General features: G+C 54.2%; 111 protein-coding genes, 1 rRNA gene, 1 pseudogene and 1 other annotated feature (1 of these 114 only partly in view). Of the genes and pseudogenes, 46 read left to right on the top strand and 67 right to left on the bottom strand.

Annotated features, from left to right (window positions below; all coding sequences use genetic code 11):
- The 3 genes from BN3796_RS01565 to BN3796_RS01555 form a co-directional block, all read right to left on the bottom strand.
- A protein-coding gene (locus tag BN3796_RS01565) for a bifunctional transcriptional activator/DNA repair enzyme AdaA (RefSeq protein ID WP_061706695.1) crosses the window boundary here: on the bottom strand, positions 1-500 show its 5' end (the start). Its footprint begins 574 nt before the window's first position; only the first 500 of its 1,074 coding nucleotides appear in the window; the start codon lies at positions 498-500; its stop codon lies off the left edge, out of view.
- The gene (locus BN3796_RS01560; RefSeq protein WP_061706694.1) at positions 484-1,236 is read right to left on the bottom strand and encodes an isocitrate lyase/PEP mutase family protein; all 753 of its coding nucleotides are present in this window, start codon (positions 1,234-1,236) and stop codon (positions 484-486) included. Before BN3796_RS01560 ends, BN3796_RS01565 begins: the two co-directional genes overlap by 17 nt.
- A gap of 79 nt (positions 1,237-1,315) precedes the next feature.
- Complete coding sequence (locus BN3796_RS01555; protein WP_061706693.1) at positions 1,316-2,833, bottom strand: MDR family MFS transporter; 1,518 nt, start codon at positions 2,831-2,833, stop codon at positions 1,316-1,318.
- 77 nt (positions 2,834-2,910) lie between these two features.
- Here BN3796_RS01555 and BN3796_RS01550 point away from each other — a divergent pair, with 77 nt between their 5' ends.
- Positions 2,911-3,570 (top strand): TetR/AcrR family transcriptional regulator, encoded by a 660-nt coding sequence (locus BN3796_RS01550; protein ID WP_061706692.1) that lies wholly within the window; start codon positions 2,911-2,913, stop codon positions 3,568-3,570.
- On the opposite strand, the gene BN3796_RS01545 is transcribed toward BN3796_RS01550, so the two are convergent.
- Positions 3,567-3,986, bottom strand: coding sequence for a GNAT family N-acetyltransferase (locus BN3796_RS01545; RefSeq protein WP_061706691.1), 420 nt, complete (start codon positions 3,984-3,986; stop codon positions 3,567-3,569). The two genes, BN3796_RS01550 and BN3796_RS01545, sit on opposite strands and share 4 nt — an antisense overlap.
- Before the next feature lie 157 nt (positions 3,987-4,143).
- Between BN3796_RS01545 and BN3796_RS01540 the strand changes: the two genes are divergently transcribed.
- Positions 4,144-4,440: a YicS family protein gene (locus tag BN3796_RS01540; protein ID WP_061706690.1), complete on the top strand. Its 297-nt coding sequence runs from the start codon at positions 4,144-4,146 to the stop codon at positions 4,438-4,440.
- Between the two features lie 15 nt (positions 4,441-4,455).
- Here BN3796_RS01540 and BN3796_RS01535 read toward each other — a convergent pair whose 3' ends face one another.
- Positions 4,456-5,406: a LacI family DNA-binding transcriptional regulator gene (locus BN3796_RS01535; protein ID WP_061706689.1), complete on the bottom strand. Its 951-nt coding sequence runs from the start codon at positions 5,404-5,406 to the stop codon at positions 4,456-4,458.
- 293 nt (positions 5,407-5,699) lie between these two features.
- Between BN3796_RS01535 and BN3796_RS01530 the strand changes: the two genes are divergently transcribed.
- From BN3796_RS01530 to BN3796_RS01505, 6 genes are all read left to right on the top strand, one after another.
- Positions 5,700-6,014 (top strand): PTS sugar transporter subunit IIB, encoded by a 315-nt coding sequence (locus tag BN3796_RS01530; RefSeq protein WP_061706688.1) that lies wholly within the window; start codon positions 5,700-5,702, stop codon positions 6,012-6,014.
- Positions 6,015-6,025: 11 nt separating this feature from the next.
- Positions 6,026-7,351 carry a PTS sugar transporter subunit IIC gene (locus tag BN3796_RS01525; protein WP_061706687.1) on the top strand — a complete coding sequence of 442 codons (1,326 nt, stop codon included), beginning with the start codon at positions 6,026-6,028 and terminating at the stop codon, positions 7,349-7,351.
- 17 nt (positions 7,352-7,368) lie between these two features.
- On the top strand, positions 7,369-8,745 hold the full coding sequence (locus tag BN3796_RS01520) for a glycoside hydrolase family 1 protein (protein WP_061706686.1): 1,377 nt from the start codon (positions 7,369-7,371) through the stop codon (positions 8,743-8,745).
- Positions 8,746-8,751: 6 nt separating this feature from the next.
- A complete protein-coding gene (locus BN3796_RS01515) occupies positions 8,752-9,054 on the top strand; it encodes a PTS lactose/cellobiose transporter subunit IIA (RefSeq protein WP_073885040.1) in 303 nt (100 codons plus the stop codon).
- A 147-nt stretch (positions 9,055-9,201) separates the two neighbouring features.
- Positions 9,202-10,581, top strand: coding sequence for a carbohydrate porin (locus BN3796_RS01510; RefSeq protein ID WP_061706684.1), 1,380 nt, complete (start codon positions 9,202-9,204; stop codon positions 10,579-10,581).
- A gap of 305 nt (positions 10,582-10,886) precedes the next feature.
- Positions 10,887-11,792: an EamA family transporter gene (locus BN3796_RS01505; protein WP_061706683.1), complete on the top strand. Its 906-nt coding sequence runs from the start codon at positions 10,887-10,889 to the stop codon at positions 11,790-11,792.
- A 430-nt stretch (positions 11,793-12,222) separates the two neighbouring features.
- Here the strand turns inward: BN3796_RS01505 and nepI are convergent, their stop codons facing one another.
- The 3 genes from nepI to BN3796_RS01490 form a co-directional block, all read right to left on the bottom strand.
- Positions 12,223-13,413, bottom strand: coding sequence for a purine ribonucleoside efflux pump NepI (gene nepI, locus BN3796_RS01500; RefSeq protein ID WP_061706682.1), 1,191 nt, complete (start codon positions 13,411-13,413; stop codon positions 12,223-12,225).
- Between the two features lie 170 nt (positions 13,414-13,583).
- Complete coding sequence (locus BN3796_RS01495; RefSeq protein WP_061706681.1) at positions 13,584-14,102, bottom strand: SRPBCC domain-containing protein; 519 nt, start codon at positions 14,100-14,102, stop codon at positions 13,584-13,586.
- 95 nt (positions 14,103-14,197) lie between these two features.
- The gene (locus tag BN3796_RS01490; RefSeq protein ID WP_061706680.1) at positions 14,198-14,650 is read right to left on the bottom strand and encodes a DUF1198 domain-containing protein; all 453 of its coding nucleotides are present in this window, start codon (positions 14,648-14,650) and stop codon (positions 14,198-14,200) included.
- 100 nt (positions 14,651-14,750) lie between these two features.
- Here BN3796_RS01490 and BN3796_RS01485 point away from each other — a divergent pair, with 100 nt between their 5' ends.
- Positions 14,751-15,653: a LysR family transcriptional regulator gene (locus BN3796_RS01485; RefSeq protein WP_061706679.1), complete on the top strand. Its 903-nt coding sequence runs from the start codon at positions 14,751-14,753 to the stop codon at positions 15,651-15,653.
- Here the strand turns inward: BN3796_RS01485 and BN3796_RS01480 are convergent.
- From BN3796_RS01480 to rbsK (BN3796_RS01465), 4 genes are all read right to left on the bottom strand, one after another.
- Positions 15,641-16,645: an alpha/beta fold hydrolase gene (locus tag BN3796_RS01480; protein ID WP_061706678.1), complete on the bottom strand. Its 1,005-nt coding sequence runs from the start codon at positions 16,643-16,645 to the stop codon at positions 15,641-15,643. The two genes, BN3796_RS01485 and BN3796_RS01480, sit on opposite strands and share 13 nt — an antisense overlap.
- A gap of 142 nt (positions 16,646-16,787) precedes the next feature.
- Complete coding sequence (locus BN3796_RS01475; RefSeq protein WP_061706677.1) at positions 16,788-17,798, bottom strand: aldose 1-epimerase family protein; 1,011 nt, start codon at positions 17,796-17,798, stop codon at positions 16,788-16,790.
- Between the two features lie 11 nt (positions 17,799-17,809).
- Entirely contained in the window at positions 17,810-19,126 is a 1,317-nt protein-coding gene (gene fucP, locus BN3796_RS01470) for an L-fucose:H+ symporter permease (RefSeq protein WP_061706676.1), read from the bottom strand.
- 26 nt (positions 19,127-19,152) lie between these two features.
- The gene (gene rbsK / locus BN3796_RS01465) at positions 19,153-20,073 is read right to left on the bottom strand and encodes a ribokinase (RefSeq protein ID WP_061706675.1); all 921 of its coding nucleotides are present in this window, start codon (positions 20,071-20,073) and stop codon (positions 19,153-19,155) included.
- Positions 20,074-20,379: 306 nt separating this feature from the next.
- Here rbsK (BN3796_RS01465) and BN3796_RS01460 point away from each other — a divergent pair, with 306 nt between their 5' ends.
- On the top strand, positions 20,380-21,171 hold the full coding sequence (locus BN3796_RS01460; RefSeq protein WP_061706674.1) for a DeoR family transcriptional regulator: 792 nt from the start codon (positions 20,380-20,382) through the stop codon (positions 21,169-21,171).
- On the opposite strand, the gene ilvN is transcribed toward BN3796_RS01460, so the two are convergent.
- From ilvN to BN3796_RS01440, 5 genes are all read right to left on the bottom strand, one after another.
- Positions 21,172-21,459, bottom strand: a complete 288-nt coding sequence (gene ilvN / locus BN3796_RS01455; RefSeq protein ID WP_061706673.1) for an acetolactate synthase small subunit — start codon at positions 21,457-21,459, stop codon at positions 21,172-21,174.
- Between the two features lie 3 nt (positions 21,460-21,462).
- A complete protein-coding gene (gene ilvB, locus BN3796_RS01450; protein ID WP_061706672.1) occupies positions 21,463-23,151 on the bottom strand; it encodes an acetolactate synthase large subunit in 1,689 nt (562 codons plus the stop codon).
- Between the two features lie 102 nt (positions 23,152-23,253).
- The gene (gene ivbL / locus BN3796_RS20640) at positions 23,254-23,352 is read right to left on the bottom strand and encodes an ilvB operon leader peptide IvbL (protein ID WP_073885039.1); all 99 of its coding nucleotides are present in this window, start codon (positions 23,350-23,352) and stop codon (positions 23,254-23,256) included.
- A gap of 145 nt (positions 23,353-23,497) precedes the next feature.
- Entirely contained in the window at positions 23,498-23,914 is a 417-nt protein-coding gene (locus BN3796_RS01445; RefSeq protein WP_061706820.1) for a helix-turn-helix domain-containing protein, read from the bottom strand.
- Complete coding sequence (locus tag BN3796_RS01440; RefSeq protein ID WP_061706671.1) at positions 23,914-24,228, bottom strand: type II toxin-antitoxin system HigB family toxin; 315 nt, start codon at positions 24,226-24,228, stop codon at positions 23,914-23,916. The genes BN3796_RS01445 and BN3796_RS01440 overlap by 1 nt, the downstream gene beginning before the upstream one ends.
- Before the next feature lie 486 nt (positions 24,229-24,714).
- Between BN3796_RS01440 and tisB the strand changes: the two genes are divergently transcribed.
- The 4 genes from tisB to dsdA all read left to right on the top strand — a co-directional run bounded on the left by tisB (position 24,715) and on the right by dsdA (position 28,147).
- Positions 24,715-24,804 carry a type I toxin-antitoxin system toxin TisB gene (gene tisB / locus BN3796_RS19805; RefSeq protein ID WP_073885038.1) on the top strand — a complete coding sequence of 30 codons (90 nt, stop codon included), beginning with the start codon at positions 24,715-24,717 and terminating at the stop codon, positions 24,802-24,804.
- 64 nt (positions 24,805-24,868) lie between these two features.
- Positions 24,869-25,315, top strand: coding sequence for a GNAT family N-acetyltransferase (locus BN3796_RS01430; RefSeq protein ID WP_061706669.1), 447 nt, complete (start codon positions 24,869-24,871; stop codon positions 25,313-25,315).
- A 181-nt stretch (positions 25,316-25,496) separates the two neighbouring features.
- Positions 25,497-26,681 (top strand): multidrug efflux MFS transporter EmrD, encoded by a 1,185-nt coding sequence (gene emrD / locus BN3796_RS01425; protein WP_061706668.1) that lies wholly within the window; start codon positions 25,497-25,499, stop codon positions 26,679-26,681.
- 134 nt (positions 26,682-26,815) lie between these two features.
- Positions 26,816-28,147, top strand: coding sequence for a D-serine ammonia-lyase (gene dsdA / locus BN3796_RS01420; protein WP_061706667.1), 1,332 nt, complete (start codon positions 26,816-26,818; stop codon positions 28,145-28,147).
- Here the strand turns inward: dsdA and BN3796_RS01415 are convergent.
- The 5 genes from BN3796_RS01415 to BN3796_RS01395 all read right to left on the bottom strand — a co-directional run bounded on the left by BN3796_RS01415 (position 28,126) and on the right by BN3796_RS01395 (position 32,323).
- Positions 28,126-28,563, bottom strand: a complete 438-nt coding sequence (locus BN3796_RS01415; protein WP_061706666.1) for a hypothetical protein — start codon at positions 28,561-28,563, stop codon at positions 28,126-28,128. The two genes, dsdA and BN3796_RS01415, sit on opposite strands and share 22 nt — an antisense overlap.
- A 35-nt stretch (positions 28,564-28,598) precedes the next feature.
- Positions 28,599-28,952 carry a DUF202 domain-containing protein gene (locus BN3796_RS01410; protein WP_061706665.1) on the bottom strand — a complete coding sequence of 118 codons (354 nt, stop codon included), beginning with the start codon at positions 28,950-28,952 and terminating at the stop codon, positions 28,599-28,601.
- On the bottom strand, positions 28,945-29,289 hold the full coding sequence (locus BN3796_RS01405; protein ID WP_061706664.1) for a YidH family protein: 345 nt from the start codon (positions 29,287-29,289) through the stop codon (positions 28,945-28,947). The genes BN3796_RS01410 and BN3796_RS01405 overlap by 8 nt, the downstream gene beginning before the upstream one ends.
- Before the next feature lie 92 nt (positions 29,290-29,381).
- Positions 29,382-30,704 carry a 6-phospho-alpha-glucosidase gene (locus tag BN3796_RS01400; protein WP_061706663.1) on the bottom strand — a complete coding sequence of 441 codons (1,323 nt, stop codon included), beginning with the start codon at positions 30,702-30,704 and terminating at the stop codon, positions 29,382-29,384.
- A complete protein-coding gene (locus tag BN3796_RS01395) occupies positions 30,701-32,323 on the bottom strand; it encodes an alpha-glucoside-specific PTS transporter subunit IIBC (RefSeq protein ID WP_061706662.1) in 1,623 nt (540 codons plus the stop codon). Before BN3796_RS01395 ends, BN3796_RS01400 begins: the two co-directional genes overlap by 4 nt.
- A 221-nt stretch (positions 32,324-32,544) precedes the next feature.
- Between BN3796_RS01395 and BN3796_RS01390 the strand changes: the two genes are divergently transcribed.
- A complete protein-coding gene (locus BN3796_RS01390) occupies positions 32,545-33,258 on the top strand; it encodes a GntR family transcriptional regulator (RefSeq protein ID WP_061706661.1) in 714 nt (237 codons plus the stop codon).
- Here BN3796_RS01390 and BN3796_RS01385 read toward each other — a convergent pair whose 3' ends face one another.
- The 3 genes from BN3796_RS01385 to ibpA form a co-directional block, all read right to left on the bottom strand.
- Positions 33,259-34,920: a putative transporter gene (locus BN3796_RS01385; RefSeq protein WP_061706660.1), complete on the bottom strand. Its 1,662-nt coding sequence runs from the start codon at positions 34,918-34,920 to the stop codon at positions 33,259-33,261. It abuts the gene before it with no gap.
- 144 nt (positions 34,921-35,064) lie between these two features.
- Positions 35,065-35,493, bottom strand: a complete 429-nt coding sequence (ibpB, locus tag BN3796_RS01380) for a small heat shock chaperone IbpB (protein WP_061706659.1) — start codon at positions 35,491-35,493, stop codon at positions 35,065-35,067.
- Positions 35,494-35,621: 128 nt separating this feature from the next.
- Entirely contained in the window at positions 35,622-36,032 is a 411-nt protein-coding gene (gene ibpA / locus BN3796_RS01375; protein ID WP_061706658.1) for a small heat shock chaperone IbpA, read from the bottom strand.
- Positions 36,026-36,098 (bottom strand) — a sequence feature (ROSE (Repression Of Heat Shock gene Expression) occurs in the 5'-region of heat shock genes and acts as an RNA thermometer to modulate expression.). Its footprint overlaps the gene before it by 7 nt.
- A gap of 245 nt (positions 36,099-36,343) precedes the next feature.
- Here ibpA and BN3796_RS01370 point away from each other — a divergent pair.
- Positions 36,344-36,673, top strand: a complete 330-nt coding sequence (locus BN3796_RS01370) for a YceK/YidQ family lipoprotein (protein ID WP_061706657.1) — start codon at positions 36,344-36,346, stop codon at positions 36,671-36,673.
- On the opposite strand, the gene BN3796_RS01365 is transcribed toward BN3796_RS01370, so the two are convergent.
- The 9 genes from BN3796_RS01365 to dnaA all read right to left on the bottom strand — a co-directional run bounded on the left by BN3796_RS01365 (position 36,674) and on the right by dnaA (position 48,689).
- Positions 36,674-37,900: a DUF3748 domain-containing protein gene (locus BN3796_RS01365; protein ID WP_073885037.1), complete on the bottom strand. Its 1,227-nt coding sequence runs from the start codon at positions 37,898-37,900 to the stop codon at positions 36,674-36,676. It lies immediately after the preceding gene.
- Positions 37,901-37,993: 93 nt separating this feature from the next.
- Positions 37,994-39,103: a DUF4056 domain-containing protein gene (locus tag BN3796_RS01360; RefSeq protein WP_061706655.1), complete on the bottom strand. Its 1,110-nt coding sequence runs from the start codon at positions 39,101-39,103 to the stop codon at positions 37,994-37,996.
- Positions 39,104-39,132: 29 nt separating this feature from the next.
- On the bottom strand, positions 39,133-40,164 hold the full coding sequence (locus tag BN3796_RS01355; RefSeq protein ID WP_238379213.1) for a BamA/TamA family outer membrane protein: 1,032 nt from the start codon (positions 40,162-40,164) through the stop codon (positions 39,133-39,135).
- A gap of 98 nt (positions 40,165-40,262) precedes the next feature.
- Complete coding sequence (locus tag BN3796_RS01350) at positions 40,263-41,297, bottom strand: hypothetical protein (RefSeq protein ID WP_061706653.1); 1,035 nt, start codon at positions 41,295-41,297, stop codon at positions 40,263-40,265.
- Between the two features lie 200 nt (positions 41,298-41,497).
- Positions 41,498-42,310: a sugar-phosphatase gene (gene yidA, locus BN3796_RS01345; protein WP_061706652.1), complete on the bottom strand. Its 813-nt coding sequence runs from the start codon at positions 42,308-42,310 to the stop codon at positions 41,498-41,500.
- A gap of 218 nt (positions 42,311-42,528) precedes the next feature.
- Positions 42,529-44,937, bottom strand: coding sequence for a DNA topoisomerase (ATP-hydrolyzing) subunit B (gyrB, locus tag BN3796_RS01340; protein ID WP_061706651.1), 2,409 nt, complete (start codon positions 44,935-44,937; stop codon positions 42,529-42,531).
- A gap of 28 nt (positions 44,938-44,965) precedes the next feature.
- Entirely contained in the window at positions 44,966-46,039 is a 1,074-nt protein-coding gene (gene recF / locus BN3796_RS01335; RefSeq protein WP_061706650.1) for a DNA replication/repair protein RecF, read from the bottom strand.
- Positions 46,040-46,186: 147 nt separating this feature from the next.
- Positions 46,187-47,287, bottom strand: coding sequence for a DNA polymerase III subunit beta (gene dnaN / locus BN3796_RS01330; RefSeq protein ID WP_061706649.1), 1,101 nt, complete (start codon positions 47,285-47,287; stop codon positions 46,187-46,189).
- Positions 47,288-47,291: 4 nt separating this feature from the next.
- On the bottom strand, positions 47,292-48,689 hold the full coding sequence (dnaA, locus tag BN3796_RS01325; protein ID WP_061706648.1) for a chromosomal replication initiator protein DnaA: 1,398 nt from the start codon (positions 48,687-48,689) through the stop codon (positions 47,292-47,294).
- A 599-nt stretch (positions 48,690-49,288) separates the two neighbouring features.
- Between dnaA and rpmH the strand changes: the two genes are divergently transcribed.
- From rpmH to BN3796_RS01300, 6 genes are all read left to right on the top strand, one after another.
- Complete coding sequence (rpmH, locus tag BN3796_RS01320) at positions 49,289-49,429, top strand: 50S ribosomal protein L34 (RefSeq protein WP_000831330.1); 141 nt, start codon at positions 49,289-49,291, stop codon at positions 49,427-49,429.
- 15 nt (positions 49,430-49,444) lie between these two features.
- Positions 49,445-49,804 carry a ribonuclease P protein component gene (gene rnpA, locus BN3796_RS01315; RefSeq protein WP_003861126.1) on the top strand — a complete coding sequence of 120 codons (360 nt, stop codon included), beginning with the start codon at positions 49,445-49,447 and terminating at the stop codon, positions 49,802-49,804.
- Positions 49,768-50,025, top strand: a complete 258-nt coding sequence (gene yidD / locus BN3796_RS19795; RefSeq protein WP_073885035.1) for a membrane protein insertion efficiency factor YidD — start codon at positions 49,768-49,770, stop codon at positions 50,023-50,025. Before rnpA ends, yidD begins: the two co-directional genes overlap by 37 nt.
- A gap of 2 nt (positions 50,026-50,027) precedes the next feature.
- Positions 50,028-51,671 (top strand): membrane protein insertase YidC, encoded by a 1,644-nt coding sequence (yidC, locus tag BN3796_RS01310; RefSeq protein WP_061706647.1) that lies wholly within the window; start codon positions 50,028-50,030, stop codon positions 51,669-51,671.
- 181 nt (positions 51,672-51,852) lie between these two features.
- Positions 51,853-53,217 (top strand): tRNA uridine-5-carboxymethylaminomethyl(34) synthesis GTPase MnmE, encoded by a 1,365-nt coding sequence (mnmE, locus tag BN3796_RS01305; protein ID WP_061706646.1) that lies wholly within the window; start codon positions 51,853-51,855, stop codon positions 53,215-53,217.
- 163 nt (positions 53,218-53,380) lie between these two features.
- Positions 53,381-54,550, top strand: coding sequence for a site-specific integrase (locus BN3796_RS01300; protein ID WP_061706645.1), 1,170 nt, complete (start codon positions 53,381-53,383; stop codon positions 54,548-54,550).
- Positions 54,551-54,794: 244 nt separating this feature from the next.
- On the opposite strand, the gene BN3796_RS01295 is transcribed toward BN3796_RS01300, so the two are convergent.
- From BN3796_RS01295 to BN3796_RS19790, 3 genes are read right to left on the bottom strand one after another with little or no spacing between them, the layout of a single operon-like run.
- On the bottom strand, positions 54,795-55,139 hold the full coding sequence (locus BN3796_RS01295; protein WP_000136520.1) for a helix-turn-helix transcriptional regulator: 345 nt from the start codon (positions 55,137-55,139) through the stop codon (positions 54,795-54,797).
- Between the two features lie 59 nt (positions 55,140-55,198).
- Entirely contained in the window at positions 55,199-56,869 is a 1,671-nt protein-coding gene (locus BN3796_RS01290; RefSeq protein ID WP_061706644.1) for a DUF927 domain-containing protein, read from the bottom strand.
- An 8-nt stretch (positions 56,870-56,877) separates the two neighbouring features.
- Positions 56,878-57,075: a helix-turn-helix transcriptional regulator gene (locus BN3796_RS19790; RefSeq protein ID WP_073885034.1), complete on the bottom strand. Its 198-nt coding sequence runs from the start codon at positions 57,073-57,075 to the stop codon at positions 56,878-56,880.
- Positions 57,076-57,606: 531 nt separating this feature from the next.
- Between BN3796_RS19790 and mobI the strand changes: the two genes are divergently transcribed.
- The 9 genes from mobI (at position 57,607) to BN3796_RS01245 (ending at position 69,083) form a co-directional block, all read left to right on the top strand.
- The gene (gene mobI / locus BN3796_RS20920; protein WP_222860379.1) at positions 57,607-58,203 is read left to right on the top strand and encodes a conjugative transfer protein MobI(A/C); all 597 of its coding nucleotides are present in this window, start codon (positions 57,607-57,609) and stop codon (positions 58,201-58,203) included.
- A 266-nt stretch (positions 58,204-58,469) separates the two neighbouring features.
- Positions 58,470-58,880: a hypothetical protein gene (locus tag BN3796_RS01280; RefSeq protein WP_061706643.1), complete on the top strand. Its 411-nt coding sequence runs from the start codon at positions 58,470-58,472 to the stop codon at positions 58,878-58,880.
- Complete coding sequence (locus BN3796_RS01275; RefSeq protein ID WP_061706642.1) at positions 58,864-59,502, top strand: restriction endonuclease subunit S; 639 nt, start codon at positions 58,864-58,866, stop codon at positions 59,500-59,502. The genes BN3796_RS01280 and BN3796_RS01275 overlap by 17 nt, the downstream gene beginning before the upstream one ends.
- Positions 59,499-61,082, top strand: a complete 1,584-nt coding sequence (locus tag BN3796_RS01270; RefSeq protein WP_061706641.1) for a type I restriction-modification system subunit M — start codon at positions 59,499-59,501, stop codon at positions 61,080-61,082. Before BN3796_RS01275 ends, BN3796_RS01270 begins: the two co-directional genes overlap by 4 nt.
- Entirely contained in the window at positions 61,072-62,262 is a 1,191-nt protein-coding gene (locus BN3796_RS01265) for a restriction endonuclease subunit S (protein ID WP_061706640.1), read from the top strand. Before BN3796_RS01270 ends, BN3796_RS01265 begins: the two co-directional genes overlap by 11 nt.
- A complete protein-coding gene (locus tag BN3796_RS01260; RefSeq protein WP_061706639.1) occupies positions 62,262-64,037 on the top strand; it encodes an anti-phage dCTP deaminase in 1,776 nt (591 codons plus the stop codon). The genes BN3796_RS01265 and BN3796_RS01260 overlap by 1 nt, the downstream gene beginning before the upstream one ends.
- A complete protein-coding gene (locus BN3796_RS01255) occupies positions 64,027-65,034 on the top strand; it encodes a virulence RhuM family protein (protein ID WP_061706638.1) in 1,008 nt (335 codons plus the stop codon). Before BN3796_RS01260 ends, BN3796_RS01255 begins: the two co-directional genes overlap by 11 nt.
- The gene (locus tag BN3796_RS01250) at positions 65,031-68,315 is read left to right on the top strand and encodes a type I restriction endonuclease subunit R (RefSeq protein ID WP_061706637.1); all 3,285 of its coding nucleotides are present in this window, start codon (positions 65,031-65,033) and stop codon (positions 68,313-68,315) included. The genes BN3796_RS01255 and BN3796_RS01250 overlap by 4 nt, the downstream gene beginning before the upstream one ends.
- 15 nt (positions 68,316-68,330) lie before the next feature.
- A complete protein-coding gene (locus tag BN3796_RS01245) occupies positions 68,331-69,083 on the top strand; it encodes a YgjP family zinc-dependent metalloprotease (RefSeq protein ID WP_061706636.1) in 753 nt (250 codons plus the stop codon).
- Here the strand turns inward: BN3796_RS01245 and BN3796_RS01240 are convergent.
- The 3 genes from BN3796_RS01240 to BN3796_RS01230 form a co-directional block, all read right to left on the bottom strand.
- Complete coding sequence (locus tag BN3796_RS01240) at positions 69,076-69,705, bottom strand: recombinase family protein (protein ID WP_061706635.1); 630 nt, start codon at positions 69,703-69,705, stop codon at positions 69,076-69,078. The genes BN3796_RS01245 and BN3796_RS01240 overlap by 8 nt on opposite strands.
- A gap of 642 nt (positions 69,706-70,347) precedes the next feature.
- The gene (locus BN3796_RS01235) at positions 70,348-70,779 is read right to left on the bottom strand and encodes a hypothetical protein (protein WP_061706634.1); all 432 of its coding nucleotides are present in this window, start codon (positions 70,777-70,779) and stop codon (positions 70,348-70,350) included.
- Entirely contained in the window at positions 70,776-71,618 is an 843-nt protein-coding gene (locus tag BN3796_RS01230) for a hypothetical protein (protein ID WP_061706633.1), read from the bottom strand. The genes BN3796_RS01235 and BN3796_RS01230 overlap by 4 nt, the downstream gene beginning before the upstream one ends.
- Positions 71,619-71,947: 329 nt before the next feature.
- Between BN3796_RS01230 and BN3796_RS01225 the strand changes: the two are divergent.
- Positions 71,948-72,187, top strand: a pseudogene (locus tag BN3796_RS01225) (Arm DNA-binding domain-containing protein); the annotation flags it as partial.
- 10 nt (positions 72,188-72,197) lie between these two features.
- Here the strand turns inward: BN3796_RS01225 and BN3796_RS01220 are convergent.
- A protein-coding gene (locus tag BN3796_RS01220; protein WP_148381728.1) for an IS3-like element ISEcl10 family transposase occupies positions 72,198-73,309 on the bottom strand; the annotation gives its coding sequence in 2 pieces (ribosomal slippage) (positions 72,198-73,048 and positions 73,048-73,309; 1,113 coding nt in all).
- A 174-nt stretch (positions 73,310-73,483) separates the two neighbouring features.
- Positions 73,484-73,681, bottom strand: a complete 198-nt coding sequence (locus tag BN3796_RS20835; protein WP_073885031.1) for an ash family protein — start codon at positions 73,679-73,681, stop codon at positions 73,484-73,486.
- Between the two features lie 241 nt (positions 73,682-73,922).
- On the opposite strand from BN3796_RS20835, the gene BN3796_RS01205 reads away from it, so the two are divergent.
- From BN3796_RS01205 to BN3796_RS01195, 3 genes are all read left to right on the top strand, one after another.
- The gene (locus BN3796_RS01205) at positions 73,923-74,330 is read left to right on the top strand and encodes a GNAT family N-acetyltransferase (RefSeq protein ID WP_061706631.1); all 408 of its coding nucleotides are present in this window, start codon (positions 73,923-73,925) and stop codon (positions 74,328-74,330) included.
- Between the two features lie 410 nt (positions 74,331-74,740).
- Positions 74,741-75,490, top strand: a complete 750-nt coding sequence (locus BN3796_RS01200; RefSeq protein ID WP_061706630.1) for a 4'-phosphopantetheinyl transferase family protein — start codon at positions 74,741-74,743, stop codon at positions 75,488-75,490.
- Between the two features lie 16 nt (positions 75,491-75,506).
- A complete protein-coding gene (locus tag BN3796_RS01195; RefSeq protein ID WP_148381726.1) occupies positions 75,507-76,091 on the top strand; it encodes an NADPH-dependent FMN reductase in 585 nt (194 codons plus the stop codon).
- 91 nt (positions 76,092-76,182) lie between these two features.
- Here the strand turns inward: BN3796_RS01195 and adeP are convergent, their stop codons facing one another.
- Entirely contained in the window at positions 76,183-77,520 is a 1,338-nt protein-coding gene (gene adeP, locus BN3796_RS01190; protein WP_148381741.1) for an adenine permease AdeP, read from the bottom strand.
- A 165-nt stretch (positions 77,521-77,685) separates the two neighbouring features.
- On the opposite strand from adeP, the gene yieH reads away from it, so the two are divergent.
- The gene (gene yieH, locus BN3796_RS01185) at positions 77,686-78,351 is read left to right on the top strand and encodes a 6-phosphogluconate phosphatase (RefSeq protein WP_061706627.1); all 666 of its coding nucleotides are present in this window, start codon (positions 77,686-77,688) and stop codon (positions 78,349-78,351) included.
- Positions 78,352-78,441: 90 nt separating this feature from the next.
- On the opposite strand, the gene phoU is transcribed toward yieH, so the two are convergent.
- The 16 genes from phoU to atpI all read right to left on the bottom strand — a co-directional run bounded on the left by phoU (position 78,442) and on the right by atpI (position 94,296).
- Positions 78,442-79,167: a phosphate signaling complex protein PhoU gene (phoU, locus tag BN3796_RS01180; RefSeq protein ID WP_061706626.1), complete on the bottom strand. Its 726-nt coding sequence runs from the start codon at positions 79,165-79,167 to the stop codon at positions 78,442-78,444.
- A gap of 14 nt (positions 79,168-79,181) precedes the next feature.
- Entirely contained in the window at positions 79,182-79,955 is a 774-nt protein-coding gene (gene pstB / locus BN3796_RS01175; RefSeq protein ID WP_061706625.1) for a phosphate ABC transporter ATP-binding protein PstB, read from the bottom strand.
- Between the two features lie 47 nt (positions 79,956-80,002).
- Complete coding sequence (pstA, locus tag BN3796_RS01170) at positions 80,003-80,893, bottom strand: phosphate ABC transporter permease PstA (RefSeq protein WP_061706624.1); 891 nt, start codon at positions 80,891-80,893, stop codon at positions 80,003-80,005.
- Positions 80,893-81,852, bottom strand: a complete 960-nt coding sequence (gene pstC, locus BN3796_RS01165; RefSeq protein WP_061706623.1) for a phosphate ABC transporter permease PstC — start codon at positions 81,850-81,852, stop codon at positions 80,893-80,895. Before pstC ends, pstA begins: the two co-directional genes overlap by 1 nt.
- Before the next feature lie 127 nt (positions 81,853-81,979).
- The gene (gene pstS, locus BN3796_RS01160) at positions 81,980-83,020 is read right to left on the bottom strand and encodes a phosphate ABC transporter substrate-binding protein PstS (protein WP_061706622.1); all 1,041 of its coding nucleotides are present in this window, start codon (positions 83,018-83,020) and stop codon (positions 81,980-81,982) included.
- 323 nt (positions 83,021-83,343) lie between these two features.
- Positions 83,344-85,173 carry a glutamine--fructose-6-phosphate transaminase (isomerizing) gene (glmS, locus tag BN3796_RS01155; RefSeq protein WP_061706621.1) on the bottom strand — a complete coding sequence of 610 codons (1,830 nt, stop codon included), beginning with the start codon at positions 85,171-85,173 and terminating at the stop codon, positions 83,344-83,346.
- A 236-nt stretch (positions 85,174-85,409) separates the two neighbouring features.
- Positions 85,410-86,780 (bottom strand): bifunctional UDP-N-acetylglucosamine diphosphorylase/glucosamine-1-phosphate N-acetyltransferase GlmU, encoded by a 1,371-nt coding sequence (gene glmU, locus BN3796_RS01150; protein ID WP_061706620.1) that lies wholly within the window; start codon positions 86,778-86,780, stop codon positions 85,410-85,412.
- A 629-nt stretch (positions 86,781-87,409) separates the two neighbouring features.
- Positions 87,410-87,829 carry a F0F1 ATP synthase subunit epsilon gene (locus BN3796_RS01145; RefSeq protein ID WP_040077708.1) on the bottom strand — a complete coding sequence of 140 codons (420 nt, stop codon included), beginning with the start codon at positions 87,827-87,829 and terminating at the stop codon, positions 87,410-87,412.
- Positions 87,830-87,849: 20 nt separating this feature from the next.
- Positions 87,850-89,232 (bottom strand): F0F1 ATP synthase subunit beta, encoded by a 1,383-nt coding sequence (atpD, locus tag BN3796_RS01140; RefSeq protein ID WP_061706619.1) that lies wholly within the window; start codon positions 89,230-89,232, stop codon positions 87,850-87,852.
- A gap of 26 nt (positions 89,233-89,258) precedes the next feature.
- A complete protein-coding gene (gene atpG, locus BN3796_RS01135) occupies positions 89,259-90,122 on the bottom strand; it encodes a F0F1 ATP synthase subunit gamma (protein WP_061706618.1) in 864 nt (287 codons plus the stop codon).
- Between the two features lie 50 nt (positions 90,123-90,172).
- Positions 90,173-91,714, bottom strand: a complete 1,542-nt coding sequence (gene atpA / locus BN3796_RS01130; protein ID WP_061706617.1) for a F0F1 ATP synthase subunit alpha — start codon at positions 91,712-91,714, stop codon at positions 90,173-90,175.
- A gap of 12 nt (positions 91,715-91,726) precedes the next feature.
- A complete protein-coding gene (atpH, locus tag BN3796_RS01125) occupies positions 91,727-92,260 on the bottom strand; it encodes a F0F1 ATP synthase subunit delta (protein ID WP_061706616.1) in 534 nt (177 codons plus the stop codon).
- Positions 92,261-92,274: 14 nt separating this feature from the next.
- Positions 92,275-92,745, bottom strand: coding sequence for a F0F1 ATP synthase subunit B (gene atpF, locus BN3796_RS01120; protein ID WP_003862370.1), 471 nt, complete (start codon positions 92,743-92,745; stop codon positions 92,275-92,277).
- Positions 92,746-92,802: 57 nt separating this feature from the next.
- The gene (atpE, locus tag BN3796_RS01115; RefSeq protein WP_000429386.1) at positions 92,803-93,042 is read right to left on the bottom strand and encodes a F0F1 ATP synthase subunit C; all 240 of its coding nucleotides are present in this window, start codon (positions 93,040-93,042) and stop codon (positions 92,803-92,805) included.
- Positions 93,043-93,091: 49 nt separating this feature from the next.
- Positions 93,092-93,907, bottom strand: coding sequence for a F0F1 ATP synthase subunit A (atpB, locus tag BN3796_RS01110; RefSeq protein ID WP_061706615.1), 816 nt, complete (start codon positions 93,905-93,907; stop codon positions 93,092-93,094).
- Positions 93,908-93,915: 8 nt separating this feature from the next.
- Complete coding sequence (atpI, locus tag BN3796_RS01105; RefSeq protein WP_061706614.1) at positions 93,916-94,296, bottom strand: F0F1 ATP synthase subunit I; 381 nt, start codon at positions 94,294-94,296, stop codon at positions 93,916-93,918.
- 144 nt (positions 94,297-94,440) lie between these two features.
- Between atpI and BN3796_RS20635 the strand changes: the two genes are divergently transcribed.
- Positions 94,441-94,596, top strand: coding sequence for a hypothetical protein (locus BN3796_RS20635; RefSeq protein ID WP_155848008.1), 156 nt, complete (start codon positions 94,441-94,443; stop codon positions 94,594-94,596).
- Positions 94,597-94,909: 313 nt separating this feature from the next.
- Here the strand turns inward: BN3796_RS20635 and rsmG are convergent, their stop codons facing one another.
- From rsmG to asnC, 4 genes are all read right to left on the bottom strand, one after another.
- On the bottom strand, positions 94,910-95,536 hold the full coding sequence (gene rsmG / locus BN3796_RS01100; RefSeq protein WP_061706613.1) for a 16S rRNA (guanine(527)-N(7))-methyltransferase RsmG: 627 nt from the start codon (positions 95,534-95,536) through the stop codon (positions 94,910-94,912).
- Positions 95,537-95,642: 106 nt separating this feature from the next.
- Entirely contained in the window at positions 95,643-97,532 is a 1,890-nt protein-coding gene (gene mnmG / locus BN3796_RS01095; protein ID WP_061706612.1) for a tRNA uridine-5-carboxymethylaminomethyl(34) synthesis enzyme MnmG, read from the bottom strand.
- Positions 97,533-97,906: 374 nt separating this feature from the next.
- A complete protein-coding gene (mioC, locus tag BN3796_RS01090) occupies positions 97,907-98,356 on the bottom strand; it encodes an FMN-binding protein MioC (protein ID WP_061706611.1) in 450 nt (149 codons plus the stop codon).
- A gap of 89 nt (positions 98,357-98,445) precedes the next feature.
- Positions 98,446-98,904 carry a transcriptional regulator AsnC gene (gene asnC, locus BN3796_RS01085; RefSeq protein WP_061706610.1) on the bottom strand — a complete coding sequence of 153 codons (459 nt, stop codon included), beginning with the start codon at positions 98,902-98,904 and terminating at the stop codon, positions 98,446-98,448.
- 151 nt (positions 98,905-99,055) lie between these two features.
- On the opposite strand from asnC, the gene asnA reads away from it, so the two are divergent.
- Positions 99,056-100,048, top strand: a complete 993-nt coding sequence (asnA, locus tag BN3796_RS01080; RefSeq protein WP_061706609.1) for an aspartate--ammonia ligase — start codon at positions 99,056-99,058, stop codon at positions 100,046-100,048.
- Here the strand turns inward: asnA and viaA are convergent, their stop codons facing one another.
- Positions 100,049-101,500, bottom strand: a complete 1,452-nt coding sequence (viaA, locus tag BN3796_RS01075) for an ATPase RavA stimulator ViaA (RefSeq protein WP_061706608.1) — start codon at positions 101,498-101,500, stop codon at positions 100,049-100,051.
- Positions 101,494-102,990: an ATPase RavA gene (gene ravA, locus BN3796_RS01070; protein ID WP_061706607.1), complete on the bottom strand. Its 1,497-nt coding sequence runs from the start codon at positions 102,988-102,990 to the stop codon at positions 101,494-101,496. The genes viaA and ravA overlap by 7 nt, the downstream gene beginning before the upstream one ends.
- Positions 102,991-103,302: 312 nt before the next feature.
- Between ravA and kup the strand changes: the two genes are divergently transcribed.
- From kup to rbsR, 7 genes are all read left to right on the top strand, one after another.
- Positions 103,303-105,171: a low affinity potassium transporter Kup gene (kup, locus tag BN3796_RS01065; protein ID WP_061706606.1), complete on the top strand. Its 1,869-nt coding sequence runs from the start codon at positions 103,303-103,305 to the stop codon at positions 105,169-105,171.
- A 224-nt stretch (positions 105,172-105,395) separates the two neighbouring features.
- A complete protein-coding gene (gene rbsD / locus BN3796_RS01060; protein ID WP_061706605.1) occupies positions 105,396-105,815 on the top strand; it encodes a D-ribose pyranase in 420 nt (139 codons plus the stop codon).
- A gap of 7 nt (positions 105,816-105,822) precedes the next feature.
- Entirely contained in the window at positions 105,823-107,328 is a 1,506-nt protein-coding gene (gene rbsA / locus BN3796_RS01055; protein WP_061706604.1) for a ribose ABC transporter ATP-binding protein RbsA, read from the top strand.
- 4 nt (positions 107,329-107,332) lie between these two features.
- The gene (gene rbsC / locus BN3796_RS01050) at positions 107,333-108,298 is read left to right on the top strand and encodes a ribose ABC transporter permease (protein ID WP_061706603.1); all 966 of its coding nucleotides are present in this window, start codon (positions 107,333-107,335) and stop codon (positions 108,296-108,298) included.
- Positions 108,299-108,325: 27 nt separating this feature from the next.
- The gene (rbsB, locus tag BN3796_RS01045) at positions 108,326-109,216 is read left to right on the top strand and encodes a ribose ABC transporter substrate-binding protein RbsB (protein ID WP_061706602.1); all 891 of its coding nucleotides are present in this window, start codon (positions 108,326-108,328) and stop codon (positions 109,214-109,216) included.
- A 108-nt stretch (positions 109,217-109,324) separates the two neighbouring features.
- Complete coding sequence (gene rbsK / locus BN3796_RS01040; RefSeq protein ID WP_061706601.1) at positions 109,325-110,254, top strand: ribokinase; 930 nt, start codon at positions 109,325-109,327, stop codon at positions 110,252-110,254.
- Between the two features lie 3 nt (positions 110,255-110,257).
- Positions 110,258-111,268 carry a ribose operon transcriptional repressor RbsR gene (gene rbsR / locus BN3796_RS01035; protein ID WP_073885030.1) on the top strand — a complete coding sequence of 337 codons (1,011 nt, stop codon included), beginning with the start codon at positions 110,258-110,260 and terminating at the stop codon, positions 111,266-111,268.
- Here rbsR and mdtD read toward each other — a convergent pair.
- Both mdtD and BN3796_RS01025 read right to left on the bottom strand, forming a co-directional pair.
- The gene (gene mdtD, locus BN3796_RS01030) at positions 111,216-112,643 is read right to left on the bottom strand and encodes a multidrug transporter subunit MdtD (protein WP_061706600.1); all 1,428 of its coding nucleotides are present in this window, start codon (positions 112,641-112,643) and stop codon (positions 111,216-111,218) included. The two genes, rbsR and mdtD, sit on opposite strands and share 53 nt — an antisense overlap.
- Before the next feature lie 11 nt (positions 112,644-112,654).
- The gene (locus BN3796_RS01025) at positions 112,655-113,347 is read right to left on the bottom strand and encodes a FadR/GntR family transcriptional regulator (RefSeq protein ID WP_061706599.1); all 693 of its coding nucleotides are present in this window, start codon (positions 113,345-113,347) and stop codon (positions 112,655-112,657) included.
- A 490-nt stretch (positions 113,348-113,837) separates the two neighbouring features.
- On the opposite strand from BN3796_RS01025, the gene BN3796_RS01020 reads away from it, so the two are divergent.
- Positions 113,838-114,291: ribosomal RNA gene (locus tag BN3796_RS01020) — 16S ribosomal RNA — on the top strand; the annotation flags it as partial.

Below are 114,291 nucleotides of genomic sequence, written 5' to 3'. Positions count from 1 at the left end.
ATATAGCCGAATCCGCTTAACGACTCATAGCCGCTGTCGAACGCCGCATCGGTGGTGGAGCGACCGCTTTTGATCTCCTGCAGCGCAACGTTGACCCGCTGCATACGTTGAAAAGCCTGGAAAGTGATGCCATGGTTTTGCAAAAACCAGCGCCGCACGCGCTCCGGGCTGATCCCACGCTGGCACAGTTCACCGTCGCTGATGCGCGTTTTGGGATTATCCCGTACCAGCTGCAACGCCTGGCCGATAAAAACCGGCGCAGAGCAGGCGTTTTCTGTCGGACAGCAGACTTTGCAAGGCCGAAAGCCCGCGTCGAGCGCCGATTTCACATCACGATAAAACTCTACGTTCTCCCGCTTTGGCTTACGCGCCCGGCAGACGGAGATACAGAACACCCCGGTTGTTTTTACACCTACGAAAAACACGCCGGTATATTCTGCCGCACGATCGAGCAGCGCCTGATACCAGATATCGCACTGAACGCTATCGGTGACTTTCATGGCTGAATAACCCCGCAAAAGTTTGCTGTTGCTGAAGGGAAGACAGTAAAGCGTTTAACGCTGTTTGTAATGCGCCATGCACAAAATTGCCCATAGAAATGCGCCGCACGCCCAACGCCTGCAGGGTGGCAAAATCGGCAAGGCCGGGCATACACATGACGTTTAGTGGCAGGGGAATTTCACGCACCAGCGTGGCGATATCTTCATTCTGCGTCACACCCGGAACAAACAGGCCATCCGCGCCGCGTCCGGCATAGAGACGGCCACGGCGCAGCGCCTCTTCCAGCGCATTTTCGCAACCGACAACAAAACTGTCGGTACGGATGTTTAAAAACAGGCCGGTGCGTGCCTGTGCGATGGTCTCCAGCTTGTCGGCAAAGCTATTGGCATCATCAAGCTGACGTACGCCGTTGACCACATGACTGTCCTCAAGATTGATGCCCACCACACCAATACGGGCCAGACGCTGGATCGCGAAAAGGGTATCGCCATAGCCCGCTTCGAGGTCAACGCTTAACGGCAGATCGGTAACCGTTCGGATGCGCGAGACGATGAACAGCAGTTCATCCAGGGCGATCTGTTCGCCATCCTCATAGCCCAGCATGGCAGCAATCGCGGCGCTGGAGGTGCCCAGTGCGCGGTATCCCGCCTGCCGGGCCGCCAGCGCGCTGCTGGCATCCCAGACGTTAGCCACGAGTAGCGGCGAAGATGAGTGGTGAAGCGAGGTGAAATCCATGGTCGACTCCGGTAAAGGGTGTCGGATGAGTGTGGCGCTTTCCGCTCACCCCTCACAACCGAAAATCGGACGACCATTTTTATTGCTGGTGGCTTCGGCGCAGCGGCGCTTCGCGCAGGAACCAAGACAGGATAAACGCCAGCGCCATAATGCCCGCCGCCATCACGAATACCGCGTGGATTGCCGAGCCAAAGGCGTCGAGGTAGCCCAGCCGCAGCGTGTCCGGCAGATGATTTACCGAGACGGGGTTCAGTTCCCGCGGCAGTACCGTCCCTTCAGGCAGGCGCGATATCAGCCCCGATTGCAGTACATGGGTAAACACGGCGCCAAAGAGCGCCACGCCAATGGCCCCGCCAATCGAGCGGAACAGCGTCACGCCGGAGGTGGCGACCCCGTACTGGCTGCTGGAGACGCTGTTCTGCACCGCCAGCACCAGCACCTGCATCACCAGCCCAAGCCCCATCCCCAGCACGCCGGTAAACAGGTAGAGATGCCACGTCGGGGAGTGGATCGATATTCGGGTTAACAACACCATGCCGATCGCCCCCAGCAAGGTGCCGAGAATGGGAAACAGACGATACTTCCCGGTGCGGCTGATGATGCGCCCGCTGACAATCGAGGTCAGCAGCAGCCCGCCCATCAGGGGGATAAGCTGTAATCCCGCCTGGGTTGGCGTGGCGTTTTTAACCACCTGCAGATAGAGCGGCAGGAAGGTGACCGACCCAAACAGGGCCAGGCCGATGATAAAACCTATCAGGCTGCAGAGCAGAAAACTGCGATCGCGAAAGAGCGACAGCGGAATGATCGGCTCCCATGCCAGGCGCTCCTCGTAAATAAACCCGGCGATACCGGTTAACCCAAACGCCAGAATGCACCAGAGCTGCGGATCGCTCCAGGGCCGTACCGTCCCCCCTTCGGTGGTAAAGAGGATAATGCAGAGCAGCGCCATGCTGAGGTAAAAGGCTCCCAGATAGTCAATTTCATGGGCGTTACGCCGGGCGCTGCCGTGGAATACCGCGCCAATCACCACCAGCGCAAACAGCCCAAGCGGCAGGTTAATATAGAAAATCCACCGCCAGGAGGCGTGCTGCACAAGAAAACCGCCGATCAGCGGGCCGATGACCGTCGCCAGCCCGAACACGCCGCCAAACAGCCCCTGATAGCGCCCGCGATCCGCCGGGGGAATGACGTCCGCCACGGCCGCCATGCTGATCACCATCAGGCCGCCGCCGCCCAGCCCCTGCAGGGCGCGCATCAGCACCAGCTGGGTCATATTCTGCGCCAGCCCACATAAGACGGAACCGAGCAGAAACAGGACAATCGCGATTTGCAGGACGATTTTACGGCCAAAAAGGTCGCCAAATTTGCCATACAGCGGAACGACGATGGTGGAGGAGAGAATATAGGCCGTCACGACCCAGGAGAGCCGATCCAGCCCGCCCAGCTCGCCAACAATGGTGGGCAGGGCGGTAGAGACAATCGTTTGATCGAGCGCAGAGAGCAGCATGACCAGCAGCAGCGCGCTGAACAGAAGCCGCACCGACGGCGCTTTCTGCGTCACGGCGGCTTCAGCCTTGTTTGTGGGTTCAAACGCCATCAGGAAACCTTGAAATTAATTAAATGCATAATTAATATTTGTAGAAATTATGATTTCGGTCAAGAGATGAACACGCCATGAAAGCACTAACAGACAATTCTCAGCCTGGCTCTGCAGGCCGTCGTCCCGGGCGCCCGCGCGGCGGCCAGGATAACGCGGCCAGACGCGAACGGCTGCTGGATATCGCGCTAAGTCTCTTTTCCAGACAGGGGATGGCGCAGACGTCGCTTAACGCCATCGCGAAGGAAGCAGGCGTCACCCCCGCCATGCTGAACTACTACTTCAACTCGCGCGAACAGCTGCTGGACGCCATGATTGAAGAGCGTTTTTTACCGCTGCGCAGCGAGATTGTCGCTGTTTTTAAGGCCCATCCTGACGACCCCGTTACGGCGCTCACGCAGACGGTACAGACGCTGGCCCGGCTGGCGGAACGCCACGCCTGGTTCGCCCCGCTGTGGATGCAGGAAGTCATTGGCGAAATGTCGCCGCTGCGCGCCCATCTGTATGCCCGCTGGGGAGAAGAGGAATATTGCGCCACGCTCGCCCTGCTCATCCGCTGGCAACAGGAGGGCAAACTGAACCCCGCCCTCGCCCCTGAGCTTCTCTTCACGACCTTACTCAGCCTTGTGCTGGTGCCCTTCTCAAGGATGCGCAACGACGAAAGGTTAGCATCCCTCTCGCCGGAGACGATCGTGCGTCATGCGCTGGCGGTGACGGGCTCGGGAATGGCGGGTTAAAGCGGCTTAGAAAGATAATACCGCTGCATTCCCTGGTAGGGGAAATCCTCCAGCGTCATCTGCAGCCGGTAGCCCTGCTTCTCGTAAAATGGCCGCGCCTGGAAGCTGAAGGTGTCCACCAGCGCATGGCCGCAGCCCTTGCGCCTGGCCTCCTCTTCCGCCGCCTGCATCAGTCGACTGCCCAGCCCGGTGCCGCGAGCCGCCTCGCTCACCCAGAGGTATTTGATGCAGAACCATTCGCCCGTGCGTTGCCCGGTCAGCCCGCCCTGCAGTGTGCCCTTGTCGTCACGCGCAAAGAGGCCGATGTCGCCATGGGCGAGCGGCAGGTCGATAAACTGCTGGTTATAGGCGCGTAAGCCGGCGAGAAGGTCATTGTGATCCTGTTCGGCAATGTTATCGGTGACGCTCAGCTGCATATCCCCTCCTGTATATTGATAAGTCACACTATTGCACGCTTTGGACGGTCAGTACACTCATACTCTTCGTCGCGGGAAATCATACTTTTGGCTTGAATCATGCTGCCGTTTGTAACGATATATTTCAGAGAGGGTCTGTTATTACTGCGGAGGTTCTATGAAAGTCGCGCACCTGTTCTGTCTGATACTCTGTCTCCTCTTCGCTGTATTTGTACATGCGCAGGAGCAGTCGGACCCGGCAAAAGAGGCAAAGCTGCGTCAGGCGGTGATGAAGGACATCAAAAAAGTCTGCGCGCCGCAGCGCAGGCAGACCGATAAAGAGTGGCAGGCGATGATAATGTCATCCGAGGTGAACCGCATCCTGGTAAAAAACGCCCTGCTGGCCGTCGAGCGGGATAACCTCGACAACTACTGGGAAGCGGTGAGCAAGGTGGATTGCATGGAGGATTATTAACTCCTCCCCCGCAGGTTAGCGCTTGCGAATATCCGGGATAATCAGATCCCCGCGCAATACATAAGCGCCGAGCATCCGCGTTTTCGCCGTTAACCAGTCGGCGATGCGCGCCGCCATCGCATCCATCGAATATTCAATCGCCGGGATGACGGGAATACCAGGCAGATGCAGCGATCCCGCCAGGCTAAAGACCATAATCTCTTCCGGCACCGACTTGTTAAAGGCCTGCAATTGCGGAATGACGCGCTGGGCTTCCTGCTCATCCGCCACCAGCAGCGCGTTGAAATTGAGGGTCGAGGCGTTATTCAGCAGCTCCTGGAGCGCCACGGAGGAGGAGGTGGCCTCCATAAAGACCAGGTTGCGATTAAAGGGCAGGAAATTTTTCTCCAGCGCATGTTTGTAGCCCAGCAGCACCTGATCGGCAAAGCCGCTGCCGTAAGGGTGAATCAGCGCGATCTGGCGACGACCCTGGCTCGCCAGGTAGTTACAGGCCGTCTCGGCGGCGAAGGCGTGATCGAAATGGATGCTGTTAGCGTTCTCCGTCTCCATACAGTCCACCAGAATGACATTCTCCTGGTCGATATGTAGCGGGAAACGCGCGCCAATAATCAACACATCGTCGCACAGTCCACAGGAGAGTTCTTCGAGCGCGGTCATCACCTCCGCCCGGGTATTGGCGAAACGCAGCAGGAGATGCTTTTGGTGCTGGCTGAGCTGTTTTTCCAGCGCATAGAGGTAGCCGGTGGTCTGGTTGACGTTCTCCTGCGCGCAGATAACGCCAATACAGCCGGTAGACTGGCTGAGCAGCGACTGGGCGATAACGTTTGGCCGATAGTTCAGCTCATCCACCGCTTTCAATACGGCCTGGCGGCTGGCCTCCTTGACCCCGCGCGACCCGCTCAACACCCGCGATACCGTGGCTTTCGACACCCCGGCCAGACGTGATACATCGTTGATTGTAGACATCTCTCTCCCCTTGCGGACAACCGCTGTCCCTGTAAATCCTGTCACTTCTGTGGCTCAGATAATCGCCAGAAAGGAGTATAGCCGTTTCCGTTTTTCATGGAAACCGATTTTCCGTTTCCCCTCAAATTGCGTTAAAAGCAGCCAAATAATGTGATCAAAATCGTGATAATTAGCCTCATAAGCAACCGTTATTGATGGTTGTCACAATTCTGTCTTTTATAAATGGAAACCGGTTTCCATCTGTTATCCAATCATCCACGCAATAACTTTTTACATTTTGAGGATGGTTGTCGATGTTCAAGATTATGCTGTGCTGTTCTGCGGGGATGTCCACCAGTCTTTTAGTGAGGAAAATGGTTGAAGCGGCGGAAAGCCGTGGTCTGCCGGTCAAAATCGACGCCTACGGCGTTTCCGAATTTGACATCCAGTTTCCGCAATATCAGGTGGTGCTTCTCGGACCCCAGGTGAAATACATGTTAAAAACCCTTTCAGACAAGGCCGCTACTCAGGGCATACCGGTGCAAGCCATCGATACGATGGATTACGGCATGCAGCGTGGCGATAAGGTCCTGGACTATGCACTGTCGCTGATCGAAGCGGCGCACTAAAAGGTGAACCCATGAGTTCGTTATATCAGTCTATGGTCGCTGTCATTGAGCAGTCCATCACGCCGCTGGCGGGCAAGCTCGGGCAACAAAAGTACGTTATCGCTATCCGCGACGGTTTTACCGCCGCGCTGCCGTTTATGATCATCGGCTCGTTTATGCTGGTCTTTATTTTTCCCCCCTTCTCGGCGGAAACCACCAACAGCTTCGCCCGCGGCTGGCTCGATTTCTCCGAGACCTACCGCGAGCAGCTGATGCTGCCGTTTAACCTCAGCATGGGGGTAATGACCTTCTTTATTTCGGTGGGGATTGGCGCTTCGCTTGGCCGCCAGTTTAACCTCGACCCGGTGATGTCCGGCCTGCTGGCCTTTATGGCGTTTCTGCTGGTCGCCGCGCCGTATGCCGACGGCAAAATCTCCACCCAGTACCTCTCCGGCCAGGGGATTTTCACCGCGCTGATCACCGCGATTTACTCTACCCGCGTTTACGCCTGGCTGAAGCAGCACAACGTCACCATCCGTCTGCCGAAAGAGGTGCCGACCGGCGTGGCGCGCTCTTTTGAGATCCTTATTCCGGTGATGGTGGTAATCGGCACGCTGCACCCGCTGAACCTGTTTATCGAAGCACAGACCGGCATGATTATCCCGCAGGCGATTATGCATCTGCTGGAGCCGCTGGTTTCCGCCTCCGACTCCCTGCCCGCGATCCTGCTCTCGGTTCTGCTGTGCCAGATTTTCTGGTTCGCCGGCATTCACGGCTCGCTGATTGTTACCGGCATCATGAACCCGTTCTGGATGGCGAACCTCTCTGCCAACCAGGCGGCGCTGGCGGCGGGTAGCGTGCTGCCGCACGTCTATCTGCAGGGTTTCTGGGATCACTACCTGCTGATTGGCGGCGTCGGCTCCACCCTGCCGCTGGCGTTCCTGCTGCTGCGCAGCCGCGCCACCCATCTGCGCACCATCGGCAAAATGGGCATTGTGCCGAGCTTCTTTAATATCAACGAACCGATTCTGTTCGGCGCGCCAATCATCATGAACCCGATGCTCTTTATCCCGTTTGTCTTTGTACCGCTGATTAACGCCGTTCTCGCTTACGCTGCCACCCGTCTCGGCTGGCTGGCGCAGGTGGTGTCGCTGACGCCGTGGACTACCCCTGCCCCCATCGGCGCCTCCTGGGCGGCAAACTGGGCGTTCAGTCCTGTGGTGATGTGTGTTATCTGTATGGTGATGTCGGCATTAATTTATTTACCGTTCCTGCGCGCCTACGAACGTTCTTTGATGAAAACCGAAGAGCAGAAAGCGCAAGCGACCGTCGGCGCCGTGGAAACCGTTAGCAATTAAGTCAAAGAGGAAGACGTATGTACTATTCATTTCCCGATAATTTCTGGTGGGGAAGCGCCAGCTCGGCGCTGCAAACCGAGGGCGCACGTGAGGGGGAGACCACATGGGATCACTGGTTCTCCCGGGAGCCGAACCGTTTTCATAACGGCGTGGGGCCGCAGCAGACCTCCACGTTCTATGAGCACTGGAAAACGGATATCGCCTTGCTGAAGCAGTTGAACCATAACAGCTTCCGCACCTCCATTAGCTGGGCGCGCCTTATCCCCGACGGTATCGGCGAAGTGAATCCGCAGGCGGTGACCTTTTACAACCAGGTGATCGACGAATTGCTGGCGCAGGGGATTACGCCGTTTATCAACCTCTTCCACTTTGATATGCCGATGGCGATGCAGGAAATCGGCGGCTGGGAGAACCGTGAGGTGGTGGCGGCCTACGCCCGCTACGCGCAGATCTGCTTTGAGCTGTTTGGCGATCGCGTGAACCACTGGTTCACCTTCAACGAGCCAATCGTGCCGGTGGAAGGCGGGTATCTGTATGATTTTCACTATCCGAACGTGGTCGATTTTCGCCGCGCGGCGACGGTGGCCTATCATACCGTGCTGGCTCACGCTGAGGCGGTGCGCGCGTTCCGCGCCGGCAACCACGCCGGTGAAATCGGTATCGTGCTGAATCTCACCCCCTCCTATCCGCGCTCGCAGAATCCGGCAGATCTGAAGGCTGCGCATATCGCCGACCTGATGTTCAACCGCAGCTTCCTCGATCCGGTGCTGAAAGGCGAATACCCGCAGGATCTGGTCGCGCTGTTAAAATCGTACGACCAGCTTCCCGCCTGCCAGCCGGGAGACAGTGAGCTGATTGCGCAAGGGAAAATCGACCTGCTGGGCATTAACTACTATCAGCCGCGTCGCGTGAAGTGTCGTGACAGCGCGGTAAATCCAGACGCGCCGTTTATGCCGGAGTGGTTTTTCGACAGCTATGAGATGCCGGGGCGCAAAATGAACCCGTACCGCGGCTGGGAAATTTACGAGCCGGGTATTTACGATATTCTCGTTAATCTGCGCGACAATTACGCCAACCCACGCTGTTTTATTTCAGAAAATGGAATGGGTGTCGAAAATGAGCAGCGCTTTATTGAAAATGGACAGATTAACGATCAATACCGTATCGACTTTATTTCCGAACATCTTAAATGGCTGCATAAAGGTATTAGCGAGGGCTGTAATTGTCTCGGTTACCATATGTGGACATTTATAGATAACTGGTCATGGTGCAATGCGTATAAAAATCGCTATGGCTTTGTCCAGCTCGATTTAGCCACGCAACAACGCACCATTAAAAAGAGCGGGGAGTGGTTTGCCGCTACCGCACAAAATAATGGGTTTACCAGAGAGTAACTAATAATGATCGCACTCGAAGATGCCGTAATGGAGATCATCGTCAATGCCGGTCAGTCGCGCAGCCTGTGCTTTGAAGCACTGCACGCTGCGCGGCAGGGCGATTTTGACGAAGCGAAAAACCTGCTGCGCGAAGCCGATGGCTACGCGCGCCAGGCGCACCATATGCAAACCAAACTGATTGAGCAGGACGCGGGTGAAGCGCGCCAGCCGATGACATTAATTATGGTCCACGCCCAGGACCATTTAATGAACTCTCTGCTGGCCCGTGAATTATCCGAAGAAATTATCCATCTCTATCAGCGATAATATCAGGAGATATTCTTACGTTAATTTAAAGCCTCTGTACCTATAAAATAAAAAAATCAACTTGTTCTGATGATAGCGACATATTCTGTCAGATCGGAGCTGGGTGGTTATTGTCTGAATAATACGTAAATAAATATTGAGATAACCATGAATATGATTAAAAAACTTCCATTAACAATGGCGGTTATCGCCACGCTTTGCCCGATTTCTGTACTCGCACAAGAATTTACTCAGGAGCAAATCGACGCCATTGTGGCCAGAGCGGTGGATAAAGCGCTGGCGGAACGCCAGGCTAAAATGGATGCGGCGCAGGCCAAAAAAGTGGATGTTATCACCGATCCACAAACCCCCGCGCAGTCGCCCGATATGGCGATCCCATTCGGGATTAAATTTACCGGTTACGCCCGCTATGGCGCCCATTTCCAGGCGGGCGACCAGAAATATGTTGGCGTGGATGGCTCCTACAACGGCGCCTCGGCGATTGGTCGTCTGGGTAACGAGAGCAACGGCGGCGAATTTCAGCTTTCCAAAGCCTTTAAGGGCGATAACGGCGCTATCTGGGACGTCAACGTGATGATCGACCACTGGGGCGACGAGGTGAACCTCAAAAAGGCCTACGCAGGGGTGACCAATATTCTGGCCTCCAACCCGAACGCCTATCTGTGGGCGGGGCGTGACTTCCACCAGCGTCCGCAACAGGGCATCAACGACTACTTCTGGATGAACCACGACGGCCAGGGCGCCGGGGTGAAAAACTTCGATATCGGCGGCGTGAAGTTTGACGTGGCGGCCGTGGCGGCGGTGGAATCCTGTAGCCCGGAAGTGATGGAGGATGAGGCGAACCCGTCGCGCATCACCTGTACCGGCGGCTCCGGCACCGGCGACAAGGGCAACTACGCCGCCACCTCCAAAATCCACGGCATGAAGCTTGGCCCGCTGGATCTGGAGCTGTACGCCAACTACGGCTTCGACTCGAAAGGGGTGGATAGTGACGATCGCATGAAGGCCTGGCAGGGCGGCGTGGTGCTGAGCCATACCAACGACAGCGGCGTAAACAAGGTGATTGCCCGCTACTCCGATAACTCGGACAACAGCGTCTACAACAAAACCGAGGGGCTGACCACGGTCTACGCCAGCTTCGAAGGACTGTACAAGTTCACGCCGCAGACGCAGGTCGAGTATCTCCTCGCCTTCCACGACTACGATAACAGCGACGACAATACCGATAACCGCAAGAACTACAACGCGATTGTGCGCCCGATGCACTGGTGGAACGACGTTCACTCTACCTGGCTGGAGGCGGGCTGGCAGCATGTAGATTATGACAACGGCGGCGATAACAAAGGCTGGAAGCTGACGCTCTCCCAGAACATCTCCATTGCCATGGGGCCGGAGTTCCGCCCGATGCTGCGCTTCTACGTCACCGGCGGCAAGGTGGATAACGAACGCACCGCGCGCGTGAACGGTACCGATGACGAAACGCTGGACGATTTCAACGTCGGCGCGATGTGGGAAGCCTGGTTCTGATATAGCGCCGTTTGTTTCGCCCGGCGGCGCTGCGCTTGCACGGGCCTACAAGGTTTTGTGGGCCGGGTAAGCGTAGCGCCACCCGGCAACACCCGTGCGACCAACCCATATCTGGTAGGCCGGGTAAGCGCAGCGCCACCCGGCAACACCCATGCAACCAACCCATATCTGGTAGCCCGGATAAGCGCAGCGCCACCCGGCAACACCCGTGCGACCAACCCATATCTGGTAGGCCGGGTAAGCGCAGCGCCACCCGGCTGGCTCCCATGTTATGCTACAAAAAAATTGTCATAACAGGGGAGAGCATGGGTTCCACACGTAAAGGGATGTTGAACGTCCTTATCGCCGCCGTTTTGTGGGGCAGTTCCGGGGTTTGCGCGCAGTACATCATGGAGAAAAGCCATATCTCTTCGCCTTACCTGACCATGGTCCGCCTGCTCTTTTCCGGCGTGATCCTGTTGACCTTATCCTTCGTCCACGGCGACAGGATTTTCTCGGTCATCAAAAATCGCAAGGACGCCATCAGCCTGCTGATTTTTTCTCTGGTGGGGGCGCTCACCGTACAGCTCACCTTCCTGCTGACGATTGAAAAATCCAACGCCGCGACCGCCACCGTACTGCAATTTCTCTCCCCGACGATCATCGTGGCGTGGTTTGCGCTGGCGCGGAAAAAACGTCCCGGCATATTTGTCCTTTCTGCGATTTTGACGTCGCTTGTCGGCACCTTCTTGCTGGTGACCCACGGCGACCCGACCTCGCTCTCCATCTCGCCTGCCGCGCTCTTCTTCGGGATCGCCTCGGCGTTTGCCGCCGCGTTTTATACCACCTACCCCTCTGCGCTTATCGCCCGTTACGGCACGTTGCCGATTGTCGGCTGGAGCATGCTGCTGGCGGGGCTGATGCTCACGCCATTCTATGCCGGGCGCGGCACCACGTTCGTTATTGATGGCGGCCTGCTGCTGGCCTTTTTCTATTTTGTGGTGATTGGCACGGCGCTGACCTTCAGTCTCTATCTGAAAGGGGCGCAAATGATTGGCGGGCCAAAGGCGAGCATTTTGAGCTGCGCCGAGCCGCTGAGCAGCGCACTCTTATCGGTGCTCCTGCTTGGCGTGGCGTTTACCCTCCCGGACTGGCTGGGGACGCTGCTGATTGTGTCGTCGGTGGTGTTGATTTCACTCGATTCACGCAGACGGGTTCAGACATCGGCGTAGGCTGCTGCCCCTCACCCTAACCCTCTCCCCATAGGGGAGAGGGGACGGCCTGGTGCGGTCTTTTCTCCCTCGCCCCTTTGGGGAGAGGGGACGGCCTGGTGCGATCTTTTCTCCCTCGCCCCATTGGGGAGAGGGGACGGCTCGGTGCGATCTTTTCTCCCTCGCCCCATAGGGGAGAGGGGACGGCTCGGTGCGATCTTTTCTCCCTCGCCCCTTTCGGGAGAGGGGACGGCCTGGTGCGATCTTTTCTCCCTCGCCCCTTTGGGGAGAGGGGACGGCTCGGTGCGATCTTTTCTCCCTCGCCCCATTGGGGAGAGGGGACGGCTCGGTGCGATCTTTTCTCCCTCGCCCCATTGGGGAGAGGGGACGGCTCGGTGCGATCTTTTCTCCCTCGCCCCTTTGGGGAGAGGGCCGGGGTGAGGGGTAATGACTACTTAGCTTTAACCTTCCCCGCCACCAGCAGCGCAGTCAGCAGCATCAGCGTGCCGGAGATCACCAGCGGCGAGGTCAGCCCCAGGTGGTCAATCGCGATACCACCCACCGCCGCGCCGCAGGTGTTCGCCAGCTGAATAACCGCTACCTGAATCGACCCGGCTTTTTCCGCCTGATCCGCCAGCGACCGGGTGATCCAGGTGGACCAGCCTACCGGCACCAGCGCGAAGGCAAAGCCCCAGATCACCGCCACGGCAGACGCGATCCATTTATCGCTTCCCCACAGCATCAGCACGACGGCGCTTAACGCCAGCACCAGCGGCGCGCCCGCCAGGGCGAGCTTCAGCGAACGTTTCAGAAACTGCGCGGAAAGCGAGGTGCCGACGAAGCTGGCGATACCAAAGCTCAGCAGCACCAGCGTCAGGCCATCCACGTCGAAACCCGCCATGGTTGTGAAGATCGGGCGGATATAGGTAAAGAAGGCAAACTGCCCGGCAAAGGCCATAAAGATGGCGCTCATCCCCGCCAGCACGCCGGGGCGCTTCAGGAGACTGAACATATTCTGCTTGTGATGCGCCGCCTCGCCCGGCAGAGAGGGGAGCGCCTTCCAGACCCAGAGAATGCAGAGGAAACCCATCACCGCCGCCGCGTTAAAAACGTTACGCCAGCCGATAATCCCGCCGAGGAAGCTGCCGAGCGGCGCGGCGATCACCAGCGCAATAGAGACCGCGCCAAAGATAACCGAGAGCGCTTTCGGTACGGTGCGCGCCGGCACCAGTCGCATGGTCAGCGAAGCGGACATCGCCCAGAAGCCGCCCAGCCCTAACCCCAGGCAGGCACGCCCCAGCAGCAGCAGGGCAAAGCTGTTGGCAAAGGAGACCAGCAGGCAGGAGAGGGTCAGCAGCCCGGCAAAAAGGATCACCACCCTGCGGCGATCGGTAGCCCCAATCGCCTGCGTGATAAAGAGGCTGGAAAACATGGCGACAAAGGCGGTAACCGTCACCGACTGGCCTGCCACCCCCTCAGAAAGACCGAGATCCTGCGCCATGGGCGTCAGCAGGCTGACCGGCAGAAATTCAACGGTAATCAGGCAGGCGACGCAAAACGCCACAGAAAAAACAGCCGACCAGTTGGGACGGGTCACCTCTTTGATCTGTGGCGTGGGCGTAGTCTGAATATGTTCTGTCATGGCATCACCTGATGATAAAAACGCGCGGAAAAGTCGCGCAGTTTATCATCAAAAGTGTGACGAATTTAACGTTTCGACAACTTTTGCAGTTTTTTAATGCCGGGCGGCGCTGCGCTTGCACCGGCCTACGGGGCTTGCAGGCCCGGTAAGCGAAGCGCCGCCGGGCGAAATCACCCGCGCGCCTTAAGGGCAGCAGTCGCCAACCCCACGATCCACTCCTGGTGGCCGTTAATCATCGGGTTCGGCACGGTACGCGCCAGCTCCTGCGCCGGTACGCCTTTCTGCGACTCCTGGGTCAGGATGCGTACGCGGTTGCCCGGCAGATCCTCAAACAGCCAGGCGTGAATCACATCCAGACGGGTATGGGCATCCCCTTCCACCCAGCCATGCCAGGCGATGCGCGCCGCTTCACCCTCTGTCGGCGGAACATACTCCGTCACCTGTGCTTCAACCGGGAAGCCGAAGGTGGTGAAGCGGAACCGGGCATTCGCATGAAGTAACGGGCCGCTACCGTCGTGGAAACGGATATCTTCGGCATTGCTGTAGTAGGCGGGCCAAAGAGAAGTATCGTTAAGCTGCGTCCAAATCTCCCGGGCGGTCAGCCCGGCGACAATGATTTCGTTAGATGCGAAATTATCGGTGGTGCCTGGCAGATAATCGTTCGGCCAGATAATGGCGGATTGTTTCATGGTTCACCTCATCGTTGTGGATGAGGTAAGGATGCGCGCAGGAGTGATATAAATCTAATGGCGATGATTTATACTCTTCATCACAATACGTGATATCAGTGCAGGTAAAATACTCCCTCGTCCGGCAGGAAAAGCGGGTTGTAACGCTGCTGGAAAGCGTACAGCTCCTGCGGATCCGGCTCCATCTCGCGCATAAAGCCGAGCGCGAGGCGGACCTGCGCATCGGTGATCGGTGCCGCGAGACGCGCCTTACGCAGCAGGCGATGCCAGGTTTGCAGATTATTTTCGCTGCCGTCCACGATACAGACCTGCCAGATAAGCAGCACCTGCGCGGCATTTTGCAGATGGGCTTCGTCCGGGCGTTCAAGGTAGCGAATAAACTCGTGACCGGCGGTTTTGCCAAACTGGTCGATCATTGACTCTATCGGCAAAGAGGTGATCCCCAGACGCTCGCTTAATCTTTTAATCGCCCGGCGGGAATCGGACGTCAGCACGCGAAATCCAACAACAAACACCACGGCAAGCGTAGCTAACATGATCCAGACCATGAGTTCTCCTTTTTTGAGGGATTCATGATATCGGGAAACGCGGCGTTGTCGACAGTCAACGGTGCACTATAAGTGAACAGAAAAAAGGTGGCATAACGATATGAAAGCGGATATCCGCACGCTGGATCTGAATTTGCTGAAAACGCTTGATGCACTGCTGGACGAGCGCAGCGTCACCCGCGCGGCGGCGCGTCTCTCCCTCACCCAGCCCGCGGTCAGCGGCATGCTCAACCGTCTGCGCGACTATTTCGACGATCCGCTGTTTATTCACGCCCCGCACGGCATCGTCCCCACGGCGCGCGCGCAGGCGCTTGCCGCGCCGGTGAAGCGTATCCTTGCGGAGATAGACCTGCTGCTACAGCCCGTCACCTTCGATCCGCTAACGACCCGGCTGACCTTTACCATCGCCGCCACCGACTATGCGCTGCGGGCGGTCGTCGTTCCCTTTATCGCCGCCCTTAAGCTTCGGGCGCCCGACATCCGCGTGCGGGTGGTCCCGGTGGAGCCTGAGCGCTTACTCTCCCGGCTTGAACAGGGCAGTGTCGATCTCGCCCTCCTGACGCCGCACACCACCCCTGAAGAGTTGCACAGCCGCGCGCTCTACGATGAACGCTACGTCTGCATGATGCGCGCCGATCACCCGGATGCGGGCGCGCCCCTCTCGCTGGATCGCTTTTGCGCGCTGGAGCACGTGCTGGTCTCGTATGAAGGGGAGAGTTTTCACGGCGTGACGGACGATGCGCTGGCTGACAGAGGCCGCGAGCGCCGCGTCGGGCTATCGGTCAGCAGTTTTCTGGTTCTGCCGGAAGTGCTGGCTATCAGCGATATGATTGCCGTGGTGCCGGAGCGCATGGCGGAAAACCGCCCGGAAATGTTTGTCTGCGAAACGCCGCTGCCGGTGCCGGGCTTTACCAAAAGCATGGCCTGGCACGGAAGAGCGCACCGCCATCCCGCGCAGGCGTGGCTGCGCGGGTTGTTGCTGGAGACCAGTCAGCGGGCCTGAAGCCCTTTCAGCAGCGCCTCGTGGAAGCGTGCAGGATCCTGCATCTGCGGCGCGTGGCCCATGTCGTTAAACTCGACCAGCGTGGCGTGCGGAATACGTTTCGCCGTCTCTTTGCCCAGCACCGCGTAATTGCCAAGCGTTTTGCGGATCTCCGGTGGCGCCAGGTCTTTACCGATGGCGGTGTTGTCCTTCGTGCCGATCATCAATAATACCGGCATTTTCAGCTCGCTAAATTCGTAGACAACCGGCTGGGTGTAGATCATGTCGTAGAGCAGCGCCGAGTTCCAGGCGACGCGCTCTTTACCCGGGCCGTTGTTCAGCCCCGCCAGCATAGTGACCCAGCGCTCATATTCCGGCTTCCACTCCCCCGCATAGTAGGTATTTTTTTCATACTGGCGAATGCCGTCAGCGCTCACTTTCAGCTCCCGCTGGTACCATTTATCGACGGTAATATGCGGCACGCCGCGCGCTTTCCAGTCCTCCAGCCCGATGGGGTTGACCATTACCAGCTGCTCCACCTGCTGTGGCCACATCAGCGCGTAGCGGGTCGCCAGCATGCCGCCAGTGGAGTGGCCGATTACCGTCACCCGATCGACGCCCAGCTTTGCCAGCAAGGCGTGGGTATTGTCCGCCAGCTGCTGGAAAGTGTACTGATAATGCTCCGGCTTGGTGGATTTACAGAAGCCAATCTGATCGGGCGCCACCACGCGATAACCGCTGGCGGAGAGCGCGCGAATGGTGCCGTCCCAGGTACCTGCGCAGAAGTTCTTACCATGCATCAGCACCACGGTACGGCCGTTGGGTTTTTCCGGCTTCACGTCGAGATACGCCATATCCAGCGACTGATTTTGCGAGGTAAAGGTGAAGTGCTCCACCGGCCAGCCGTAGTCGAAACCTTCCAGCTTCTCGCCGTAGGTAGGAGCATCCGCAGCGATCGCGGGGGAGGCCAGCGCCATCAGCAGCGCAAGGCAGGACAATCGTCGGGTCAACATGCAAGCTCTCCGTTAGCAAAGGGGTTAAGGCTGCACGAAAGGCGGCAGCAAAAAACACTGTAGAGCATGGAGAGCGGCGGGTGTGTAAAGCGGGGTAAAGGTCGCGCTTACCCTGCGATAAGCGCGTTGTTCGCGGTACTGTTCAGAGAATGCCGGTCGTCACCGTAAACGAGCGGGTTTCCTGCGGCGCGAGCTGGATCAGGCTGCCGTTGCGCCGGGCGGCCAAAAATCCTTCCGGGCGACAGGTGGCGGGCAGCGCGAAGGCGGCCACCTGCTGATCGCCGTTATAGAGGATCCAGCGGGTGGCGTAGTTCAGCTCGCTGCTTGAGAAACGGGTGACGAAGGTGACGCCATCGGGGGCGATCATCTGAAATTCCGGGCGGTCCGTGTAGCGATCGAGCCGGTCGGTAAAAAAGACAATCTCCGGATCGTAATAGTGCGGTTCCGTCAGGGAGTTGAGCGTTGCTTCGCCCTCCCGCAGGCGCTGGTTGAAGGCGAGCCATTGTTCGGTAGGAATAACGTGCGCAGGCACCGTCTCGCGCAGCGCGATCGCCTCTTCCGGCACGTTCTGCGTGAAGGTGGCGCCCGGCACATACGCGTAGTTCATATGGCACATATACTGGAGCGGCATCGCCACCGAGGCCAGGTTGGTGACCGCCATCGCGATATCAAACAGGGCGCTGTTCTGATGCAGAGTGACCGTGGGCCGCGCCTCATAGTGATGACCGAAGCCCATCACATACTCGTAGCGGCCGGCCACCCGCAGGCTGTTGCCCTCCAGCTCCAGCCACGCCGCGTCCATCGGCGCACAGGCCATTTCGCCGTGCAGCGGATGGTTATCTTCCGGTGACGGGCAGCCGTTCGCCAGCAGACCGGAGTGAAAGGCGAAGCAGCCGTAGGTTTCCACCACCTCTTTCGCTGGCTTCGGCTGGCTGAACATGTTGCGCATCGTCAGGTCGTGACCGTCAAACTGCGCATCCCAGATCATCTGCCCAAGCCAGGGCAGAATAACCAGATATCCGCGGCTATTCTGCACCCGCAGCCCCTCCACGCCGCTGGCGTAGCGAAAGGCGGTGACGGTGAAATGGTCATTCTCCAGTAGGGTGCGCGGCTGTTCGCCGAACAGGTCGCGCCAGAGCGTTATTTGCGTCATCTCTCTTCTCCTTATGAGGCGGTAGCGGCGGTCAGCTCGCGGCGCACCTTGCTTTCACGCCAGAAGTAGATGCCCACGTAGACGAAACAGAGCATCGATACGAGGAAGGAGGTCTGCAGCGAGTGGAACATATCCGCCACGTAACCCTGCACCGCCGGGACGACCGCCGCGCCGACAATCGCCATCACGATCACCGCGCCTGCCATCTCCGTGTGTTCGTTGTCGACCGTATCCAGCGTGCGGGCATAAATGGTCGCCCAGCATGGGCCAAACAGCACGCTCACCAGCACCGCCACGTAGACCACGCTAAAGCCCGGCGCCAGCGCCACGTAAGCGAGGAACAGCGCGCCAATGATGGAGTAGAGGATCAGCACTTTTTCCGGGTTGAAGCGGGTCATCAGGATGTTGGCGATAAACTTGCCGATAAAGAAGCAGGCGAAGCTGTAGACCATAAAGGTAGAGGCGTCGCGTTCGTTGATATCGCCCATCTCCAGCGCCAGGCGGATGGTGAACGACCAGACCGCCACTTGCATCCCCACATAGAGGAACTGCGCCACGATACCGCGGCGAAAACGGGCGTTAGACGCCAGATAGCGCAGGGTATCCATTGCGGAGGGGCGTTTGTGCTGCGGGGTTTGCGCCACTTTGCAGGTGGGGAAGCGGGTGAGCAGGAACAGCACCATCACCACGACCAGCACCATAATCATGTACTTGTAAGGTTCGAGCGTGTTCTCCAGCATCAGGATTTTGAACTGGTGGATCTGCTCAGCGTTCATTCCGGCCATCTGTTTTTCCAGGCTATCACCTTCGGAAAAGACCAGATATTTACCCAGCAGAATGCCCGAGGCTGCGCCGATGGGATAAAAAGTCTGGCTGATATTGAGACGCAGCGTGGCGTAGGCTTTCGGGCCAATCATCGAGCTATAGGTATTGGCCGCCGTCTCCAGGAAGCTCAGGCCAATGGCGATGGCGAAAATCGCCGCCAGAAACATGGTGTAGGTGGCCATGTGCGAGGCGGGGAAAAAGAGGGTACAGCCGACGATATAGAGCGTCAGCCCCGTTAAAATCGCCACCTTATAGCTGCTTTTTTTAATGACCAGCGAGGCGGGAATGGCGATCAGGAAATAGCCGCCGTAAAAGGCGCTTTGCACCAGCGCGGAGGCAAAGTTGCTTAGCGCAAATACGCTTTTAAATTGCGTAATTAAAATATCATTTAATGCGGCGGCGCATCCCCATAACGGGAATAAACAGGATAACAAAATAAACTGGAACAGAGGGGTTTTATTCAGATAGCCGTCCGGCATCTGAATGATGTTTTTATCGTTCATAGTGCTACCTTTTATTATGTAGGGTGTTATTCGTTCAATGCGAGAAACTCATTGAATTGCTCGATGCTGGGGTAAGAGGATTGCGTGCCTTTACCGGTCACGCTGAAGGCGGCGAAAAGGGCCGCTTTTTTCATGGCGGCTTCGACATCGCCGCTCTGCACGTAGTAGTGGGCAAAGCAGCCGATAAAGGCATCCCCCGCGCCGCTGGTATCCACCGCGCTGACCTTAAACGCCGGGACGTGAACCTGCTGGTCGCGCGTCATCCACAGCGCCCCTTTTTCGCCCATGGTGACGATAATATTGTTAAGCCCTTTATCCACCAGCGAACGGGCGGCGATGCAGATATTGTCGTAATTATTGACCGGCAGGCCGGTTAATATTTCCAGCTCGGTTTCGTTAGGAACAAAGAAATCGCATTTACAGGCATAGGTCATATCCAGTTCCCGCAGCGCCGGCGCCGGATTTAATAACACCTGAATGCCATGTTTTTTACCAAACTCAATGGCGTGATAAACCGTCTCCAGCTGCACTTCGAGCTGTAAAACAATAAGCTGACATTTTTTCAAATCTTCCGCCGCGCGGTCGATATCCTCCGGCGAGAGAAATTTATTCGCCCCTTTGACAATTAAAATGCTGTTGCTGGAGTTAGCGTTGACGAAAATCGGCGCCACACCGCTGCTGGTGCAGGGCACTTTTTCCACGTAGCGGGTATTAATGCCCCAGGATTCCAGGTTGCGGATGGTGTTATCGGCGAAGATATCGTCGCCCACCTTTGTCAGCATCATCACCTTTGAGTTGAGCTTGGCTGCCGCCACCGCCTGGTTTGCCCCTTTGCCGCCGCAGCCGATTTTAAAGGCCGGCGCTTCCAGCGTTTCGCCCTCTTTAGGCATCTGGTTGATATAGGTGATGAGATCTACCATGTTGGAGCCGATGACCGCGATATCCATGTTCACTACCTCTCTGAAACAATCTTATAACAATGATATTATCGTAACATTATCATGTTATTTTAGTATCATTTGTGATTGCGATCGCGATTAAGGGATCATCATGTTGATTCTTTTATCACCGCATCGCTTATCTCCCCGATGGCTTTATCGCTACGAAAATTGCTATAAATAGCTGAAATAAAGTGATTTAACGATTAAAAGCGCGACCGGGACAGCTTTCTTTTCTCGCGGCGCGGCAGTATAGTAGACGTCACAAAAAATGTTACTCACGGAACATGTGTGTGTCGCGAGCGGAGAAGGTGAATGGAGACGAAACAGAAAGAGCGCATCCGGCGGCTGGTTGAATTGCTGAAAAAAACCGATCGTATTCATCTGAAAGAGGCCGCGAGAATGCTGGAGGTCTCGGTGATGACCATCCGCCGCGACTTAAGCCCCGATAACCATGACCAGGCGCTGCCCCTTACCCTGCTCGGCGGCTATATTGTGATGGTCAACAAGCCCGCCCTGTCGCCCGTCGTGCCGCCTGTGCGCAGCCAGACGCATCGCCCGGACGATATGGCCGTCGCCATCCTCGCCGCCGGGATGGTGGCGGAAAACGATCTGGTTTTTTTTGATAACGGGCCGGAGATGGCGCTGGTTATCAGTATGATCCCCGATGATATTACCTTTACCGGCATCTGCTATTCGCACCGGGTCTTTATGGCGCTCAATGAAAAGCCTAACGCCACCGTGATCCTGTGCGGCGGCACCTATCGTGCCAAAAGCGACGCCTTTTACGATACCAGCAACACCTCCATGCTCGACTCGCTGAACCCGCGCAAAGTCTTTATCTCCGCCAGCGGCGTGCACGAACAATATGGCGTTACCTGGTTTAATCTCGACGACCTCGCCACCAAGCGCAAAGCGATGCAGCACGGCATCCGCAAGATCCTGCTGGCACGTTACGCCCTGTTTGATGAGGTCGCTCCTGCCAACATCGCGCCGCTCTCGGCCTTTGATATCCTGGTGAGCGACCGTCCGTTACCGGCAGACTACGCTGCCCACTGCCGGAACGGCTCCGTAAAGGTCATCACCCCGGAGGGGGGTGACGAGTAGTTACTCGAAAAAGACGGCAATTTTATTGAACATGGCGGGATCTGACTGGTTACGCACCACTTTCGTTACATCTTCCAGCTTGTCGATCTGCGCCATCATCTGTTCCAGACGCTGGTCATCATTTACTAATAGCCAGATGCGGCTCTGATCGCTCCCCAGGATCGGCAGGCAGAGGATCCCCTCCACGTTAAACGCCCGGCGGGCAAAGAGCCCGCAGACGTGGGTCATGACGCCGGGGTGGTTACGTACGGTGAGTTCCAGAATGACGTTATCGTGTTGTTTCTGCATGGCTTATTCCCCCACCATTTCAGTATTCGCCGCTCCCGGCGGCACCATCGGATAGACTTTTTGTTGCGCGTCAATACGGACGTGGATCAGCGCCGGGCCGGGGCGCGCAATGGCTGCCTGCAGCGCGGCGTGGGCATCCTCTTCCGCGTTTAAATCACAGGTGTGAAGGCCAAATCCGGCCGCAATCTGCATAAAATTGATCGTTCCCGGATAGGTGGCCGCAAACACGCCCTGCTGGTAGAAGAGACTCTGCTGCTGATGCACCAGCCCCAGCGCTTCGTTATTCATCAGGATGATTTTCACGTCCAGCTGGTTTTCGGCGGCGGTCGCCATCTCCTGAATATTCATCATCAGGCTGCCGTCGCCGGAGAAGCAGATCACTTTGCGATCCGGGTTGGCCAGCGCCGCGCCAATCGCCGCCGGCAGGCCAAAGCCCATGGTCCCCAGCCCGCCGGAGGTGAGCCACTGGCGCGGACGGTTCAGCGGGTAGGCCTGCGCGGTCCACATCTGATGCTGACCGACGTCGGTGGTAATAATGGCGTTGTCATCCACGCAGGCGGCCACAGCGTTGATCAGCCCGTAGTGGCTGAGCGGGTCGCCCCCGGTGGGAATGGCGCCCGGAAACTCCTGCTGTAAATCCGCCACCAGCTGGCGCCAGTCGTTGCGCGCGTTCTCTGCGATGTGCGGGTGCAGCTGAGCGAGAACCTCGCCCACGTCCCCCTGAATCGCCACGTGCGGCTGCTTGATTTTCCCCAGCTCGGCGCGGTCGATATCCACGTGAATAATCTTCGCATTCGGGCAGAACTGTTCGGTTTTGCCAATCGCCCGGTCATCAAAACGCGCGCCCATCACGATCAGCAGATCCGCCTCCTGCAGAATAAAGTTGGTGCTGCGCGCGCCGTGCATCCCCAGCATACCCAGCGACAGCGGATGCGCTTTTGGCAGCATACCCAGCGCCATCAGCGTCATGGTGGTGGGCAGGCTGGCTTTCTCAGCAAACGCACGCACCGCGTCAGCGGCGTCAATTGCCCCGCCGCCCAGATACAGTACCGGACGCTGCGCCGCGTTAATCATCGCCGCCGCGTCGCGCACGCTCCCGGCGCTAAAGGCGGGCGCCGGGGAGCACTCGCCAGGCTCAGGCAGAACCTCTATCTCAATTTCGGCGGTCTGCACATCCTTAGGAATGTCTATCCACACCGGACCCGGACGACCGGACTGGGCAATCCGGAACGCATCGACGATCACCTGAGGCAGTTCCGCGATATCGCGCACCAGATAGTTATGCTTGGTGATGGGGATAGAGATGCCGTAGGTATCCACCTCCTGGAAAGCGTCGGTGCCAATCATCGACGAAGGCACCTGCCCGGTGATGCATACCAGCGGAATGGAGTCGAGGCGCGCGTCGGCAATGGCGGTGACCAGATTGGTCGCCCCCGGGCCGCTGCAGGCCATGCAGACCGCCGGTTTGCCCTGCGTGCGCGCCATGCCCTGCGCGATAAAGCCCGCTCCCTGCTCGTGGCGCGCCAGCACGTGGCGAATGGTGGTGCTCTGACTCAGCGCATCATAGAGCGGCAGCACCGTTCCGCCAGGGATGCCGGTGACGGTGGTGATACCCTGCCGTTCCAGTAAGTGAACGATCAGCTGCGCGCCGGTAAAACGCGTCTTCGGGGATGTTGTGCCTGAGATTGCCATGCTCCAGTCCTTTTATGGGCCGGCTTTCCGGGAGGCGTTTAAACGAAAAACCCCGCCCGGTTTGCGCCGGCGGGGTTTTGGAATTGCGTGCTGTTCCAGTCCCTACGGCGCATTGCCGACGACCACCACCACACGCACGACGACCACCGCGGCGGAGTGCGCGGTTTTTAGTAGAGTCGACGTCATCATGGAAGCGTTCATTAGGGACCTGTGTCTGGAAATATAAAGTAGATTTATACAAACATAGCTTTGGAAGCGTGACAACGGAATTATTTTCATCCGTACAAATTTGCGTCAGGGATCACGTTTCTTTTGTCAGGAAAGATCGTCAACAGCCGTGTTTATCTCATTCAATGAACAGCGCAGGCGATACACCGAATCGGGACGCCAGCTTTTTAATATGGTTCAGAGTAAGCTGCCGCTGACCATTCAAAACCCTGGAAACCATTGATTTACTACCAATTTCATCCTGAAAATCAGAGGTTGTCAGTTTATATTGATCCATCAGAGTTCTTAAAACCGCAATCCCGACAGGTACTGATTCCATCTCCTTACGTAACGCGACGATTTCTGGCTGACTGGCTTCGTAACGGCTAATTCTGGAGCTTACGATATCCAGCAGGAGGCTCTCTGGCTCATTCATGAGCAGATATTCAACCAGCTCGAGTGCGTCTTTGTAATCTTTCTCGTTCGGATGTTCACCCAACAGAGGAACAGCCGCAACAAGGGCATGCGTGGCTTTTATGGCATCAGCGACGATCATCATCTCTTCCCCTTAACGCGATGTTTTTCCGTAAAACGGTCATATTCCTTATGAGTAAAAACATCGCGCAGATAAAACTTTTGGCTTTCGAAAAATATGAGAGCCACTACTCTAAGATTGTTATTCGCGATATCAATAACATAATGCTTATCCAGATACTTGAAGTTATCCAGCGTCGGAAATAGTTTTTTTAGCGCCGCAGGCGTCTGGCAGTGACTCTTTTCGATGGTTCGCCCCAAAAAGAGGAGTGCTTCTTTGTGCTGCGGATAAAGCTTCACCGCATCCACAATAGCCTTCATAGATATTAAATGCATACTGCATGCCTGCCGCGTACGTTGCCAATTTGGCAACAATAACATATGTTGCCACTAAGTCAACCGGCGTCGGTTTTGTCAGGATGTCAGAAAACAAAAAACCCCGCCGGAGCGAGGTTTTTATCAGGGTTTGCGGTTGGTAGCCGCGAAACACACTGTGTTACGTCAACGCCAGAAGTATACGCGATCGCAGATGAAGGCGCAATTTTCGGCATAAATGTTGATACAGATGAGTATGGATGGCGCTTCACATTTTGTCTACAAAATACTGTTCATATATACAGTGTTTATCTATACTGGTTGTGTTCACAGTGAGTTAGGGGCCGCAGGGTAGATACCGGCGCGACCATGTCCTGGCTGAAACGGGTGGTGCCGTCAGCGCCTTAACCCTGAGTGAGCACACTGTGTTACGTCAACAAAGGTGCTGGCAACAGGCGGCGGAAAGGCACGTCAGCACCGTGCTCCTTTTACCGAAAGGAGAAGCGTATGAGCGTCGTGGATATGATTATTCTTATCCTCAAACTCATTGTTGCTGTTATGCAACTGCTTGATGCTGTCCTGAAATACCAACGGTGATTCAGGTTCAAGTCGCACCAAAGGGGAGCGGGAAACCGCTCCCCTTTCATAACGAGGGAGCACCATGTCGCGTTTATTGATTGAATCTGTTACGCCAGACGAACCGGGCTTTATCGCGTTGAAAGCTGAAAGCTTCGCCTCAGAATTTAATATGTTGCGCAGGCTGGAAGAGAACTGGCTCCGCGGTGAAAATCGCTTTAATGCGCCGGGTGAAAAGCTACTGGGCGCCTTTTTGAACGGCAAACTGGTGGGCATCTGCGGGCTAAATCGCGATCCGTTCAGCGAACAGCCGCGCGCTGGCCGCATTCGTCATCTTTATATCAGCGAAAAGTGCCGCCGCATGGGAATAGGCAAACAGCTGCTGGCGGCCGTGATGGCCGATGCCGGTATCTGGTTCGATTTTCTTAACACTCACGCCCCCGCCACGGCGGATGCTTTTTACCGTAAAGCTGGGTTCATCGTCGTTCATGGCGAATCACGCATTACCCACCGCCTGTTTTGCTCGGTATAACTCTCACGCGCTGGCAACATTACTTGCCGAGTTTTGTTTACAAATCCTGCCTTTCCCCTTCCTGCCATTCACCCTGCCGGGGCTTAACTTGCCCAACGGGTGTGGTAGATTCCTCCCGCATTTATGGGAATGCATAGTCACTTATTCTTTATTTTTCTATTTTTAAAACGTATTCAGCGACATGAAAAGACAAAGGAACGTTAACCTGCTGTTGATGCTGGTCCTGCTGGTGGCCGTCGGACAGATGGCGCAAACCATCTATATCCCGGCGATCGCCGATATGGCGCAGGCGCTCCACGTGCGCGAAGGCGCAGTGCAGAGCGTAATGGGCGCCTATCTCCTCACCTATGGCCTCTCCCAGCTCTTCTATGGCCCTCTTTCCGATCGCATCGGCCGACTTCCGGTGATCCTGACGGGAATGGTGATTTTTATGGTGGCGACCATCGCGGCCATGACCACCCACAGCCTCACGATACTGATTGCCGCCAGCGCCCTGCAGGGGGTCGGCACCGGTGTGGGCGGAGTGATGGCGCGCACGCTGCCGCGCGATCTCTATGAAGGAACTCAGCTCCGCCATGCCAATAGCCTGCTGAACATGGGGATACTGGTCAGCCCGCTGCTGGCGCCGCTGATTGGCGGGCTGTTAACGACCCTTGGCTCATGGCGCGCCTGTTACGCTTTTTTGCTGGTGCTGTGCGTGGTTGTTACCTTCAGTATGGTGCGCTGGATGCCCGAAACCCGCCCCGTTAACGCGCCGCGTACCCGGCTTATCGCCAGCTATAAGCAGCTTTTCGGCAACGGCGCGTTTAACTGCTATCTGCTGATGCTGATAGGCGGCCTGGCGGGGATCGCTGTATTCGAAGCCAGTTCCGGCGTGCTGCTCGGCGCAGGGCTGGGCCTCAGCAGCATGGCGGTGAGTATTCTCTTTATTCTGCCGATCCCGGCGGCCTTTTTTGGCGCCTGGTTTGCCGGACGCCCCAATAAACGCTTCTCCACCCTGATGTGGCAGTCGGTGATCAGCTGCCTGCTGGCGGGGCTGACGATGTGGATACCGGGGCTGTTGGGCATAATGAACGTCTGGACGCTGCTGATCCCGGCGGCGCTCTTCTTCTTCGGCGCAGGGATGCTCTTCCCGCTCGCCACCAGCGGCGCGATGGAGCCGTTTCCGTTCCTCGCCGGTACCGCAGGAGCGCTGGTGGGCGGCCTGCAGAATATCGGCTCCGGCGCGCTGGCCTGGCTTTCAGCGATGATGCCGCAAAACGGGCAGGCCAGTCTCGGCCTGCTGATGACGCTGATGGGGCTGATGATTTTGCTGTGCTGGCTGCCGCTGGCGCTGCGTGCGCCGCATCACGAGCAGCCCGTTTAACCGTCCCGTGGCCCGGCTTCCCGCCGGGCTTGAGCACGCTAAACCTTACGAAAATCGCAAAGCAGTAACCTGTGTTTAGCACGCTTTTCCATATCTGGTATAGAGTCAGGGGTGTTCTTATTCTGAGATAAATTATGAAAAACAGCACCCTTGCTCAGCGCATCGCGCAATTCCCTCTGCTTGAAAAGCTGATCGCTCTGGAGGAGACCACCTGGTTTAATCCGCGCGCAACAACTCTGGCCGAAGGGCTTCCCTTTGTCGGGCTAACCCGGGATGACGTCGCGGCGGCACACGCCCGCCTCCGGCGATTCGCCCCCTTTCTGGCGAAAGCTTTTCCTGAAACCGCCGCCAGCCACGGCATTATCGAATCGGAAGTGGTGGCTATCCCCGCCATGCAGCAACGGCTGGCGAAGGAAACAGGCGTCGCTGTCGACGGCACGCTATTGCTGAAAAAAGACAGTCATCTGCCCATTTCCGGCTCAATCAAAGCGCGCGGCGGTATTTACGAGGTACTGGCTCACGCCGAAAAGCTGGCGCTGGCGGCGGGGCTGCTTACGCTTACGGATGACTACAGCAGGCTGCTGGAGCCGGAATGTCAGCGCTTTTTTAGCCAGCACAGCATTGCGGTGGGATCGACCGGCAATCTCGGCCTCTCTATCGGCATCATAAGCGCCCGCCTCGGCTTTAAGGTGACAGTACATATGTCTGCCGATGCGCGCGAATGGAAGAAAGCCCGGTTGCGCAGCCACGGGGTTAAGGTGGTGGAATATGAGCAGGATTATGGCGTGGCCGTGGAGCAAGGACGCAGGGCGGCAGCGGACGACCCAAACTGTTTTTTTATCGACGATGAAAACTCCCGCACGCTCTTTTTAGGCTATGCCGTGGCGGGCGAACGCCTGAAGGCGCAGTTTACCGCCCAGGGGCGGGTGGTCGATGCCGCACACCCGCTCTTTGTCTACCTGCCCTGCGGCGTGGGCGGCGGCCCCGGCGGCGTCGCTTTCGGCCTGAAACTGGCCTTTGGCGATCACGTCCACTGCTTCTTTGCCGAGCCGACCCATTCTCCCTGTATGCTCCTGGGGATCTATACCGGCCTGCACGATAACATCGCCGTGCAGGATCTGGGGATTGATAACGTGACGGCGGCGGATGGGCTGGCGGTGGGACGCGCCTCCGGCTTTGTGGGCCGCGCGATGGAGCGCCTGCTGGACGGCTGTTATACCCTCCCGGACGAAAGCATGTATGCCATGCTCGGCTGGCTGGCGCAGGAGGAGGCGATTTGCCTGGAGCCCTCCGCGCTGGCCGGGATGGCAGGGCCGCTGCGCATTGCCGCCTCGGGACGATACAATCTTCGCAACGCCACGCATCTGGTATGGGCGACCGGCGGCGGCATGGTGCCGGACGACGAGATGGCGCACTATCTGGCGAAAGGGCGCGAGTTAGCCCATCACCGGCTGAGCCCGCTCTGACGCAGCAGGTCCATCAGCTCCGCTGGCGAACGCTGCTGGCGGGTTAAATCGCGCATCACCTTAAAAAAGGGGGCACTGTAGCGATAAAAGGCAAGATAGCCTTCGCAGAGCGCCTCGTTCTCCGACAGGCAGGTGCGGTAGCCGGGACAGAGCCGGCATCGTGGCCGGGAGCTATCCGCGCAGCAGCCCGGATCACACCAGGTTTGCAGCGTCTCATCAAAGAGCTGGATGGAGATAAGTCCGATATCCTCCTGGCACCACAGGTCGAACACGCCAATCAGAAAAGCGGCCCAGCGTGACGGGGTTACGGCATTCTTACCTGTACTCAGGGGGATAAAATGGATACGGGCCTGTCCCTGCCCCCGCAGCTGGCAATAGATCGCTTCCGGTTCAAACGCAACATGGTTATCGACCATAACGTTTGCTGCTACAACCTGACATCCTGTCATACTTACCCTGCGAACGTTAATATTTTGTATAGATGTGTTACAGCAAACAGTAATGCGAGGGAAAGTACTGCGAGGGCGATCAAGAATTTGTCACGCACCGCGCCGGGCTGCAGAAAAAGATCCTCCCTGACGTTCATCACGTTGCGGCTGCGGGTATAACGCCAGAGGATCAGTGCCGCCAGCGCCAGCACACTTATCGCAATCCAGAACGGCAGGCCGTTCTGCTGCCAGTTGTTTTTTATCGCCAGCGCGAGCAGCGCGCCATAGCCCAGCAGGGTACGCAGCCAGGCCAGGGAGGTGCGCTCCGGCTGAAGGCCGGGATCCGCTTCCCGCCGCGCCTTACGCTGCTCAGCCATAAAACACCAGCGCCATCACCATCAGCGCCACCGCCAGCAGAATAACGCTGATAATCAGCAGCCCGCGCGTATAGGGGAGATCCTGCTTCAGACGCATCGCTTGTTCATTACGCAGCCAGCGCAGATAGCCGTAGATAGCCAGGATGCCGGAGAACAGGCAGAGCAGCAGAGCCAGCGCTTCGCGGATAAGCGGCGTGGCGAAATCAGGCGCGAGCTGGTCAAGCCCGACGCCTGCCGCCAGAAAGCCGAGGGCGGTACGTACCCAGGCCAGAAAAGTACGTTCGTTAGCCAGCGAAAAGCGATAGTCCGGCGCTTCGCCGAGGCGGGAAAGTTTCATGAAGATTCCTTGTCGTGCTGCAGGCAGGCTTCAGCATAGCGTAAATCGACAAGGACAAGGAGACCGGCATCGCGAGATGCCGGTCGGAGAGATTAATGCAGTTCAGGCCAATAATCTTTGTTGGCTTCCAGCAGATCATCGAGAATCGCTTTAGCGACTGACGCGCTCGGTACGGTTTTAGAGAGCGTTATCGCCTGCCAGAGTTTCTGATATGAACGCTGTTCCCAGGCATCCACCACCAGTTTTTCGACTGCCACCTGCTGGCTCATCAGCCCTTTCTGGAAGTGCGGAATATCGCCAATGGTCAGCGGCTGTGGCCCGTTACGCCCTACCAGACAGGGGATTTCCACCATCGCATCGGCGTCGAAGTTATGGATAGCCCCGTTGTTTGGCACAATCAGCAGCATTCGTTCCTGGGTGTTGAAGGCAATCGCCGTCGCCAGATCGACGATATACGACGCATGTTCATCAATTTCCAGCTCACCGGCTGAAGAATGACCGGCTTCAACGATCGCCCGACACGCGCTGAATACATGCTTTTCCCGGTGATCCATCACTTCGTTAGCGCGGGTGCGTTCCGGGTTGGAGTGCGCCACCACGTAGTCCGGGAAGAGGTAATACTTCAGATAGGTATTGGGCAACGTCTCGGAATCGAGCGCCTGTACATCCTTCGCCTTGGCAAAGGTATCGTTCCAGCTCGCTTCGGTATGACCATCCTGAGAAGGCGGAACATAGCCGTTTTTCGCCACATATTCCCGCAGTTTCGGCATTAAATCGTTGCCGTTCAGGTCTTCTATCGCTGACCACCAGCCGAAGTGATTCAGGCCGTAGTAACGTACGCGCATCTGTTTACGATCCTTAAGACCGACAATCTGCGCCATGCGTCCTTCAATGCCGATAGGCATATCGCAAATATTGAGAATTTTGGCGTTCGGGCGCAGGCGCCGGGTCGCTTCCGCCACTATCGCTGCCGGGTTGGAATAGTTGAGCATCCAGGCGTTCGGAGAATATTGTTCCATATAATCCACCAGCTCAAGCACGCCGCCGATAGAGCGCATTCCGTAGGCGATCCCGCCCGGGCCGCAGGTCTCCTGCCCCAGCACGCCGTGGCGCAGCGGGATTTTCTCATCTTTTTCACGCATCGGGTATTTACCCACACGAATATGCGCCATCACGAAATCGACATCGGTAAAGGCGGTTTTTGGATCGGTGGTATAGCTAAACTCAACTTCCGGCGCCTGCTCTCTGAGCAGAATTTTGCACGCCTCAGCGATAATTTCCTGGCGCGCGCCGTCATTGTCATAGAACTTCAGCGCGCGCAGCGGAAAGCGGTCGCGGTTGGCTAACAGCATCAGGACAATGCCCGGGGTAAAGGTGCTGCCTCCGCCGGCGATAACGACTGAGAATTTTTTCATGATACTGCCTCCGTCATGGTGGAATGTTCGTTCATTACAGGGATCCTCATCAGTGATTCCAGCTGGTCACGTACCTGGGGTACATGCAGACCGACAATCACCTGAATGCTGTTGCCGCGCCGGACCACGCCGTGTGCCCCCAGCGCCTTAAAAATGTCGTCGCTTTGGGTGTGGGCCATATCGACCAGCGTGATACGTAAGCGGGTGGCGCAGTTGTTAATGCTTTCGATATTGGCGGCGCCGCCGAGCGCCTGTAAAAATCCGGCGGCCTGGCCGGTCTGCTGGCTGGCCGCAGCCGGTGCGGTGGTATGGCGTCGTGCGGCCTGATAGTCAGCCTTGTTATAGAGCTTGATTTCGCTCGCCTCACGGCCCGGGGTAGGGAGGTTAAGACGCTCGATCAGCGTTTTGAAAACCACGAAATAGATGCCGGTAAAGCAGATACCGATGCCGATCTGGATAAATACCATCGACGCGTGGTGATGAAACATCGGGATCCAGTTTTGCGGCAGGAACTGGTCCAGCAGACCGCCCCCCATATTGCCCACCACCCCGCAGGCATACATCACCGTCGCCATGGTCGCCGCCAGCACGGCATGGACCGCAAACAGCAGCGGCGAAATAAACAAGAATGTAAATTCCAGCGGCTCGGTAATACCTACCAGCATGGCCGTGAGCGTGGCGGGGATCAGCAACCCCGCCACCCGAACGCGATTTTCCGCTGACGCGGTATACCAGAGAGCGAGCGCAATCCCGACGGAGCCAAAGACTTTACTGTTGCCATGCAGCGCGAACCCGCCTTCCGGGAAGAGGGTTTTCAGCGGTTCGCTGCTCTGGCTAAACGCCTGTAAGTGTTCCGCCCAGTAGACCTGTATGCCGTCCTCTACCGCCGCCGGGCCGAAGATAAACGGACCGTAGACAAAATGGTGCAGCCCGGTTGGGATCAGAATGCGTTCCAGGAAGGTATAAACCCACACGCCCAGCGCGCCGGCGGAGCGTAAAAAGGCCTGCAGAGACTCAATGCCCATCTGCACCTTCGGCCAGCCCAGCAGGGTCAGCCAGGCGCAGGGGATCATCACAAAAAACGCAAGGATGACGACAAACGACGTGCCCTGAAAAATGCCCAGAAAAACCGGCAGCGGTTTATCGAAATAGCGGTTGTGGAGAGCGGTGACGATGCCTGAGATGACGATCGCCCCGATGATGCTGGTATCCAGCGTTTTGATCCCGGCAATCATCGCCAGCCCGCTTCCGGCAACAGGCTCTGCCGTAAAGTCGACGCCAAAGTAATTTCCCCAGGTCATCCCCATCGCGTTGATAAAGTAGTTCCAGATCAGGAAGCTAATCAGCACCGCCAGACAGGCCCGCCCCTGCGCCTGCTTCGCCAGGCCAATCGGTAAACCCACAGCAAAAATCAGCGGCATATTACGAAACACCGCCCAGCCGCCCTCTTCAATGATGTGAATGATTTGCGCAAAAAGGTTATCGGGGGCGGTTAAGGCTTCCCCCACAAAAAGCGGGTTTTGAAGCATGATGGCGATTCCCACCACGATCCCGGCGAACGGGAACAGCAGCACCGGGGTAAACATCGCGCCGCCAAAACGTTGTATTTGACTGAGCATATTTAAATCCTCATGAAACAACCTGTAGGGAGTAGAGGCCTTTATGGTTTTGTACTGGCCTGAAGTGAGCATAAGAATTTACGGATCGGCGGACATGGCGCGCCGCTGCGATTCGTGATCGTATTCATGGTTTAAATTTGGTCGATCAGGTCTACTTTTAGCGCTAAAGATGGACAAGTGAAGCGCAACGCTCGCCCTGACAGGCGCAGAGAGGTCTACAGGTGATCTACAAATCTATCGCCGACAGGTTACGGCTGCGGCTCAATTCCTCGGATTACCATATCGGCAGTCCGCTTCCCGGCGAAAAAGCGCTGGCGCAGCAGTTTGGCGTGGCGCGGATGACGATTCGTAAGGCGCTGGATCTGCTGGTCGGCTGGGGACTGGTGGAGCGTCGACACGGTAGCGGGACGTTTGTGTCACGCAAGGATGTCCATCACGAGACAACCAACCTCACCGGGCTGGTAGAGGTGCTGCGCCAGCTGGGCAAAGAGGTGCAGAGTAAAGTGCTGCAGTTCGAGATGATGCCTGCTCCGCCCGCCATTGCCAGTCAGCTGCGCATCCAGGCGAATGAGCGGATCTATTTTTCTCGCCGGCTACGCTATGTGGAAGGAAAGCCGCTGATGCTGGAGGACAGCTTTATGCCCGTAAAACTGTTCCGTAATCTTTCGCTCGCGCATCTGGAAGGGTCAAAGTTTGATTACATTGAAAAGGAGTGCGGGATAACCATCAGCGGTAACTACGAAAGCCTGACGCCGGTACTGGCGGACAAACAGCTGGCGGGCTACCTGAACATTCCGGAACAGACGCCGCTGCTGCGGATCACCTCCCTTTCCTACAGCGACAGCGGCGAATTTCTAAATTATTCCGTGATGTTCCGTAATACCGGCGATTACCAGGTGGACTATCATCTGCGACGCATCCAGCCTGAGAAGTGACTAACCTATCCCCCAAAACAGCACCGCCAGCAGCTGCGGGGTGATGATGCGCAGGAACATCACCAGCGGGTAGACGGTGGCATAGGAGAGCGCCGCCGCACCGCTGGTGCTATGCAGATTGTTGGCAAAGGCCAGCGCCGGAGGGTCGGTCATCGACCCCGCCAGCATGCCGCAGAGGGTGAGATAGTTCATCTTCGCCAGCATGCGCGCCAGAATGCCGACGGTCAGCAGCGGCATCCCGGTGATTAATATCCCGTAGCCAATCCAGCTCATGCCGTCGCCCTGGGTCAGAGTATCGATAAAATCGCCACCCGACTTCAGCCCCACCACCGCCAGAAACAGCACGATGCCCAGCTCCCGCAGCGCCAGGTTGGCGCTTGGCGGCATAAACCAGTAGAGCTTGCCGACAGAGCCGATACGCCCCAGGATCAGCGCCATAATCAGCGGTCCGCCCGCCAGCCCAAGCTTCAGCGCCGCCGGGAAGCCCGGTACGTAGAGCGGAAGGGAGCCAAGCAGCACCCCCAGGCCAACACCGATAAAGACCGGCAGCATCTGCACCTGCTGGAGCTTTTGCTGCGCGTTGCCCACGATATTGGCGACCGCGTCGATGGAGGATGGTCGTCCAACAAGATTGAGGATATCGCCAAACTGCAGGCTGGCGCTGGGGCTGGCGACCAGTTCAACCCCTGCGCGGTTAAGGCGGGAGATCACCACGTCATACTGCTCTTTGGCGCGCAGCTCGCGGAGCTTTTTGCCCAACACCTTTTCGTTGGTTACCACCACGCGCTCCACGCGCAGGTCGGTGCCGCGGGTGGAGAGGGAGACATCCACCTCCTGGCCGATGACCAGCTGCGCGTTATGCAAATCCTCCGGCTGCCCGACCAGATGCAGGAGATCGCCGGTCTGGATCACCGTCGCCGGGGACGGCACCATCAGCGTCTCCTCCCTTTTGAGGCGGGAGCAAATAATTTTCGCGCTGTTGAGTATCGGAACATCCTGGATCATCAGGTTGTTCAGATTGGGGTTTTCAACGCGAATATTGATGGTTTTAATCAGCTGATGACCATTGGTCAGCGTCGATTCATGCTTTTGCGCCTCCTCTTCGACGTTCACGCGAAAGAGCACGCGCACCAGCCACATCGTCAGCAATATGCCGCAGATCCCGAAGGGGTAGGCCATCGCGTAGCTCATCCCCATCTGGTCGACAATGCCGGAGGAGATACCCAGATCGCGCAGGATTTGCTGCCCGGCCCCCAGCGCGGGGGTATTGGTGACGGCGCCGGAAAAAATCCCCAGCACCACCGGCAGCGGAACGGAGAAGAGTTTATGTACGATAGCGGTGACCAGCCCACCCATCACCACAATCCCCAGCGCAAAGAGATTCAGCCGCAGGCCGGAGACGCGCAAAGAGGCGAAAAAGCCCGGCCCCACCTGAATACCGATGGTGTAGACAAAGAGAATCAGGCCAAATTCCTGAATAAAGTGCAGCATGTCAGCGCTGAGGGTTATGCCAAGCTGGTCGACAAAATGGCCGACGATGATGCCGCCAAACAGCACGCCACCAATGCCAAACCCGACGCCGCGGATTTTGACGTTGCCAATCCATAACCCGATCACCGCTACCATAGCTAAAACGCTGACGGTTAACGCGATATCACTCATGATCACTTCCTGTGAAAAACCCTTTTTAATATAGGGATTTTCTCAGAGCCTGACCACGCTGTATGGGCGATGGCGCACAAAAAAGCCCCGCAAAAATGCGGGGCTTAGCGCTTTTCCTCCTGAGCGGAGGGCGATGTCGGAAGATTAGCTGTTCAGCGCCGGGCGTTCGCTGATGGCGATACGCTGCGGAGCGACAGGTTCCGGCAGGTTGCGGGTCAAATCAATATGCAGCAGCCCGTTGGTAAAGGTCGCGCCGGAGACCTCCATATGGTCAGCCAGCGTAAAGCTCAGGCTGAACGGCTGCATGACCAGCCCCTGGTGCAGCCAGTGGGTTTCGGCGGCCGGTTTTTCCGGGGTGCCTTTTACCGTCAGACGCGTACCCTCAAGCTGGATATCAAGATCCTCCTGACGGAAGCCCGCCAGTGCCAGGGTGATGCGATAGTGGTTGTCATCGCTTTTTTCGATGTTGTACGGGGGGAAGCTCTGCTGCTCTGCGGTGCTTTGCAGCGCGTTAGCCAGTTTGTCAAAACCGATCCACTGACGCAGCAGGGGGGATAAATCGTAGTTACGCATGGTATGTCTCCTTCTGAGAAGCGAGTTCCGCGCTTTTTGCGCGAGTGTTTACCTGCAAATCCGCATGGATTCGCATCTGCTCCCGTTTCGGCAAGCAATTCAGAGGGCAGCGCAAGCCGCCCGGATCATTAATTAATTTCGATACGGCGCGGTTTTTTCTCTTCCGGAATTACGCGTTCCAGATCGATAAACAACAGGCCGTTCACCAGGTTTGCCCCTTTAACATGAATGTTTTCGGCTAACTGGAACTTACGTTCGAAGTTGCGCTCGGCAATGCCCTGGTAGAGATAGGTACGTTCTTTCTGTTCAGCCGCGTGCGCCCCTTTAACCACCAGCAGGTTGTCCTGTGCGGTGATATCCAGTTCGCTTTCTGCAAAACCGGCAACGGCAATGGCGATGCGGTAGTGGTTTTCGTCGACTAATTCAACGTTGTACGGAGGATAGCCGTTCCCCTGATTTTGATTGTTTTCTAACAAGTTAAACAGACGATCAAAACCGATGGCTGAACGATAAAGCGGAGAGAGATCGAAATTACGCATAGTTAAAGCTCCTGAAATCAGCGAGAGTCATTGCGCCTTCCACAATGGACAGGCTATGGCGCCCGAAACACCCCGCAGGCGTGTTCGTTATTGGGCCACACTGTGAAAATGGGTCTGGATTCGATCTTTTCAAGCAACTTAACGCAACTTTTTTTTGCACTTTCCCCAGGCTTGCATAGACTGGGACGTGAGCACAAAAGGTTAAATTGCGAGGGCCGCCACAGAGCGGCGCTTTTCAGCTATTCATTTCAGATGGGGCTCGCTATAACCGTAGAGGTAAGTAGGCGAGCCCCATTAACGATGACAAACGGATGATGAAAAATATTCTGGTTACGCTGACGCTGTTCAGCACACTACTGCTTTGCGGGTGCTCAAGCGTCATGTCCCACACCGGGGGTAAGGAAGGAACCTACCCGGGGACGCGCGCCAGTGCGGCGATGCTGGGCGATAGCGAGACGAACTGGGGCACCAAATCGCTGGTGATCCTTGATATGCCGTTTACGGCGGTGGCGGACACGCTGCTGTTGCCGTGGGATTTCTTCCGTACCGATAAATCGGTGCGTTCGCGCGTGGAAAAGAGCGAGCAGCAAAACCTGGCGACCAACTCGGTCATCCCGCCCGCTCAGATGCCTGGGGAGTAACTACCACCCGGTTTGTGCCGTCCAAATCTGCCGGAAACCGCCCGTCTCTTCCATCCACGCCACCTGTCGGCCATCGGGCGAAAAGACCACCGCGTCGCCGGACGGCGGATTGCCGTGATCGGTAGTCAAAAAGGTCACGTCGCCGGTGCGGGCGTCGCAGCAGGCGATGCGGTTTTCCAGCACAAAGCCGAGCGCCCGTCCCGACGGATGCCAGTTAAAGGCTGAGGTGATATCGCTGTGGTTATGGGTAAGCTGGCGAGGCTCGCCCCCTTCCGGCGCGATAAGCCAAAGCTGCACAATGCCGCTATCGTCGCGCATCAGAAAAGCGATCTCCGTCGCCTGCGGATTGCTGCGTACCCAGTGGCGCGGCACGTTGACGAGCCCGGGGTAGCGGCGATGGTGGGTGAACGTCAAGCGACGCTGCGCCACGCCCGCAGGCGGCGCGGGCATCGTCTCCGGCGTGCCCTGCAGCGGCGCATCCCCCGCGCGCTTCCAGTCCGCCTCCCCTTTCGGCAAATCAACGATAAACAGCTCCGGCACCTTTTCGCCGCCTGCGGAGAGGGTATCGCCAATAAAAGCCAGCCGATCGTTACCGACCCACCCCTCTTCATAGGCGCGATTGATCTCATCGCTGCCCGGCGCAGGATGCGGCGTGGTGCGGCTTACCAGCACGCTCCAGAATGTGCCGTCATATTCACGCGGATGGTTACCCGGCACCCGCACCGGCCCGCAGGGCACGGCAACCCCTACGTTGCGTAAATCGAGCTTTGGATCGCGCTCATGCAGCACATGGTCGTTATAGGTAAAACTCACCCGCTTCCCGTTGGGACTGTAGACATGCACGTGGCTACCGCCGCGCAGCGCGCCTGGAGTATAGGGCGCGGTGATATCCATTGCGTCCAGGTTGCTGATTTCACCCTTATGCGCCACTACGCCGCGGCGATGGTGAAAGTCATAGCGCCAGTCCGCGTCCGGGTTTTCCGGACCGTGAATAAAGAGATAGCTCTCCGACGTGGGATGAACGGTCACTACGCCCACGCACGCGCCCCGGGTGGCCCGGTAAATCACCTCCACCTCACCCGTTTCGACATTAACCCGCTCGATCGTTTCGCCGGTAAAAGAGGCGCCTGATGGTCGCACGTCAAACACCAGCCAGCGGCTGTCCGCCGTCCAGGTATTGATGTTAGTAAGCTGATGGTTGCGGGGAGCGAAGGTGATTTGTTTCATAAGAGAACCCTGATGCGCAGTTATCGCATCAGGGTAAAACATCGAAAGGAATTAGCCTACTCGTTTCATGTCCCGCCCCGTAAAGGGCCGGGGTTAATGATCCCGCGAGGCGTTTCTTTGCGCATCCTGCTCCCTGGCCCGCTCAGCCAGGGAGGGGAAATCCTTCGGGGTATAATAAGGGGAAGGCGGCGGCAGTTGCGCCATATTATCGCCGGGCCAGAGCTGCATTTCGCCAAGCGCGTTCAGATCAAAGCCTTTCCAGCGATGCGGCAGGCTAAGATGGACGGGCACCGTTTGTTCGCCGGGAACCGGCGTGGGCAGGCGGCTGTCGCCCATCCGGAAGTTACGGTAGAGCACCAGATACTTTTCCGGCACCCTGCGCTGGCTGCTCCACCAGCGGCCATTCAGCATATCAAACTGAAAACGGGTGATCTCCGCCGGTTGCGCCCCCAGGTTGGTCAGCGCCTGTCGCAGGGCGGTGCCCATCGCCATATTGTACATGCCCGGGGAAGCCGTCTGTCCGTTAAGGATTAACGACGCCGCCAGCCGCGCCCCCAGCAGATTGGAGTAGAGATCTTCCGGCGAAAACGCCGACACCCCTTCTGAAAAGCCAGGCACCGACTCAAAACCGTACCACTGCGCAATCTCATGCCATTCCGCCACCTGATAGGCCACATGCGCCGCCAGCCAGGCGGCCAGAGAATAACGTTCGGCAGCATCGTCTGGCGGCGTAAAGGCAGTAAAGACCAGGCGGCGTTCCGCCAGCTCATCCCCCAGACTAAGCGTAAAAGCCTGTCCCAGCTTTGGCAGGAGCTGGCTGAACACGTAGACCGTAATGTCGGCGGTATCGCGGACATGCGCGGTATCGATAAATCCGCCTCGCGAGGTATAGAGAATACCGTTGTTCTCGCGGCCCAGCCCTGCCAGATTCGCCAGCCCGGTCAGCAGATGGTCGTTGTACTGATGCTGGCCCAGCTCGTCCACCGTCACGGTATTATTCAGCTGATAAAACGGCACCGGCATACCCAGCAGCTCAGCGTGCAGGTCGTAGCCAAACGCGCAGCACGGACGGAGCCCGTTGGGCTGAGGCTGCGGCGACATGACCGGCCAGGCTTCGCTGGCGGCGGGCGGCGCGCTCGTCGATAAATTCAGATTAAGCGGCAACGCCGCACAGACTGGTGCGAGGGTGCCCCATGCCAGCATCAACAGAGATAAAACCCGGCTTATTCCTTTCAAAATGCTTCTCCTGCCTGAAAATAGAAACCACTGCTGCCTTTGCCGATACCGTAATCCAGCCGCACATTCATACGGGGCTTAAATTCAAAGCGGTAGCCCACCCCCGCGGAGGGCAACCAGCGTCCATTATCCAGCGATGAGAACGACGGTCCCATCGTACCGGCGCCTATCCAGCCCACCACGCCATGCCGCCAGCTTAGCTTGCGCCGGTACTCCAGCTGGCCGCTGACCGCGTTCTTATCGCGGTAGCGTCCTTCGTAATAGCCGCGCATCCGATGGTTACTGCCCAGCAGCGGCAACATGTTCCACGGCACCTCTCCCTGGGTGAACGCGCCGTCAGTTTCCCAGGCCAGCACAGTATTCTCATCAACCGAATGGTAGCGGCTGTAATGTAGCTGATACTCATCAAACTGCGTATCGCTTCCGACATCCGGTGAAAAATGGGTATAACGGAGCCGGGCATACTGACCCTTGCGCGGATTGGGCATAAAATCGCGATCGTCCCAGCTAAACTCCACGCTGCCGCCGTTGCTGACCGACGACGGCCCCTGCGCCGTATCTTCAATTTTGCGCGGATCGTTGACGTCCATTTGCGCGGCGTGCTGTAGATCCAGCGTCCAGCCAACCCCCAGATAGACATGGGGGGCAAGCCGTCGGTAGATGGTCGGACGAAGATCCAACACCTGGGCGGTGTACTCCTCTTTGGCGCTCTCTTTATCGCCAGCGGTGAATCCCTTTCCCCAGTACCAGGTCGGCGTATGGCTAATGGCGCCATCGAGAAAGAAACGCCAGCGATCCTGCGCGTAAAAGGCGTAATTCTGCATGGTCAGGCCAAACGCGCCGGTGGAGCTTACATAACCGCTGAGAGACAACGTTGAGTTCTGGCTGACCTTGTCATCGGGATCGGGGCGATACATCCCCACTACTGCCGTTCCGATACCCACCCCCAGTTCCGGGGTGTAGAACGGCCCAGGCATCACGCCCCAGTTAACCCCTTTTGCGGCATCGAAGCTTTCGCTGTCACCCATTTTTTGCAGCCATGCGTCTATCTGCTCGCGGCCCGGCAAATTCGCCCGGGCCGCCGGAACGGCCAGCAGCCCGACGGCGCAGAGTAAAAGAGGGCGGTTCAAAAGCGGTACTCGCCTGCTACAAAGAAGCTGTTACGTTCGGCAAAACCGACTTCGGTGGTAATGTTAAAGCTGCGGGTGATCTCATACTGCGCCCCCAGCAGCACGTTCCATGGCGATTGCAGATGCTGTTTCACATCGAAGCGGCCGTTATGCGACTGGTTCGCCAGATCCACCATCTGCTGCAGCATCGCGGATGGCATGTTCAGATCGTCCAGGCTGCCCTTAAACTCCTGCTGCACATCCTGATACATGCTACCCACCCAGACGTTAAGCTTGCCCGACGGCAAATGAAAGCGGTCTATTCCCGGCGTGGAGAAGCGATAGCCGATGCGCGGCGAAACGGTAAACGCGTCGATGCTGCCATCCAGAATATCGAACTGCGTCTGGGTGTAGTTGGCATCAAGGGCGGTAAACCAGTTGCCGACGCCCCCCACCAGCGTGGTGCCAACCCCGTAGGTCGTGCCTTTGAAATCGAGCTTAAACTGCAGATTTTGCAGATTTGCCGGGTGGTAGGTTTTCCCTGCAGGCCCGTTAATCCCGACGCCAATTTGCGAAACAGAATGGCCTTCGGTATGACCTATCAGGCCGTAGACGTTCATAAACGGCAGCAGCCAGGCGTCCAGCTTCATCGTTTCGGTCTGGCTCTTTTCCCGGGTATCACCCACGTTGATTTTAAAGGCGTTATCCAGTGGGATAGATTTGCCGAAAGGACCGGTTAAAGCCAGCCCGTTGAAATTGATGCTATCAACGTCAATATTCTGACGCATATTCATATAGTTGATGTTGATACCGAACGGCGCAGGAAGTTCATAGCCCCGCTTTCTGGCTTCGTCGCCCCACAAAGGGAGCACTGACGTACTCTCTGCTTTTGCCTTTTCCGGCGTCGGCGCGATCTCTTCTGCCGGGGTTGCGACGTCGTCATCGTGATAACGATAGAGTGGCGATAAGTCTGCAGGTGAGCTGTTTGCAGCCCAGGTCGAAAACGCCGCAAACGGCAGCGTTGTCAGCACCAAAAGGGAGCTTTTTTTCATAATTATTAATTGTTTATTCTGGCGAGAAACGCCGGTTTATCGAAGGGGGCTAAGAATAAAGGAATGTCGCACTTTTTAGAGGGATTTCCGTGCGGATTTATGTTTTGCAATAGAAAACTGTGAACTTACATCTTCTGAAAAGCGATGCCTGCAAATGCTTATCTTTCTGTCGGCCCGACCGGGATCGGGCCGACGAACGATCAGGACAAGACGTATTTTTCGATTGCCCAGGCTACGCCATCTTCAATATTCGACCTGGTGATGAAATTCGCCGCCTCTTTCGCAGCCGGAATCGCGTTGTCCATCGCCACCCCTACGCCCGCAAATTCAAGCATCGCAATATCGTTTTCCTGGTCGCCAATCGCCATGATCTCGTCGCGCTCAATGCCCAGCGCATCAGCGAGCGATTTCACCCCTGTGCCTTTATTCACGCGCTTATCAAGGATCTCAAGGAAATAGGGAGCGCTTTTCAGCACGGTATATTTCTCTTTCACCTCTGCCGGGATACGGGCGATGGCCCGATCGAGAATGGCGGGCTCGTCAATCATCATCACCTTCAGGAACTGCGTCTCCGGGTCCATTTTTTCGGCTTCGCAGAAGACCAGCGGGATCGTCGCCACATAGGATTCATGCACCGTGTAGTAGCTGATATCACGGTTGGCGGTGTAAAGCGTATTACGATCGAGGGCGTGGAAATGGGAACCGACCTCACGGGAGAGTTTTTCCAGGTAGCGATAGTCGTCATAGCTCAGCGCGGTCTGCGCCACGGTACTGCCATCGCCCGCCTTTTGTACCAGCGCACCATTATAGGTGATGCAGTAGTCGCCCGGCTGTTCCATATGCAACTCTTTCAGGTAGTTATGCACCCCCGCATAGGGACGACCGGTGGTGAGTACCACGTTGACCCCTTTTTCACGGGCGGCGGCAATCGCGTTTTTAACGGCAGGAGAGATGGTGTGGTCCGGCAGCAACAGCGTGCCGTCCATGTCAATTGCAATGAGTTTGATAGCCATGGGATCCCCGGTTTGAATGAGTCTGAACTCATGCTAACGCGATTCGGCTCAAAAAACACGGGAAGAAAGGAGGCTGAGACTGGCGAGGGGATTCCTCTTTTGGGAAACAGAATTTGCCCTCACCCCGGCCCTCTCCCGACAGAAGCCAGGGAGAAATGAGGGCCCCGGGCTATCCCCCTCCCCGATGGGGAGAGGGTTAGGGTGAGGGAAATTACAACTTAGATATCGATATTCGCCGCTTTCAGCGCGTTCTCTTCGATGAAGGCGCGACGCGGTTCTACCGCATCGCCCATCAGGGTGGTGAACAGCTGGTCGGCGGCAATCGCGTCTTTGACGGTCACGCGCAGCATGCGGCGGCTTTCCGGGTCCATGGTGGTTTCCCACAGCTGATCCGGGTTCATTTCGCCCAGGCCTTTATAACGCTGGATAGAGAGGCCACGACGGGACTCTTTCACCAGCCAGTCCAGCGCCTGCTCGAAGCTGGCAACCGGCTGACGACGCTCGCCACGCTCGATAAACGCATCCTCTTCAATCAGACCGCGCAGCTTCTCACCGAGCGCACAGATACGGCGGTATTCCGGCCCGGTAACAAACTCGTGCTCCAGCGGGTAGTCAGTGTCTACACCGTGAGTGCGCACGCGGATCACCGGTTCAAACAGCTCGCCGTTTTCGCGTACGTCGAACTTCCACTGGCTGCCGTGCTGCTCTTTCTCGTTCAGCTCGGTCACCAGCGCGTTCACCCAGCGGGTAACCGTCTGCTCGTTGCTGAGATCCGCTTCGGTCAGCGTCGGCTGATAGACAAGCGCTTTCAGCAGCGCCTTCGGATAGCGGCGCTCCATGCGGCCAATCATCTTCTGCGTGGCGTTGAAGTCAGAGACCAGTTTTTCCAGCGGCTCGCCCGCCAGTGCCGGGGCGCTGGCGTTGGTGTGCAGCGTCGCGCCGTCCAGAGCGATAGAGATCTGATACTGATCCATCGCTTCGTCATCTTTGATGTACTGCTCCTGCTTGCCTTTTTTCACCTTGTAAAGCGGTGGCTGGGCAATGTAGACGTGGCCACGCTCAACAATTTCCGGCATCTGACGATAGAAGAAGGTCAACAGCAGCGTACGGATGTGCGAGCCGTCGACATCCGCATCGGTCATGATGATGATGCTGTGATAACGCAGCTTGTCCGGGTTGTACTCGTCACGGCCGATGCCGCAGCCGAGCGCGGTGATCAGCGTCGCCACTTCCTGAGAGGAGAGCATCTTGTCGAAACGCGCTTTCTCCACGTTGAGGATTTTACCCTTCAGCGGCAGAATCGCCTGGTTCTTACGGTTACGGCCCTGCTTCGCAGAACCGCCCGCGGAGTCCCCTTCCACAAGGTAGAGTTCAGACAGCGCCGGGTCGCGTTCCTGGCAGTCCGCCAGCTTGCCCGGCAGGCCTGCTAAGTCCAGCGCACCTTTACGACGGGTCATTTCACGCGCTTTACGCGCCGCTTCACGGGCACGCGCGGCGTCGATAATTTTGCCGACCACGATTTTCGCGTCGGACGGGTTTTCCAGCAGATATTCGCTCAGCAGTTCGTTCATCTGCTGCTCAACCGCCGATTTCACCTCGGAGGAGACCAGCTTGTCTTTAGTCTGCGAGGAGAATTTCGGGTCCGGCACCTTCACGGAGACCACGGCAATCAGCCCTTCGCGCGCATCGTCGCCGGTGGCGCTGACTTTCGCTTTTTTGCTGTAGCCCTCTTTATCCATGTAGGCGTTCAGGGTACGGGTCATCGCCGCGCGGAAGCCCGCCAGGTGCGTACCGCCGTCGCGCTGCGGAATGTTGTTGGTGAAGCAGTAGATATTTTCCTGGAAGCCGTCGTTCCACTGGAGCGCCACTTCAACGCCGATACCATCTTTTTCGGTGGAGAAGTAGAAGATATTCGGGTGGATCGGCGTTTTATTCTTGTTCAGGTACTCAACAAACGCCTTGATGCCGCCTTCGTAGTGGAAGTGATCTTCTTTGTTATCACGTTTGTCGCGCAGACGAATCGAGACGCCAGAGTTGAGGAACGACAGTTCGCGCAGACGTTTCGCCAGAATTTCGTATTCAAATTCGGTTACGTTGGTGAAGGTCTCCAGGCTCGGCCAGAAACGTACCATCGTACCGGTCTTATCGGTTTCGCCGGTCACGGCCAGCGGCGCGTCAGGCACGCCATGCTGATAGATCTGGCGGTGAATTTTGCCTTCGCGCTGGATAACCAGCTCCAGTTTCTGCGACAGGGCGTTCACCACGGAGACGCCGACGCCGTGCAGACCGCCGGAAACTTTATAGGAGTTATCGTCGAACTTACCGCCCGCGTGCAGAACGGTCATGATCACTTCTGCCGCCGACACGCCCTCCTCCGGGTGGATCCCGGTCGGGATGCCACGTCCATCATCCTGTACGGAAACGGAGTTATCGGCGTGGATGGTGACGATAATGTCTTTACAGTGACCCGCGAGCGCCTCGTCGATAGCGTTATCTACCACCTCAAATACCATGTGGTGCAGACCGGTGCCGTCATCCGTGTCGCCGATATACATACCCGGGCGCTTACGCACCGCATCCAGCCCTTTGAGGACTTTGATACTGGAGGAGTCATAAGAATTCGACATCAACGTTTCTCGCTCATTTTATCTTGGGTTAATCCGTTATTTTACCCTTTTCCACGGTGAACATCTTCGAATTTTTGTCCGACATGTCCATAACGTGTTCAGCGCTAATGGCGCTGACGAAAACCTGCGACTGCGTGGCTTTTAAGCGGCTGGCAAGCAGCCCACGCCGCGCGTCGTCAAGTTCCGAGGCAAAATCATCTATCAGGTAGAGGCAGCGCCGCCCGCTCTCACGGGTGAGGTATTCCCCCTGCGCCAGGCGCAGGGCGCACATCAGAAGCTTAAGCTGCCCGCGCGACAGCGTATCTTCCACCGGCGCGCCGTCGGCGCGGATGCGGAAGTCCGCTTTGTGCGGGCCGTGCGCGGTGTAGGTCAACATCCGGTCGCGCTCGAAGCTTCTCTCCAGCACCTCAGCATAGTCCGTCTCTTTCTCCCAGCCACGCTGGAAGGAGAAGGAGAGAGAGAACTCGGGTAAAAACTGTTTGCAGGTATCGGCCATATCCGCGGCGATCCCGGTGCTGTAATCGGCGCGCCAGCGGCTGATCTGTTCCGCCAGCGGGATCAGCTCTTTGTCCCACGCACGCAGCTCGGCATACCGGGAGACCTGGCGCAGCGCGGCGTTGCGCTGTTTAAGCAGGCGCTTCAGGTTGCTCCAGGCGTTAAAGAAGCCCGGTTCGTTGTGAAAGCATCCCCAGTCGAGGAACGCTCTTCTGTATTTGGGGCCGCCGTTGAGTAAAGTAAACCCCTCGGGGGTAATTAACTGCATCGGCATCAGCAGCGCCAGCTCCGCCACTTTGTGGCCATCGGTGCCGTCGATACGCACCTTGCTGTCACCCTGCTTGTCTTTGGTGAGGCCGATGGCGGTTTCCCGCTCCGCCCCCTGCAGGCGCCCGTGCAGGACAAAGGCCTCCTGCTCGTGACGAATGACACGCCCAATCTGCAAACTGCGGAACGCCCGGCCATGGCCGAGCGTGTAGATGGCTTCCAGCACGCTGGTTTTGCCGCTGCCGTTCGCGCCAACCAGGAAATTAAAGCCGGGGGATAAAGCGAGATCCGCATTTTCGATATTGCGGAAATCTTTAATTAAAAGGCGCGTCAGTGACATATCTGGGTTTCTTCGGGCCAGGGTGTAATCGGCGCAGCCACTTTCAACGCGGACTGCGCGCAGACCCTGGAGCGTACACGAAGTACGTGACAGGGGCGAGCACAGCCCGGGTTAAAACTGGCAAGTAAGATAGCCCGCTATTTTTCACTAAAGTCTCATTGGCATAACAACGTAAGCCGCGCTTTGGCTGGCAGCGTCTTCAATCTGTACGCTCGACACCGAGTCAGTCAGCAAAATGCGCACATTTTCGCACTTCAGGGCGTTAAGCACATCCAGCACGTAGCTAACGTTAAAGCCGATCTCCATCTCCGTACCGGCGTAGGTGACGTCCAGCATCTCTTCCGCCTCTTCCTGTTCCGGGTTGTTGGCGGTGATTTTCAGCTGGTTTTCGCTCACATAGAGACGTACGCCGCGAAACTTCTCGTTAGAGAGGATCGCCGCGCGGGCAAAGGCCTGCTTGAGAATATCGCAGCCTGCTTCGAGCGTTTTGTCGGGGTTCTTCGGCAATACGCGGCGATAATCCGGGAAACGGCCATCCACCAGCTTGGAGGTAAAGATAAAATCGCCCACATGAGCGCGAATATTGTTGCTGCCGATCTGCACGCGCAGCGGCGTCTCGCCGCCGTCGAGCATACGCATCAGCTCAATCACCCCTTTACGCGGCACGATCACCGAATGGCTGGGCAGTGATTGCCCGATGGGCATGGAGCAGACCGCCAGACGGTGACCGTCAGTGGCGACGGTACGCAGCTCTTCCCCTTCGGTTTCGAACAGCATGCCGTTTAAGTAGTAACGTACATCCTGATGCGCCATCGAGAACTGGGTCGCCTCGATCAGACGCTTCATGGTCGCCTGCGGCAGGGTAAATTCGACCTCGCTCTGCCAGTCGTCCAGGTTCGGAAAGTCGGCGGCAGGCAGCGTGGAAAGCGAGAAACGGCTGCGGCCAGAGCGCACCAGCATGCGATCGCCTTCCAGCTGCACCGCGATCTCGGCGCCTTCCGGCAGGCCGCGGCAGATATCAAAAAACTTACGCGCCGGAACGGTGGTCGCTCCCGCCTCGTGCGGCTGAGAGAGCGTCACGCGTGCGACCATTTCCATTTCCAGGTCTGTACCGGTCAGCGACAGCGTACCGTCTGCGACCTGAAGCAGCAGGTTTCCAAGAATAGGCAGCGTCGGACGGCCGCCTAACGGGCCGCTCACCTGTTGCAGCGGTTTTAAGAGATGTTCACGTTCAACGGTAAATTTCATAGCGTCACGATGATAGTGTTCTGATTAAATTGGAAAAATCTTCTTTTATGTCGTGGCTTTCTTCGCGCAGCTGCTCAATCTTGCGACAGGCATGCAGCACGGTGGTATGGTCACGGCCACCAAAGGCATCGCCGATTTCCGGCAGGCTGTGGTTGGTTAACTCTTTTGCCAGCGCCATTGCCATCTGGCGCGGTCGCGCCACCGAGCGGGAACGGCGTTTAGAGAGCAGGTCCGCCACTTTAATTTTGTAGTACTCCGCCACCGTCTTCTGAATATTGTCGATGGTGACCAGTTTTTCCTGCAGCGCCAGCAGATCGCGCAGCGCTTCGCGCACAAAATCGATAGTAATGGCGCGTCCGGTAAAGTTCGCGTTGGCGATGACGCGGTTCAGCGCCCCTTCCAGCTCACGAACGTTAGAGCGCAGGCGCTTGGCGATAAAGAACGCGACCTCGCCCGGCAGGCGGATGTCGTTCTCGTCAGCCTTTTTCATCAGGATCGCCACGCGGGTTTCCAGCTCCGGAGGCTCGATCGCCACGGTCAGCCCCCAGCCGAAGCGGGATTTCAGACGATCCTCGACGCCGTTGATCTCTTTCGGATAACGATCCGAGGTGAGAATGATCTGCTGATTACCTTCGAGCAGGGCGTTAAAGGTGTGGAAAAACTCTTCCTGGGATCGTTCTTTATTGGCAAAAAACTGGATGTCATCGATCAGCAGCGCGTCAACGGAGCGGTAATAGCGTTTAAACTCTTCGATAGCGTTGTTTTGCAGCGCCTTGACCATATCCTGCACGAAGCGCTCGGAGTGCATGTAGACCACCTTCGCGTTCGGCTTGCGCGCCATGATGCCGTTGCCGACCGCATGCAGCAGGTGGGTTTTACCGAGGCCAGTGCCACCATAGAGAAACAGCGGGTTGTAGGCGCCGCCGGGGTTATCCGCCACCTGGCGGGCCGCCGCGCGCGCCAGCTGGTTCGATTTACCCTCAACGAAGTTATCGAACGTATGCTTAACGTTAACGTTGGAGCGGTAGGTGGGTTCAGCCGGAGCCGGCACATTATCCCAACCGGGGCGGGCCGCTGGCGCGGCGCGCGGCGCGGGTGCCGGAGCAGCCTGCGCAGGCGCGGCCACATTGACCGCCTCTTTCACGGTCTGGGTGACCGGTTTGGTCCCCACTTCAAAACGCAACTGTGGCGCATCAGAGCCGCAGAAATCGTTCAGCAGTCCATTGATATTGTTCAGGTACTTGTCCCTTACCCAGTCGAGCACAAAACGGTTTGGCGCATACAAAGCCAGCGTGTTATCGCTCAACTCCGCCTGCAACGGGCGGATCCACATACTAAATTCTGTGGCTGGTAACTCATCCTGCAATCGGGCAAGACACTGCTGCCAAAGCGAAAGTGACACGGCGGACTCCACTCGAACAATAAAAGAAAACTATTGAATATTCATGATTGTTGGCACACGTCGGAAAGACCCGGTGCAACAGGGTGACGTGCGAATTGCTATCTGCAATTTTACCCGGCCAGGATCCTGGATCGCGATCGGGACCGCGGATCATAGCGTAAAGTGAGCCAGAGATCTTCTGTTTCTCACAGATTCTTCCCGATTTATCCACAGGACGATCTCGAACCGGGTAAGTGTAAACGATCCTGGCGGCAGCGCCGCGCGATTTAGCCCGCATATTGGAAAATTTAATGAGCACAGCCGCTTTTTTACCTAAACGATCTAACGAAGATCCGGGACGATCCTTGCGCTTTGACGGGGAGGCCGTATAATCCCCCACCCGGCGCGTGATGCTCGCCTTCCAGCGTCGGACGCTGCTCATTTTCCACGCGAAATCGTGCGGAAATAGCCGGGAAATAAGGAAAGAGAATTGACTCCGGAGTGTACAATTATTACAATCCGGCCTCTTTAATCACCCACGCTGAGGCGTTAGTCGTTCGAATTTCGTTCGGGTACACGCAAAAGTCAGTGAATTTATTCAAGTTTAGGTAGAAATCGCCATGAAACGCACTTTTCAACCGTCTGTACTGAAGCGCAACCGTTCTCACGGCTTCCGTGCTCGTATGGCTACTAAAAATGGTCGTCAGGTTCTGGCACGTCGTCGTGCTAAAGGCCGCGCTCGTCTGACCGTTTCCAAGTAATAAAGCTAACCCCTGGTGGTTAAGCTCGCATTTCCCAGGGAGTTACGTTTGTTAACTCCCACTCATTTCACATTCGTCTTCCAGCAGCCACAACGGGCCGGCACGCCGCAAATCACCATCCTCGGCCGCCAAAATTCGCTGGGGCATCCCCGCATCGGTCTTACTGTCGCCAAGAAAAACGTCAAGCGCGCCCATGAACGCAACCGGATTAAACGTCTGACGCGTGAAAGCTTCCGTTTACGTCAGCATGAACTCCCCTCGATGGATTTCGTGGTGGTGGCAAAAAAAGGGGTTGCCGACCTCGATAACCGTGCTCTCTCGGAAGCGTTGGAAAAATTATGGCGCCGCCACTGTCGCCTGGCTCGCGGGTCCTGATAGCCCTCATTCGGGTTTATCAACGCCTGATTAGTCCGCTACTCGGGCCGCACTGCCGTTTCAGACCAACCTGCTCGCAATACGGAATTGAGGCATTGCGCAGGTTTGGAGTGATAAAAGGCAGTTGGTTGACGGTGAAACGCGTATTAAAATGCCACCCTTTACACCCCGGTGGAGACGATCCCGTCCCCCCAGGACCATTTGATACCAGAGAACACTAACGATGGATTCGCAACGCAATCTTCTTATCATCGCTTTGTTGTTCGTGTCTTTCATGATCTGGCAGGCATGGGAGCAGGATAAAAATCCTCAGCCCCAGCAGCAGACCACGCAGACAACGACCACCGCAGCGGGTAGCGCCGCCGACCAGGGCGTACCGGCCAGTGGCCAGGGGAAACTGATTACGGTTAAGACCGACGTGCTTGAGCTGACTATCAACACCCGTGGTGGTGATGTTGAGCAGGCGCTGCTGTTGACCTACCCGAAAGAGCTGAAATCAACGGAACCGTTCCAGTTACTCGAAACCACGCCTGAGTTTATCTACCAGGCGCAGAGCGGCCTGACCGGTCGCGACGGCCCGGACAACCCGTCCAACGGTCCGCGTCCGCTGTATAACGTCACCAGCGATACCTTCGTTATGGCTGATGGTCAGAACGAACTGGCGATCCCGATGACCTATACCGACGCCGCGGGTAACACCTTCACCAAAACCTTCACCCTGAAACGCGGTGAGTATGCGGTGAACGTGGGTTATAGCGTGCAGAATACCGGCGCGAAACCGCTGGAGCTGTCGACCTTTGGTCAGCTGAAGCAATCCATCAAACTGCCGTCCCACCGCGATACCGGCAGCAGCAACTTTGCGCTGCATACCTTCCGCGGCGCGGCGTACTCTACGCCGGACGAGAAGTACGAGAAATATAAGTTCGATACCATCGCCGATAACGAAAACCTGAACGTCAGCGCGAAAGGCGGCTGGGTTGCGATGCTGCAGCAGTACTTTGCGACAGCATGGGTTCCGAACAACGACGGCACCAACAACTTCTATACCGCTAACCTCGGTAACGGCGTGGCGGCTATCGGCTACAAATCTCAGCCGGTACTGGTGCAGCCGGGTCAAACCGGTAAGCTTGCCAGCACTCTGTGGGTCGGCCCGGAAATTCAGGACAAAATGGCTGCCGTGGCGCCGCACCTGGATCTGACCGTGGACTACGGCTGGCTGTGGTTCATCTCTCAGCCGCTGTTTAAACTGCTGAAGTGGATCCATAGCTTCCTGGGTAACTGGGGCTTCTCCATTATCGTTATCACCTTTATCGTTCGTGGCATCATGTACCCGCTGACCAAAGCGCAGTACACCTCCATGGCGAAGATGCGTATGCTGCAGCCGAAGATTCAGGCGATGCGTGAGCGTCTGGGCGATGACAAACAGCGTCAGAGCCAGGAGATGATGGCCCTGTATAAAGCGGAGAAAGTGAACCCGCTGGGCGGCTGCTTCCCGCTGCTGATTCAGATGCCGATCTTCCTGGCGCTCTACTACATGCTGAGCGCCTCGGTTGAACTGCGCCATGCGCCGTTTATCCTCTGGATCCACGACCTCTCTGCACAGGACCCGTACTACATTCTGCCGATCCTGATGGGTCTGACCATGTTCGCGATTCAGAAAATGTCGCCGACAACCGTCACCGACCCGATGCAGCAGAAGATCATGACCTTTATGCCGGTCATCTTCACGGTCTTCTTCCTGTGGTTCCCGGCTGGTCTGGTGGTTTACTACATCGTGAGTAACACGGTGACCATCATCCAGCAGCAGCTGATTTACCGTGGTCTGGAGAAACGTGGCCTGCATAGCCGCGAGAAGAAAAAATCCTGATACTAGTCGCAGGCGCGTTGGCTGCGTTTGCTTGCCCCAGTCACTTACTACAGTAAGCTCCTGGGGCTCACAAACTTGCCGCCTTCCTGCAACTTGAATTATTTCGAGTAACTACGGTAAAGTTAATGCCAGAGAAGGCGGTCAATAGACCGCCTTTTTTACATTCATAAAGAGACAAACCATGAGCCATAACGACACTATCGTCGCCCAGGCAACCCCACCGGGACGCGGTGGTGTGGGCATTCTGCGTATCTCCGGCCTTAAGGCGCGCGAGGTGGCCGAAGCGGTGCTGGGCAAGCTACCTAAGCCGCGCTACGCCGACTATCTGCCGTTTAAAGATGCGGACGGTACCGCGCTGGATCAGGGGATCGCCCTGTGGTTTCCTGGCCCCAACTCTTTTACCGGCGAGGATGTATTAGAGCTTCAGGGCCACGGCGGCCCGGTGATCCTCGACCTGCTGTTAAAACGTATTCTGACCCTGCCAGGCCTGCGTATTGCGCGGCCTGGCGAGTTCTCTGAGCGGGCGTTTCTTAACGATAAGCTCGATTTGGCCCAGGCGGAGGCGATTGCTGACCTGATCGACGCCAGCTCAGAACAGGCGGCCCGCTCTGCGCTGAACTCCCTGCAGGGGGCCTTTTCCGCGCGCGTGAACCACTTAGTGGAAGCACTTACTCACCTCAGGATCTATGTCGAAGCGGCTATCGACTTCCCGGACGAGGAGATCGACTTTCTCTCTGACGGTAAAATCGAAGCCCAGCTTAACGACGTGATGAGCGATCTCGACGCGGTGCGCGCCGAGGCGCGCCAGGGGAGCCTGCTGCGCGAAGGGATGAAGGTGGTCATCGCCGGGCGTCCGAACGCCGGGAAATCGAGCCTGCTAAACGCGCTGGCGGGCCGTGAGGCAGCTATTGTGACCGATATTGCCGGGACCACCCGCGACGTGCTGCGCGAGCATATCCACATCGACGGGATGCCGCTGCATATTATTGATACCGCCGGCCTGCGCGATGCCAGCGACGAGGTAGAACGCATCGGTATTGAGCGTGCCTGGCAGGAGATCGAGCAGGCGGACCGCGTGCTGTTTATGGTGGATGGCACCACCACTAACGCCGTCGATCCCGCCGATATCTGGCCCGATTTTATCGCCCGTCTGCCGGCGAACCTGCCGATTACTGTCGTGCGTAATAAAGCCGATGTCACTGGCGAAACGCTGGGCCTGAGCGATGTGAACGGTCACTCACTGATTCGCCTCTCGGCGCGAACCGGCGAGGGGGTGGATACGCTGCGCAACCATCTCAAACAGAGCATGGGTTTTGATACCAGCATGGAGGGCGGCTTCCTTGCGCGCCGTCGTCATCTTCAGGCGCTGGAAGAGGCGGCAAACCATCTCGAACAGGGTAAAGCGCAGCTGATAGGCGCCTGGGCGGGCGAACTGCTGGCGGAAGAGCTGCGTCTGGCGCAGCAGGCGCTAAGTGAGATCACCGGAGAATTTACCTCCGACGATCTGCTGGGCCGGATATTTTCGAGCTTCTGTATTGGGAAGTAAAATAGTAAAACGTATCAAACCAAATCAAAACAACATTATGATTTTAAAATAATTTTGTTTTACTTGGTGGGAAGTGATTTGAAGGGTTTTGTCGATTCTTGCTCCGTATGTGCTCCGAAGATAAATTCTGGAGCACATGCGGAGCACAAGATGAGAAAAACCTATGAAAATCAATATACAAAAGCGAGAACCAGATAAGAATGGCCTGCACTCCATCAGGCTTGTGTACTATTACGGCTCAAAGACCTCGGAAGACGGTTCAAGGGCTCAAAAGCGCTCTTACGAGCCGCTGAATCTATTCCTCTACAACAAGCCCAAAAACGCAGTTGAGCGCGAGCACAACAAAACCACATTGCAAAAGGCCGAAGCTATTCGTGCCAAACGTCTACTGGAAATGGAATCAGCCAAACACGGCTTAGATGATCGCACTAAACTCAATGCCAGCTTCTTTGACTACTTCGATCAAGTAACAGCAAGTAAAGCATCCGGTAGTAAATCCAATTACTCAATTTGGGTTTCAGCGGGCATCCATCTCCACCGATACCACGGCCACGCAGAACTTACTTTTGAACAGGTAGATAAATACTTCTTGGAAGGGTTCCGCCATTACCTACAGCATGAGGCAATAACAAAATCAGATACCTGCCTATCCAGGAATACCGCCTGTAGCTACTTCAATAAAATCAGAGCGGCGCTCAACCAAGCACAACGAGACCGAATCATCAGAGACAACCCTGTTGAACAAGTCAAATCCATCAAAGCAGAGAGGACACAGCGCACTTATCTCACTCTGGATGAGGTAAAGGCCCTTACCAAGGCAGAATGCCGTTACAATGTACTACGGAGAGCATTTCTGTTCTCCTGCACGACAGGACTACGCTGGTCAGACATTCATAAACTGGTGTGGGGTGAAATTGAACTGTTTGCTCAAGGCCACTACCGAATCATCTTTTCCCAGAAAAAGCTCAAAAACTCGGGCAATGGCCTGCAATATCTCGACTTACCGGATTCAGCAGTACGTTTGCTCAACTTGGAAAACAGGGGAAAACCGACAGAACGGGTTTTTAAGGGCTTACGTTACGACAGTTACAGCAACGTCGCGCTAGTGCAGTGGGCTATACGAGCAGGGATAACCAAACACGTGACCTTTCATGCAGGCCGACACACCTTTGCAGTAAACCAACTTGCCCGTGGCTTGGACATCTATTCCCTTTCCAGATTGCTTGGCCATAGCGAACTCAGAACGACAGAAATCTACGCAGATATTCTGGAAACCCGCCGCACAGAGGCCATGCGGACCTTTCCTGATATCTTCGATGAGTCATCAGACTAAGAGCATTATTACGACCAAACTACTATATCTTTACAAAGAAAAGGGCACCTCGACAGTGCCCTCCATCAACCACATAAGATCGTTAGTTTTTACAGCCGTTCTTATCACATGTGATTTTCTCGTGGGAATTAACCCAAGCCTGAGCTGTCAATCCAACGAGTAACCGCTACATGTCACGGTTAAAAAATGTGACATGTAACGTATCTAATCATTCCTTTTTATTTTCATAACGTTAATCCACAACCTAATATCTCCGGCCATACAATTTTCGGTTAGCAACTAGATGATCAGCAGCGGCTTTATCAATCTCATCAGAAGACGCCACACGATTACTCTGCAGCCAAGCCAAGATATCTGCTCGCCTGAAGAACACCCGATTGCCATTAGGTTTGAAAAATGGGATCTTGCGTTCGTGAGTCAACCGGTACAAAGTGCTTTTCTTTAACCCTGTCAGCTCAGCACATTCCTCAACTGTCAGGATTTCCTTTGTTGTGTCAGGACGTTGCTCGTTTTTGATATGATCGGTAATCAGTTTTTTAAGCAATGACATATCCATCAGCATGCGCTGAAGCATCTCTTTTTCAGTCATGTTGATACTCCTTTACCTCAAAATCGAACAGGGAAATGTGGGAAAGTGGGATATTTGAATTATTCATCATCGACTTGCTCCATCTTCAGCATTGCTTGCCTCACCCTGTCAGGCCAAAGGGCAAAAAAACGATAGTAGCGACCGCTCATCTTTAGCTTATAGGTACCACGGCTGCGTTCATTACTTTCAAGGCATTGACGGCGGAAGAGCAGCTCAACATCACGCATATAATGAGTTGGCAAATTTAAGCCTTTCAAAAATTCATCTTTGTGGATGAGCCAAAGCTCCTCACCATCGATAAACCGTCGATATCCTATGCTTGTTGGCCGAGATACATCGCCTTCTTTAGCAAGTCGTTTATCCCACTTAGCGAGAACACCGCCAATCTTTTGTAGTAAGCGATACTCCTCAAGATTCATTAAATGACCGCGACTTCCCAACCAAACCCGATATAAGCTGTGCACTGCTTGTTCTGATTCGTCCTCACTCCAATTAACCAGAAAGTTACGAGAGGCAAGCTGCAAGGCCACTAAAATCAGCGCAAAACGCCGGGTGACTCGCTGCACCTGTGAGGATGAATCCGGCAGTAGCCAGCTATCAACAATGCGCTGTAATTCCTTCGGCACGTATTGATTAAGATCCACTACATCGGTCGTGATCAATTCGATGAATGATCTCAGCAATGATCCGTACGTTCTCGCACTTGCAGACTTCAGATGATCAATGGCCTTTTGAGGTGTGGAAAAGCTGTGAAGATCATTCAGCACCCCATGCTGACCAATTACCGGAAGTTCAATCAAACGAACTTCTTGCCCGGCCATCGGGCTACGACCCAAGCTTTCAAATATCTCAGCGAGCCACTTTTCACCTGTACTTAATACCAGCACACGCCAATGCTCAGATTCAGCAAGCTTGCCGGTTTTATCTGCCCGCAATTTCCCGGCGCCATTAAAAATCTGATACAAACAGGTATCGATATCTTCCGCTTTGGCCATGCCAATTTCATCAAGCGGTAAAACTAGGTCGTGATGTTCACTCGCGACAGCAGCAATCCCATTGGCAGTGCCAATCCAACTTTTCATAAAGTCAGGAGCACCACAGACACTTGCACACACTTGAATAGTTGCAGTTTTACCATCAGCAGAATTGGAAACAATATGAATGCCGCCATTCTCCAAACCTGCGGGTTTTAACAGTGGTGCGGCAAGGGCACAGCCAATAGCGAAAATTAAATATGGGTTACCACGACAAAAATACCCTACTTCTCGTTGCCAATCGTCCAAAGCTCCTTGTTGCTGAAAATTTGGAGCAATACGGGGAGATAGGTACTGATACGGTTCATCACTCATACCAGAAATCCAACTGGACGTAACAAATACCTCACGATGCCAACCTGTCCTTTCCACTATGGTTGCAGTACTCGCTTTGCGCGATTCTTGAACTAAATATTGTTGAATCAGTTTCCACGTATCGGTGCCCGGCTCTATCCAAAAACCACTGTCTAATAACCGCTCTCGAATTAACATAGACTGGCTACCATTCAATATCTTCATCAAAAATACCTCCTGGACGGAGCAGCCATCCAGATTGAGCCACTCGCATAGCACACCATTACTCCGTATTCGGTCATCGCTACGCACTCTGAAAAGTACACGAATTGGATCGGAAATTTTCCGCTTCTCATTAGCTCGAAGATGAAATAAGCCTGTGTCACGTAGTTCAAACTGCATGACTCCACCTACAGGCATTGCATCCAAGCCAACACCTCACTGTGTCGAAAGCGAACTGAGCGGCCATGAGCATTGAGTTTTATTGGTGATGGAAATTTGCCACTTTGGACATAACGCCGCAGTGTCGCCGGTGATATTTGGGTGAGAGAACACACCTCTTGGTATGTGAGTAACCTTTCGTTGGTAGTTGAAGTAACTTGGTTCACGATGCCTCCTGAAAATTATTGGACCTTCATGCAGCATCATCCTAAAAATCAGTTATTAAACAGACCGCTGAAACTGCCCTTTTCGGGCACATCAGTAAAAAGGCACAACTAACTGATATTTAATTAAATTTGTTTAGTGCCACCTTGAAAAACAGCCTTGTGAGTACGAAAAACCTAGCCACCAATGAGTTGCTCGACATTACCGTATCAATTTGTGCGCCAGTGAATCCCCAGAGAAAAACTTTCACATGTGAAACTTAAGAGACCTAACGATTTACACGGAACAAAGCCAGGTCCCCCATAAAAAGTGGAATAATTGGGCTCAGCTCTTTTGGAAATTACCGTGCTTACTTGGAATAAACCAGTCTAGGTCCCCCATCAGATAATTATCTGGATAGGAATTGGCTAGGTCTCCTGGCTAAGGCGTCATACCAAAAGGCCTAAGTGCCCAAAAAGGGCATGAAGACGGCGGATGAAAGTGGGCATGCAACAATAGACTGACTCTGTATTCAACATACAGAGGACCGAATCATGAGTGACAATTCAACCCCGTTTACAACCTTGGATAAGCAAATAACAGCGTGGAACACTTTTTTAAAAAGCGAAAACAAACAGATAGATCATGACGAAGCCACAATTTATGCACTTTCAACGTCAGAAATGTATCTACGTTACATACATAAATCTACCGAGCTGGAACAGCTACGCTATTACTATATTGCCCAGCGAATAGCCGACCTGTATTGGCAGCACAACCGAGCTCATAGAAGAAAAGACTCACCAGGGTATTCAGGCCATTTTGGCTGTCGAGTAAGATTGCGAGAGATGAAGTTGGAAATATTCTGGGTTTATAACCAGTTTAAGCCTAAAAAGAATTCTGACGGATTCCAGGTGATCAGCCATTACCTTCCCCGTGAAGGCAATTATCGCTACCCAAAGACAACTTTTACCCGAGCACAAGATTGGGAAAAGCCAGTAATTGAAGTTGTTGAGGATGCTTTCTCAATAATCCGTAGAGCCAATACCAACCTGATGAGAATGCGCCAGCTATGTAAGTGGAATGACACTAACCTCTTCCAAATGGCAGGCAATATCCAAGATTTCAAGGAAGAGAGCAGCAGTAAATAAAGTAGCCCAACGGTTGATCACGGCCTTAATCACTAAATTTGTACCAACAGAACAAACTTTTTATTGCAGTAGAAAAAAAACCGCACAATTTTAGCTTGACGGATAAAAAAAGATCAGCAACTATACACACACTGGTTGTGCATAGAGCTCTTACTGCGTTTTTTCTGTGATTTTGAGTGAATCACAACCATATAAAAAGCGACAGGCTGCAACCTGTCGCTCCATTCAATACCAACAGTGCCGAGAAACACATAGGAGATCGAATAATGAAAGAATACCAAACCCAGCTAGCCATGCAAGAAATTCAAGTTGAACATCGAGTCTACTTGGTTCATACCCAACAAATCACGAAGCCACCCCAACTGCTTGTAAGCAAGGGCTCCCAACCTAAAGTATCGCGAGAAAAATTTGCTTTCCCTACACCAGAAGCAACTGAAAGTAATGAGTGTTTCTGTGATACAGAGAGAGTTATCGCCATTTATAACAAAGAGCACCAAAAACAAAGCGCTAAACGCCAAAAAATGACAGTCAAAATTCAACAGTGGTTTGAACATAAAGCGCTGGCAGCTGGTTGGGAGATTGCTAAATTCGTGCCCCATGTACACAACAACCGTATTGCAGGCTGCATGCTGTTTGTTACACCAACTAAAGGAGTTATCGATGCCACAACGCACTAGCATCAGAGCGCTCAGTGACATTGCTGACCTAAGAACAGGCTTTACCTTCCGAGGAAAAATAGAGGAAGTCGATAAAGAGGCCGGCAATGCCCATGTGGCGCAAATTAAAGACGTTAGAGAGGCTTGGGAAACATCCAATCTCTTTACTCTACAAGCTAGCCAAATGCCCTTGATAAAGTGGACAGGCAAAAGTAATGCTTTTGTCAGCCCTGGCACAGTATTGCTCCCTGCGAGAGGTTCTAGAGGCGGCTATTTCAGGGCCTCTTGTTTAGTCACTGACGAACGGTCTTCAAAACCCGTAGTGGTTAGCAGCCAGTTTGTAGTGATCACACCTAAAGCAGATGTGATACCAGAATTTCTTTGTTGGTCTCTCAATCAACCGGCCGTTCAATATTGGCTATCAGAAGGAACAGGCAGTCAAGGTAGCAACATTGTCATGTTGAATACCAAAGTAGTTGGTGAACTAAAACTGGATATCCCCCCAGTAGCGACACAACAAAAAATTCTGCACATCAATACGCTGTGGGAGCAGGAACAACAACTCACCAAAGCGCTGCTAAAGAATCGTGAAATCATGCTGCAAGGCATGTTTCAACAAATGATTAAGGGAACTCACTCATGAATAACCAAGTAACAACTAACAATAAAATCAACCAAGACAGTATTAACAAAGCATTGTGGGCCGCTTGCGACACTTTCCGTGGCACCATCAGCGCAGACACCTACAAAGACTTCATCCTCACCATGCTGTTCCTTAAGTACATATCTGATGTATGGCAGGACCATTACGATGGTTACAAAGCACAGTACGGCGATGAACCAGAGCTCATCGAAGAAATGATGAAGAATGAGCGTTTTGTCATCCCTGATGTAGAAATTAGAGACAATAAAGGTAATTTGAAGGAAGTATTCAGAGCAAACTTTTATGCCTTGTATGAACGTCGCCATGAACCAGGCAATGGCGAGCGCATTGACCAAGCATTGCATGCCATTGAAGAAGCTAATGGCACCAAACTCAAAGATGCTGGGAAAAGCGTGTTCCAAGATATCTCTTTCAATACTGACCGCTTAGGTGAAGAGAAACAGAAAAACAGCATCTTGCGTTATCTGCTGGAAGACTTTGCCAAGCCAGATCTCAACCTCAAACCTAGTCGCGTCGGTACACTGGATGTGATTGGTAACGCCTACGAGTACTTAATCAAAAACTTTGCCGCCAGTGGCGGCCAAAAAGCTGGCGAGTTTTATACGCCGCCAGAAGTCAGCGACTTGATTGCTGAACTACTTGAACCACAACCAGGCGACAGCATCTGCGATCCAGCATGTGGTTCTGCATCACTGTTGATGAAGTGTGGCAGTAAAGTCCGCAGCAACTTTGATAGTAAGAATTATGCTCTCTATGGACAGGAGGCTATAGGTTCTACTTGGTCACTGGCCAAGATGAATATGTTCCTGCACGGCGAAGACAACCACAAAATTGAATGGGGCGACACCATTCGCAATCCTAAGTTACTGGATAAAAACGGCGACTTGATGTTGTTTGATATCGTAACAGCCAACCCGCCGTTTTCTTTGGATAAATGGGGTCATGAGGACGCGGAAAAAGACAAGTTCAGCCGTTTCCGCCGAGGCATACCGCCAAAAACCAAAGGCGACTATGCCTTCATTCTGCATATGATTGAGACACTTAAACCGAAGACGGGTCGTATGGGAGTCGTTGTTCCCCACGGTGTGCTGTTCCGTGGCTCAACAGAAGTCAAAATCCGCCAGAAATTGATCGATGAAAATCTACTGGATGCTGTGATTGGTCTGCCAGAGAAGCTGTTTTATGGGACTGGCATTCCAGCTGCCATTCTGATTTTCAAAAAAGAGAAGATCGATGACAACGTGCTGTTTATCGATGCCTCACGCGAGTTTAAATCGGGTAAAAATCAAAACCAACTCAGTGAAGAGAATATTGCCAAGATCGTCGCGACCTACAAAGCGGGAGAAAACGTCGATAAATATGCTTATTTGGCCAGCCTGAAAGAGATCCAAGACAACGACTACAACCTCAATATTCCGCGTTATGTCGATACCTTTGAGGAAGAGGAAGAGATCGACTTGATGGCCGTGCGAGCAGAACGCGAACAGCTCAAAGCTCAACTGACTGAGCTGGAAACCGTGATGGCTAAGTATCTGGAGGAGTTGGGATATGGTGCCTGAAGGTTGGAAGTTAAGTACCATTGAAGAGGTATCCAATGTTTCTTCTGGTGGGACTCCTAGCAGGAAAAACGACACATATTGGAACGGCAATATTCCTTGGGTCACAACTGCAGAGGTTCAATTTAAGGTTATAGAAGATACTTCTGAAAAGATTACTGAAGAAGGTCTTGCAAACTCGTCTGCCAAGTTGTTTCCGGTAAATACCATCCTTATGGCGATGTATGGGCAAGGGAAGACGAGAGGGCAAGTTGCCAAGTTAGGTATTGAGGCCTCAACCAATCAGGCGTGTGCAGCAATAGTTTTGCATCCGGGTTATGAAGTTGATTACTACTATCAATTTCTCATAAGCCAGTATGAAAATATCCGGGAAATGGCGAATAGTGGAGGCCAAGAAAACTTGAGTGGCGGAATCGTAAAGTCCATTCAAGTTCCTGTTCCCCCATATCCCGAACAAAAGAAAATAGCCCAAATCCTCTCCACCTGGGATAAGGCTATCACCACCACCGAAAAACTGCTCGCCAACAGCCAACAGCAGAAAAAAGCGCTTATGCAACAACTGCTCACCGGCAAAAAACGCCTGCTGGATAAGAATGGGGCTAGGTACCCTGAGTGGAAGTTCCATAAGGTTGGAAAATTCTTCACACCATACAAGGAATTAGTATCAGCAGATACTAATCTGCCAATCCTTACTTCGTCCAGAACAGGACTGTTTGAGCAAGAGCGATCTGTCATCAATGAGGGCAGTTATGGTGTTCTACCGAAAGGGTATTTCACATACAGACACATGAGTGATGACTTGATCTTCAAATTCAATCTGAATCGCTCGTGGGAGCGTGGTGCAATAAGTAAAGAATATCCTGTATTCAAAACCGATGGTTTGGATTCGGTCTTCCTTGAAGCTCAGCTGAACTATGGTCCTGCATTCAAAAAGTTTGCTGTACAACAGAAACAAGGCGGGACGAGAACTCGACTCTATTACAAGAACTTGTGTGACTTCGGATTCAAAATGCCGAGCTTGGAAGAACAGAGAAAAATCGCCGCTGTACTATCCACCGCCGATCAGGAAATCACCGCTTTGCAACAAAAGCTCGATGCCCTGAAACAAGAGAAGAAAGCCCTGATGCAGCAATTGTTGACGGGTAAACGACGGGTAAAAGTTGATAATAAGGAGGTTGCATAATGGTCTTGAAATTTTCTGGCACATTTGAGGAGCTGAAAGCCAAACTAGTTACTCTCAGTGGACATTGGGATGATTCACAGCCAAACAAAAAAGTGCTTAGACTCAATTACGGTGTAATGAACTGGTTCGAATCCACAGGGTCTATTAGCTTTCAAGGTAAAGATCCAGGCAAAACGACACTAGAAACCGGTGTGCCGCAGCTTCTCTATCCCACAGAGACAGTCTCAACTAACGTACCAGTGGTTTCAACTGTCGTTCAAACCCCATCACAGGTTGTCCCAAATCAATCAATTGAGAAGCAATACCTAACAACAGGTATAAATCAAGGGGAGTTGGTCATTGGGATAGTGAGTGCTGTTGGCACAGAATACAAACGAGTGACAGAACCCCTAACGGATCGCCTGCGAGGGTTCGGATACGCAGTACAAGAAATCCGAGTATCTTCTTGTTTGCCTGTTTTTGAAGGAGCCAGCGAGTATGAGCGCATTAGACACTATATGCATGCTGGGGATCAGCTACGAGAAAAGAGCGAAAACAACGCCATTTTAGCTGCTGGCGTTGCAAAAAACATCTCGGAATCGAGAACACCATCCAATTCAAAACGTGCTTATGTTGTCAATTCATTGAAACATCCTCGGGAAGTTGAGTTTCTTAGAAAAGTATACGGCGATGGTTTCTACTTAATAGGTATCCATGCTGATGAAAAACGGCGTCATCAACACTTAACCGATGACAAAGGTATGACCCAAGTGCAAGCCAATGAGCTTATTCGTATTGATGAAGATGAAAGTTTTGATCATGGGCAAAAAACTAGAGACACCTATCATCTAGCGGATTTTTTCTTAAATCTGGGTAGCAACAACGATCAGGTTAAGAATCGCTTACAACGCTTTTTAGAGTTGATATTTTCTCATCCTTATAAAAATCCTACGTTCGACGAGTTTGCGATGTTTATGGCATTCAATAGCTCTGTTCGTTCTGGAGATTTATCCCGTCAGGTGGGAGCAGTTATTAGTCGAGAAAAACAGATTATTGCAACCGGAGCAAATGATGTTCCCAAATCCGGCGGGGGTCTATATTGGGCAGAGCTGGATGAAGCAACAGGGAAAGTTGAAGATAACCAAGATGGGAAAGACTACACCAGAGAAGTTGATTCAAACAAACAGGCTCAAGCTGAGATTATCAATGAAATAGCCAAAAAACTTCTAGAGAAAGGCTTAGTTGATGGTCAACAGGAGTTAGAACTACATAAGGTGTTAAAAGAAAGTAAGATCTCTGACCTCACGGAGTTCGGTCGTGTTGTACACGCTGAAATGGATGCACTTTTATCGTGCAGTCGCGCTGGCATACCTACCACAGGATCAACACTCTACTGTACGACGTTCCCTTGTCATAATTGTGCGAAACATATTATCGCAAGCGGTATTACGCGAGTGGTTTATGTCGAACCTTATCCGAAAAGTCGTGCATTAGACTTTCATTCTGAGTCCATTCAGCTCAAATCCGAGTTAGAAGAGATATCCAACAATACAAACGAATTAGTCAGCTTTGAACCATTCATTGGTGTTGGGCCTCGTCGCTTCCTCGATCTGTTTTCTATGAGCCTCGGTAGTGGTTCAAAACTACGGCGCAAAGATAAGGTGGGCAATATACTGGATTGGGATAAGTCATCAGCACCAATTAGGACACCTTTGATATCGAAATCATATCTAGAGATAGAAAGTGCAGCTGCCGATATGTGGGATGAAATGACTAAGGTAAATTATGGCCGATAACGACTTAATACTCTACACAACCGATGATGGTCAATCACAATTGGTGCTGCGCGAATTAGGTGGTCAGGTATGGCTTACTCAGTTAGAAATAGCGGAGTTGTACCAAACCAGCAAGCAGAATATCAGCAAGCATGTTAAAAGCGTTTTGTCAGACGGGGAACTGGCTGAAGGGGCAGTTGTCAACTCAAAGTTTACAACTGCTGCTGATGGTAAAGAATACCTAACTCAGCTTTATGCACTACCCATGATCATCGCAGTAGGCTACCGCGTACGTTCTACCCGTGGCACCCAGTTTAGGCAATGGGCCACCCGTACTCTTGGGGAATACCTAATAAAAGGCTTCGCCATGGATGACGAACGTCTTAAAGATCCCCGATGGGACTACTTCGATGAGCTGCTTGAACGCATTCGCGACATACGTTCGTCGGAGAAGCGTTTCTATCAAAAAATCCGCGATTTGCTGGCGCTATCTGAAGACTACCGGGCAAACGAAAAAGAAACAGGATTGTTGTTTGCCGAGGTTCAGAACAAACTCTTCTTCGCTGTCACAGGCCATACTGCCGCTGAACTGGTTGTTGAACGTGCAGACTCATCCAAGCCCAATATGAACCTCACTAGCTTTGCGGGTAATAAGGTTCGTAAAGCTGATGTCGTAATTGCTAAAAATTACCTACAAGCAGGCGAATTAGAAAACCTGAATCGCTTGGTCAGCATGTTCTTCGAGTTTGCCGAGTTTAGGGCAAAAAGCAAAGCTCACCTTCGCTTGCAAGATTGGCGTGAGTACGTCGATAAGTTTATGGACTTTAACGAGCAACCACTGTTAAACAGCGCAGGCCGCATCAGCCGAAAACAGATGGAGCAAATCGCTCACAAACATTATGAGACTTTCAACTTGCAGCGCAACAAACTGGAAGCTCTGGCGGAAGATGAAAAAGAACTAAAAGATCTGGAGCGGTTGGAGCAGCGTCTAAGCCAGAAAAGGAAGCAAGCAAAATGACCCTGTACACGCCCAAATTTCAAGAAGAGTACAGTGCTAAGCTACCGGCCCTGACATTGCTAACCAACTTAGGGTGGTCTTTTCTTGCGCCTGAACAGGCATTAGCTGCTCGTGGCGGCAAAACTGATGAGGTTGTGCTTCGGCAGGTGCTTCGCCGTGAACTGCAAAAACGTACTTTTACATTTGCGGGAAAAAGCTACCCTTTGTCAGAGAAGTCTATCGACAACTTAATTGCTGAAATGTGCAGCCCTGGGTTAAACGAGGGACTATTAACTGGAAACGAACGCCTGTACAACCATCTGTTGTACGGCATTTCTGTCACAGAGTTTGTTGAAGGCAAAAAGGCCAACATAACCATTGCACTGATTGATTGGCAGACTCCTAGCAATAATAGCTTTATATTTACCGAAGAATTTACCGTTACCCGCTCTGGAGGAGTGGAAAGTCGCAGACCGGATATTGTCTGCTTTGTAAACGGTATTCCTCTGGTTGTGATAGAGGCTAAGCGCCCTGATGGTAATGCGAAAAAAGGCCCAACCATTGGCGAAGGTATTTCGCAAAGCCTGCGTAACCAGCGCCATGATGAAATCCCCTTATTGTTCGCCTATAGCCAGATGCTGCTTGCTATCAATGGCAATGAAGGTCGCTATGGCACCTGCGGCACCCCCGCTAAATTTTGGGCGGTCTGGCGAGAAGAAGACATTTCAGACGCCGAAATGTATGCCATCAAAAATAAAAAACTATCTGAAGCGCAAGTTACGAGCTTGTTTAGCCATCGTTCGGATAAGGATTTGGATTGGTATCAAAGCCTTGTGGCAACAGGCAACTTAGCAGTAACCGGCCAGGATAAATTACTTATCAGCTTACTCACTCCATCGCGCTTATTGGAAATGACACGTTACTTTACGCTGTTTGATAAGAAAGTCGGCAAAATTGTTGCCCGTTATCAACAAGTGTTTGGTATTAAACGACTCATAGAGAGAATAAATACTCACAACATCCATGGTGGTCGTGAAGGTGGAGTCATCTGGCATACCACCGGCTCTGGAAAGTCGTTCACTATGGTGTTTTTAAGTAAGGCACTCATTCTACACGATAGTCTGAAGCAGTGCCGAATAGTGGTGGTAACCGACCGCGTAGACCTAGAAACTCAGCTCAGTAAAACTTTTGCCTCAGGCGGAGAACTTGCGGGTAAAAAAGATAAAGCTGCCGCGTTAGCCACATCGGGCAAACGCTTAGCACAACAGATTGGTGAAGGAACAGAGCGTATCATCTTCTCCTTGATTCAGAAATTTAATACCGCCACTAAACTGCCAGAGTGCATCAATACAAGCTCGGACATCATTGTGTTGATTGATGAAGGTCACCGTAGTCAAGGTGGTGAAAACCATGTTCGCATGAAGCAGGCACTACCCAACGCTGCATTTATAGCCTTTACTGGCACCCCGTTATTAAAAGACGATAAAACAACCAACAAGTTTGGTCCGATAGTACATGCCTACACCATGCAACGCGCTGTAGAAGACAAAACTGTCACGCCATTACTTTATGAAGAACGTATTCCTGATCTGGACGTCAATGAGCGAGCTATCGACAGTTGGTTCGAACGTATCACAGAAGGGCTTTCAGACGAGCAAAAAGCCGATCTCAAACGTAAATTTGCAAAAAAAGGTCAAGTATACGGCGCAGATGATCGCATTCGTTTAATTGCTCTGGATATAGCCAATCACTTCATTAAAAACATTGATGATGGTTTAAAAGGACAATTAGCCTGCGACAGCAAATCCTCCGCTATCAAGTATAAAAAATACCTTGATGAAGCCGGTTTATTCGAGTCAGCGGTAGTAATGAGTCCACCTGACAGCCGAGAAGGAAATACCTCTGTTGATGACAAAGCCACACCAGAAGTAACATTGTGGTGGAAAGAGAATGTCGGTAACCAAGATGAGCAGGCCTATACCAGACAAATCATCGAGCGATTTGCTGACGAAAACGACCCGCTAAAAATGCTGATTGTGGTCGATAAACTGCTGACAGGTTTTGATGAACCCAAAAATGCGGTTTTATACATCGATAAGTTATTAAGAGAACACAATTTGATTCAGGCCATCGCTCGGGTTAACAGACTACATCCGAAGAAGAAATTTGGCTTGCTGATTGATTATCGCGGCATTCTTGCTGAGTTAGATACCACAATTGCTAAATATCAGGATCTCGCAGCTCGCACTCAGGGTGGCTATGACATCAATGATATAGCTGGTCTCTATAATCAAATGAGCACTGAATACAAGCGATTACCACAGCTATACAAACAGCTGTGGGCCATTTTTGATGGCGTAAAAAATAAGAATGATATTGAACAATTACGCCAGGTATTAGTTCCCAAAATTGAAGATCAAAATGGCGAGTTAGCTGATGTAAACCTCAAGGTTCGCGAAGACTTCTATGAAGCCTTAACCGCTTTCGCTAGCTGTTTAAAAGTCGCCTTGCAGTCAGCAACCTTCTTTGAAGATAAAAGCTTCAGCGATGATGACCGCCGTCACTATAAGGAAACTGTGAAGCAATTTTCTAGTCTGCGTCAATTAGTACAACAAGATGCCGGTGAAAAAATTGATTACGACGAATATGCCGAACAAGTGAAAAAACTATTGGATAAGCATGTTGTCGGTGTCGAAGTCAAAGAACCTGACGGTGTGTACGAAGTCGGGAAAATGGGACAGAAGCAACAACCTGAAGACTGGAGCGAAGATAAAACTCGTAACGAGACTGACATAATAAAAACTCGCGTTACGCGAATGATTGAACAAAATTTACGCGATGATCCTTACGCTCAGGAAGCCTTCTCAAAACTGTTGCGCCAAGCTATCGAAGACGCTGAGAAGTTGTTTGACCACCCTTTGAAACAATACATGCTATTTCGTGAATTTGAAGAACAAGTTCATGACCGACGCCTGAATGAAATTCCTGATGTTTTCGCTGGAAATCATCATGCGCAGGCTTATTTTGGAGTACTCAAGAAGGTATTACCTGAAGCCTTTGCTGTTCAGGATCAACAAGTCCAGGACAAATGGGTCAAACTAGCCTTTGAAGTTGATGAGGCTGTTGATATTTCAGTTGCAGAGAACTCCATAAACTCACAAAACATTGAAGCCGACATCCGTAAGAAGTTGCTGCCAAAAATGTTCCAAGAGTGCAAAGCAATTGGTGGGGGTATGGATCAAGCCAAGAAAATTGTTGAGATGGTAGTGCAGATTACGCGCGTCGGACTGAGCGGCCTCTAAAGCCATTGAGTAACCATGAATGTTCCTATTAAACAAAACGGTCATATGATGAACTTTCACTACGGTGATGAACAAATCGCTTTTGAGCGAGTTGTTCGCCAACAGGCAAGCGATAAAGTATTGATTAAAGTACACCCTGATTGTCGTGTTGTCGTATCCGCCCCCACGGATGCTGATAATGATGCTGTTCTTAATGCCGTTAAAAAGAGAGGACGTTGGATATACGAGCAGTTGCGGGATTTTCGTAAGCAATTGGAGTATACCTCGCCAAGAAAGTACATCAGTGGCGAAAGCCACTACTATCTTGGCAAACAATATTTACTGAAGGTCATAGAAGCTCCAAATAGTGTTCAGGGTGTCAAATTACTACGTGGAAAACTCGAAGTATCCGTACGTATTAAAAATGCTGAGAAAGTAAGAGAACTTCTGACAGACTGGTACAAAGCGCGAGCTAAAGAAACCTTTGCTAAACGTCTTGATGCCGTCCTTGAACATGCCTTATGGGTAACAGAACGGCCACTACTGCGTATTCAGACCATGCAAACCCAATGGGGTAGTTGCTCTCCAAATGGTAAAATCACGTTGAATCCCTATTTGGTGAAAGCGCCCAGAGAGTGTGTTGATTACGTGGTATTACACGAACTATGCCACTTAGCGGAGTTTAACCACAGTGAGAGATTCTATCGCCTTATGACGCAAGTTATGCCTCACTGGGAGGAGGTCAAAGAACGTTTGGATGGAATGGCTAATGTCATTCTGCTCAACTAATTGTATCACTGCTCATATTCTTTGATACCGCAGCAATCAGATGCCGCGAACACCCCAACATATCTTGAATGTCACTATAGCTATGGCCAGTCTTCAATAGGCTAGCTATGTGCTGATGCCGTTTGAGATCAGGCTGACGCCCGTTGTATTTTCCATCGGATTTAGCCTTTGCGATCCCCTGTGATTGACGACGTCGCCGGTCATCATAATCTTTGCGAGCAACGGCAGCGAGCATGTCCAACATCATGGCATTCACCGCCTGTAAAATAGCACCAGTAAAGTCAATTTCGCTATGTTGTTGCAAAGCCAGCCAACTGGTAGGAAGTTCTGGTGAAACAATGGCTAGGCGTTTGCTGGCCAGCTTTTGTTTCAACGTATCCCAATCGCTTCGCTTAAGCCGTGCCAGACGGTCGATTTGTTCAACCAGCACAATGTCACCCTCACCTGACTCGGCAATCAAACGCATCAACTCAGGTCGGTGCAACGTGGCGCCAGAGACATTCTCGATATAAAAGGCAGCAATTCGCTGGCCATGCAGAGCAGCAAACTGAATGAGTGATTCGCGTGCCCGTTCAGCATTTTGTTCTTTGGTTGATGCGCGAAGGTAAGCTCGAATGAACATCTTGGTCTCCACAGTTCGTTATAAGTGGTGCTTTATCTATGGTCTGGTTTAGGTGGTTCTGTTGGTAGTAAAACCAGTCTGATGGCTAGTGCCGTTGATGTGTACTCAAAAGGAACCAGCTAAGGACCAAAAATCAGTCATCAAACCCAATATGGTTTCGGTAGTCGTAATCAAAGCTATCCGGGAAAACGGAAAGATCAGGTTTCATTCGCTTATGACGACTTGGCATGGGGTAAGTTCTATTCAACTCCATCATATTTCTGACAAACGCAACGAATAGATAGCCAGCCCAAAGTGCCAAGGACATTTGCCAACACAAATAAGTAAGTGCACACCAAAATGGTACGGCTAACCACCATCTGCGTTGGATAAATCTGAAAGCTTTAAAGCACTAAATGGACAATGGCAAAGCAACGAGCAAGAATCCCCATCCAGAGTCTTGAGCCAGCATCAATCCGAGTAGCAAAACACCAAGCAACATTATATTTACTAGATCATTTTTAAGATTTTGAATCATGTTTCCCCTCCCACTTTTCGGCTTGAGGTTTGCCTTGGCCTGACAATTTCTGGTTGGCTCTATAGCTGTAAAGACACCAGAAGGTGACCAAACTAAAAAATAGGAATAGCCCAAGCATTCCCCACTCAAATGCAGTCATAGCAACCTCCGCTCACTCGAATATCCAGTCCTTTCACACTGAATAACTTGGAAAACATAAAATCAGTCATTTCATCGAGTTCAGATGGTTCGAATTCAGGCACGGTAAGAGGCATACCGAAATACTGAAGGTTCCGGTAGGATGATGGCTCGAAAATGCCTTGCGGATAGCGGTCGAACGTGTTGAAAGCCTGATTCAGTCTAAGATCAACAGTCCAACCACCTGAAAGCTCAATCCAGCTATGGGGATAGACTAATTCTCCCGTGCTCTTGCATTTGACACATCCAACTCTAGGCTGATGAAACACCGAATTTCTCGTCAATAGATGACTGATCAGGTAAGTAAGAATTATGGGATCCATTTGGACTTCATCCATCGCCAAAACAATATTGTCTAGATCCTGATATTCACTTTTCATAATGCAGGCTCCTTAAACAGCAGTTGTTCCCCTTGCTCATACAACACTGGATATGGAAGAGATTGGCCATTCTTCACCACATGGTTTGGTGGAAAATAGATCACCATCCACGATGGCAATGCAGCACTGACGGCTCTATAAAACTCATCAATTGGAAAGTCTTGTGATCCTGACTGACGGAACACAAAGCGAGAATAGTTCTTCAGGTGATTAGCGGCGATGTTATAGCTTTCGGACTCACCATCTTTAATGTAGAGCGGGCTCTTCCAGAGATAAGGAGTAGTAATGTTGTAAGCAACCACACATTGACCAATACCGCATCCATGCTCGGCGCTTTCAACAGACCAAAGAATCATGGGATGACCATCAATTTCTGGCGTTTCTACATTACTCAGTTTAGTGACATTCAACGCCATATCATCGGCCACATGCTGGATTGCCAGATCGACAAGATGCACATATTTCTCATAAGCCTGAGATTCTGAAGTAGCAGCAGATGCGGGCATCCATCCCATTAGACTTGGTCTAGCCGAGGGATTGTCCGGTGTCATCATTATATCGGTAGCGTTAAACGCGAACGTCTGCGTACCAGAAAGACGCCGAAGCGGATCATCAAATGAAGTAGTTAGCCTGGCGAGATCAAGCAATGGAACCAACATACCCTTGCTATAAGAGTGAGTACCATCGTGGGAATCTCTCAAATCCAAATCGTAGATGCCCCCGGCTCGCGCCAAATTCAAAGCCCGAGATTCGCCTTGAGCATAATGACGAGGTCCGGCTGCACAACCTGACAAGGACACACATAAAGCAATTAATGATAAAGACGGGTATTTTTTCATGATCACCTCCTGCTTTATAAAGATTCGCATGGAGGCAGAAAAACGCAAGAGGATTCGCTATTTTATTATTAAAAATCAATAGTTTGTTCTGATAGAACAAACTTCAAAATGAGTAACAATAAAGATAATAATTTTGTCCCACTTTCCCAGATATCCCACTTTAAAAATGCAACAAATCGCCTAGAATGGGTTCTTCCATGGCAAAACCTAACAAAAGGTTGCACTCCATATGTGCGCCAATAGCTTTCTAACACTTTGAGTGGTTTTACATTTTTAGTTTCTGTATCGGTAAGTAAGTTTTACGTGAACGTTCACTAACCCGCAAAAACTTCCTGTTAATGCGGGTTGTTCTTCCCACCGGACACAAAATCTGGCGTTTCCGCTACCGCTTTGACAACAAATCGCAAAAGATCACGCTGGACGAATACCCGGCTTTCTCACTTGCAGAAGCGCGGCTTTGGCGTAAAAAGTGTCGCTCAGTGGTTGCCCATAGCATCAATCCGGCGCAGAAAAAGCAGGAAGAAAAGCTAAAACAGAAAGACCCAACGACAGTCAAAACATTCTGTAAATAGACCCGTTTTAGTTCCAGGCATTTTTTGAGATCCCGGCCAAATGATTGTGTTGCCGATATTCCTCCGGCGTCATATTGTTCAGTGATTCATGAGGGCGTTCACAGTTATATTCTGACACCCATCTTTCCGTGATTTCCCGCACTTCATTCAGCGTTCTGAACAGATAAAAATCGAGTATTTCTGTACGATATGTCCTGTTAAAACGCTCAATAAAAGCGTTCTGTGTCGGCTTACCCGGCTGGATAAACTCCAGCTTTACTGCATGTTTCTCTGCCCATTCAGCCAGTGCCAGCGAGATAAATTCCGGTCCATTATCCATGCGTAGCATGAGCGGATAGCCGCGATTTGCCGCGATCCTGTCGAGCACACGGACCACTCGCGGAGCTGGCAGATTCAGATCTATTTCAATCGACAACGCCTCACGGTTAAAGTCATCAACGACATTGAACGTGCGAAAACGACGGCCACAGACCAGGGCATCATGCATAAAATCGACAGACCAACTCTGGTTCAGCGCTTCCGGTGTGGCCAGTGGCGAGGGATTACGCACCGGCAGCCGTTGTTTACCCTTACGGCGAAAATTCAGCTTCAGCAAACAATAAATACGATGGATCCTTTTGTGATTCCACGCGTATCCCTGCCGCCGCAGAACCTGGAAAAGTTTTGGAAAACCGTATCGTGGGTATCGTTCAGCTGCCGCCTGCAATGCGGTAATAACGGGTTCATCACGCGTGGTATCCGGACGGTAATGATAAACCGTTCTGCTCAGATTGAGACTCCGACAGGCCTGACGGATACTGAGTCCGAATGCCGTTATCAGATGAGTGACCAGCTCACGCTTAAAGGCTGGTTTTAAAGCTTTTTTTCGATAACGTCTTTCAGCGCCCGGTTCTCAAGGCTCAGGTCGGCAAACATTTGTTTGAGGCGTCGGTTCTCGTCCTCAAGCTCCTTGATCTTTTTAATATCAGAAGCTTCCATACCGCCGTATTTAGACTTCCAGTTGTAGTAAGTCGCTTCAGAGATACCGGCCTCCCGGCAGACATCCTTAACCGTTCGTCCGGCTTCAACCGACTTAATCACGGCGATGATCTGATGCTCAGTAAAACGGGCTTTACGCATAGCGATCTCCTTTGTTGGCAGATTGATTATGCCGGAGGATCTCTAAATGTGAATGGCACGATTATGCGGGATACTTACACCAGGACTCGCGAGCGATCGACCAGTTCTCTGGATGAGGGTTGTTCTACGGTGATTTCATAGATACCTCCGGCGGGGGCTGGTGCAATGGGAAATTCAGGAACAGGACACATACGCAACGCTCCGCTTCGTGATAAGCAGGTTAACACCACCACCGGAGACGCCAGGCTCACTGGCGGTGACCCAGACAGGGTTGGCGTACCGGTTATCACGACCCGGCGCTTCTTTCGAAACCTCTGCCTGAGCCACCATTAAAGGGGCGAGCGCAGGCCGCGCCAGTAGCTCTGCAAACATCGCTACCGACACTCGTGATAATTCGGAACGCCAATTCCGGTTGCGTTTTTGCCGCAACGTGGGGACTATGGCGCAAGGCAGTACGCAAAAACTATGCTTATCGCCTCATAACAAAAGGCTTATGCGTACCGCATAAAATCTTATATTCAGTTATTAAGAAGGCGAGATTCATTGGCAAAAGCTATTGCCACTACAGAGTCAGCCTGCTAACTATGTTGATTGTTTGCTAATGGTGATGGTCATGACTACCGAATATACCGTTGTTGAATCTGTTCCCTCTGCCGAAGCTTTTTGTCATTTACGAAGTATATCGGGGTTGTCAGCACGACCGCTTGAGGCTGCCAGGGTGGGTTTGCCGAGAAGCTGTTATGGCGTACACATTCTCTGGCAAGGAGCGCCTGTCGGTATGGGGCGTATCGTTGGCGATGGTGCATTAAACTTCGAAATAGTCGATATAGCCGTCGACCCCGCCCATCAGGGGCGTGGCCTTGGCCGAATCATTATGGAAAACATTATTCGATGGCTGGACAGCAACGCTTATAAAGGCGCTTATGTCTCTCTGGTGGCTGATGTACCGGAACTCTATGCGAAGTTCGGTTTTGAGTTAGTCCGGCCGGAAAGCGAAGGAATGGCGAGAGTCTGGGGGTAACGTTGTCATCTGGATCAGCAAACATCCCGCTTTTGTGTCCTTGAATGTGCCCATAGCCATGCTTTCAAGGCACATATCGCTGACAGATTAACGAGTTAGCTCGATTTTCCAGCTTCTGTATTGTTTTCACAAACCCGCATTCACCGCCGGTAAAAGCGGGTTTTATTGGCTTTCATCGGCGTAAAAGCCATTCATTCACTCTGACAGCAAGGCCGGGCTTACTGGTTTTTCGTCCGCCTTATAAAGCTCAGCTAAAACCACACTCGTTTCTTCTTTTCGGTCTAACCGAATGTAAAGTTCGGTCCACAAGCTTCCCATTGTCCTATTTAGCGATTAAAACCTGGCGTAAGTTAAGCGATAATGATGTAACCGTTTAACTTATGATACAGACCATTATCACGGAGCGAAAAATGGCAACGCATTTTGCAAGAGGGAGACTTACAGAAGGACGGCTGGTATCCGTCAGGCTTTCCACCGCCTGCCACGATGCAGCGCGCAGGATGCCGGAGCACCGCCGCTCACGATTTTTAGCCTCCCGGGCGCTGCTCGCTGAACTGCTCTTTATGCTCTACGGCACCCACGAACTGCCCGAGATGCTTACGCAACCGGAAGGCCGGCCGGTCTTTGCCGATCCTGAGCTTCCTCGTTTTTCCATCGCCTATACGGGCAATATCGTTGGCGTGGCGCTGACCACCGAAGGCGACTGCGGCCTGGATATGGAACTCAGGCGCGCCACGCACGGTTTTCACGGCGGGCTGCACGCCCACGATGCCTACCCCCTCTCCAGCAATGAGGCGCTGTGGGTACGTAACCAAAACGACCCGAATGAAGCCAGAGCGCAGCTGATCACGCTGCGTCAGGCGGTGCGTAAGCTCTGCGGATGCGCCTCAGACGATGCCAGCCTGCTGCAGTTACTGCCAGGTTCGGGTCGCCTGCGGGTAACCAGGGGCACGCGAGTAGAGGCGGTGAGCGATGCGGAAGATGTGCTGATTTGGTCGGTGGCGGCGACACCCGCCATCGAACGGCTAAAATTCTGGGAATTTGACAGCAGGGAAGGATGGCATACGCTTGCGGATGTGCCTGAACGCGCTAACGAGCCTGCGGCACGCCTGATGAGATTAACCAGCTTACCGACAGAAAAAGCATATCCTCTTAGCTGATCCGTTCCGGATCATCATGATGAAAGGAGTAGTCATGTCTGAGACGTTAAAGGTTGTTACGTTACTGGGAAGCCTGCGCAAAGGTTCATTTAACGGGATGGTGGCTAATATGCTGCCAAAACTCGCCCCCGCGGGCATGGAGATCGCCGCTCTGCCCTCCATCCGCGACATTCCGCTTTACGATGCCGATATCCAGCAGGAAGAGGGATTTCCGCAGAGCGTGGAAACGCTTGCAGAGCAGATCCGCCAGGCGGACGGCGTGGTCATTGTGACGCCGGAATATAACTATTCGGTGCCGGGCGGCCTGAAGAATGCTATCGACTGGCTTTCGCGCCTTCCGGAACAGCCGCTGGCCGGTAAACCGGTGCTGCTCCAGACCAGTTCAATGGGCGCGATCGGCGGTGCGCGCTGCCAGTATCACCTGCGCCAGATCCTCGTCTTTCTTGATGCGATGGTCATGAACAAACCGGAATTTATGGGCGGGGTGATTCAGAACAAGGTCGATGTGCAAACGGGGGAAGTGGTTGATCAGGGTACGCGTGACCATCTCTCTGGCCAACTTACCGCGTTTGGGGATTATATTAAGCGGGTTAAAACCTGATAAAAAAGCCCGGTGGCGCTAGCGCTTACCGGGCCTACACTCGTCAGTAGGTCAGGTAAGCGAAGCGCCACCTGACACCACAAACCGCACCTTAGTGCGCGTCAATAAACACAATCTTCAGCACGAACAGCAGCGCCACGATGATGACGCACGGGCTGAGATCGCGCAGACGGCCGGTCCCAATCTTCATCACGCAGTAGGAGATAAAGCCCAGCGCAATGCCTTCGGTGATGGAGAAACTGAAGGGCATCATTACCGCGGTAATAAACGCCGGTACCGCTTCGGTTAAATCGTGCCAGTTTACGCGCGCCAGGCTGGAGGTCATCAGCACGCCCACGTAGATCAACGCGCCTGCTGCCGCGTAAGACGGAACCATGCCCGCCAGCGGCGAGAGGAAAATCACCAGCAGGAACAGCAGCCCGACGACAACGGCGGTCAAACCGGTACGGCCACCCACAGAAACGCCAGAGGACGATTCAATATAGGCGGTCACGGATGAGGTACCGATGAAAGAGCCGACTACCGACGAGACGCTATCCACATACAGTGCCTGCTTCATGCGCGGGAATTTGCCCTTCTCGTCCGCCAGTCCGGCTTTATCGGTCACACCGATCAGCGTACCGGAGGAGTCAAAGAGGTTAACCAGCATGAAGGAGAAAATGACCCCGGCCAGCCCCAGGTTAAAGGAGCCTGCCAGATCGACATGCCCCACCACGTTCGCGATGCTCGGCGGCGCGGAGACGATACCGTTGTAATGCACATCGCCAAACATCCAGCCCAGCAGCGTCGTCACGATAATGGAGACCAGCACCGCCGCATGAATATTGCGCGATGCCAGAATCGCAATAATAAAGAAGCCCAGCACGCCCAGCAGCACGCTGTGTGAGGTCAGGTTACCGATGCTGACCAGCGTTTCCGGGTTTGCCACGATAACACCGGCATTTTTCAGCCCCATCATGCCGATGAACAGGCCGATACCGCTGGTGATGCCGACGCGCAGGCTGACCGGGATATTGGCGATCATCCAGTAGCGCACGCGGAAGATGGTCAGGAGCAGCAGACCAATCGCGCCCCAGAAAATTGCGCCCATCCCTACCTGCCACGGCAGGCCCATCGCCTGAACCACAACAAAGGCGAAGAAGGCGTTCAGACCCATCGCGGGTGCCAGCGCCACCGGCAGGTTAGCGAATATGCCCATCAGAATGCTGCCAAGGGCCGCGATAAGGCAAGTGGTGACAAAGACGGCGCTGGTATCCATGCCAGCTACGCCAAGAATTTGCGGGTTCACAAAAACGATGTAAACCATCGTCAGGAAGGTGGTAAAACCGGCGATCACTTCGGTGCGTGCCGTTGTGCCGTGCTCGCGCAGTTTGAACACGCGCTCCAGCATCCCCTGACCAGACGTCTGGGTAGTGTGTGGTTGATTCATCATCAATTTCCGAACAAGGAGGGAAAATTCGTCGCTATCCTATACCAAAATGCGACAATAGGGGCGGTTGCGTAATACTTTTTTTCATTGATTTTGCTTATACGGCAACGATTGCGTCCCGGTAAAAAAGAAGACGTAAACGTTAAACTGGTGAGAAGGAAAGGCATGTCTAAGATTGAAGCGGTATTTTTTGACTGCGACGGTACGCTGGTCGACAGTGAGGTCATCTGTTCCCGCGCGTATGTCACCATGTTCCAGGAATTTGGCATTACGCTCGATCTCAGTGAAGTGTTTAAGCGCTTTAAGGGCGTGAAGCTTTACGAGATTATCGACATTATTAACGCCGAGCATGGCGTCAGCCTGGCAAAGGCTGAACTGGAGCCGGTCTACCGCGCCGAGGTCGCACGTCTGTTCGATGCGGAGCTGGAGGTGATTGCCGGCGCAAACGCCCTGCTGGACGCGATGACGGTGCCAATCTGCGTGGTCTCTAACGGCCCGGTCAGCAAAATGCAGCATTCGCTTGGCAAGCTCAATATGTTGCACCATTTCCCGGAAAAGCTGTTCAGCGGCTACGATATTCAGCGCTGGAAACCCGATCCGGCACTGATGTTCCATGCAGCGAAAGCGATGGGCGTGAACGTGGAGAACTGCATTCTGGTGGATGACTCCACCGCGGGCGCGCAGTCGGGGATTGATGCAGGCATGGAGGTGTTTTACTTCTGCGCCGATCCGCATAACAAGCCAATCGATCATCCTAACGTGACGACCTTTACCGAACTGGCGCAGCTGCCGGCGCTGTGGAAGGCGCGCGGGTGGGATATTACTCGCTGAAAAAACAAAGCCGGATGGCGCTAACGCTTATCCGGCCTACAGGGCTCGCAGGCCCGGTAAGCGCAGCGCCACCGGGCATATTACCGCGGATTACTCTTTCGGATCTTTACCGGCCAGCAGCTTATCCAGCTCGTCGCCGCCCACGTGACGAAAATCCTGCCCCTTCACGAAGTAGAAGATGTATTCACAAATGTTCTGGCAGCGATCGCCGATGCGCTCGATCGAGCGCGCGCAGAACAGCGCGGTCAGCACGCTTGGAATGGTGCGGGAATCTTCCATCATGTAGGTCATCAGCTGACGCACGATGCCCTCGTACTCCTGATCGACCTTCTTGTCTTCACGGTAGATACGTACCGCTTCGTCGAGATCCATACGCGCAAAGGCATCCAGCACGTCGTGCAGCATCTGTACGGTGTGACGCCCCAGCGACTCCAGGCTTACCAGCAGCGGCTGGTGCTGCTGGGAGAACTTCTCCAGCGCGGTGCGGCAAATTTTATCCGCCACGTCGCCGATGCGCTCCAGTTCGGCAATAGTCTTGATAATCGCCATCACCAGGCGCAGGTCGCTCGCCGTTGGCTGGCGCTTGGCGATAATGCGCACGCAGGCCTCGTCAATGGCCACTTCCATCATGTTGACCTTCTGGTCACCCTCGATGACGCGCTTTGCCAGCTCGCTGTCCTGGTTGTGCATGGCGGTGATCGCATCGGAGAGCTGCTGCTCCACCATGCCGCCCATGGTCATGACCTGAGTGCGGATACTTTCCAGTTCAGCGTTGAACTGGCCTGAAATGTGTTTGTTAAGGTTCAAATTATCCATAGCGCACTCCTCAATCAGCCGTAGCGGCCTGTGATGTAATCTTCCGTTTGTTTCTTCGCCGGGCGGGTGAAGAGCGCGTCCGTATCGCTAAACTCGATCAGCTCGCCCAGGTACATAAACGCCGTGTGGTCGGAACAACGCGCCGCCTGCTGCATGTTGTGCGTCACGATAACAACGGTGTAATCCTGCTTCAGCTCGGTGATCAGCTCTTCGATACGACCGGTGGAGATCGGGTCCAGCGCCGAGCAAGGCTCGTCCAGCAACAGCACTTCCGGGCGAATGGCGATACCGCGCGCGATGCACAGACGCTGCTGCTGACCGCCGGAGAGAGAGTAACCGCTCTGGTGCAGTTTATCCTTGGTTTCGTTCCATAATGCGGCCTTGGTCAATGCCCACTGCACGCGCTCATCCATATCGGCGCGAGAGAGTTTCTCAAACAGGCGTACGCCAAAAGCGATGTTGTCATAAATGGACATCGGGAACGGCGTCGGCTTCTGGAACACCATGCCCACTTTAGCGCGCAGCAGCGCGATATCCTGGGAATGGTTAAGGATATTTTCGCCATCCAGCAGGATTTCACCTTCGGCGCGCTGTTCCGGATAGAGGGAATACATTTTGTTAAAGGTGCGCAGCAGCGTCGATTTCCCGCAGCCGGACGGACCGATAAATGCCGTAACCTGGTTCTTTGCGATATCCAGGTTGATGTTCTTCAGGGCATGGAATTTGCCGTAGTAGAAGTTCAGATCGCGAACCGAAATTTTACCCGGTGCAGTATCAACCATACTCATTGACTCATTTCCTCATTCGGCGCCGCGATGTGCCGCGCCGTAAAAATTTAACCGTGTTTCTTCTTCGCGAAAATGACGCGCGCCAGAATGTTCAGCAGCAATACGCACAGGGTGATGATTAACACCCCTGCCCAGGCCAGCTGCTGCCACTCAGCAAACGGGCTCATCGCAAATTTAAAAATGGTCACCGGCAGGTTGGCAATCGGCTGCATCATATCCGTGCTCCAGAACTGGTTGGAGAGCGCGGTAAAGAGCAGGGGGGCCGTTTCCCCGGCGATACGTGCCACCGCCAGCAGAACGCCGGTGATGATCCCGGAAACCGACGCCTTAAGGGTGATAGCGGAGATCATCTTCCACTTCGGCGTACCCAGCGCATAGGCCGCTTCGCGCAGGCTGTCCGGCACCAGCTTCAGCATGTTTTCGGTGGTACGGATAACAATCGGCACCTGCAACAGCCCCAGCGCAATTACCCCTGCCCAGCCGGAGAAATGCTCCATCTGGGTCACGACGATGGTGTAGACAAACAGGCCGACCACAATCGAGGGGGCAGAGAGCAGAATGTCGTTGATAAAGCGGATCACCTCAGCCAGCAGGGATTTGCGGCCATACTCCGCCAGATAGATCCCTGCCATAATGCCGAGCGGTGTACCAAAAACGGTCGCCCACAGAATTAACAGGCCGCTCCCCGCCAGGGCGTTCGCCAGGCCCCCCCCCGCCGTGTTTGGCGGCGGCGTCATCTCGGTGAAGAGCGCCAGCGACATTCCGTCAATACCGCGGGTGACGGTGGAGAACAGGATCCAGATAAGCCAGAACAGACCGAACGCCATGGTCGCCATCGAGAGCGTCAGCGCGATACGGTTTTTAAAACGGCGCTTCGCCTGCATTTTGCGGCGGGATTCCGCAAGCTGAGCCGTCTGTTGCATTTCAAGCGTCGTCATTAACGTGCCCCCTCGTTTTTCGCCAGGCGCATAATCATCAGCTTAGAGATCGCCAGTACGATGAAGGTGATCACAAACAGAATCAGCCCCAGCTCCATCAGCGCCGCAACGTGCAGACCGGACTCCGCTTCGGCGAACTCGTTCGCCAGCGCCGAGGTAATACTGTTACCCGGCATATAGAGCGACGCGCTGTCGAGCTGGTAGGTGTTGCCGATGATAAAGGTCACTGCCATGGTTTCACCGAGCGCGCGCCCTAAGCCCAGCATAATGCCGCCGATCACCCCATTTTTGGTGAACGGAAGAACGATGCGCCAGATCACTTCCCAGGTGGTACAGCCGATACCGTAGGCCGACTCTTTCATCATCACCGGGGTTTGTTCAAAGACATCGCGCATCACCGCCGCGATGTAGGGAATAATCATGATAGCGAGGATCACGCCAGCGGCCAGAATGCCGATACCAAACGCCGGGCCGGAGAAGAGCGCGCCGACAAACGGGATGGCGGAAAGCACGTTGCCCACCGGCTCCTGGAAGTAAGTGGCAAACAGCGGCGCGAAGATAAAGAGCCCCCACATGCCGTAAACGATACTCGGAATAGCCGCCAGCAGCTCAATGGCGATCCCCAGCGGGCGTCTGAGCCAGTTTGGCGCCAGCTCCGTCAGGAACAGGGCGATACCAAAGCTTACCGGCACCGCAATCAGCAGAGCGATCAGAGAGGTAACCAGCGTACCGTAAATCGGCACCAGCGCCCCGTAGATATCGTTTGGCGCATCCCACTCTTTGGTCCACAGGAAGGAGAAACCAAACTTTTGAATGCTCGGCCAGGAGGAGAAAATCAGGGAGACGATGATGCCGCCCAGCAGCAATAGCACAATCAGCGCAGCCAGTCTTACCAGCGCGCTGAAAATCATGTCACCTTTTTTACCCGGAGGGTTAAATACAGGCTTGGTTGCAGCCATAAATTACTCTTCTTTATGAGACGTCTTACGAATATGCCCGGTGGCGCTGGCGCTTACCGGGCCTACAGGATGAACCGTAGGGCGGGATCGCTACGCGCCACCCGCCATCTTCGTCAAAAATATCCTGTTAGTACAGCGGTTTACCGCTACTGTCTTTTACGCTGGTTTTCCATGCCGCACGAACCTGCTCAACCACGCTCTCCGGCAGGCTGGCGTAATCCAGGTCGTTAGCCTGTTTGCCGCCGTTTTTATAGGCCCAGTCGAAGAACTTCAGCACTTCAGTGCCCTGCTCGGGCTTCTTCTGCTCTTTGTGCACCAGGATGAAGGTGGTGGAGGTGATTGGCCACACGTCGTCACCTTTCTGGTTGGTCAGATCCTGAGCGAAAGATTTGCTCCAGTCCACGCCTTTCGCGGCGTTGGAGAAACTATCTTCCGTCGGGCTTACCGGCTTACCATCAGCAGAAACCAGCTTGGTGTACGCCAGGTTGTTCTGCTTGGCGTAAGCATATTCTACGTAGCCGATAGAGCCAGGCAGACGCTGTACGAACGCGGCGATACCGTCGTTGCCTTTACCGCCCAGACCGGTCGGCCAGTTAACCGTAGAGCCGGAGCCTACTTTCGATTTCCACTCTTCGTTCACTTTCGCCAGGTAGCTGGTGAAGACGAAGGAGGTGCCGGAACCGTCCGCGCGGCGAACCACGGCAATGTTCTGTGACGGCAGTTTCAGGCCAGGGTTGAGCTTAGCGATCGCTTCGTCATCCCATTTTTTAATTTTGCCAAGGTAGATGTCGCCCAGGGTTTTACCATCCAGCACCAGCTCGCCAGATTTCAGGCCCGGAATGTTCACGGCCAGCACCACGCCACCGATTACGGTCGGGAACTGGAACAGCCCTTCCTGAGCCAGCTTCTCGTCAGACAGCGGCGCGTCGGATGCCCCGAAATCGACGGTATTCGCGGTAATTTGTTTAACGCCACCGGAGGAGCCGATACCCTGATAGTTGACCTTATTTCCGGTCTCTTTCTGGTAGGTATCTGCCCATTTGGCATACACCGGCGCAGGGAAGGTTGCACCAGCGCCAGTCAGGCTTGCCGCTGCGTTTACAGCGAAAGCGCTCATCGATAAGGTCGCGGCGACAACAGTTGCGACGGTGGTACGCATAACTTTCATAATGTCTCCTGCACGGTTTCGTAAATCGTTGTTTGAGTTGCTACGTTGAGCAAAATAGGACATACAGGTGACAGTTAAATGTACGAAATATGACAGTTTTATGACAAAGAAAATTTCACTTAAAAATCAGCAAAATAGTTTATAATAATCAGATATTTAGCTACAAACATGACAGTACTTTTTCAGTACTATTTTCTTTATATGACACCGAAAAAAGTCGCTGAAGATGACAAAGTGACATCATTAAAAAAGCACAAGAATTGAGCAAATAAATAAACCAGGCAGGGTAAAAAAGCTCCACCCGGAGGTGGAGCCTGGAGGGATTACTCGACGGTAACGGATTTCGCCAGGTTACGCGGCTGATCGACGTCGGTGCCTTTAATCAGCGCGACGTGATAGGAGAGTAATTGCAGCGGAACCGTGTAGAAGATAGGCGCAATCACCTCTTCGACGTGTGGCATCTCGATAATGTGCATATTATCGCTGCTGACAAAACCAGCGTCGCGATCGGCAAACACATAAAGCTGACCACCGCGGGCGCGAACCTCTTCGATGTTGGATTTCAATTTTTCCAGCAGCTCATTGTTTGGCGCCACGACAATAACCGGCATATCGGCATCAATCAGCGCCAGCGGACCGTGTTTCAGCTCGCCTGCCGCATAGGCTTCGGCGTGGATGTAGGAGATCTCCTTCAGCTTCAGCGCCCCCTCCAGCGCGATCGGATACTGATCGCCGCGCCCCAGGAAGAGAGCGTGGTGCTTGTCGGAGAAATCTTCGGCCAGCTGCTCGATACGTTTGTCCTGGGAAAGCATCTGTTCAATGCGGCTCGGCAACGCCTGCAGACCATGAACAATCTCATGCTCAACTTCAGCATCCTGGCCTTTCAGACGCGCCAGCTTCGCCACCAGCATCAGCAGCACGGTCAGCTGTGTGGTGAAGGCTTTGGTGGAGGCCACGCCAATTTCCGTCCCGGCTTTGGTCATCAGCGCCAGATCGGACTCACGTACCAGCGAGGAGCCCGGCACGTTACAGATAGCCAGCGAGCCAAGGTAGCCCAGCTCTTTCGAAAGACGCAGCGCCGCCAGCGTATCTGCCGTTTCGCCCGACTGCGACAGGGTAATCATCAGGCTGTTACGGCGCACGGCGGATTTGCGATAGCGGAACTCGGAAGCGATCTCCACGTCGCAAGGGACGCCTGCAAGCGATTCAAACCAGTAACGGGAAACCATACCGGAGTTATAGGAGGTACCGCAGGCGACAATCTGGATATGCTCCACCTGCGCCAGCATGTCGTTCGCGTTGGCGCCCAGCTCGCTCAGATCCACTTCACCGTGACTGATACGGCCGGTTAGCGTGTTTTTAATCGCGTTCGGCTGCTCGTAGATCTCTTTCTGCATGTAGTGACGGTAAGCGCCTTTATCGCCCGCGTCGTATTGCAGATTAGATTCAATCTCCTGACGCTTAACTTCAGCGGCGCTGGTATCGAATACGGTGACGCTGCGACGAGTGACTTCCGCAATATCGCCCTCTTCCAGGAAGATAAAGCGACGTGTCACCGGCAGCAGAGCCAGCTGATCGGAGGCGATGAAGTTTTCCCCCATGCCCAGGCCGATAACCATCGGGCTACCGGAGCGGGCCGCCAGCAGGGTATCCGGATCGCGGGAGTCCAGGATAACCGTACCGTAAGCGCCGCGCAGCTGCGGGATAGCGCGCAGTACCGCATCACGCAGCGTACCGCCTTGCGCCAGCTCCCAGTGAACCAGGTGCGCAATCACTTCGGTGTCGGTCTCAGAAACAAAGGTGTAGCCGCGCGCTTTCAGCGTTTCGCGCAGCGGTTCGTGGTTTTCAATAATGCCGTTATGCACGACCACGATATGTTCAGAAACATGCGGGTGAGCGTTGCCTTCTGACGGCTCGCCATGGGTCGCCCAGCGGGTATGTGCGATACCGGTTCCGCCATGAAGCGGATGTTCTTCCGCCGCCTGGGCCAGCATCTGTACTTTACCGAGACGGCGCAGACGGGTCATATGCCCTTCAGCATCGACAACGGCCAGACCGGCAGAGTCGTAACCACGGTATTCCAGACGACGTAAACCTTCGAGAAGGATTTCAGCAATATCACGCTGCGCAACTGCGCCAACAATTCCACACATAGTTAAATTTCCTGATTATGGCGATATGCCATGCGTTGTCGCTGACCTGTTTTGCCCTTTCCGGGCGCCCCGAGCCTTGTAGAGAGTGGGGTTATTTTTATGGGTACTGCTTTTGGGGGGAGGATTATATTATCCCCTCACCCCGGCCCTCTCCCCAAAGGGGCGAGGGAGAAAAACACCGCACCGAACGATCCTCTCTCCCTTGCGGGAGAGGGGCAGGGTGAGGGGTAAATCCGTTACTTTTTCTTCACCGGGCGTTTCCAGCCCTGCTTGTGCACCTGCGGCACGCGGCTTAACACTAATTCATTATCCGCTACGTCGCGCGTTACGGTCGTTCCGGCGGCAATGGTTGCGCCATTCCCGACGGTGACAGGCGCCACCAGCTGCGTGTCGGAGCCAACAAACACGTCGTCACCGATGATGGTTTTAAACTTATTCGCGCCATCGTAGTTGCAGGTAATGGTCCCTGCGCCGATGTTCACGTTATCGCCGATTTCCGCATCGCCCAGATAGGTGAGGTGACCGGCTTTGGAGCCTTTACCCAGACGCGCCTTTTTCATCTCAACAAAGTTACCGACGTGCGCGCCTTCCAGCAGCTCGGCGCCCGGGCGCAAACGCGCAAACGGACCGATGGTGCAGGCCGCATCAAGACGCGCATCTTCCACCACGCTATAGGGGCTAATTTCGCAGTCGTCGCCGATCACGCTGTTTTTAATCACCGAGCCCGCGCCGATTTTGACGCGATCGCCCAGCGTCACGTTGCCTTCGATGATAACGTTCGCATCGATCTCCACGTCGCGCCCGTGATTCAGGGTGCCACGCAGGTCAAAACGTGCAGGATCGCGCAGCATGCCCCCCGCCAGCAGCAGTTTTCCCGCCTGCTCGGCCTGATAAATACGCTCAAGGCGGGAAAGCTGCAGGCGGTTGTTCACGCCTTCCGTTTCGCTAATACGCGCCGGATGCACGGCGGCAATTTCACGTCCTTCCTGATGCGCCAGCGCGATAATATCGGTGATGTAATATTCACCCTGCGCGTTGTTGTTGTTCAGCTTCGACAGCCAGCGCTTCATATCTGCGCCGTTAGCGATCAGGATACCGGTATTGATCTCCTGAATCTGGCGCTGTTCGTCGGTGGCATCTTTATGCTCGACAATACCCGTCACCTGGCCGTTTTCGCGGGTGATGCGGCCATAGCCGGTGGGATCGTCCAGCACAACGGTTAACAAACCAATACCGCCCTGCGGTTTCGCTTCACGCAGACGGGAGAGCGTCTCCACGGAGATCAGCGGAACATCCCCGTAGAGCATGAGAATATCTTCGTCATCGGCAAAGTGCGGCGCAGCCTGCTGCATAGCGTGGCCTGTTCCAAGCTGTTCTGCCTGGAGCACCCAGTTAAGATTGTCATCACGCAGCGTTTTTTTAAGCAGATCGCCGCCGTGACCGTAAACCAGATGCACGTTAGTCGCGCCTAATTCATTTGCCGCATCAATAACATGCTGCACCATCGGCTTTCCTGCGAGGGTGTGCAGCACTTTTGGGATATCGGAATACATACGGGTACCTTTGCCAGCGGCAAGGATGACCACGCTCATCGTATTATTCAACATACGCGTCCTGACTGTAATTTAGGTGGAAAGTAAAACCCTTTAACGTTGAAAATTCTACATATTTTGCAGCATAAAATGGAACGCTGTTAAAACACGCAATAACGCTTTCTGACAGGCGTTTCAGGCCAGTTTTACGGTCAGAGTAAATCACTTTTCCTTCGGAAAATAGCTTTCTTGCAGCAACTCGTCAGACACCACAACAGGTTAGCTATTTTTTCGTCTTATGAATAAAGATCGGGAGAGCTTTTATGGGAGGAGGGGAGGAGGGGAGGAGTAAGAACAGTCAGGACTTCGCCAGATGGCGCGTTGCTTATCACACAACGGTAAGCGCGGCGCCTCTCGGCGTTCAGCAAATTAGTGGTTGAATGTACCGAAAGAGAAATTCATGTTGCTGAACAGAGCGATGATTTTATTGATCAGTTTCATAGGGGCATCCTGATTTTGTTGGCGTTGATAATGTGACCTGCATCACAAAACAAGTCTATACCTCAAAATTTGACCGATCAATATTTTTGTGACGAATATCACAAAATAATAAAACCCGATTTCAGTTTCATAAAAGTGGAAACGCAGCCATAAAAAAAGCCAGCCTGATAACCAGACTGGCTTTTGTGCTTTTCAAGCCGGTGTTACATCGCTTTCTTGGTCAACTCGATAACGCGCAGTTTCGCGATCGCTTTGGCCAGCTCCGCAGACGCCTGTGCGTAATCCACGTCACCGTGAGAGCTCTTAATGTGCTCTTCCGCTTTACGCTTGGACTCCAGGGCTCGCGCTTCGTCGAGATCCTGGCCGCGAATTGCGGTATCAGCCAGAACGGTCACGCTGCCTGGCTGCACTTCAAGAATGCCGCCGGACAGATAGATAAACTCTTCATGACCGAACTGCTTAACGATGCGGATCATACCAGGCTTAATGGCGGTGAGCAGCGGTGCGTGCCCGGGGAAGATCCCCAGTTCACCTTCACTACCCGTTACCTGGATTTTCTCGACCAGACCAGAGAACATTTGTTGCTCTGCGCTGACGACGTCCAGGTGGTAAGTCATTGCCATATCACCCTCCGATTAAGGCGTTAAAGTTTTTTGGCTTTTTCCACAGCTTCGTCGATGGAACCAACCATGTAGAACGCCTGCTCCGGCAGGTGATCGTATTCGCCTTCCATGATGCCTTTAAAGCCACGGATGGTGTCTTTCAGGGAAACGTATTTACCCGGAGAACCGGTAAAGACTTCCGCTACGAAGAACGGCTGGGAGAGGAAGCGCTGGATCTTACGTGCGCGTGCTACCACCAGTTTATCTTCTTCAGACAGTTCATCCATACCCAGGATGGCGATGATGTCTTTCAGTTCCTGATAACGCTGCAGGATGGACTGTACGCCACGCGCGGTGTCGTAGTGCTCCTGACCAACCACCAGCGGGTCCAGCTGACGGCTGGTGGAGTCCAGCGGGTCAACGGCCGGGTAGATACCCAGGGAAGCGATCTGACGGCTCAGTACCACGGTTGCGTCAAGGTGCGCAAAGGTGGTGGCTGGTGACGGGTCAGTCAAGTCATCCGCCGGTACGTATACCGCCTGTACGGAGGTGATAGAACCGGTTTTGGTGGAGGTGATACGTTCCTGCAGAACGCCCATCTCTTCCGCCAGGGTCGGCTGATAACCTACCGCTGAAGGCATACGGCCCAGCAGTGCAGATACTTCAGTACCGGCCAGGGTGTAACGGTAGATGTTGTCGACGAACAGCAGAACGTCACGACCTTCATCACGGAATTTCTCCGCCATGGTCAGGCCGGTCAGCGCAACGCGCAGACGGTTTCCCGGCGGCTCGTTCATCTGGCCATACACCAGGGATACTTTGTCGATAACGTTGGAGTCGGTCATTTCGTGGTAGAAGTCGTTACCCTCACGAGTACGTTCACCTACGCCCGCAAACACAGAGTAACCGGAGTGTTCGATCGCGATGTTACGGATCAGCTCCATCATGTTTACGGTTTTACCTACGCCCGCACCACCGAACAGACCTACTTTACCGCCCTTCGCGAACGGACACATCAGGTCGATAACTTTGATGCCGGTTTCCAGCAGTTCCTGAGAGTTAGACAACTCTTCATAAGACGGCGCCGCGCGGTGGATAGCCCAACGCTCTTCTTCGCCAATCTCGCCTTTCATGTCGACCGGTTCGCCCAGTACGTTCATGATACGGCCCAGGGTTGCTTTACCTACCGGGACTTCGATCGGGTGCTCGAGGTCTTTAACATCCAGACCGCGACGCAGACCGTCGGAAGAACCCATGGCGATGGTACGTACGATACCGCCACCGAGCTGCTGCTGAACTTCCAGCACCAGACGCTCATTACCATTCTGCACCTCAAGGGCGTCGTACACGCGCGGTACGGCATCCTGAGGGAACTCGACGTCAACTACGGCGCCGATTACCTGGACAATTTTTCCAGTAGCCATCTTGAATCCTCTACGAAATAACCTGGTTAAACCGCGGCGGCCCCCGAGACGATCTCGGTGAGTTCCTGAGTAATGCTGGCCTGACGAGCTTTGTTGTATACCAACTGCAGCTCTTTAATCAGGCTGCCGCCATTATCGGTTGCGGCTTTCATCGCCACCATACGTGCGGCCTGCTCGCTGGCCAGGTTTTCTACCACACCCTGATAAACCTGAGATTCCACATAACGACGCAGCAGGGTATCCAGCAGCGCTTTCGGATCGGGCTCATACAGGTAATCCCAGGATTTACGCTTCAACTCTTCATCTTCTGATGCCGGCAGCGGCAGCAGCTGAGTGATAGTCGGAACCTGAGACATGGTGTTAATAAATTTGTTGCTGACAACATACAGCTTGTCCAGACGGCCTTCATCATAGGCCTGCAACATCACTTTAACCGGACCGATCAGTTCAGACAGGGACGGGTTATCACCCATACCGGTCACCTGCGCGACGATGTTTGCGCCTACGGAGTTAAAGAAAGAGACGCCCTTAGAGCCGATCATTGCGATATCGCACTGAACGCCTTTATCGGACCATGCTTTCATATCCGCCAGCACTTTTTTGAACAGGTTAATGTTCAAGCCGCCGCACAGACCACGGTCGGTCGACACCACCAGGTAGCCCACGCGCTTAACGTCGCGTTCTTCCAGGTAAGGGTGCTTATATTCCAGATTACCGTTCGCAAGGTGACCAATCACGTTGCGCATGGTATCTGCATAAGGACGGCTGGCCGCCATGCGCTCCTGCGATTTACGCATTTTGGAAGCGGCGACCATCTCCATCGCTTTAGTGATCTTTTGCGTGTTCTGGACGCTTGCGATCTTACTACGTATCTCTTTTGCGCCGGCCATGAGCTTCTCCTCAATGCCTTACGGCCTGCCCTGAGACAGGCCGTCAGACGTTACCAGGACTGGGTTGCTTTGAAGGAATCGAGGATGCCTTTCAGCTTGCCTTCGATTTCGTCGTTGTAGCCACCGGACTGGTTGATCTCTTGCATCAGCGGAGCGTGATCACGGTCAACGTATGCCAGCAGAGCGGCTTCGAAGCTACCGATTTTCGCCAGTTCGACATCCGCCAGATAACCACGTTCTGCCGCGAACAGAACCAGAGACTGCTGCGCGACGGACATCGGCGCATACTGTTTCTGTTTCAGCAGCTCGGTCACTTTCTGACCGTGGTCAAGCTGTTTACGGGTTGCATCGTCAAGGTCAGATGCAAACTGGGAGAACGCTGCCAGTTCACGATACTGCGCCAGCGCGGTACGAATACCACCGGACAGTTTCTTCATGATCTTGGTCTGTGCTGCGCCACCTACACGGGATACGGAGATACCCGGGTTAACCGCAGGACGAATACCGGCGTTAAACAGGTTGGTTTCCAGGAAGATCTGACCATCGGTAATGGAGATTACGTTGGTCGGAACGAATGCGGAAACGTCACCTGCCTGCGTTTCGATAATCGGCAGCGCGGTCAGAGAGCCGGTTTTCCCCTGCACTTCACCTTTGGTGAAGGCTTCAACGTATTCGGCGTTAACACGCGCAGCACGCTCCAGCAGACGAGAGTGGAGGTAGAATACGTCGCCCGGGAATGCTTCACGTCCCGGCGGACGACGGAGCAGCAGAGAGATCTGACGGTAAGCAACAGCCTGTTTAGACAGGTCATCGTACACGATCAGCGCATCTTCACCGCGATCGCGGAAGTATTCGCCCATTGCGCAACCTGCGTATGGCGCCAGGTATTGCAGAGCAGCAGATTCAGAAGCGGTAGCCACCACAACGATGGTGTTCGCCAGCGCGCCGTGTTCTTCCAGCTTACGCACCACGTTAGAGATGGTGGACGCTTTCTGGCCGATAGCCACGTATACGCATTTGATACCGGAATCGCGCTGGTTGATGATGGCGTCGATAGCCAGAGCGGTTTTACCGGTCTGACGGTCGCCGATGATCAGCTCACGCTGACCACGACCGATTGGGATCATGGCGTCAACGGATTTATAACCGGTCTGCACCGGCTGATCGACCGACTGACGTTCGATTACGCCCGGTGCGATCGCTTCAACGGCGGAGAAGCCGTCGTTATCCAGCGGACCTTTACCGTCGATTGGCGCGCCCAGGGTGTTAACCACACGGCCCAGCAGGCCACGGCCAACCGGCACTTCCAGAATACGGCCAGTACACTTAACCTTCATGCCTTCGGCGAGGTCAGCGTAAGGACCCATCACAACCGCACCTACGGAGTCGCGCTCCAGGTTCAGTGCGATAGCGTAACGGTTACCCGGCAGGGAGATCATCTCACCCTGCATACATTCGGCCAGGCCGTGAATGCGGATAACACCGTCGCTTACAGAAACAATAGTACCTTCGTTGTGCGCTTCGCTCACAACATTGAACTGAGCAATGCGCTGCTTGATCAGTTCGCTGATTTCGGTGGAATTCAGTTGCATGCTCCAGTCCCCTTAAGACTGCAAGACGTCTGCAAGGCGTTCAAGACGGCCGCGTACGCTACCATCAATGACCATATCACCCGCACGGATGATTACGCCTGCCATTACAGACTTATCGATTTTGCAATTCAGCTTAACTTTGCGTGACAGACGTTTTTCCATCGCGGCGGTGATTTTCGCAAGCTGTTCGTTACTCAGTTCGTTCGCAGAGGTTACTTCAACTTCGACGGTGGCTTCACTGAGGGCACGTAAGTGCTCAAACTGCTCAAGAACATCCGGGAGCACTTTCAGACGACCATTCTCAGCCATCACCCGAATCAGGTTCTGGCCGTTTTCGTCTAACTGCTCACCGCAAATGGCGATGAACGACTCGGCAAGCGTTTCTGGTGCCAGAGCACCAGAAAGAATCTCTGCCATTTGTTCGTTTTTCGTTACCTCGGCGGCAAACGCCAGCATATTCTGCCAGCGCTCTACACTCTGGTGTTCGACGGCAAAGTCAAAAGCTGCTTTGGCGTAGGGGCGAGCTACCGTAACAAATTCAGACATCAGCCCCTCCCTCCTTACAGTTCAGCGACAAGTTTATCCACGATGTCGCTGTTAGCAGCTTCATCCACGGAACGTTCGATGATCTTCTCGGCGCCAGCTACAGCCAGAATCGCAACCTGCTTACGCAGTTCTTCACGAGCACGTTTACGCTCGGCTTCAATTTCAGCCTGCGCCTGTGTCACGATCTTGGTACGTTCCTGTTCTGCTTCAGCTTTGGCTTCGTCCAGGATCTGAGAACGACGTTTGTTCGCCTGTTCGATGATTACCTGGGCTTCAGCTTTCGCTTTTTTCAGCTGGTCTGTCGCGTTGGCCTGTGCAAGGTCCAAATCTTTCTTAGCGCGTTCTGCGGAAGCCAGACCGTCAGCAATTTCTTTCTGACGTTTTTCGATGGCAGCCATTAAAGGCGGCCATACATACTTCATGCAGAACCAGACAAAGAGAATAAACGCGATGGCCTGGCCGAGGATTGTTGCGTTCATGTTCACAGCACAATACCTCTTAATATTTCACAACTGTGGCTTAGGGTTCTTTAAATCAACTTACTACGCGACAGCAAACATCACGTACAGACCCAGACCTACAGCGATCATCGGGATAGCATCCACCAGACCCATAACGATAAAGAACTGAGTACGCAGCAGAGGAATCAGATCCGGCTGGCGCGCAGCGCCTTCCAGGAATTTACCCCCGAGGATGCCGATACCGATCGCAGCACCGATAGCCGCCAGACCCATCATCACAGCGGCAGCCATGTACAGCAGATCCATATTCAGGTTTTCCATGACAGTCTCCAGTTTATTTCAATTAAAACGTAGTAGTGTTGGTAAAGAATCAGTGCTCTTCAGACGCCATCGACAGATAGACGATCGTCAGAACCATGAAGATAAAGGCTTGCAGCGTAATGATCAGGATGTGGAAAATGGCCCAAGGCACATTCAGAATCCACTGTGACCACCACGGCAGAAGGCCCGCGATCAGAATGAAAATCAGCTCACCCGCATACATGTTGCCGAACAGTCGCAGACCGAGAGAAACCGGTTTGGACAGCAGGCTAACGCCTTCCAGGATCAGGTTGACCGGAATAAACGCCCAGTGGTTGAACGGCTGCAAGGTAAGCTCTTTCACGAAGCCGCTTACGCCTTTCATTTTGATGCTGTAGAAAAGAATCAGGATGAACACGCCCAACGCCATAGAGAGGGTGATGTTCACGTCAGCAGACGGAACCACACGCAGCGCCGGCAGGCCAAATACGTTTTCGCCAATGTAAGGCAGCAGGTCGATCGGCAGCAGGTCCATCAGGTTCATCAGGAAAACCCAGACAAAGACGGTCAGTGCCAGCGGCGCAATCAGCTTGCTCTTGCCGTGGTACATATCTTTTACGCTACCGTGGACAAACCCGATAATCATTTCGATGAAAGTCTGGAATTTCCCTGGAACGCCGCTGGTTGCTCGTTTAGCAACGCTGCGGAACATGGCAAGGAACAGCAGACCGAGTACCACCGAGAAGAACATGGAGTCAATATTGAGCGTCCAGAAGGTGGCCGGGGGGTTGTGCGGATCCACCAGCGAGAATGTACGCAGGTCAAGCTGAAGGTTATTCAGATGGTGACCTATGTAATCCTGCGGCGTCATATTTTCGGAAGCCATGATGCCTTTTACCCTTTGTTGTTGATTACAGCTGGCGCCAGAATTTGTACCACCAGCACCAAAACCCACGTCGCGATGAGCGGCAAAAATACCACTTTCAAAGCCGCCAGCGCCATCACCAGAAGGAGGAAGGTCAGCAACACCTTGCAGACTTCACCGAGTGCGAAGGTCCAGGCCACACGGCCTTTAGCAGGTGTATGCGCCTGATGACGCCAGGCAAAAATCATAAACAACACATTTGGCAGCACTACCGCCAATCCTCCGCATAACGCAGAGAAGCCCCAAAAAGGGTCTTTGAGGCAGAACAGCAATCCACTTGCTATCACCGCCAGTATCTGAACGAACAGAAGCTTACGAGCAACGTTTCCACTCAAGAGCGACACAGACATCACGTTTTTACTCCTGCTCCCTTCGAGGTATGCCGCGTGTCGTATAAAACGTCCTTTAAGGCTCAGAGTCAAGCATCAAAAAGCGGTCAAATTATACGGGGCGCACACGTGATTTCAAACATTAAGTAGCGAAAAGGTGAATAAATGTTTAAATATTTTTCCCCGGCGCTATTTTTCAACTTTATCATGGAACGTCAGGCACGCGGCAAAACTGCAAACAGCGCGGAAACATTGACGGCAAAGCGTGCACGGGATCACAAAATAGCCATTTCAGTTAAGGTCTTATTTATCAAACCATAAAATCGTCGTAATTCATCGTACTGAAATTAAACAATAATTATGGCAACTATTTTTAAAACAGACCGGTATACGACAAAAACCTTTCATTGACATTTTTAATAAAAATTTAACAGCGCCAATTCATTGCTAATTTCCATTTTTAGCAAGCTGATATTTTCGCTGTTGACTATCTAAAATGTGAACTACCACTGCCTGGTTAAACAATCGAAAAGACGCAGTAACAATATGGTTAAATTGACTGCGTTTCGATCTCCTGGCGGCTATGCTTTTTTAACACAATAAGAACAGCACAAATTCCACATTTTTTTGATATTTACTCAGCTTTTTTTGGCTTAATAATAACCAAATGTCGCTCCCCTTCGAGACGGGGAACCTGGAGTTTTGCTACCGTTTCGACGAAAAACTCTTCCGGCAAACTGGCGATCTCTTCCTCCGGCAGCTGCCCTTTCAGGGCATAAAAACGGCCATTCTCAGCGGGTAAGTGCTTGCACCAGCTCACCATATCGTTAAGCGAGGCGAACGCACGGCTGATCACACCGTCAAAAGGTGGCTCTGCCGGGAACTCCTCTACCCTGCTCTGCACCGGCGTGATGTTTTCCAGCTTCAGCTCATGCTGGACCTGGCGTAAAAAGCGCACGCGCTTGCCCAGGCTGTCCAGCAGCGTGAAATGGCTCTCCGGACGGACAATAGACAACGGAACGCCTGGCAGCCCCGGGCCGGTGCCAACGTCGATAAAACGTTCACCGTTCAGATACGGCGCCACGACGATGCTATCGAGAATATGGCGAATCAGCATCTCGTTGGGATCGCGTACGGAGGTCAGGTTGTACGCTTTATTCCATTTGTTCAGCATATCGACATAGGCCACCAGCTGGTTTTTCTGGTGATCGGTGAGCGAAATACCTGCTTGTTCCAGCAGACGAGAAAGTTTATTGAGCACGGTGAATACCTGTTGAGAAATAATTTGCCCGGTGGCGCTGACGCTTACCGGGCCTACGAAGTTCCAGGGCGGGATCGCTACGCGCCACCTGCCGAAAAGCGAGATATTACGCGCTGCGGCGCAGCATACCTTGCTTTTTCAGCCACACCAGCAGAATCGAAATCGCCGCAGGCGTCACGCCAGAGATGCGTGATGCCTGGCCGATCGAAACCGGTTTATGGTCGTTAAGCTTAGCAATCACCTCATTGGAGAGCCCGGTAACCTGACGATAGTCCAGCGTGGCCGGCAACAGCGTATTCTCGTTACGCTGCTGTTTTTCGATCTCATCCTGCTGACGGGCGATATACCCTTCGTATTTGACCTGAATCTCTACCTGCTCAGCCGCCTGGGCATCTTCCAGACCCGGCGCGAACGGCGCCAGCTGAACGAGCTGTTCGTAGCTCATTTCCGGACGACGCAGCAGATCCTCGCCGCTGGCTTCACGTGAAAGCGGCGTAGTCAGGTGAGCATTCACTTCGGCGGCAGAGTCGGCGTTTGGCGTAATCCAGGTCGCCTTCAGACGCTGACGTTCGGTTTCGATACGCTCCAGCTTCTCGTTGAAGCGTGCCCAGCGCTCATCATCCACCAGGCCCAGCTCGCGACCCGCTTCGGTCAGACGCAGATCGGCGTTGTCCTCGCGCAGCATCAGACGGTACTCCGCGCGAGAGGTAAACATCCGGTACGGCTCTTTGGTGCCCAGCGTGCAGAGATCGTCCACCAGCACCCCCAGGTAGGCCTGATCGCGACGCGGCGCCCAGCCCTCTTTTTCCGCCGAGAAACGCGCGGCGTTCAGACCCGCAAGCAGCCCCTGCGCGGCGGCCTCTTCGTAACCGGTGGTGCCGTTAATCTGTCCGGCAAAGAACAGACCGTGGATAAATTTACTCTCCAGGGTCGGCTTCAGATCGCGCGGGTCGAAGAAATCATATTCGATCGCATAGCCCGGACGGACAATTCTCGCGTTCTCCATGCCCTGCATGGAGCGGACGATCTGCATCTGTACGTCGAACGGCAGGCTGGTGGAAATGCCGTTCGGGTAAATTTCGTTGGAGGTCAGCCCTTCCGGCTCCAGGAAGATCTGGTGCTGGTTACGATCCGCAAAGCGCATCACCTTATCTTCGATCGACGGACAGTAACGCGGGCCGATCCCCTCGATCACACCGGCATACATCGGGCTGCGGTCGAGGTTCGAACGGATCACCTCGTGGGTCTTTTCGTTGGTGTAGGTGATGTAGCATGGCACCTGCTGCGGATGCTGAGCCGCATTGCCCATGAACGAAAAGACCGGCATCGGGTTATCGCCATGCTGCTGCGCCAGCACGCTAAAGTCGATGGTGCGCGCATCAATACGCGGCGGCGTACCGGTTTTCAGGCGGCTGACGCGCAGCGGCAGTTCGCGCAGACGGCGCGACAGCGGGATTGAAGGCGGATCGCCCGCACGACCACCGCTGTAATTGTCCAGCCCGATATGAATTTTACCATCCAGGAAGGTCCCTACCGTCAGCACAACCGCTTTAGCCCGGAACTTGAGTCCCATCTGGGTGACTGCGCCCACGACACGATCGTTTTCGACAATAAGATCCTCTACCGCCTGCTGGAAGATCATCAGGTTCGGCTGATTCTCCAGCGCGGTGCGTACCGCCTGGCGATAGAGCACACGATCCGCCTGAGCGCGGGTGGCGCGAACGGCCGGTCCTTTGCTGGCGTTTAGTATCCTAAACTGAATACCTGCCCGATCGATTGCCTTCGCCATCAGGCCGCCAAGCGCATCCACTTCTTTTACCAGGTGTCCTTTCCCAATGCCGCCAATTGCCGGGTTACAGGACATCTGCCCCAGCGTGTCGATATTGTGTGTCAAAAGCAGGGTCTGTTGACCCATTCGCGCCGCGGCCATTGCGGCCTCAGTGCCTGCGTGACCCCCGCCAATGATGATGACGTCAAAAGGATCCTGATAAAACATGGTGGTCTGCCTCGCGTAAAGCGGTAAGAAAATGGATTGTAGCCCGGGCCGTGGATTCTACTTAACTTTAGCCTTTCGAGAAAGCACCGGGATCCTGGGCTATTAAAAAGAAGATCTCTTTACTTAGAGATCTGTTCTATTGTGATCTCTTATTAGGATCGCCGGATCGTGTGGATAAGTGCGATCTCTCATGAAAGATCATGGCGTTAGAAAGGATCGTTTGCTGTGAATGATCGGTGATCCCATACCGTATAAGCTGGGATCAGATCGCGGGTTTATACACAGGACAAAAACTGCTCAACGGTTATTCTTTGGATAACTACCGGTTGATCCAAGCTTTTAACCAGAGTTATCCACACTCGATCGCCTGATCTTTAATCGTTTTTGAGTAAATTTTTCCATTCATCCAGCCAAACCTCTGCCGGATCCTCTGGAATATCATGATCGAGGATGTTGATCTTCAGCGTTTCGCCGAGCTGTTTTGCTCCACAGACCTTCATGGCCGCTTCTATTTTCTCGATCGCGCCGCAGAAAGTGTCATATTCCCGGCTGCCGATACCGATAGCGCCAAACTGCACATGGCTGAGATCCGGCTTCTGGGCCAGAAGATCGTCATAGAAAGGTTGCAGGTTATCCGGAAGATCCCCTGCGCCATGCGTGGAGGAGACCAGCAGCCAGGTATTGTCGGTCGCCAGATCTTCCAGCAGCGGGCCGTGGACCGTTTCGGTGGTAAATCCCGCCTCTTCCAGTTTTTCCGCCAGGTGTTCTGCTACATATTCTGCGCCGCCCAACGTGCTGCCGCTGATAAGAGTAATGTCCGCCATGATCGCTCGCTCATATAAAGAGGGGGCTATTGTACGCTGTGAACGAGCTGGGATCTACCTGTGGAAAATGTGGGAATGAAAATCGCCCGTTACGGGCGAATGGTTCGCATGATCGGGTTCTGCAGGGAGATCAACGTCTCGGTGGACTGTATTTCATCAATTGTTTGGATCTTGTTGATAAGTACCTGCTGCAGCGCGTCGATGGATCGACACATCACCTTAATAAAGATGCTGTAGTGCCCGGTGGTGTAGTACGCCTCGGTGACTTCATCCAGCGCGTTCAGTTTCTCAAGAGCGGAAGGGTAGTCCTTCGCGCTCTTGAGGATGATGCCAATAAAACAGCAGACGTCATAACCAAGCTGCCTGGGGCTGACGTCGATGCGCGCGCCGGTAATGATGCCCGCCTGCTTCATCTTCTCTACCCGCACATGAATGGTGCCCGGGCTGACGCCGAACTGTTTCGCCAGCTCCGCATAGGCGGTGCGCGCATTGGCCATGAGCGCCTCGAGGATGCCGCGATCCAGATTGTCGATCTGATAATTTTCCATAGCTTTTTCTTATGAAGATTAATGTTTCACTCTATTTTAGCGGTTTATTTTAATGAATTAAAAGTAGGTAAGGCTTTTTGTTGTTTGATTATTGAATCGGATGCCAGTTTTGTTGCTTAATCAATATCAACAGGACGCAGGAGTATAAAAAATGAAAACCGCTTACATCGCAAAACAACGCCAGATCAGTTTCGTTAAATCCCATTTTTCCCGCCAGCTGGAAGAGCGGCTGGGCCTGATAGAAGTGCAGGCGCCGATCTTAAGCCGCGTAGGTGACGGGACGCAGGATAACCTTTCTGGTTGCGAGAAAGCGGTACAGGTAAATGTGAAAACACTGCCGGACGCCCGCTTCGAAGTGGTTCATTCACTGGCGAAGTGGAAGCGTCAGACCCTGGGACAACACGACTTCAGCGCGGGCGAAGGGCTTTACACGCATATGAAGGCCCTTCGCCCCGATGAAGACCGTCTTTCCGCTATTCACTCCGTCTACGTCGACCAGTGGGACTGGGAGCGCGTCATGGGCGATGGCGAACGTCACCCCGGCACGCTGAAATCGACCGTAGAGGCGATCTACGCCGGGATCAAAGCCACCGAAGCGGCGGTGAGCGAAAAGTTTGGCCTGACGCCGTTTCTGCCGGAGACGATCCACTTCATTCACAGCCAGGATCTACTGAGCCGTTTCCCGGATCTGGATGCCAAAGGCCGTGAGCGGGCGATTGCCAGAGAGCTGGGAGCCGTATTCCTGATCGGTATCGGCGGTAAGCTCTCTGACGGTAAACGTCACGACGTGCGTGCCCCGGATTATGATGACTGGAGCACCGAGTGCGATGGCGCCCCGGCCGGGCTTAACGGTGACATTCTGGTATGGAACCCGGTACTGGAAGATGCGTTTGAACTCTCTTCTATGGGGATCCGGGTGGATGCTGAAGCCCTGAAGCGCCAGCTTGCCATTACCGGCGACGAAGATCGTCTGCAGCTGGAGTGGCACCAGGCGCTGCTGCGCGGTGAGATGCCGCAAACCATCGGCGGCGGTATCGGTCAGTCTCGCCTGACCATGCTGTTGCTGCAGCTTTCGCATATCGGCCAGGTTCAGTGCGGCGTGTGGCCGCAGCAGGTCCGCGATAGCGTGAGCTCCCTGCTTTAACTAACGCTGCCAGCGCCGAATCAGGCGGCTACGTAACCCGGTATCGAAGCGCCAGATATGATCGAAAATGCGCAGGATGCCGGGTTTACCGTGGGTTGACATGGCCACGGCGTGAAAGCGGTGCTGATGCACGCGCTGCAGCTCTTTCACCTTATGAACGAGCTCGTCCGGCAGCCGCTGGGCGATAAAATCGGAAATCACCACCGCATCCGCGTCGTACCAGTCGCCCCCCTGCATCCGCTCAGTCACGGCGCGTAAACAGCTGGCGAGGTCGGTACCGCCGCGAAAGCGCTGGCTTAGAAAACGAATGGCCTGCTCCAGCCCCTGAGGTCCGGTCAGTTCGTAACCCACCACCTCACTGGAAAAAAGCATAATAAAGCAGCGCCGCCTGTCGGCCAGCGCAACGCGCATCAGCGCCAGACAGAAGGCTTTGGCGCACTGCTCGTTAAACCCGCCCATTGAGCCAGAGGTGTCCACGCAGACAATAAACGGCCCGCGCGGCTGTTCGTCAAAATCCTGATGGATCACCGGGCGCTGGCTGACTTTTTCCCGCCAGGCTTCGCCCTGCAGGCGATAGGTGAGGAGCTGTTTTTCCACCAGCCGCCGGTAAAATTCATATTCCAGCTCGGTAATGCCAAGTACCGCCAGTTCAGTGGGCAGCAGACGCAGAATATCATCGCTTTGCTGAAGCCCGTCCACCTGCTCCGGCACGGTCGCCGGCTCGCGTACCAGGGTTCTGAATGTCTCCATCGGCGCATCTTTCTTCGGTACCGATTTTGCCTCCCGCGAGCGGCCAAGCTGTTTCGCCAGCTCCATCAGTTCCGGCTGCCCGGAGAGAAAATCACCGTACCGGACGATGAGCTGGTAGTCGCCTCGCTTAAGCTGCCCGGCACTCATATCCCAGAGCCTGCCGGCTGCATTCTCGTTTTCCACCAGCACCTTCTCCAGCTGGCCGCTCAGCGTCATGCGCTCCTGCACCTCGCTGAGCAACTGTTCGCGCTCCTCCTCCAGCAGCTGCTGGTTAAGGGAGGTGGTCTGCACCACCAGACTCAGCCGCCAGCGCTGTAAAAACAGGGTATGCAACGCAGGGGTAAAGGTGGCGTTATCCGCCGCCAGCGTTTTTGCCTGGCTGGCGTAGGGGGAGTGAACCTTTTCAAGTAAGGCGAGGATTTGCGAAAGTTGAGCGTTAAACTGCGGCGTGGAAAGCCGCTGGCTCTCCTGATAACAGGCGACCTCTTCCGTCAGATCGGGCGGCACTTCCGTCTCTTTCAGCCGCTGGCGCAGCCCTTCCCGCCAGCGGGGAAGATCGTCGGTTACGGCGCGTTTGAGCTTCGGGAATTTTTCAAAAAAGGCGACGAGCTGAGGCGAGGCGAGGAGGGTAAGCACGATCTCCTCGATCATCCCCTCCTCGCTGACCGCCAGCATGACGTTGAGCGTGTCCAGGCTTAGCATTGACGCGCCTGTTTGATCTGCGCAATGACATCCTGGAGGCTGGCTTCGATACGTCCCAGCCAGTCGCTATGTATAAAGAGGCATTTTTGCTGCTCGCTAAAGCGGGTGTGCTGCTGATGCCACTCGGTCTCCAGCGCCTCCAGCTGCTGTTTGATCTCTTCCGGCACCTCTTCTGCGGCGCTGCCGGGCAAGGCGAGGCGCGAACCCTGCAGGCTGACGTCGCGCACCAACAGATGCTGGCTCGCGTCCACTTCCATATGCAGTAGCTGCGCAAAGCCGATGCCGTTCAGCTTGCCACGGATCTCGCCGCCTTTATCCAGCCATTGCGCCAGCGCGTCACGCTCCAGAGTAATATGCGCCACCTGCATATCATGCAGCTTAAGCGGCTGCTGAAGCAGGAGCGTCAGGGTCGGCTCCGTCAGATCAGCAGGCAGCTCGTAGTGCGGTTTACGGGCGAACATTCCCCCAAGACGCGTGACCTTAAGGGCAGTTTTGTCACTCTGCTGTTGCTGAAGCTGCAGACGACGCTGGGTAATTGCGCTCAGCTCACTCAGCATCGCCTGCTGCCGCCACGCCTGCCCGGTCATCAATATTTCCAGCTGCTGATGCATCACATGCATGCTTTCTATGTCGTGCCACAGGCAATCTTTTAGCAGGATGAGATCGATGGGGGCGACGGCGTCCCGCCCGCTGAACATGGCGCTGGCCTGTAACAGGCGAATGGCTTTCTTCCAGCGGCGATCGGAGACGTAAGGGGCGGCGGGCAACAGCTCCAGCTGCTGGCGCAGCCAGTAGATCAGCTCAAAGACGCTGTCCGGCAGGGCAATTTTACCAATCGCCTCCTGCCATTGCTGGTACTCCTCGTCAGAGACCTGTAGTCCCGGCGCGACCGGGTTTTCATTTTCATCCTGCTGGCTCACCAGCATGGAGCGGAAGTTTCCTTTATCCTGTACCTTATCCAGCCACAGACGGATTAGCATGCGGTCATAGAGCGCTTCCAGGCTGCTGTCTGATTCCGGCAGCTCGTTCGAGGCGGCCACCAGCAGGCGCATGGGGATCTTCTCTTCAAAGGCGCCGTTGCGAAAGCGGCGTTCGTTGATGGCGGTCAGCAGGGTATTGAGTATTGCCGGACCTGCTTTCCAGATCTCATCCAGGAAAACAATTTCAGCCTCAGGAAGATAGCCCGCCGTCAGGCGCTCGTAGCGCCCTTCATCTTTTAGCGCCTGTATGGAAAGGGGCCCAAATACCTCTTCGGGCGTGGAGAAGCGCGTCATCAGATACTCAAAGGCCCGGGCGTTCTGGAAGGCAAACTTCAGCCTGCGGGCAATCAGGCTTTTGGCGATCCCGGGCGGGCCAAGCAAAAAAACGCTTTCGCCGCTGAGCGCCGCCAGCAGGCAGAGCCGGATGGCATGGCTACGTTCAAAAAGCCCTTTTTCCAGCGCGCTGCTGAGGCGAGAAATTCTTTCTGCTAACAGATGTGGGTGAGCCATAATAGTGTTGCGTCCTTTCTCCGTGGAGCCGACTGAACTGATGCGAGTATATACCGGAAATAATCCCCGTTGCAGGAAGCCGGTATATCAGGCCATTCTGAGGAGCTTACTAAAGTCAGCGCCGCGGTTGTACGGGAAAAGCGGTTTTGCTTTGGGAAGATAAGCGGCTTAAGTGCGGCGCTATTTTCTTTGCGCTACATTAACGCGATTGCATTTAGGGGTACGATTTCATCGTGAATCGTGCATACTGTGCGCTTTTTGTGGGCCAAGGGACTAGGCACACATTTGTTATTTAAACGAAAAGACTAGTCTATGAGCACTGATAAAAAGCAATCATTACCCGCTATAACGCTTGCGGCAATCGGGGTTGTCTACGGTGATATTGGTACCAGCCCACTCTATACGCTAAGAGAATGTCTCTCCGGACAGTTTGGATTTGGCGTTGAACGTGATGCCGTTTTTGGCTTCCTCTCTCTTATCTTCTGGCTGTTGATCCTGGTCGTTTCCGTAAAATATTTATCTTTTGTGATGCGTGCCGATAACGCGGGCGAAGGCGGGATCTTAACGCTGATGTCCCTTGCCGGGCGCAACACCTCGGCCAGGATGACCTCTGTACTGGTGATTATCGGACTTATTGGCGGCAGCTTCTTCTATGGCGAAGTGGTGATTACGCCGGCGATTTCGGTGATGTCGGCGATTGAGGGGCTGGAGATTATCGCCCCGCAGCTTGATACCTGGGTCGTCCCGCTGGCCATTATTGTCCTGACGCTGCTGTTTATTATCCAGAAACATGGCACCGGGCTGGTGGGCAAACTCTTTGCGCCGATTATGCTGGCATGGTTCCTGATTCTGGCCGTGCTCGGTTTACGCAGCATTATTGCCAACCCTGACGTACTGCACGCGCTGAACCCGATGTGGGCGGTCCATTTCTTCCTTGAATATAAAGTGGTGTCATTCGTGGCGCTGGGCGCGGTGGTGCTTTCTATTACCGGTGTTGAAGCGCTCTATGCGGACATGGGGCACTTTGGCAAGCTGCCCATCCGCGTGGCATGGTTCCTGGTGGTACTGCCTTCGCTGGTGCTCAACTACTTTGGCCAGGGGGCGCTGCTGTTAGCCCACCCGGAAGCGATTAAAAACCCCTTCTTCCTGCTGGCCCCGGACTGGGCGCTGGTGCCGATGCTGATCCTGGCGACGCTGGCGACGGTTATCGCGTCGCAGGCGGTGATTTCCGGCGTCTTCTCCCTGACCCGCCAGGCGGTGCGTCTGGGTTATCTCTCCCCGATGCGCATTATTCATACTTCGGAGATGGAGTCCGGCCAGATCTATATCCCGTTCATTAACTGGCTGCTCTATTTCGCCGTGGTTATTGTCATCATCAGCTTCGAACATTCCAGCAACCTGGCGGCGGCTTACGGTATCGCGGTTACAGGCACCATGGTGCTGACCTCGATTCTCTCCACCACCGTGGCCTACCGTAACTGGCACTGGAATAAGTTTCTCGTTGGGCTGATTCTGGTGGCTTTCCTCTGCATCGACGTGCCGCTCTTCTCTGCGAACCTCGATAAGATTGTCTCCGGCGGCTGGCTGCCACTGACGCTCGGTCTGATTATGTTCCTGATTATGACCACCTGGAAAAGCGAGCGCTTCCGCCTGCTGCGTCGTATCCATGAACACGGCAATTCCCTGGAGGCGATGATCGCCTCCCTGGAAAAATCGCCGCCGGTTCGCGTACCGGGTACCGCGGTCTATATGTCCCGCGCGCTGAACGTCATCCCCTTTGCGCTGATGCATAACCTCAAGCACAACAAGGTGCTGCACGAACGGGTGATCCTCCTCACCCTGCGCACCGAAGATGCGCCTTACGTCCATAACGTGCGACGCGTGCAGATTGAGCAGCTTTCCCCGACTTTCTGGCGCGTTGTGGCGAGCTACGGCTGGCGCGAAACCCCGAACGTGGAGGAGGTGTTCCACCGCTGCGGTCTGGAAGGCCTGAGCTGTCGCATGATGGAAACATCGTTCTTTATGTCCCACGAATCGCTGATTATCGGCAAACGCCCGTGGTATCTGCGCCTGCGCGGTAAGCTCTATCTGATCCTGCAACGCAACGCCCTGCGCGCGCCGGACCAGTTTGAAATCCCGCCTAACCGCGTCATCGAACTGGGTACCCAGGTCGAGATTTAAGCCTCCGTGCGGCCTGATGCCCTCACCCCGACCCTCTCCACGAGGAGAGGGCGCAACCATAAAAACGGTAACCTGACGGTTACCGTTTTGCATTTACCTCCTCTGTATTTCACTTAGCGAAACGTTTCGACGACGATCACAAATCTATAACGTCGTGATGGTTTTCTGTGCATGGCTGGTCGTACACTCAGGTCAGCGAAACGTTTCGCCAGTGGAGCATGAAAATGAAGAAAGGCACGATTCTCAACTCTGAAATCTCGTCGGTTATCTCCCGTCTTGGGCATACCGATACGCTGGTGGTTTGCGATGCAGGCTTACCGGTTCCGCGCAACACGACCCGTATCGATATGGCGTTAACGCAGGGCGTACCCTCGTTTATGCAGGTGCTGGAAGTGGTGGCGGCGGAGATGCAGGTTGAGGCAGCCATTCTCGCCGCGGAGATTAAACAACATAATCCGCAGCTCCACGAAACGTTGCTGAAGTTTATAGAGCTGCTGCAGCAACGCCAGGGAAATACTATCGTGGTGCATTACACGACACACGAGCAATTCAAACAACAAACCGCAGACAGTCAGGCGGTGATTCGCAGCGGGGAGTGTTCCCCGTTTGCGAATATCATTCTCTGTGCTGGCGTCACCTTCTGAGGCCATCATGGACGCATTACTGCAACTCAAAGGGATAGATAAATCGTTCCCGGGCGTCAAGGCCCTCTCCGGCGCGGCGCTGAACGTTTATCCTGGCCGTGTTATGGCGCTGGTGGGCGAAAACGGCGCCGGCAAATCCACCATGATGAAAGTGCTGACCGGTATCTACACGCGTGATGCCGGCTCGCTGCTATGGCTGGGAAAAGAGACCACCTTTAACGGCCCCAAATCTTCCCAGGAAGCCGGGATTGGCATTATCCACCAGGAGCTAAACCTGATCCCACAGCTGACCATCGCGGAGAATATCTTCCTCGGCCGCGAGTTTGTGAATCGCTTTGGCAAAATCGACTGGAAAACCATGTATGCCGAGGCGGACAAGCTGCTGGCGAAGCTAAACCTGCGTTTTAAGAGCGACCGTATGGTCGGCGATCTCTCTATCGGCGATCAGCAGATGGTGGAGATTGCCAAGGTGCTGAGCTTCGAGTCGAAGGTCATCATTATGGATGAGCCGACCGATGCCCTCACTGATACCGAAACCGAATCCCTGTTCCGCGTTATCCGCGAGCTGAAATCGCAGGGGCGCGGCATTGTCTACATTTCTCACCGCATGAAAGAGATCTTCGAAATTTGCGACGACGTGACGGTTTTCCGCGACGGGCAATTCATCGCCGAGCGTGAAGTCTCCTCGCTCACTGAAGATACGCTTATCGAAATGATGGTGGGCCGTAAGCTGGAAGATCAGTATCCGCATCTGGAGAAAGCGCCGGGCGAGATCCGCCTGAAGGTGGATAACCTCTGCGGACCGGGCGTGGATAATGTCTCCTTTACCCTGCGTAAAGGGGAGATCCTCGGCGTGGCCGGGCTGATGGGGGCCGGGCGCACCGAGCTGATGAAAGTACTTTACGGCGCGCTGCCGCGCTCCAGCGGCTACGTTACGCTCGACGGACGCGAAGTGATCGCCCGCACGCCGCAGGATGGCCTGGCGAACGGTATCGTCTATATCTCAGAGGATCGTAAGCGCGATGGCCTGGTGCTCGGGATGTCGGTGAAAGAGAACATGTCGCTCACCGCGCTGCGCTATTTCAGCCGCAGCGGCGGCAGCCTGAAGCATAAAGATGAGCAGCAGGCGGTCAGCGATTTTATCCGTCTCTTTAACGTCAAAACCCCCTCTATGGAGCAGGCGATCGGGCTGCTCTCCGGCGGCAATCAGCAAAAAGTGGCCATCGCCCGCGGCCTGATGACCCGCCCGAAAGTATTGATCCTGGATGAGCCGACCCGCGGCGTGGACGTGGGGGCTAAAAAAGAGATCTACCAGCTGATCAACCAGTTCAAGGCGGAAGGTTTAAGCATCATTCTGGTCTCTTCCGAGATGCCGGAAGTATTAGGCATGAGCGATCGTATTATCGTCATGCATGAAGGGCACCTCGGCGGTGAATTTACTCGCGAGCAGGCCACCCAGGAAGTTCTGATGGCTGCCGCTGTGGGCAAGCTTAATCGCGTGAATCAGGAGTAAGACAATGACTACCCAGGCCGTTTCTGGACGCCGTTATTTCACTAAGGCATGGCTGATGGAGCAGAAATCGCTGATTGCCCTGCTGGTGCTGATCGCGATTGTCTCTACCATGAGCCCGAACTTTTTTACCCTTAATAACCTGTTCAATATTCTCCAGCAGACCTCCGTTAACGCCATTATGGCCGTGGGGATGACGCTGGTTATTTTAACCTCGGGCATCGACCTCTCAGTCGGTTCCCTGCTGGCGCTCACCGGTGCGGTTGCCGCTTCAATTGTAGGAATTGAAGTCAATGCGCTGGTGGCTATCGCCGCCGCGCTGGCGTTAGGCGCCGCGATTGGCGCCGTGACCGGGGTGATAGTGGCCAAAGGCCGGGTGCAGGCCTTTATCGCCACGCTGGTGATGATGCTGCTGCTGCGCGGGGTAACCATGGTTTACACCAACGGCAGTCCGGTGAATACTGGCTTTACCGACAACGCCGACCTCTTTGGCTGGTTTGGTATTGGGCGCCCGCTGGGAATCCCGACGCCGGTGTGGATCATGGCTATCGTCTTTATTGCCGCCTGGTACATGCTGCACCATACCCGTCTTGGACGTTATATCTATGCGCTGGGCGGTAACGAAGCGGCAACGCGCCTCTCCGGCATTAGCGTTAATAAAGTCAAAATCATCGTCTACTCCCTGAGCGGGCTGCTGGCCTCTCTGGCGGGTATCATCGAAGTGGCGCGTCTCTCTTCCGCCCAGCCGACGGCGGGAACAGGTTATGAGCTGGATGCCATTGCGGCGGTTGTGCTGGGTGGTACCAGCCTGGCGGGTGGTAAAGGTCGCATTGTTGGGACCTTGATCGGCGCGCTGATTCTCGGTTTCCTGAATAATGGTTTGAATTTGCTAGGTGTTTCTTCCTATTACCAGATGATCGTTAAAGCGGTAGTGATTTTGCTGGCGGTACTGGTAGACAACAAAAAACAGTAACTGACGACACTACAGGACATCTTAGATATGAACATGAAAAAACTGGCTACCCTGGTTTCGGCCGTGGCGCTGAGCGCAACCGTAAGTGCTAACGCTATGGCGAAAGATACCATCGCGCTGGTGATCTCCACGCTCAACAACCCTTTCTTCGTCTCCCTGAAGGATGGCGCGCAGAAAGAGGCGGACAAGCTGGGCTACAACCTGGTGGTGCTGGATTCCCAGAACAACCCGGCGAAAGAGCTGGCTAACGTTCAGGACTTAACCGTTCGCGGCACCAAAATCCTGCTGATCAACCCGACCGACTCCGATGCGGTGGGTAACGCCGTGAAGATGGCAAACCAGGCGAATATCCCGGTTATTACTCTGGACCGTCAGGCCACCAAGGGTGACGTAGTCAGCCATATCGCCTCCGATAACGTGCTGGGCGGCAAAATCGCGGGCGACTACATAGCGAAGAAAGCGGGCGAAGGCGCGAAAGTCATCGAACTGCAGGGGATTGCCGGTACCTCTGCGGCGCGCGAGCGTGGCGAAGGTTTCCAGCAGGCCGTGGCGGCGCACAAATTTAACGTTCTGGCGAGCCAGCCGGCAGACTTCGACCGTACCAAAGGTCTGAACGTCATGCAGAACCTGCTGACCGCGCATCCTGACGTGCAGGCCGTGTTCGCGCAGAACGATGAAATGGCGCTGGGCGCGCTGCGTGCTTTGCAGACCGCAGGAAAATCTGATGTGATGGTTGTCGGATTTGACGGCACGCCGGATGGTGAAAAAGCAGTAAATGATGGCAAACTGGCAGCGACCATCGCCCAGCTGCCAGAGCAGATCGGCGCTACTGGCGTACAGACTGCTGATAAGGTGCTGAAGGGTGAAAAGGTTCAGGCCAAATATCCGGTAGACCTGAAGCTGGTCATTAAGCAGTAACCGGCGATTCAGGCAGTCGCTGGCTGCCTGAGGGACATCCTATAAAAGAAAAGTGTGGCATACGCCACCGGGTAACACCGGTGGCGCTCTCAGGTGGACACCCCATAAATGAAAACCTCAGCAAAGCTTATTGTCCTTGGCAGTATTAATGCCGATCACATTCTTAACCTTGACGCCTTCCCCACCCCGGGCGAAACCGTCACCGGTCATCACTATCAGGTCGCGTTTGGCGGCAAAGGGGCAAACCAGGCGGTAGCTGCCGGTCGCAGCGGCGCAAGTATTGCCTTTATCGCCTGCACCGGTGATGACGATACCGGCGAGCGTGTGCGCCAGCAGCTGGTTCGCGACAATATTGATATCGCCCCGGTCAGCGTGGTTGAAGGCGAATCCACCGGCGTGGCGCTGATTTTCGTCAACGGCGAAGGTGAGAATGTCATCGGCATTCATGCGGGAGCCAATGCGGCCTTATCCCTCGACCGGGTAGAGGCGCAGCGCGCGCTGATCGCACAGGCGGATGCGCTGCTGATGCAGCTTGAATCGCCGGTAGAGAGCGTGCTGGCGGCGGCGAAAATCGCGCATGAAAATCACACCACCGTCGTACTGAATCCAGCTCCTGCCCGTGTACTATCAGACGAGCTGCTGGCGCTGGTGGATATCATCACCCCCAACGAAACCGAAGCGGAAAAGCTTACCGGTATTCGCGTTGAAAATGATGATGACGCTGCGCGTGCGGCGTCGGCGCTACACGCTAAAGGCATTAAGACGGTAATCATTACGCTCGGCAGCCGTGGCGTATGGGCAAGCGTTGACGGTAACGGCCGACGTGTGGCGGGCTTTAAGGTTAACGCCGTCGATACCATTGCGGCGGGGGATACGTTTAACGGTGCGCTGGTTACCGCACTGCTGGAAGGCAATGGCCTGAATGAGGCTATCCGTTTCGCTCACGCGGCAGCCGCCATCGCGGTGACCCGTAAAGGCGCGCAGCCTTCCGTTCCATGGCGTAAAGAGATTGATGCATTCTTAAATCAGCAGGGGTAGCGCTTGGCCACCATGAAAGATGTCGCCCGCATGGCGGGCGTTTCTACCTCGACCGTTTCCCACGTCATTAATAACGATCGCTTTGTTAGCGAAGCGATACGGGAGAAGGTCGAAGCCGCCATCAAAACGCTTAACTACGCCCCCTCGGCGCTGGCGCGTAGCCTCAAGCTCAACCAGACGCGTACCATCGGTATGCTGATTACCGCCAGTACTAATCCTTTCTACTCCGAACTGGTTCGCGGCGTCGAGCGTAGCTGCTTTGAGCGCGGCTATAGCCTGGTGCTGTGTAATACCGAAGGCGACGAGCAGCGCATGAACCGCAGCCTGGAGACGCTGATGCAAAAACGCGTCGATGGATTACTGCTGCTTTGTACCGAAACGCATCAGCCCTCCAGGGAGATTATGCAGCGTTATCCTTCAGTGCCGACGGTAATGATGGACTGGGCGCCCTTTGATGGCACCAGCGATCTGATTCAGGATAACTCGCTGTTGGGCGGTGATATTGCTACCCAGTATCTGATCGATAAAGGCTATACCCGAATTGCCTGTATTACCGGTCCGCTGGATAAAACGCCAGCGCGGTTGCGGCTTGAAGGATACCTGGCGGCGATGGCGCGGGCGGGGCTTGCCGCTCCTGAGGAGTACCGGATTACCGGCGACTTTGAGTTTAATGGCGGCTTCGAGGCGATGAAGATGCTGCTGACGCAGGCGCAGCGCCCACAGGCGGTTTTTATCGGCAACGACGCAATGGCGTTTGGCGCTTATCAGGCACTCTATCAGGCTGGTTTGCGTATCCCGCAGGATATGGCCATTATCGGCTACGATGATATCGAGCTGGCGCAATACATGACGCCGCCGCTCACCACTATCCATCAGCCCAAAGATGAACTAGGCGAACTGGCCATCGACGTGCTGATTCATCGTATGGCGCAGCCCGCGTTGCAGCAGCAGCGTCTCCAGCTTACTCCTGTTCTGATGGAACGCGACTCGGTTTTGCCAAATGGCGTTCTTTAATCAGGTTGCGGCCATCCCTCGCTCTCAACAGCATAAAGACCAGCGAAGAGATTGCCGTGATAATGCCCATCGTAATAAAAGTGTAGTGGAATTGCTCCACGGTATTGGTGCCTTCAAACCCTTCATAAACGCGTAGCATTGCCGCGCTCACCGCCACCCCGAGGCTGATAGAGAGCTGTTGGGTCACTGCCAGGACGCTGTTGCCGCTGCTGGCATTCTCATCAGAGAGATCCGCAAGCGTAATGGTATTCATCGACGTGAACTGAATCGACATCGCCATCCCCAGAACAAAGAGCGGCAGGATAAGCATCCATACGGGCAGAGCGGGGGATTGCAGCGAGAATTGCGCAATCATAGCGCCAATAAAGACTGTGATACCGACCAGCGTTTTACGGTAGCCCAGCCTGCGGAGGATCTGCGTCACCACGGATTTTGCCAGGATGGAGCCAATCGCGGTGGGGGCCATCATGATACCGGCAATCAGCGCCGGGAAGCCGAATCCTACCTGCAGCATCAGCGGCATTAAAAAGGGAACGCAGCCGGTACCGAGGCGCGAGGCGATGTTTCCCACAATCCCTACCGAGAAGGTGCGGGTGTTGAACAGCGAGAGCGATATCAGCGGCGTGGGATGGCGGCGCGCATGGCGGATATAAAGAAAGAGAAGCAGAATGCCGCTGAAGATAATCGACAGCGCGATCCAGGTGGCGACGATTTTCTCCCCGAAGAGCTCCATCCCGCTGGAAAAGAGCACAAGGCTAAGCCCAAACAGGAAAAAACCGGCCATATCAAAGCTGCGCCGGGGAGTGGTGAAGTTCGGCATATATTTGCGGGCATAAAACAGCCCGGCCACGCCAATGGGAATATTAATGAGGAAAATCCAGTGCCAGCTCGCCCAGGTAACCAGCACGCCGCCCAGCACCGGGCCGAGAATCGGGCCAACCAGGCCGGGCATGGTGACAAAGTTCAGAACCGGTAGCAGCTCGCTACGCGGATAGGCGCGCAGCAGGGCAAGGCGGGCCACGGGCATCATCATCGCGCCGCCGATCCCCTGAAGCACACGGAATATCACCAGTTCGGTTAGCGAGGTGGAAAGGGCGCAGGCCAGCGAGCCGAGGGTAAAAAGCGTCACGGCGAGCATAAAGATGCGGCGCGTACCAAAGCGATCGGCCAGCCAGCCGCTAACCGGGATAAGCATCGCGACGGTCAGCGTATAGCTGATAATGGCGGACTGCATCGCCAGGGGGGAACGGTTAAGGCTTTGCGCGATAGCTGGCAGGGCGGTGTTGAGAATGGTGGCATCCAGCGCCTGCATAAAGAAAGCCATCGCCGCGATCCATGGCAAGCCAGCCATACTGCGCGCTTTTTTTTCTGTCATGGTATTTCCTGTTATGGGTTCGGTGTGGCCAGTAAAGCCTGACAGGCGCGGGTGGCCCGGGATGCGTCGCTATCCTGTATCGCATCAACAATCGCCTGGTGCAGATCCAGCTTAACCACTTCATCCTGCGTAATAGAGGCAAAATAGGTGTGATAAACCGAATGGAACAGCGAGGCGAAAGAGGTCAGAAAAGGATTACGGCTCATCTGATAAATATGTTCGTGCCAGGCCGTATCCACGGCTATCCAGCGTTCGCGGTTGAACGCTTTCTTTAAGGCGATCATCTCTTCCATTAGCGTATTGAGCTGCGCTTTTTCCTCGGCGCTGCCAAGCGTCGCCGCCAGCGCGCAGGCCTGTGGCTCCAGGCTGCTGCGCATTACCAGAAAATGTTCGATAACCTGGCGGAAGTTCTCCTCCGTCATCCACCAGGAGAGCAGCTCCTGATCGAGAAAATTCCAGTTACCCTGCGGCATAACGCGCGTACCGATGCGGGGACGCGGCAGAACCATACCTTTCGCGGTTAAGGTTTTGACCGCTTCGCGCACGGCGGTGCGGCTTACGCCAAACTGTTCACCCAGCTCCATCTCCCCCGGAAGGATGGTGCCCGGCGCATAGTGACCCGCCAGGATTTGTTGTGCCAGCTTCTCTGCCAGTACATAAGAGAGATTTTTTTGTGCCGCCAGCTGTTGTGCACTTAAAGGCATTGCGTCTATTCCTGTATATGTCCTGCGGGTAAGTATGCCATCTGGTGCGCATTTATGGCGGGAAAGAGACCAAATAGAACAATTTGTAGCTTGTGAAGGGTGCTTTTGGTGAAAAAAAAGGCGGTCGGAAAGTTTTTTTAAATTTCCTCTTGTCACATCCGAATAACCCCCTATAATGCGCCACCACTGACACGGAACAACGGCAAGCAAGCCGCCGGGTCAACAGGGTTCTCCCGGCGAAAGCCGCTGAGAAATCCCGGAGAAAAGCGAAAATAAAAGCTTGACTCTGAAGCGGGAAAGCGTAATATGTACACCCCGCGCCGCAGCGAAAAACGAAGCGGCACTGCTCTTTAACAATTTATCAGACAATCTGTGTGGGCACTCAGGTGACATGGATTCTTAACGTCCCCGGACGAAAAATGAATACCAAGTCTCATTGAGTGAACACGTAATTCATTACGAAGTTTAATTCTTTGAGCATCAAACTTTTAAATTGAAGAGTTTGATCATGGCTCAGATTGAACGCTGGCGGCAGGCCTAACACATGCAAGTCGAACGGTAGCACAGAGAGCTTGCTCTCGGGTGACGAGTGGCGGACGGGTGAGTAATGTCTGGGAAACTGCCTGATGGAGGGGGATAACTACTGGAAACGGTAGCTAATACCGCATAACGTCGCAAGACCAAAGAGGGGGACCTTCGGGCCTCTTGCCATCAGATGTGCCCAGATGGGATTAGCTAGTAGGTGGGGTAACGGCTCACCTAGGCGACGATCCCTAGCTGGTCTGAGAGGATGACCAGCCACACTGGAACTGAGACACGGTCCAGACTCCTACGGGAGGCAGCAGTGGGGAATATTGCACAATGGGCGCAAGCCTGATGCAGCCATGCCGCGTGTATGAAGAAGGCCTTCGGGTTGTAAAGTACTTTCAGCGGGGAGGAAGGCG

Source organism: Pseudenterobacter timonensis, from assembly GCF_900021175.1.
In the GTDB taxonomy this organism is placed as follows: Bacteria; Pseudomonadota; Gammaproteobacteria; order Enterobacterales; family Enterobacteriaceae; genus Enterobacter; species Enterobacter timonensis.
Note: the sequence above shows the minus strand (reverse complement) of the source record. Positions and strands in the feature narration are given on the sequence as shown.

Bases quoted from the DNA above. Each gene is read 5' to 3' on its own strand.
- BN3796_RS01265 (WP_061706640.1), top strand. From the start codon at position 61,072: ATGGTGCCTGAAGGTTGGAAGTTAAGTACCATTGAAGAGGTATCCAAT.
- atpD (WP_061706619.1), bottom strand. From the start codon at position 89,232: ATGGCTACTGGAAAAATTGTCCAGGTAATCGGCGCCGTAGTTGACGTC.
- BN3796_RS01400 (WP_061706663.1), bottom strand. From the start codon at position 30,704: ATGAAAAAATTCTCAGTCGTTATCGCCGGCGGAGGCAGCACCTTTACC.
- mnmE (WP_061706646.1), top strand. From the start codon at position 51,853: ATGAGCCATAACGACACTATCGTCGCCCAGGCAACCCCACCGGGACGC.
- BN3796_RS01440 (WP_061706671.1), bottom strand. From the start codon at position 24,228: ATGCATTTAATATCTATGAAGGCTATTGTGGATGCGGTGAAGCTTTAT.
- atpA (WP_061706617.1), bottom strand. From the start codon at position 91,714: ATGCAACTGAATTCCACCGAAATCAGCGAACTGATCAAGCAGCGCATT.
- BN3796_RS20635 (WP_155848008.1), top strand. From the start codon at position 94,441: ATGTTTAAATATTTTTCCCCGGCGCTATTTTTCAACTTTATCATGGAA.
- mioC (WP_061706611.1), bottom strand. From the start codon at position 98,356: ATGGCGGACATTACTCTTATCAGCGGCAGCACGTTGGGCGGCGCAGAA.
- adeP (WP_148381741.1), bottom strand. From the start codon at position 77,520: ATGAATCAACCACACACTACCCAGACGTCTGGTCAGGGGATGCTGGAG.
- BN3796_RS01260 (WP_061706639.1), top strand. From the start codon at position 62,262: ATGGTCTTGAAATTTTCTGGCACATTTGAGGAGCTGAAAGCCAAACTA.
- BN3796_RS01270 (WP_061706641.1), top strand. From the start codon at position 59,499: ATGAATAACCAAGTAACAACTAACAATAAAATCAACCAAGACAGTATT.
- BN3796_RS01250 (WP_061706637.1), top strand. From the start codon at position 65,031: ATGACCCTGTACACGCCCAAATTTCAAGAAGAGTACAGTGCTAAGCTA.
- BN3796_RS01475 (WP_061706677.1), bottom strand. From the start codon at position 17,798: ATGACGCAAATAACGCTCTGGCGCGACCTGTTCGGCGAACAGCCGCGC.
- BN3796_RS01510 (WP_061706684.1), top strand. From the start codon at position 9,202: ATGAATATGATTAAAAAACTTCCATTAACAATGGCGGTTATCGCCACG.
- tisB (WP_073885038.1), top strand. From the start codon at position 24,715: ATGAGCGTCGTGGATATGATTATTCTTATCCTCAAACTCATTGTTGCT.
- fucP (WP_061706676.1), bottom strand. From the start codon at position 19,126: ATGAACGATAAAAACATCATTCAGATGCCGGACGGCTATCTGAATAAA.
- BN3796_RS01235 (WP_061706634.1), bottom strand. From the start codon at position 70,779: ATGAAAAGTGAATATCAGGATCTAGACAATATTGTTTTGGCGATGGAT.
- viaA (WP_061706608.1), bottom strand. From the start codon at position 101,500: ATGCTAAGCCTGGACACGCTCAACGTCATGCTGGCGGTCAGCGAGGAG.
- ibpB (WP_061706659.1), bottom strand. From the start codon at position 35,493: ATGCGTAACTACGATTTATCCCCCCTGCTGCGTCAGTGGATCGGTTTT.
- atpB (WP_061706615.1), bottom strand. From the start codon at position 93,907: ATGGCTTCCGAAAATATGACGCCGCAGGATTACATAGGTCACCATCTG.
- gyrB (WP_061706651.1), bottom strand. From the start codon at position 44,937: ATGTCGAATTCTTATGACTCCTCCAGTATCAAAGTCCTCAAAGGGCTG.
- ibpA (WP_061706658.1), bottom strand. From the start codon at position 36,032: ATGCGTAATTTCGATCTCTCTCCGCTTTATCGTTCAGCCATCGGTTTT.
- rbsK (WP_061706601.1), top strand. From the start codon at position 109,325: ATGAAAACCTCAGCAAAGCTTATTGTCCTTGGCAGTATTAATGCCGAT.
- asnA (WP_061706609.1), top strand. From the start codon at position 99,056: ATGAAAACCGCTTACATCGCAAAACAACGCCAGATCAGTTTCGTTAAA.
- BN3796_RS01530 (WP_061706688.1), top strand. From the start codon at position 5,700: ATGTTCAAGATTATGCTGTGCTGTTCTGCGGGGATGTCCACCAGTCTT.
- mnmG (WP_061706612.1), bottom strand. From the start codon at position 97,532: ATGTTTTATCAGGATCCTTTTGACGTCATCATCATTGGCGGGGGTCAC.
- rbsD (WP_061706605.1), top strand. From the start codon at position 105,396: ATGAAGAAAGGCACGATTCTCAACTCTGAAATCTCGTCGGTTATCTCC.
- yidA (WP_061706652.1), bottom strand. From the start codon at position 42,310: ATGGCTATCAAACTCATTGCAATTGACATGGACGGCACGCTGTTGCTG.
- ilvB (WP_061706672.1), bottom strand. From the start codon at position 23,151: ATGGCAATCTCAGGCACAACATCCCCGAAGACGCGTTTTACCGGCGCG.
- BN3796_RS01355 (WP_238379213.1), bottom strand. From the start codon at position 40,164: ATGGGTGACAGCGAAAGCTTCGATGCCGCAAAAGGGGTTAACTGGGGC.
- recF (WP_061706650.1), bottom strand. From the start codon at position 46,039: ATGTCACTGACGCGCCTTTTAATTAAAGATTTCCGCAATATCGAAAAT.
- BN3796_RS01415 (WP_061706666.1), bottom strand. From the start codon at position 28,563: ATGGTCGATAACCATGTTGCGTTTGAACCGGAAGCGATCTATTGCCAG.
- phoU (WP_061706626.1), bottom strand. From the start codon at position 79,167: ATGGATAATTTGAACCTTAACAAACACATTTCAGGCCAGTTCAACGCT.
- yidC (WP_061706647.1), top strand. From the start codon at position 50,028: ATGGATTCGCAACGCAATCTTCTTATCATCGCTTTGTTGTTCGTGTCT.
- ivbL (WP_073885039.1), bottom strand. From the start codon at position 23,352: ATGAACGCTTCCATGATGACGTCGACTCTACTAAAAACCGCGCACTCC.
- atpE (WP_000429386.1), bottom strand. From the start codon at position 93,042: ATGGAAAACCTGAATATGGATCTGCTGTACATGGCTGCCGCTGTGATG.
- BN3796_RS01550 (WP_061706692.1), top strand. From the start codon at position 2,911: ATGAAAGCACTAACAGACAATTCTCAGCCTGGCTCTGCAGGCCGTCGT.
- BN3796_RS01545 (WP_061706691.1), bottom strand. From the start codon at position 3,986: ATGCAGCTGAGCGTCACCGATAACATTGCCGAACAGGATCACAATGAC.
- BN3796_RS01300 (WP_061706645.1), top strand. From the start codon at position 53,381: ATGAAAATCAATATACAAAAGCGAGAACCAGATAAGAATGGCCTGCAC.
- BN3796_RS01365 (WP_073885037.1), bottom strand. From the start codon at position 37,900: ATGAAACAAATCACCTTCGCTCCCCGCAACCATCAGCTTACTAACATC.
- BN3796_RS01555 (WP_061706693.1), bottom strand. From the start codon at position 2,833: ATGGCGTTTGAACCCACAAACAAGGCTGAAGCCGCCGTGACGCAGAAA.
- atpI (WP_061706614.1), bottom strand. From the start codon at position 94,296: ATGTCTGTGTCGCTCTTGAGTGGAAACGTTGCTCGTAAGCTTCTGTTC.
- atpG (WP_061706618.1), bottom strand. From the start codon at position 90,122: ATGGCCGGCGCAAAAGAGATACGTAGTAAGATCGCAAGCGTCCAGAAC.
- BN3796_RS01370 (WP_061706657.1), top strand. From the start codon at position 36,344: ATGATGAAAAATATTCTGGTTACGCTGACGCTGTTCAGCACACTACTG.
- ilvN (WP_061706673.1), bottom strand. From the start codon at position 21,459: ATGCAGAAACAACACGATAACGTCATTCTGGAACTCACCGTACGTAAC.
- yidD (WP_073885035.1), top strand. From the start codon at position 49,768: ATGGCGCCGCCACTGTCGCCTGGCTCGCGGGTCCTGATAGCCCTCATT.
- BN3796_RS01240 (WP_061706635.1), bottom strand. From the start codon at position 69,705: ATGTTCATTCGAGCTTACCTTCGCGCATCAACCAAAGAACAAAATGCT.
- BN3796_RS01505 (WP_061706683.1), top strand. From the start codon at position 10,887: ATGGGTTCCACACGTAAAGGGATGTTGAACGTCCTTATCGCCGCCGTT.
- rbsC (WP_061706603.1), top strand. From the start codon at position 107,333: ATGACTACCCAGGCCGTTTCTGGACGCCGTTATTTCACTAAGGCATGG.
- BN3796_RS01430 (WP_061706669.1), top strand. From the start codon at position 24,869: ATGTCGCGTTTATTGATTGAATCTGTTACGCCAGACGAACCGGGCTTT.
- nepI (WP_061706682.1), bottom strand. From the start codon at position 13,413: ATGACAGAACATATTCAGACTACGCCCACGCCACAGATCAAAGAGGTG.
- BN3796_RS01195 (WP_148381726.1), top strand. From the start codon at position 75,507: ATGATGAAAGGAGTAGTCATGTCTGAGACGTTAAAGGTTGTTACGTTA.
- BN3796_RS01385 (WP_061706660.1), bottom strand. From the start codon at position 34,920: ATGAGTGATATCGCGTTAACCGTCAGCGTTTTAGCTATGGTAGCGGTG.
- BN3796_RS01485 (WP_061706679.1), top strand. From the start codon at position 14,751: ATGAAAGCGGATATCCGCACGCTGGATCTGAATTTGCTGAAAACGCTT.
- BN3796_RS01200 (WP_061706630.1), top strand. From the start codon at position 74,741: ATGGCAACGCATTTTGCAAGAGGGAGACTTACAGAAGGACGGCTGGTA.
- BN3796_RS01290 (WP_061706644.1), bottom strand. From the start codon at position 56,869: ATGCAGTTTGAACTACGTGACACAGGCTTATTTCATCTTCGAGCTAAT.
- mobI (WP_222860379.1), top strand. From the start codon at position 57,607: ATGAGTGACAATTCAACCCCGTTTACAACCTTGGATAAGCAAATAACA.
- BN3796_RS01410 (WP_061706665.1), bottom strand. From the start codon at position 28,952: ATGGCTGAGCAGCGTAAGGCGCGGCGGGAAGCGGATCCCGGCCTTCAG.
- BN3796_RS01245 (WP_061706636.1), top strand. From the start codon at position 68,331: ATGAATGTTCCTATTAAACAAAACGGTCATATGATGAACTTTCACTAC.
- rbsK (WP_061706675.1), bottom strand. From the start codon at position 20,073: ATGGATATCGCGGTCATCGGCTCCAACATGGTAGATCTCATCACCTAT.
- BN3796_RS01540 (WP_061706690.1), top strand. From the start codon at position 4,144: ATGAAAGTCGCGCACCTGTTCTGTCTGATACTCTGTCTCCTCTTCGCT.
- dnaN (WP_061706649.1), bottom strand. From the start codon at position 47,287: ATGAAATTTACCGTTGAACGTGAACATCTCTTAAAACCGCTGCAACAG.
- BN3796_RS01360 (WP_061706655.1), bottom strand. From the start codon at position 39,103: ATGCTGGCATGGGGCACCCTCGCACCAGTCTGTGCGGCGTTGCCGCTT.
- BN3796_RS01395 (WP_061706662.1), bottom strand. From the start codon at position 32,323: ATGCTCAGTCAAATACAACGTTTTGGCGGCGCGATGTTTACCCCGGTG.
- BN3796_RS01560 (WP_061706694.1), bottom strand. From the start codon at position 1,236: ATGGATTTCACCTCGCTTCACCACTCATCTTCGCCGCTACTCGTGGCT.
- BN3796_RS01460 (WP_061706674.1), top strand. From the start codon at position 20,380: ATGGAGACGAAACAGAAAGAGCGCATCCGGCGGCTGGTTGAATTGCTG.
- pstS (WP_061706622.1), bottom strand. From the start codon at position 83,020: ATGAAAGTTATGCGTACCACCGTCGCAACTGTTGTCGCCGCGACCTTA.
- rpmH (WP_000831330.1), top strand. From the start codon at position 49,289: ATGAAACGCACTTTTCAACCGTCTGTACTGAAGCGCAACCGTTCTCAC.
- pstA (WP_061706624.1), bottom strand. From the start codon at position 80,893: ATGACGACGCTTGAAATGCAACAGACGGCTCAGCTTGCGGAATCCCGC.
- mdtD (WP_061706600.1), bottom strand. From the start codon at position 112,643: ATGACAGAAAAAAAAGCGCGCAGTATGGCTGGCTTGCCATGGATCGCG.
- glmS (WP_061706621.1), bottom strand. From the start codon at position 85,173: ATGTGTGGAATTGTTGGCGCAGTTGCGCAGCGTGATATTGCTGAAATC.
- BN3796_RS20835 (WP_073885031.1), bottom strand. From the start codon at position 73,681: ATGTTTGCAGAGCTACTGGCGCGGCCTGCGCTCGCCCCTTTAATGGTG.
- BN3796_RS01025 (WP_061706599.1), bottom strand. From the start codon at position 113,347: ATGCCTTTAAGTGCACAACAGCTGGCGGCACAAAAAAATCTCTCTTAT.
- BN3796_RS01490 (WP_061706680.1), bottom strand. From the start codon at position 14,650: ATGGTCTGGATCATGTTAGCTACGCTTGCCGTGGTGTTTGTTGTTGGA.
- BN3796_RS01405 (WP_061706664.1), bottom strand. From the start codon at position 29,289: ATGAAACTTTCCCGCCTCGGCGAAGCGCCGGACTATCGCTTTTCGCTG.
- emrD (WP_061706668.1), top strand. From the start codon at position 25,497: ATGAAAAGACAAAGGAACGTTAACCTGCTGTTGATGCTGGTCCTGCTG.
- ravA (WP_061706607.1), bottom strand. From the start codon at position 102,990: ATGGCTCACCCACATCTGTTAGCAGAAAGAATTTCTCGCCTCAGCAGC.
- BN3796_RS01230 (WP_061706633.1), bottom strand. From the start codon at position 71,618: ATGAAAAAATACCCGTCTTTATCATTAATTGCTTTATGTGTGTCCTTG.
- kup (WP_061706606.1), top strand. From the start codon at position 103,303: ATGAGCACTGATAAAAAGCAATCATTACCCGCTATAACGCTTGCGGCA.
- glmU (WP_061706620.1), bottom strand. From the start codon at position 86,780: ATGTTGAATAATACGATGAGCGTGGTCATCCTTGCCGCTGGCAAAGGT.
- BN3796_RS01255 (WP_061706638.1), top strand. From the start codon at position 64,027: ATGGCCGATAACGACTTAATACTCTACACAACCGATGATGGTCAATCA.
- BN3796_RS01205 (WP_061706631.1), top strand. From the start codon at position 73,923: ATGACTACCGAATATACCGTTGTTGAATCTGTTCCCTCTGCCGAAGCT.
- atpH (WP_061706616.1), bottom strand. From the start codon at position 92,260: ATGTCTGAATTTGTTACGGTAGCTCGCCCCTACGCCAAAGCAGCTTTT.
- rbsA (WP_061706604.1), top strand. From the start codon at position 105,823: ATGGACGCATTACTGCAACTCAAAGGGATAGATAAATCGTTCCCGGGC.
- pstB (WP_061706625.1), bottom strand. From the start codon at position 79,955: ATGAGTATGGTTGATACTGCACCGGGTAAAATTTCGGTTCGCGATCTG.
- BN3796_RS01275 (WP_061706642.1), top strand. From the start codon at position 58,864: ATGCCACAACGCACTAGCATCAGAGCGCTCAGTGACATTGCTGACCTA.
- yieH (WP_061706627.1), top strand. From the start codon at position 77,686: ATGTCTAAGATTGAAGCGGTATTTTTTGACTGCGACGGTACGCTGGTC.
- BN3796_RS01520 (WP_061706686.1), top strand. From the start codon at position 7,369: ATGTACTATTCATTTCCCGATAATTTCTGGTGGGGAAGCGCCAGCTCG.
- rbsB (WP_061706602.1), top strand. From the start codon at position 108,326: ATGAACATGAAAAAACTGGCTACCCTGGTTTCGGCCGTGGCGCTGAGC.
- dsdA (WP_061706667.1), top strand. From the start codon at position 26,816: ATGAAAAACAGCACCCTTGCTCAGCGCATCGCGCAATTCCCTCTGCTT.
- BN3796_RS01145 (WP_040077708.1), bottom strand. From the start codon at position 87,829: ATGGCAATGACTTACCACCTGGACGTCGTCAGCGCAGAGCAACAAATG.
- BN3796_RS01515 (WP_073885040.1), top strand. From the start codon at position 8,752: ATGATCGCACTCGAAGATGCCGTAATGGAGATCATCGTCAATGCCGGT.
- BN3796_RS01445 (WP_061706820.1), bottom strand. From the start codon at position 23,914: ATGATCGTCGCTGATGCCATAAAAGCCACGCATGCCCTTGTTGCGGCT.
- pstC (WP_061706623.1), bottom strand. From the start codon at position 81,852: ATGGCTGCAACCAAGCCTGTATTTAACCCTCCGGGTAAAAAAGGTGAC.
- BN3796_RS01350 (WP_061706653.1), bottom strand. From the start codon at position 41,297: ATGAAAAAAAGCTCCCTTTTGGTGCTGACAACGCTGCCGTTTGCGGCG.
- BN3796_RS01495 (WP_061706681.1), bottom strand. From the start codon at position 14,102: ATGAAACAATCCGCCATTATCTGGCCGAACGATTATCTGCCAGGCACC.
- asnC (WP_061706610.1), bottom strand. From the start codon at position 98,904: ATGGAAAATTATCAGATCGACAATCTGGATCGCGGCATCCTCGAGGCG.
- BN3796_RS01295 (WP_000136520.1), bottom strand. From the start codon at position 55,139: ATGACTGAAAAAGAGATGCTTCAGCGCATGCTGATGGATATGTCATTG.
- BN3796_RS01280 (WP_061706643.1), top strand. From the start codon at position 58,470: ATGAAAGAATACCAAACCCAGCTAGCCATGCAAGAAATTCAAGTTGAA.
- BN3796_RS01525 (WP_061706687.1), top strand. From the start codon at position 6,026: ATGAGTTCGTTATATCAGTCTATGGTCGCTGTCATTGAGCAGTCCATC.
- BN3796_RS01535 (WP_061706689.1), bottom strand. From the start codon at position 5,406: ATGTCTACAATCAACGATGTATCACGTCTGGCCGGGGTGTCGAAAGCC.
- BN3796_RS01480 (WP_061706678.1), bottom strand. From the start codon at position 16,645: ATGTTGACCCGACGATTGTCCTGCCTTGCGCTGCTGATGGCGCTGGCC.